The following is a 97,725-nucleotide window of genomic DNA, read 5'->3' as shown; positions in this document are numbered from 1 at the left end:
GACTGGCTGGACTGGTACAACTACCACCGACCCCACACCGGAATCGGCGGCCAAACGCCAGCCAGCCGCGTCACCAACCTGCCCGAACAGCACACCTAGACACGAAGCACACCCTCAGCCCTGGAACCGGCACCGCGTCCACATCCCGGACCGTACGGAAACCGGCTCGCATACCCACCCCCTTCCTCCCATACGCTTGTCCCGTGACCCCCGCCGAGCTCTCCCACACCGTGCTGCACGCCGTGCGCCGCGCTGTCGACGAGGGTGAGCTCAGCGTGACCGTGCCGGAGCGGGCCGTGGTCGCTCCGCCGGGGCCCGGGGGCTGCGGCGACTACGCCACCAACGTCGCCCTCCAGCTGGCCCGCGCGGCAGGGCGGCCGCCGCGTGACGTGGCCGAGATCCTGCGGGCACGGCTCCTCGGCGAGCAGCGGTTCACCGACGTCGTCGTCACCGGGCCCGGCTTCCTCAACCTCAGCCTGCGCGGCACCGCCTCCGCCGACCTCGTCGAGGAGATCCTGCGGCGCGGGCGGCGGTACGGGCACGCGGCGACCGAGTCCAGCGGGACCGCCGTCCGGCTCCGATGCCCGGCCGAGGTGCGTGCCGTCGTCGTCGCGGACACGCTGGCCCGCGTGCTGCGCAGCCAGGGCGACTTCGTCCGTGTCGAGTGCGAGGGCCGGCCCGCCCCGGAGTGGGAGTCCGTCCTCGGGGCGGACGTCACCACCCGCGGGCCGCGCGTCGCCGACCGGGACGTCACCACCCGGGAGCGGCGCGTCGCCGACCGGGACGTCACCACCCGGGGGCCGCGTACCGCCGACCAGGACGTCACCGTCCGCCCCGTACCCGCCCCCGGCGACCCGCTGCCCCTCGGCCGGGACGCCGGCCGCTGGGCGCTGCTGCACCCCGCCGCCCACGACCGGCCCAAGATTCCCGGCGACCACCTCGTCCAGCGGGAGAGTAACCCCCTCTTCCGCGTCCGGTACGCCCACGCCCGCACCCGGGCGCTCCTGCACAACGCCGCCGACCTCGGCTTCCACCCCGAGCCCGGTCCCGTGAGCGAAGCGGAAGCGCTGGTCGCCGCACTCGGCGACCACCCCCGCGTCCTCGCCGCCACCGCCACGCACCACACCCCCGACCGCCTGGCCCGGCACCTCGTCACCGTCGCCGATGCCGCGATGCCCCTGCTCCCCGCCGTGCTGCCCCTCGGTGAGGAGAAACCCTCGGCCGCCCACCGTGCCCGGCTCGCGCTCGCCGAAGCCGCCGGGACGGTGCTGGCCGGCGGCCTGTCCCTGCTCGGCATCGACGCTCCCGACCATCTCTGAGAGACACGAACAGATCATGAGCCGTTCCGCACACCCCGCCGGGCCCCGTCACGCCGATGTCCTCCCCGAGGGCCACTACTCCGCCCCGCCCGCCGACCTCAACGCGCTGGACCCCAAGGTGTGGGCCCAGACCGTCACGCGTGACGAGGACGGGGTCGTGACCGTCGGAGGCATCCCCGTCACCCGGCTCGCCGAGGAGTACGGCACCCCCGCCTACGTCCTGGACGAGGCCGACTTCCGGGCCCGCGCGCGGGCCTGGCGCACCGCCTTCGGGGCCGATGCCGACGTGTTCTACGCCGGCAAGGCGTTCCTGTCCCGCGCCGTCGTGCGCTGGCTCCGCGAGGAGGGGCTGAACGTCGACGTCTGCTCCGGCGGCGAGCTGGCCACCGCCCTGTCCGCCGGCATGCCCGCCGACCGCATCGCCTTCCACGGCAACAACAAGTCGGTCGACGAGATCACCCGGGCCGTCGAGGCCGGGGTCGGGCACATCGTCCTCGACTCCTTCCAGGAGATCGTCCGCGTCGCGCACATCGCGCAGAGCCTCGGCAAGCGGCAGAAGGTCCTCATCCGCATCACCGTCGGCGTCGAGGCCCACACCCACGAGTTCATCGCCACGGCCCACGAGGACCAGAAGTTCGGCATGCCGCTGGCCGGCGGGCAGGCCGCCGAGGCCGTACGCCGGGCCCTGCAGCTCGACGGTCTGGAGCTGGTCGGCATCCACAGCCACATCGGGTCGCAGATCTTCGACATGTCCGGCTTCGAGGTCGCCGCCCACCGGGTGGTCGGGCTGCTGAAGGACATCCGCGACGAGCACGGCGTCGAGCTGCCCGAGATCGACCTCGGGGGCGGGCTCGGCATCGCGTACACGAGCGACGACGACCCGCGCGAGCCGCACGAGATCGCCAAGGCGCTCACCGAGATCGTCACCCGGGAATGCGAGGCCGCCAAGCTGCGCACGCCGCGGATCTCCGTCGAACCGGGGCGGGCCATCGTCGGGCCTACCGCCTTCACGCTCTACGAGGTCGGCACCATCAAGCCCCTCGACGGGCTGCGGACGTACGTCTCCGTCGACGGCGGCATGTCGGACAACATCCGCACCGCGCTGTACGACGCCGAGTACAGCGTCGCGCTGGTGTCGCGCACCTCCGACGCCGAGCCGATGCTCGCCCGCGTCGTCGGCAAGCACTGCGAGAGCGGGGACATCGTGGTCAAGGACGCGTTCCTGCCGTCCGACCTGGCACCCGGTGACCTCATCGCCGTACCGGCCACCGGCGCGTACTGCCGGTCCATGGCCAGCAACTACAACCACGTGCTCCGCCCGCCGGTCGTCGCCGTCGACGGCGGTCAGGCCCGGGTGATCGTCCGCCGGGAGACGGAGGAGGACCTGCTGCGTCTCGACGTCGGCTGAACCCGGCACCACAGGCCGGGGCGGCGGAAGATCTCCTGTCTGCCGCCCCCGTGAAAATGAAATAGACATCTCACGATCCGGACCGGGGGCAGAAACTCCCGTCCGGTGAGTGAGACTGGTTCCACCGTAGACGGTAAAGAGGAAACGAGGTCGGATGATGCGTACGCGTCCGCTGAAGGTGGCGCTGCTGGGCTGCGGAGTGGTCGGCTCAGAGGTGGCGCGCATCATGACGACGCACGCCGACGACCTCACGGCCCGGATCGGGGCCCCGGTGGAGCTCGCGGGCGTGGCCGTGCGGCGGCCCGACCGGGTGCGCGAGGGCATCGCCCCCGAGCTCGTCACCACCGACGCCACCGCCCTCGTGAAACGCGGCGACATCGACGTCGTGGTCGAGGTCATCGGCGGCATCGAGCCCGCGCGCAGCCTCATCACCACCGCCATCGAGCACGGCGCCTCCGTCGTCTCCGCCAACAAAGCGCTGCTCGCCCAGGACGGGGCCGCCCTGCACGCCGTCGCCGAGCAGCATGGCAAGGACCTCTACTACGAGGCCGCCGTCGCCGGTGCCATCCCGCTGATCCGGCCGCTGCGCGAGTCCCTCGCCGGCGACAAGATCAACCGGGTGATGGGCATCGTCAACGGGACCACCAACTTCATCCTCGACAAGATGGACTCGACGGGGGCCGGGTATCAGGAGGCACTCGACGAGGCCACCGCGCTCGGGTACGCGGAGGCCGATCCGACCGCCGACGTCGAGGGCTTCGACGCCGCAGCCAAGGCCGCGATCCTCGCCGGCATCGCCTTCCACACGCGCGTGCGCCTCGACGACGTCTACCGCGAGGGCATGACCGAGGTGACCGCGGCCGACTTCGCCTCCGCCAAGGAGATGGGCTGCACCATCAAGCTGCTCGCCATCTGCGAGCGGGCCGAGGACGGCGCGTTTGTCACCGCGCGCGTGCACCCCGCCATGATCCCGCTGAGCCACCCCCTGGCCTCCGTCCGCGGCGCCTACAACGCCGTGTTCGTCGAGTCCGACGCCGCCGGGCAGCTCATGTTCTACGGCCCCGGAGCGGGTGGTTCCCCGACCGCCTCCGCCGTGCTCGGCGACCTCGTCGCCGTCTGCCGCAACCGGATCGGCGGCGCGACCGGACCGGGCGAGTCCGCCTACGCCGCGCTGCCGGTGTCCCCGATGGGCGACGTCGTCACGCGGTACCACATCAGCCTCGACGTGGCTGACAAACCGGGTGTTCTCGCCCAGGTCGCGACCGTCTTCGCCGAGCACGGAGTCTCGATCGATACGGTTCGCCAGTCGGGGAAGGACGGCGAGGCCTCCCTCGTCGTCGTCACGCACCGTGCGTCCGACGCCGCCCTCACCGGGACCGTCGAGGCGTTGCGCAAGCTCGACACCGTGCGTGGTGTCGCCAGCATCATGCGGGTTGAAGGAGAGTAACCAGCAATGACCCACCAGTGGCGCGGAATCATCGAGGAGTACCGGGACCGGCTGCCCGTCTCCGACAGCACGCCGGTCGTGACCCTCCGCGAGGGCGGCACGCCCCTCGTGCCCGCGCAGGTGCTCTCCGAGCGCACGGGCTGCGAGGTCCACCTCAAGGTCGAGGGTGCGAACCCGACCGGGTCCTTCAAGGACCGCGGCATGACCATGGCCATCACCCGGGCCAAGGAGGAGGGCGCGAAGGCGGTCATCTGCGCCTCCACCGGCAACACGTCGGCCTCCGCCGCCGCCTACGCCGTGCGGGCCGGGATGGTCTGCGCCGTGCTCGTGCCGACGGGCAAGATCGCGCTCGGCAAGATGGGCCAGGCCCTCGTGCACGGCGCGAAGATCCTCCAGGTCGACGGCAACTTCGACGACTGCCTCACGCTCGCGCGCGGCCTGAGCGACAACTACCCCGTCGCCCTGGTCAATTCGGTCAACCCGGTGCGCATCGAGGGTCAGAAGACCGCCGCCTTCGAGATCGTGGACATGCTCGGCGACGCGCCCGACATCCACGTCCTGCCGGTCGGCAACGCGGGCAACATCACGGCCTATTGGAAGGGCTACACGGAGTACGCCGCCGACGGCGTGGCGACCCGGAAGCCGCGGATGTGGGGCTTCCAGGCCTCCGGCAGCGCCCCGATCGTGCGCGGCGAGGTCGTCAAGGACCCCTCGACCATCGCCACGGCCATCCGCATCGGCAACCCGGCCTCCTGGCAGTACGCGCTCGCCGCGCGGGACGAGTCGGGCGGCTTCATCGATGAGGTGACGGACCGTGAGATCCTGCGCGCCTACCGCCTGTTGGCGTCCCAGGAGGGCGTCTTCGTCGAGCCGGCGTCCGCCGCGTCCGTCGCCGGTCTGCTGAAGGCCGCCGAGCAGGGCAAGGTCGACCCGGGGCAGCGGATCGTCTGCACCGTCACCGGCAACGGGCTGAAGGACCCCGACTGGGCCGTCGCCGGTGCCCCGCAGCCGGTCACCGTGCCGGTCGACTCCGCGGCGGCGGCGGAGCGCCTGGGTCTCGCCTGACGGCGCTCGAACGGGGCTGACGTGCGCCGATGCACCGAGCGCCGGTGTTACGCCCGACACGTTCCGGCGTAAGACGGCGTCGGCCCGGGGAGATTCCCTAGTGGGGGTGCACAGGGGGCTTACGACACGCATCGTGCGCCTCCTGTGCGCCCTATGTCGCCACAGAACCTTCCTTCGATAGGCTGTACTGAACCCGCCCGCCGCGTATGCCTCCGCATGGAGCACGGTGCCGCGCCGTCTCCGCGGCCGGGACAGCCGCCGGCCAGCCCGGTCGGCAGCGGCCCCCAGGGTTCTCGTACGCCATCGAATGTCCACTGAACGTCATTCGACAATCACGCAGCTCAAGGAGAGTCATCGAGCGATGGCCGGTCCAGCGTTCCGCGCCGCCGCCGTCCGGGTGCGCGTCCCCGCCACCAGCGCCAACCTCGGCCCGGGCTTCGACGCCCTCGGCCTCGCGCTGGGCTTGTACGACGACGTGGTCGTCCGGGTGGCCGACTCCGGGCTGCACATCGACATCGCGGGTGAGGGCAGCGAGACGCTCCCGCGCGACGAGCAGCACCTTCTCGTACGGTCCCTGCGCACCGCCTTCGACCTGCTCGGCGGACAGCCGCGCGGGCTGGAGATCGTCTGCGCCAACCGCATTCCGCACGGCCGGGGCCTCGGCTCCTCCTCGGCGGCCATCTGCGCGGGCATCGTCGCCGCCCGCGCCGTGACCATAGGGGCCGACGCGAAGCTCGACGACACCGCCCTGCTCGAACTCGCCACGGAGATCGAGGGCCACCCCGACAATGTCGCGGCCTGCCTGCTGGGCGGCTTCACGCTGTCCTGGATGGAGGGCGGCGCCGCCCGCGCGATCAGGATGGAGCCCGCGGATTCCATCGTTCCGGTGGTTTTCGTGCCCGGGAAGCCGGTTCTCACGGAGACCGCGCGCGGTCTGCTGCCGCGCACCGTGCCGCACGTCGACGCGGCCACCAACGCCGGCCGCGCCGCCCTGCTCGTCGAAGCCCTGACACGCCGCCCCGAACTGCTGCTGCCCGCCACCGAGGACCGCCTGCACCAGGAATACCGCGCGCCGGCCATGCCCGAGAGCGCGGCACTGGTGGAGCGGCTGCGGGGCGACGGCATCCCCGCGGTCATCTCCGGGGCCGGACCGACGGTCATGGCGCTGGCCGACGAGGAGACCGCCGACAAGGTCGAGGCCCTGGCGGGCGCGGACTGGGCGGCGAACCGGCTCCGCCTCGATCAGCAGGGCGCGAGCGTGCTGCCGCTCGCCGCCTCCGGTGACATCTGAAACCGCGCGGTTGCCGGATTTCGAGAGGGGGAATGTTTGTTGGATCCGGTAGTGTTAATCTCAAGTCTGCACCCGACCCCACCATGGCGAGGTGCCTCGTGTCCCCGTCCGGGACAGACATTCTTCCGGGAGCCCCCCAAGCCGCACTGTGTTCCGTACGTCGGACCGTACGCCGTACGAGGACACTGAGCGGGGCGCAGGGCACGCTCCGGAACCGGTGCGACCACGCCGCGTGACACTGACACTGGGTGCCACGGCTCAAGGAAGCACCATCACCAGATTCCTCCGCCGCTTAGGCGGACCACCGCCCCGGCACGGTTCACACCACACGGACCGAAGCCGGACAGCACAACCGGTCGCCGAGCCAGACAGGCCGACGTCCGCTCCAGGGAAGGACCCTTCGTGAGCGACACCACCGATCTGATGGGCGCACGTGTCGAGGAGACCGCTGCCGCGCCCGCCACGGACGCCTCTGCGCCTGCCAGCGGTGCCGGCTCCCGGCGGCGCCGCGGTACCGGCCTTGAGGGCATGGTGCTGGCCGAGCTTCAGCAGGTCGCATCCGGCCTCGGCATCAGGGGCACCGCGCGTATGCGCAAGAGCCAGCTGATCGAGGTCATCAAGGAGGCGCAGGCGTCCGGCGGCGCCGCTCCGGCCTCCCCCACGCTCGAATCCGCTCGCGCGGGGGGACCCCCACCGGCCGACGCTCCCGCCGAGACCAAGCCGAAGCGCCGCGCCACCTCGCGGACCCGTACGGGCGACAACGCCGACAACGCCGACAAGGCGGAGAAGAAGGCGGACGCGAAGGAGGCCGCCAAGGCCCCCGCGGACAAGGCCGAGAAGGCCGTGGCCCAGCAGCAGATCGAGATCCCCGGCCAGCCCGCCGGAGGCGCCTCCCGGTCGAGCGAGAACGAGCGCGCGGGAGACGACGCGCCCGAGCGCCGCCGTCGCCGGGCCACCGCCGAGGCCGGAGCCCCCGCTTCCGCCGCGGAGACCATCGTCGCCGAGGCGAAGACCGACACCAAGGCCGAGGCGCAGTCGCAGCAGCAGTCCCAGAACAACGAGGCCAAGTCCGACGCCGGTGACGGCGAGGGCCGTCGCCGTGACCGCCGGGACCGGGACCGGGACCGCGGGCGTGACCGCGGCGACCGCCGCGGCGGCAAGGGCGACGACCAGCAGGGCGGCGGCCGCCAGGACCGCGGCCAGCAGCAGAACCAGCAGGGCGGCGGCCGCCAGGACCGTGGCCAGCAGCAGCAGGACGACGACGACTTCGACGGTGGCCGTCGTGGCCGCCGCGGGCGCTACCGCGACCGCCGGGGCCGTCGCGGCCGCGACGACATCGCCTCCGAGCCGCAGATCAACGAGGACGACGTCCTGATCCCCGTCGCGGGCATCCTGGACATCCTCGACAACTACGCGTTCATCCGCACGTCCGGCTACCTGCCCGGCCCGAACGACGTGTACGTCTCCCTCGCCCAGGTCCGCAAGAACGGCCTGCGCAAGGGCGACCACATCACCGGTGCCGTCCGTCAGCCCAAGGAAGGCGAGCGGCGCGAGAAGTTCAACGCGCTGGTGCGCCTGGACTCCGTCAACGGCATGGCGCCCGAACACGGCCGCGGCCGCCCGGAGTTCAACAAGCTCACCCCGCTGTACCCGCAGGACCGCCTCCGTCTGGAGACGGACCCGGGCGTGCTCACCACCCGCATCATCGACCTCGTGTCGCCGATCGGTAAGGGCCAGCGCGGTCTGATCGTGGCCCCGCCGAAGACCGGCAAGACCATGATCATGCAGGCGATCGCCAACGCGATCACGCACAACAACCCCGAGTGCCACCTGATGGTCGTCCTCGTCGACGAGCGTCCGGAAGAGGTCACCGACATGCAGCGGTCGGTGAAGGGCGAGGTCATCTCCTCGACCTTCGACCGCCCCGCCGAGGACCACACCACCGTCGCCGAGCTCGCCATCGAGCGCGCCAAGCGCCTGGTGGAGCTGGGCCACGACGTGGTCGTGCTGCTCGACTCGATCACCCGTCTGGGCCGCGCGTACAACCTCGCCGCCCCGGCCTCCGGCCGCATCCTGTCCGGTGGTGTCGACTCGACGGCGCTGTACCCGCCGAAGCGCTTCTTCGGTGCGGCCCGCAACATCGAGGACGGCGGCTCGCTGACCATCCTCGCCACCGCCCTGGTGGACACCGGGTCCCGCATGGACGAGGTGATCTTCGAGGAGTTCAAGGGCACCGGCAACGCCGAGCTCAAGCTCGACCGCAAGCTCGCCGACAAGCGCATCTTCCCGGCGGTGGACGTCGACGCGTCCGGCACCCGCAAGGAAGAGATCCTGCTGGCCCCCGACGAGCTCGCCATCGTCTGGAAGCTGCGCCGGGTGCTGCACGCCCTCGACCAGCAGCAGGCGGTCGAGCTGCTCCTCGACAAGATGAAGCAGACGAAGTCGAACGCCGAGTTCCTGATGCAGATCCAGAAGACCACCCCGACGCCGGGCAACGGCGACTGAGGCGGTCGGCTGAGGCAAGGACTGCACAAAGAGGGCCGCTCCCGGGACGGGGGCGGCCCTTTGTGCTGTTCGCGTGCGGGTAGGATCACGCTCTCTTCGAACTTGTGATCCCGAGGGGGGACATACGTGGGTACACCCATGCCCGGGGGCGGTCGGCACAGACGCCGCATACGCATCGCACTGCCGGTCGCCGCGGCCGGTGTCGCCGCCGCCGTGGCCGGCGCGCTGCTGACGACCTCCGCCGACGCGGCCACGCCGCTGCCGCAGCCGACGGTCAAGCCCGCCGTCAGCTCGCCGTCGCTCGCCGAGCTGGAGAAGCGCGTCGAGGGCGCCATGGCCGGTGACGACGTCGCCGGCAAGACGAGCAAGGCCTCGCTCAGCGCGGGCACCGTCACCGGCAGCATCGACCCGAAGATCATCGGTGGCAACGAGACCACCATCAGCACGGCCCCGTGGATGGCGCAGCTCCACTACTACGACGACCGGGGCACCTCCGGCACCAGTGACGACATCGGCTTCTTCTGCGGCGGTGCCGTCGTCGCGCCGACGAAGATCCTCACCGCCGCGCACTGCGTCAAGGGCTACAACTGGAACGCCAACGGCGCCGTCGTCACCGGCACCTCCCAGCTGCCCTCGGCCGACGGCACCGATCTGCACGGCGGCACCGTCACCGGCGTCTGGCGGCAGTGGAACCACCCGTCGTACAACGCGACGACCATCGACAACGACATCGCGGTGCTGACCCTGCCCGTCCCGGTCAAGGCCACCCCGATCCGCATGACGACCTCCGGCGACACCGCGTCGTACGCGGCCGGCACCAGCGCCAAGGTCTACGGCTGGGGCCGCACCAGCTCCACCAGCGACGACATCTCCGAGACGCTGAAGACGGCCACGCTGCCCATGCAGTCCGACACGACGTGCTCCGGCGCGTACGGCGCGGACTTCGTCAAGGGCCACATGGTCTGCGCGGGCAAGCCCGCCACCGGCAGCGACACCGGCACCGTCTCCGCGTGCAACGGCGACTCGGGCGGCCCCCTGGTCGTCAACAACCGGATCGTCGGCGTCGTGTCCTGGGGCGTGACCGACTGCGTAGCGAAGGGCGCCTACAGCGTCTTCGCCAAGGTCAGCTCCTACGTCGGCGCCGCCTACCCGCGCCTGGACGACACCAACATCAGCGGTGACCACAAGGCCGACCTGTGGGTGCGCAACGCATCCACCAAGACCGGCTACTCCAAGGACTCCAACGGCACGTCGTTCGCCGCCCGCGAGTCCTGGGGCAACTGGGACGGCGTGAACGTCGTCCTGCAGACGGACCTCGACCGCGACGGCTACCAGGACCTGGTCTACCGGGTCAGCTCCACCGGCGACGTCTTCTGGACGCACTACGTCATCTCCAGCGGCACCTGGTCCACCAAGCAGATCGCCGACAACTGGAAGACCCGCACCCGGATCATCACCCCCGGTGACGTCACCGGCGACTACCTGCCCGACCTGCTCTCGGTCGACTCGGCGGGCGTGATGTGGATCTACCCGGGCAAGGGCAACGGCACCTTCGCGCCCCGCGTGAAGGTCGGCTCCGGCTGGAACCAGTACAACTCCGTGCGCGGCAAGGGCGACTTCAACGGGGACGGCAAGACCGACCTGATCGCCCGCAGCAAGTCCGGCAGCGCCATCTACCTCTACAAGGGCACCGGCAAGGCCGGCTCGGGCGCCTTCTCGGCCCGGGTCAAGGTGCGCACCTGGGCCGACTACAACGCCTTCGACGCGCCCGGTGACGTCACCGGCGACGGCAAGGCCGACTTCCTCGCCCGCACCCCCGGCGGCACGCTGTACCTGTACGCGGGCACCGGCAAGGGGACAAGCGAGATCTTTGCCACAAGGAAGTCCGTGGGCACCGATTTCAAGCAGTACGACATCTTCGGCTGAAATTGCAGGTGAGCGGGTCCTGATCCGCTGTGCCGAACACGGACTGTGCCCACCGTCCTACGCGGTGGGCACAGTCCGTTGTGCAACCCTTTCCCGAGTTTCTCCGTCTGACCAGGTGGGGCGACGATAGTGCGAGGAAGGGTCTTCTCCGGCCACGCCTGGCACTGACCGCAGGGGGTAACCGACCGTAGAAGAGCTGAGGAGTACATGTCCGCCGAGAGCACACCCGAACCGGGGATACCGGGCGATACCGGTACCAGTGGAGCGCGCCACCGCGGCAAGGGCCGGCGCCGTAAGCCCCCGCGGCGCAACAAGGGCTTGATGATCATGGCCTGGACGGCCGCGGGCATCGTCGTGCTGGGCGGCGCCGGAGCCGGTTACCTGTACTTCAAGCTCAACGGCAACCTCAAGAGCGTCGACATCGACCAGGCCCTCGGCACCGACCGGCCCAAGAAGGCCGACAACGGCTCGGAGAACATCCTCGTCCTCGGCTCCGACACCCGGGCCGGCGGCAACGAGAAGCTCGGCGGCGGCACCGACGACGGCAGCGCCCGCTCGGACACGGCGATGATCGTGCACGTCTACAAGGGGCACAAGAAGGCGAGCGTGGTCTCCATCCCGCGCGACACCCTCATCGACCGTCCCTCGTGCACGGACACCAAGGGCAAGAAGTACCCCGCCGCGCGCAGCGTGATGTTCAACTCCGCGTACTCCACCGGCGGGGCCGCCTGCGCGGTGAAGACCGTCGAGTCGATCACCGACCTGCGCATGGACCACTACGTGGAGGTCGACTTCGCCGGCTTCCAGAAGCTCATCGACGACCTCGGCGGCGTCGAGATCACCACGACCAAGAGCATCGAGGACCCCGACAGCCATCTGAACCTGAAGGCCGGCACCCACACGCTCGACGGCAAGCAGGCCCTCGGCCTGGTCCGCACCAGACACGGCGTCGGTGACGGCTCGGACCTGGGCCGGATCCAGCTCCAGCAGGCCTTCATCAAGGCCCTCGTCCACCAGATCAAGGACGTCGGCGTCTTCTCGAACCCGAAGCGGCTGCTCGACCTCGCGGAGACCGCGACCAACACGGTGACGACCGACTCCGACCTCGGCTCGGTCAACAAGCTCGCGTCCTTCGCGAGCGGCCTGAAGGGCATCAGCCCGTCCAACATGCACATGGTCACGATGCCGGTGGCCTACGACCCGGCCGACCCCAACCGCGTCCTCCTCCAGAAGAAGAAGGCCGATCAGATCTGGAAAGCCCTGGAGAACGACAAGCCGATCCCGAAGAGCGCGACGGAGGGCAACGCCTCGGGCGAGGCCAAGGGTGTGGTCAGCGCCCCGTAAGGGGCGCGGGACGGTGCCGATGTGCGGCTCCGCCGCGTGGGCGCGACCAGCCACACACGGCCCGCAGGGAACAAACAACGGCAACCCCCGGTTTTGGGAGTAGGCCCCAGTCCTGGCAGACTGGTACGTCGGCTCCGGTTCACGCTCCCGCACCCCGCGGCGGCGACCCGGCGCCCTCCCGAACCTAGGAGACACCTTGAAGCGCGACATCCACCCCGAGTACGTCGAGACGCAGGTCAGCTGCACCTGTGGCGCGTCGTTCACCACCCGCAGCACCATCGAGTCCGGCACCATCCGCGCCGATGTCTGCTCCGAGTGCCACCCGTTCTACACGGGCAAGCAGAAGATCCTCGACACCGGTGGCCGTGTGGCCCGCTTCGAGGCCCGCTTCGGCAAGGCCGCCGGCTCCAAGAAGTAGCGAGCTCCGAATCGCCGGTCCGCGGACGCGCCCCCTCACCGGGCGCTCCGGGACCGGCGTTTTTGGTCGTCCGCCCTTCACCCCCGTCCCGCACAGGAGCCCAAGATGTTCGAGGCCGTCGAGGAACTCGTCGCCGAGCACGCCGACCTGGAGAAGAAGCTCGCCGACCCGTCGGTCCACGCCGACCAGGCCAACGCGCGCAAGCTGAACAAGCGTTACGCCGAGCTGACCCCCATCGTCGCCACGTACCGCTCCTGGACGCAGACGGGTGACGACATCGAGACCGCGCGTGAACTGGGCGCCGACGACCCGGAGTTCGCCGCCGAGGTCAAGGAGCTGGAGAAGGCGCGCGAGGAGCTCACGGAGAAGCTGCGCCTGCTGCTCGTCCCGCGCGACCCCAGCGACGACAAGGACGTCATCCTGGAGATCAAGGCGGGCGCGGGCGGCGACGAGTCCGCCCTGTTCGCCGGTGACCTGCTGCGCATGTACCTGCGCTACGCCGAGCGCGTCGGCTGGAAGACCGAGATCATCGACGCCACCGAGTCCGAGCTGGGCGGCTACAAGGACGTCCAGGTCGCCGTGAAGACCAAGGGCGGCCAGGGCGCGACCGAGCCCGGCCAGGGCGTCTGGGCGCGGATGAAGTACGAGGGCGGCGTGCACCGCGTGCAGCGCGTCCCCGCGACCGAGTCCCAGGGGCGGATCCACACCTCAGCGGCCGGTGTGCTCGTCACGCCCGAGGCCGAGGAGGTCGACGTCGAGATCAACCCCAACGACCTCCGCATCGACGTCTACCGGTCCTCCGGGCCCGGTGGACAGTCCGTCAACACCACCGACTCCGCCGTGCGCATCACGCACCTCCCGACCGGAGTCGTCGCCTCCTGCCAGAACGAGAAGAGCCAGCTGCAGAACAAGGAGCAGGCACTGCGTATCCTGCGCTCCAGGCTGCTCGCGGCGGCGCAGGAGGAGGCGGAGAGGGAGGCTGCCGACGCCCGCCGCAGCCAGGTCCGCACCGTCGACCGCTCCGAGAAGATCCGCACCTACAACTTCCCGGAGAACCGCATCTCCGACCACCGCGTCGGCTTCAAGGCGTACAACCTGGACCAGGTCCTGGACGGCGACCTCGACGCGGTGATCCAGGCCTGTGTCGACGCGGACTCGGCGGCGAAGCTGGCGGCTGCGTAAGGCAGGCACGAGCACGTACGAGTGATCACGTACGAGTACAACGGAGGACTTGCGTGCAGCAGTCATTTGGGGGGCGGCCCCCAAGCCCCCGCAGCGTGCTGCTCGCGGAGGTGGCCCAGGCCACCCAGCGGCTCGCCGACGCCGGCGTGCCCTCGCCGCGTACCGACGCGGAGGAACTCGCCGCGTTCGTCCACGGCGTCAAGCGCGGCGAGCTGCACACCGTCAAGGACTCCGACTTCGACGCCCGCTACTGGGAGGTCATCGCCCGCCGCGAGGCCCGCGAACCGCTCCAGCACATCACCGGGCGCGCCTACTTCCGCTACCTGGAACTCCAGGTCGGCCCCGGGGTGTTCGTGCCGCGGCCCGAGACGGAGTCGGTGGTCGGCTGGGCCATAGACGCCGTGCGGGCCATGGACGTCGTCGAGCCGTGCATCGTCGACCTGTGCACCGGCTCCGGCGCCATCGCGCTCGCCCTCGCCCAGGAGGTGCCGCGCTCGCGCGTGCACGCCGTGGAGCTGTCCGAGGACGCCCTCCAGTGGACCCGCAAGAACGTCGAGGGGTCCAGGGTCGACCTGCGGCAGGGCAACGCGCTGACGGCCTTCCCGGACCTCGACGGCCAGGTCGACCTGGTCATCACCAACCCGCCCTACATCCCGCTCACCGAGTGGGAGTACGTCGCCCCCGAGGCGCGGGACTACGACCCCGGCCTGGCCCTCTTCTCCGGCGAGGACGGCCTCGATCTCATCCGCGGCCTGGAGCGCACCGCGCACCGGCTGCTGCGGCCGGGCGGCGTGGTCGTCGTCGAGCATGCCGACACCCAGGGCGGCCAGGTGCCGTGGATCTTCGCCGAGGACCGCGGCTGGACCGACGCGGCCGACCATCCGGACCTCAACAACCGCCCGCGCTTCGCCACAGCCCGCAAGGCACTGCCGTGAGCACACCGGGCACCCCGCGCTCTTCGCGGACTTCATCCCAGCAGCACGTGTACGAGGAGGCCAGCTAAAGATGGCACGGCGATACGACACCAACGACGCGACCGACCGAGTGACCGGTCTGCGCGAGGCAGCGTCCGCCGTCCGCCGTGGCGAGCTCGTGGTGCTGCCGACGGACACGGTGTACGGCATCGGCGCCGACGCGTTCTCCTCGGAGGCGGTCGCCGACCTGCTGGAGGCGAAGGGCCGGGGCCGCAATATGCCCACCCCCGTCCTCATCGGCTCCCCGAACACGCTGCACGGCCTGGTCACGGACTTCTCCGAGCTGGCCTGGGAGCTGGTCGACGCGTTCTGGCCGGGCGCCCTGACGCTCGTCGCCCGGCACCAGCCGTCCCTCCAGTGGGACCTCGGGGACACCCGGGGCACGGTCGCCGTGCGCATGCCGCTGCACCCGGTCGCCATCGAACTGCTGACCGAGGTGGGGCCGATGGCCGTCTCCTCCGCCAACCTCACCGGCCACCCGGCGCCGGAGAACTGCGACGCCGCGCAGGAGATGCTCGGCGACTCCGTCTCCGTCTACCTCGACGGGGGCCCGACCCCCGGCATCGTGCCGTCGTCGATCGTCGACGTGACCCGTGAGGTGCCGCTGCTGCTGCGCGCGGGTGCCATCTCGGCGGACGAGCTGCGAAAGGTCGTACCCGACCTCGAGGTGGCGAATTGACGGCCCCTGGATCGGGGCGTGGCATAGGCAACGGGGAAAGCGCGGCGGAGATCACGACGACCTTCGTGGGACTTCCGCGCGACAGCTTCCGCATCCTCCACGTCAGCACCGGCAACGTGTGCCGCTCGCCCATCACCGAGCGGCTGACCCGCCATGCGGTGCGGGAGCGGCTCGGCATCCTGGGCGGCGGGCTGATCGTGGAGAGCGCCGGCACCTGGGGTCATGAGGGCGCGCCCATGGAGTCCCACGCGGAGACCGTCCTGGCCGACTTCGGCGCGGACGCCTCCGGCTTCACCGGGCGCGAGCTTCTCGACGAGCACGTGATCCGCGCCGACCTGGTGCTGACCGCCACCCGGGACCACCGGGCACAGGTCATCTCCATGGGGCACTCGGCGGGCCTGCGGACCTTCACGCTCAAGGAGTTCACCCGTCTGGTCAAGGCCATCGACCCGGTGACCCTGCCGCCCCTTGAGGAAGGCGTGGTCGTCCGCGCGCGTGCGCTGGTCCGCGCCGCGGCGGCTCTACGCGGGTGGCTGCTGGCACCGAACGCCGAGGCGGACGAGGTCTACGACCCGTACGGGGCGCCCCTGACGTTCTTCCGCTCCATCGGCGACGAGATACACCAGGCACTCGATCCGGTCGTCACGGCACTCACGGGCGTCCCCGCAAAGATGTAACAGCCGAGCGCCCCGCGGGCCCCGGGCCTACATTGGACGTACGTCACCCCGGCGCGTGAGCCGAAGGGGCGCGTCGGTCGTGAGTGGCCGAACGCGCGGAGGCCCGGAGGGCTGCGCACGATCGGCCTCTCAGGACCGACTCAGGCGCCCCGGAGGCGAACCGCCCAGAAATGCGACGCCGCCCGGAGCCCATCATGACGGTCACCCCTGCCATCCAGGCCGACCTCCTGCGCCGCCAGGACCCCGAGCTCGCCGACATCCTGCTCGGCGAGCGGGAGCGGCAGTCGACCACGCTCCAGCTGATCGCCGCCGAGAACTTCAGCTCCCCGGCCGTCCTGGCCGCCCTCGGGTCACCGCTGGCCAACAAGTACGCCGAGGGCTACCCGGGGGCGCGGCACCACGGCGGCTGCGAGATCGCCGACGTCGCCGAGCGCCTCGCCGTGGAGCGGGCGAAGGCCCTGTTCGGCGCCGACCACGCCAACGTCCAGCCCCACTCGGGCTCTTCGGCCGTGCTCGCCGCCTACGCGGCCCTGCTCCGCCCCGGCGACACCGTCCTCGCTCTCGGCCTGCCCTACGGCGGGCACCTCACGCACGGCTCACCCGCCAACTTCTCCGGCCGCTGGTTCGACTTCGTCGGCTACGGGGTGGACGCCGAGTCGGGATTCATCGACCACGAGCAGGTGCGCACCCTGGCCCGCACACGCCGGCCCAAGGCGATCGTGTGCGGCTCCATCGCCTACCCCCGGCACCTCGACTACGCCTTCTTCCGCGAGGTCGCCGACGAGGTGGGCGCCTACCTCATCGCGGACGCCGCGCACCCCCTCGGGCTCGTCGCCGGGGGAGCGGCGCCGAATCCGGTGCCGTACGCGGACATCGTCTGCGGGACCACCCACAAGGTGCTGCGGGGCCCGCGGGGCGGCTTGATCCTGTGCCGGGCGGAGCTGGCCGAGCGGGTCGACCGGGCGGTGTTCCCTTTCACACAGGGCGGTGCGCAGATGCACACCATCGCCGCCAAGGCGGTCGCGTTCGGGGAGGCGGCAACACCGGCGTTCGCCGCGTACGCCCATCAGGTGGTGGCGAATGCGCGCGTTCTGGCGGCCCGGCTGGCCGCGGCCGGCCTGGTCGTCACCACGGGAGGCACGGACACCCACCTGATCACCGCCGACCCGGCGCCGCTCGGCGTCGACGGGCGCACGGCCCGGGGTCGGCTGGCCGCGGCGGGCCTGGTCATGGACTGCTGCGCCCTGCCGCACGGGGACGCCCGGGGGCTGCGGCTCGGCACGGCCGCGGTCACCACGCAGGGCATGGGCGAGGCGGAGATGGCCCGGATCGCCGAGCTGCTCGCCGGGGTGCTCGGGGGAGTGACGGAGACCTCAAGGGCGCGTGAAGATGTGCGGGAGCTGGCCGGTGGATTTCCGCCGTATCCGGCGTGAGCCGGGGTAAGCGCATCAGGGTGCACAGCCACTCGTGCAACCATCGTCGCTACCCGGAAGTCCCCACTCATATGCGCGCATCGCTAGGGTGTGGGGCTGAGATGGCCAGCGAGACCTGTGGGGAAGCCCGTGCGTGAATACCTCCTGACGCTCTGCATCACGGCCGCGGTGACGTATCTGCTGACAGGGCCGGTACGGAAGTTCGCGATCGTGGCCGGAGCGATGCCGGAGATCCGGGCACGTGACGTGCACCGGGAGCCCACTCCGCGCCTCGGCGGTATCGCGATGTTCTTCGGCCTGTGCGCGGGCCTGCTGGTCGCCGACCACCTGACCAACCTCAACCAGGTCTTCGAGACGTCGAACGAACCCCGGGCGCTGCTGTCCGGGGCGGCGCTGATCTGGCTGATCGGTGTCCTGGACGACAAGTTCGAGATCGACGCCCTGATCAAGCTGGGCGGCCAGATGATCGCCGCGGGCGTGATGGTCGTGCAGGGTCTGACGATCCTGTGGCTGCCCATCCCGGGCGTCGGCTCGGTCGCGCTCACCCAGTGGCAGGGCACCCTGCTGACGGTGGCGCTGGTCGTCATCACCATCAACGCGGTCAACTTCGTCGACGGCCTGGACGGCCTCGCGGCCGGCATGGTCTGCATCGCGGCCACGGCGTTCTTCCTGTACGCCTACCGCATCTGGTACTCGTACGGCATCGAGGCCGCCGCCCCCGCCACGCTCTTCTCGGCGATCCTGATGGGCATGTGCCTGGGCTTCCTGCCGCACAACATGCACCCGGCCCGGATCTTCATGGGTGACTCGGGCTCGATGCTGATCGGCCTGGTGCTCGCCGCCGGCGCGATCTCCATCACGGGCCAGGTCGACCCGGACGCGCTCAACCTGTACGTGGGCTCCGAGAAGGAGGCCGTGCACCAGACGGTCCCCGTCTACATCCCGCTGCTGCTGCCGCTGACGATCATCGCGGTGCCGGCCGCCGACCTGATCCTGGCGATCGTGCGCCGCACCTGGCGCGGCCAGTCCCCGTTCGCGGCCGACCGCGGCCACCTGCACCACCGGCTGCTGGAGATCGGGCACTCGCACAGCCGCGCGGTGCTCATCATGTACTTCTGGTCCGCGCTGATCGCCTTCGGCGCCCTCGCCTACTCGGTCAACTCGGCGTCCATGTGGATCGTGCTGGGCGTGGTGTTCCTCAGCGCGATCGGACTCCTGCTGCTTCTGCTGCCGCGCTTCACGCCGCGTGCCCCGCGCTGGATGGAGCGCTTCGTGCCGCCGCGCTACCGGCGCCGCGGCTCGGTGGCGGCCCTCTCACCGGAGGCCTCGACCCCGGCGTCCGCGGCGGACCAGCCCGTCCCCGCCGGGGCCGAGGACCGCACCCCCGTGGTGTCCGGGGTGGCCGGTGTCAACGGGGCCACCGCCATCGGCCCCCGTTCGCGCCTGGCCGACCGGCGCAAGGCGGGGACAAGGTAAGAATCTGACTAGAGCATTGCCAAGTCGTGGGATTGCGATGGGGGTGCGAAGCGCCCCAATACCAGACATCTCGGCGTGCTTCCCGCTCAGACGCGCGGGTTCACTCTCATGTGTGACAGTCCGCACACCTCCAGGTAAAGACTGCATCAAATAGTTTGTGATACGGTTCACGAGAACCCCCCGGATAGAGCCGAAGGACCGCAGTGCGACGGTCCATTGGCGTGAGGACTCCACTCAGCCCGGGACTACGCTCGTCCATGACGACACCCCTGCCCCCTGCGAAAGCGGAGTTGCCGCCATGCCGTCCAATGACGCCCGGAACCTCTTGCAGTGCGCTGTACCCACAGCCGCTGCCGGTGTGGTCGTGGTCGCCGTCAGTGGCGTGGTGGCCGGAGGCACGGGAGCCATCGGAGCGGCCGTCGGCACCGTACTGGCCATCCTCTTCATGGGGGTGGGTCTCTACGTTCTCCAGTGGACGGCAAAAACGCTCCCGCAGTTGTTCCAGGCCATGGGGCTGATGCTCTACGTCGCGCAGCTGCTGCTTCTCCTGATCTTCGTCGCCCTCTTCAAGGACACCTCTCTCTTCAACGCGAAGACGTTCGCCCTCGGGCTCGTCATCGCCACCGTCGTGTGGATGGCCGCGCAGGCTCGTGCGCACATGAAGGCCAAGATCTTCTACATCGACCCGGACTCCGAGAAGAGCGAGAAGCCCGAGAAGACCGGACCGTCGTCGTGACGAGTAGGGGCGCGATAAAGGGCAGTAGGAACTCCTGCTATCGTCCGGTGCCAACTGCGGCATCGCGGGCGCGGGCATCTGAGCTGACGCCTGCTCGAACGCGAGGCTCGATGCCCCCCAGCCGCCCTCACATCCGTAACACCAGTCCGGTGCCGATCCGCGGCTGCGCGCCGCGCCGACACAACGAGGTTGCCGTACCTATGCGTCACGCCGAAGGAGCCCGCGGTGAGTGCTGACCAGACCCAGCTCGCCTTTGACTGGAGCTGTCGGATCATGTCCGACGGGTGTGGTTTTCCGGCACCGGGCCTGCACTCGTTCCTCTTCAAGCCGATTGCCACGGTTGGAGGGTACGAGTTCAACAAGGTGATGCTGCTCGCCATCATCACCACCATCCTCGTCATCGGCTTCTTCTACGCGGCCTTCGGCAAGGCCAAGGTGGTGCCGGGCAAGCTGCAGATGGTCGGTGAAGCCGGATACGACTTCGTCCGCCGCGGCATCGTCTACGAGACCCTCGGAAAGAAGGAGGGCGAGAAGTACGTCCCCCTGATGGTCTCGCTCTTCTTCTTCATCTGGATCATGAACATCTGGTCTGTGATCCCGCTGGCGCAGTTCCCGGTGTCGTCGGTCATCGCCTACCCGGCGGTCCTCGCCGCGGTCGTCTACGTGACCTGGGTCTCGCTGACCTTCAAGCGGCACGGCTTCGTCGGGTTCTTCAAGAACATCACCGGCTACGACAAGTCGCTCGGCCCGGTGCTGCCGCTCGTGATGATCATCGAGTTCTTCTCGAACCTGCTCGTCCGGCCGTTCACCCACGCCGTCCGACTGTTCGCGAACATGTTCGCCGGTCACCTGATGCTGGTCATGTTCACCGTCGCCTCCTGGTACCTGCTCAACAGCTGGATGATCCCGGCGGCCGGTATCTCCTTCGTGATGACGATGGCCATGATCGTCTTCGAGCTTTTCGTGCAGGCCGTCCAGGCGTACGTCTTCGTACTCCTCGCCTGCACGTACATCCAGGGCGCTCTGGCCGAGCACCACTGAGCCCCTCACCCCCGCAAGATCCCAAGAACGTCCGGTGGCCAACCCCCGCCGGTCCGTGAAAGAGAAGGAAGAAACAGCATGGCTGCCACTGAGACCCTCGCCGCTGTCTCCGGTTCGCTCGGCTCCATCGGCTACGGCCTCTCCGCCATCGGCCCCGGCATCGGCGTCGGCATCATCTTCGGTAACGGCACCCAGGCCCTGGCCCGTCAGCCCGAGGCCGCCGGCCTGATCCGCGCCAACCAGATCCTCGGCTTCGCCTTCTGTGAGGCGCTCGCCCTCATCGGCATCGTTATGCCGTTCGTGTTCGGTCAGTAATTACCTGCTCACCGACACGTTTCGACGAAAGGCACTGATGTGATCGCCAACCTGGTGCAGCTGGCGGCCGAGGAAGAGCAGAACCCGCTCGTTCCTCCGGGCCCCGAGCTGCTCGTCGGCACCATCGCCTTCGCCATCGTGTTCTTCTTCTTCTGGAAGAAGCTGCTTCCGAACATCAACAAGGTTCTGGAGGAGCGCCGCGCGGCGATCGAAGGCGGTATCGAAGAGGCCGAGACCATGAAGGTCGAGGCCCAGAGCGTCCTTGAGCAGTACAAGGCACAGCTCGCCGAGGCCCGGCACGAGGCCGCGCGCCTGCGCCAGGAGGCGCAGGAGCAGGGTGCCACGCTCATCGCCGAGATGCGGGCCGAGGGCCAGCGCCAGCGCGAAGAGATCGTCGCCGCCGGTCACGCCCAGATCGAGGCCGACCGCAAGGCCGCCTCGTCCGCGCTCCGCCAGGACGTCGGCAAGCTCGCCACCGACCTGGCCGGCAAGCTCGTCGGGGAGTCCCTCGAGGACCACGCCCGCCAGAGCCGCGTGATCGACCGGTTCCTCGACGAGCTCGAGGAGAAGGCCGAGGCCGGGCGATGAACGGAGCGAGCCGCGAGGCCCTGGCAGCCGCACGTGAGCGTCTCGACGCGCTGACGGACTCGACGTCCGTGAACGCGGGCTCGCTCGCCGACGAGCTGGCCGCCGTCACCGCGCTGCTCGACCGCGAGGTGTCGCTGCGTCGGGTCCTCACCGACCCGGCGCAGGACGCGGAGGCCAAGGCAGGCCTGGCCCAGCGTCTGCTCGGCACCCAGGTCAGCGGCCCGACCGCCGACCTGGTCGCCGGCATGGTGCGCTCCCGCTGGTCGCAGTCGCGCGACCTGGTGGACGCGCTGGAGGTGCTGGCCGACACCGCCGACCTCACCGCCGCGCAGCAGGCCGGCAAGCTCGACGACGTCGAGGACGAGCTGTTCCGGTTCGGCCGGATCGTCTCCGGCAGCACCGAGCTGCGTGCCGCGCTGACCGACCGCAAGGCCACCACCTCGGCCAAGGGCGAGCTGCTGCGCAGCCTGCTCGGCGGCCGGGCCCAGTCGGCCACCGAGCGTCTGGTCGCGCGCCTTGTGACCGCGCCGCGGGGACGTAGCCTGGAGTCGGGACTGGAGTCCCTGTCCAAGCTCGCCGCCGAGCGCCGGGACCGCATGGTGGCCATCGTCACCTCGGCGGTGCCGCTGAGCGACCCGCAGAAGCAGCGCCTGGGCGCCGCCCTCGCGAAGCTCTACGGCCGCAAGATGCACCTGAACCTGGACGTGGACCCCGAGGTCCTCGGCGGAATCCGGGTGCAGGTCGGTGACGAGGTCATCAACGGCTCCCTCGCGGACCGCATCGAGGACGCCAGCCGCCGGCTCGCCGGCTGAGCAGCAACTCAATAGGCAGTACGTACTTACGACGGCCCTGGTTGGGCCGTGCAGAAGAATCCTGGGGGTCGCCCCCAGACCCCCAAAGTGAAACTTCGGGCCCAACAAGGAGAGCAGGGAACCCAGATGGCGGAGCTCACGATCCGGCCGGAGGAGATCCGGGACGCGCTGGAGAACTTCGTCCAGGCGTACAAGCCGGACGCGGCCTCGCGCGAGGAGGTCGGGACCGTCACCTTCGCCGGTGACGGCATCGCGAAGGTCGAGGGCCTGCCCTCGACCATGGCCAACGAGCTGCTGAAGTTCGAGGACGGCACCCTCGGCCTCGCCCTCAACCTCGAGGAGCGCGAGATCGGTGCCATCGTCCTCGGCGAGTTCAGCGGCGTCGAGGAGGGCCAGCCGGTCTCCCGTACCGGTGAGGTTCTCTCCGTTGCGGTGGGCGAGGGCTACCTCGGCCGCGTGGTGGACCCCCTCGGCAACCCGATCGACGGCCTCGGCGAGATCGAGACCGAGGACCGTCGCGCCCTGGAGCTGCAGGCCCCGGGCGTCATGGTCCGCAAGTCGGTGCACGAGCCGATGGAGACGGGCTACAAGGCCGTCGACGCGATGACCCCGATCGGCCGTGGCCAGCGTCAGCTGATCATCGGTGACCGCCAGACCGGCAAGACCGCCCTGGCCGTCGACACCATCATCAACCAGCGCGACAACTGGCGCTCGGGCGACCCGAACAAGCAGGTCCGCTGCATCTACGTCGCCATCGGCCAGAAGGGCTCCACGATCGCCGGTGTGCGCGGCGCTCTGGAGGAGGCCGGCGCGCTGGAGTACACGACCATCGTCGCCGCCCCGGCGTCCGACCCGGCCGGCTTCAAGTACCTGGCGCCGTACACCGGTTCGGCCATCGGCCAGCACTGGATGTACCAGGGCAAGCACGTCCTGATCATCTTCGACGACCTGTCGAAGCAGGCCGACGCCTACCGCGCCGTGTCGCTGCTGCTGCGCCGCCCGCCGGGCCGTGAGGCCTACCCGGGTGACGTCTTCTACCTGCACTCCCGTCTGCTGGAGCGCTGCGCGAAGCTCTCCGACGAGATGGGTGCCGGCTCGATGACCGGTCTGCCGATCGTCGAGACGAAGGCCAACGACGTCTCGGCGTTCATCCCGACCAACGTCATCTCCATCACCGACGGCCAGTGCTTCCTGGAGTCGGACCTGTTCAACGCCGGTCAGCGCCCCGCGCTGAACGTCGGTATCTCCGTCTCCCGAGTCGGTGGTTCCGCGCAGCACAAGGCGATGAAGCAGGTCTCCGGCCGTCTGCGCGTGGACCTCGCCCAGTTCCGTGAGCTGGAGGCCTTCGCCGCCTTCGGTTCCGACCTGGACGCCGCGTCCAAGGCGCAGCTGGAGCGCGGTCAGCGCATGGTCGAGCTGCTGAAGCAGGCGCAGTACCAGCCGATGGCCACCGAGGACCAGGTCGTCTCCGTCTGGGCCGGCACCACCGGCAAGATGGACGACGTCCCCGTCGCCGACATCCGCCGCTTCGAGAAGGAGCTGCTGGAGTACCTGCACCGCAAGGAGCAGGGCCTGATGACCTCCATCCGCGAGGGCGGCAAGATGTCCGACGACACCCTGCAGGCCGTCGCCGAGGCCATCGTCGAGTTCAAGAAGCAGTTCGAGACCTCCGACGGCAAGCTGCTCGGCGAGGACACCCCGGCTGCCGGTAAGTGACGACGGAAGGGACCTGACTCATGGGAGCCCAGCTCCGGGTCTACAAGCGTCGCATCCGATCCGTCACCGCGACCAAGAAGATCACCAAGGCGATGGAGATGATCGCCGCCTCGCGCGTCGTCAAGGCGCAGCGCAAGGTGGCGGCCTCCACCCCGTACGCGACCGAGCTCACCCGGGCGGTCACGGCGGTCGCCGGCGGATCCAACACCAAGCACCCGCTCACGACCGAGCCGGAGAACCCGACCCGTGCCGCGGTCCTGCTCCTCACGAGCGACCGCGGTCTGGCCGGCGCCTTCAACTCCAACGCCATCAAGGCCGCGGAGAAGCTCACGGCGAAGCTTGAGGCCGAGGGCAAGGAGGTCGTCAACTACATCGTCGGCCGCCGCGGTGTCGCCCACTACAACTTCCGTGAGCGCAAGATCGCGGAGTCGTTCACGGGCTTCACCGACGAGCCCTCGTACGCGGACGCCAAGAAGGTCGCGGCCCCGCTGATCGAGGCGATCGAGACGGAGACGGCCGAGGGCGGCGTGGACGAGCTCCACATCGTCTACACCGAGTTCGTGTCGATGATGACGCAGACGGCGATCGAGGCGCGGCTGCTGCCGCTCAGCCTCGACGAGGTGGCGGCGGAGGCCAAGCCCAAGGGCGAGATCCTCCCGCTGTTCGACTTCGAGCCCTCGGCGGAGGACGTCCTGGACGCCCTGCTGCCGCGCTACGTCGAAAGCCGCATCTACAACGCGCTGCTCCAGTCGGCTGCCTCCAAGCACGCCGCCACGCGGCGCGCGATGAAGTCGGCCACCGACAACGCCGGAGAGCTCATCGAGACGCTCACCCGGCTTGCCAACCAGGCCCGCCAGGCCGAAATCACCCAGGAAATCAGCGAGATCGTCGGTGGCGCCAGTGCCCTGGCCGACGCGACCGCGGGGAGTGACTGACAAATGACCACCACTGTTGAGACGGCCACGGCGACGGGCCGCGTCGCGCGGGTCATCGGCCCGGTCGTCGACGTGGAGTTCCCCGTCGACGCGATGCCGGAGATCTACAACGCCCTGCACGTCGAGGTCGCAGACCCGGCGCTGGCGGGCGAGAAGAAGACGCTGACCCTGGAGGTCGCCCAGCACCTGGGTGACGGCCTGGTCCGCGCCATCTCCATGCAGCCCACCGACGGCCTGGTCCGCCAGGCCCCGGTCGTCGACACCGGCGCGGGCATCACCGTTCCGGTCGGCGACTTCACCAAGGGCAAGGTGTTCAACACCCTCGGTGAGGTGCTGAACAGCGACGAGGTCCACGAGGGCGAGCGCTGGTCCATCCACCGCAAGGCCCCCGCGTTCGACCAGCTCGAGTCGAAGACCGAGATGTTCGAGACGGGCCTGAAGGTCGTCGACCTGCTCACCCCGTACGTCAAGGGCGGCAAGATCGGTCTGTTCGGTGGTGCCGGTGTCGGCAAGACCGTGCTGATCCAGGAAATGATCATGCGTGTCGCCAACCTCCACGAGGGCGTCTCCGTCTTCGCGGGCGTCGGTGAGCGCACCCGTGAGGGCAACGACCTCATCGCGGAGATGGAAGAGTCCGGCGTTCTGGACAAGACCGCCCTGGTCTTCGGCCAGATGGACGAGCCCCCGGGCACCCGTCTGCGCGTGGCCCTGGCCGGCCTGACGATGGCGGAGTACTTCCGTGACGTCCAGAAGCAGGACGTGCTGTTCTTCATCGACAACATCTTCCGCTTCACCCAGGCCGGTTCCGAGGTGTCGACCCTGCTCGGCCGTATGCCCTCCGCGGTGGGCTACCAGCCGAACCTGGCCGACGAGATGGGCACCCTCCAGGAGCGCATCACCTCGACCCGTGGTCACTCGATCACCTCGATGCAGGCGATCTACGTCCCCGCGGACGACCTGACCGACCCGGCCCCGGCCACCACCTTCGCCCACCTCGACGCGACGACGGTTCTGTCCCGTCCGATCTCCGAGAAGGGCATCTACCCGGCCGTGGACCCGCTGGACTCGACGTCCCGCATCCTCGACCCGCGGTACATCTCGGCGGAGCACTACAACGCCGCGATGCGCGTGAAGAACATCCTGCAGAAGTACAAGGACCTGCAGGACATCATCGCGATCCTCGGTATCGACGAGCTCGGCGAGGAGGACAAGCTCGTCGTCCACCGTGCCCGTCGCGTGGAGCGCTTCCTGTCCCAGAACACCCACGCCGCCAAGCAGTTCACCGGCGTGGACGGTTCGGACGTGCCGCTGGACGAGTCGATCGCCGCGTTCAACGCGATCTGCGACGGCGAGTACGACCACTTCCCGGAGCAGGCGTTCTTCATGTGCGGTGGTCTTGAGGACCTCAAGAACAACGCCAAGGAGCTCGGCGTCTCCTGAGCCCCGTGCTCGTCGGAGGGGGCGGGGTTCGTCCCGCCCCCTCTGCCACGCCTACTAGACTTGTAACCAACACCCGGCATCCCTGCCGGGTGGTGACCCGAGGAGCCACCCTTGGCTGCTGAGCTGCACGTCGCGCTGGTCGCGGCCGACCGTGAGGTCTGGTCCGGCCAGGCCACCCTGGTCGTCGCGCGCACCACGTCCGGCGACATCGGCGTCATGCCCGGTCACCAGCCGCTGCTCGGTGTGCTGGAGTCGGGCCCGGTGACCATCCGTACGAGTGAGGGCGGGACGGTCGTCGCCGCGGTCCACGGCGGATTCATCTCGTTCGCGGACGACAAGCTCTCGCTGCTGGCGGAAGTCGCGGAGCTGTCGGACGAGATCGATGTCCAGCGCGCGGAGCAGGAGCTCGAGCGCGCGAAGGCGGAGGACGACGCGGAGGCCCAGCGCCGCGCGGACGTCCGTCTGCGGGCTGCCACGGCGGCGCGCTGACCGGAGTCCGCCGTGTGATGACGTCACTCAGCCGCGGCTGGGTACCGGAGAGATCCGGACCCAGCCGCGGCTGAGGCGGATGTGGGTGATTTTTACGTTCCGTTACCTAGGAGACGAGGAGGTCGGTGTCGATGGTCCTCGCTCTGACTGTGTGCGGAATCGTGGTGGCCCTCGTGGTGGTGGGCCTGTTCGTCTTCGGCCTGCGCCGTCGGCTGATCCAGCGCTCGGGCGGCACCTTCGACGCCAGCCTGCGCTGGGACGCCCCCGCCGAGGGTGACACCAACGGCAAGGGCTGGGCGTACGGGGTGGCCCGCTACAACGGCGACCGGGTCGAGTGGTACCGCGTCTTCTCGTACTCACCGCGTCCGCGCCGCACCCTGGAGCGGTCCGCCATCGAGGTGGCCGGCCGCAGGGTGCCGGAGGGCGAGGAGGAGCTGGCGCTCCTCTCCGACCATGTGATCCTGGCCTGTGTGCACCGGGGCACGCGTCTGGAACTCGCGATGAGCGAAGACGCGCTGACCGGTTTCCTCGCGTGGCTTGAGGCAGCCCCGCCCGGTCAGCGGGTGAACGTGGCGTAGCCACGTTCACCCGCTGAGTGGGGGTCCCCCCGGACGAAGTCTGGGGGAGCGTCAATGTCGCTTAGGGTCTACGACCCTTCGAACTTCTCTCTGATCCGGGCCTACTTCAGGCCGCTGTCGATGGCGTTCGCCAGCTCGCCGTTCGCGGTGTCTCCGCTGAACTCCCAGAAGAACGCGCCGCCGAGCCCCTGGTTCTTCGCCCAGGTCATCTTCCCGGCGATCGTGGCCGGAGTGTCGTACGACCACCAGTTGCCGCCGCAGTGCGCGTACGCCGTGCCGGCGATGGTGCCGGTGGCCGGGCAGGAGTTCTTCAGGACCTTGTAGTCCTCGATGCCCGCCTCGTACGTGCCCGGAGCCGCGCCGGTGGCCGATCCGCCCGGGGCGGACTGGGTGACGCCGGTCCAGCCGCGGCCGTAGAAGCCGATGCCGAGCAGGAGCTTCTTGGCCGGGACGCCCTTGGCCTTCAGCTTGGCGATCGCGTCGGCCGAGTTGAAGCCCTCCTGCGGAATGCCCGGGTAGGACGTGAGCGGGGAGTGCGGGGCGGTCGGGCCGTCCTTGTCGAAGGCGCCGAAGTAGTCGTAGGTCATCACGTTGTACCAGTCGAGGTACTGGGCGGCGCCGCCGTAGTCGGCCGCGTCGATCTTGCCGCCGGAGGAGCCGTCGGCGGTGATGGCCGCGGTGACCAGGTAGTTCGGGCCGAACTCGTTGCGCAGGGCCTGGGAGAGGTTCTTGAAGGCCGCCGGTCCGGAGGTGTCGCAGGTCAGGCCGCAGGCGTTCGGGTACTCCCAGTCGATGTCGATGCCGTCGAAGACGTCGGCCCAGCGCGGGTCCTCCACGACGGCCTTGCAGGACTTGGCGAACGCGGCCGCGTTCTGCGCCGCCTGGCCGAAGCCGCCCGAGTAGGTCCAGCCGCCGAAGGAGTACAGCACCTTGATGTGCGGGTACTTGGTCTTCAGCTGGCGCAGCTGGTTGAAGTTGCCGCGCAGCGGCTGGTCCCAGGTGTCGGCGGTGCCGCTGACGGACTGGTCGGCCGTGTAGGCCTTGTCGTAGGCGGCGTAGGTGTCGTCGACGGTGCACTGGCCGTTCTTGACGTTGCCGAAGGCGTAGTTGATGTGGGTGATCTTGGACGCGGTGCCCGAGGTCACCAGGTTCTTGACGTGGTAGTTGCGGCCGTAGACGCCCCACTCGGTGAAGTAGCCGAGCTTGACCTTGTCGCCGGTGGGCGGGGGCTCGGTGGTGCCGCCGGTGGTGCGGACGCGGACGGAGCCGCTGACCGGGCCGGTCTGGTCGGCGGTGTCACGGGCCTGGACGGAGTAGGAGTAGTCGGTGCCGGCGGTGAGGCCGGTGCTGGTGTAGGACGTGCCCGTCACGGTGGCGACCTTGGAGCCGTCGCGCAGGACGTCGTAGTTCTTGACGCCCTTGTCGTCGGTGGCGGCGGACCAGGACAGCTTCACCGAGGTGTTGGTGATGTCCGAGGCGGTCGGGGTGCCGGGGGCGCTCGGCGCGCTGTCGCCGGGTTCCGTGGTGCCGCCGTCGCAGCTGCCGCCGTTGAGCTTGCAGTTGGCGGGGGAGCCGGAGCCGCTGCCGTTGAAGCCGAAGGTGACGGAGGCGCCGGGGGCGAGGGTGCCGTTCCAGGCCTTGTTCTTCGCGGTCCAGTGGGTGCCGGAGGAGGTGACGTCGGCGTCCCAGGAGGAGGTGACGGACGTACCGGAGGGGAAGTCCCACTCGACGGTCCAGGAACTGAGGGCCGTGGTGCCGGTGTTCTTCACCGTCCACTTGCCCTCGAAGCCGGAGCCCCAGTCCTGGGTCTTGGCGTAGGAAGCGGTGGCGGACGTCGCGGCCTGGGCCGGGCTCGCCAGGCCGACGAGGCCGGCCAGCGGGAGCAACAGGGTCGCGAATCCTGCCGCGGCTCTGTGTCTGAAGCGCATGCTGCGCCTCCTTGATGGAGTTGTGGGGGCGTGACTGAGCCTCACGCCCACTCATGGTGCGGTGAGAATAGAAAGGTCTGGACCACCGGTCAATAGGTCTGGACCACCATCCACCGGGATTGGTTCAGATCCCCAACTCCTGAGCCAGCACCGCCGCTTGCACGCGACTGCGCAGCTCCAGCTTCCCCAGCAACCGGCTGACATGGGTCTTCACGGTCGCCTCGGCCATGTCCAGCCGCTGCGCGATGCCCGCGTTGGACAGGCCCTCGCCCAGGCAGGCCAGCACCTCGCGCTCGCGCCGGGTGAGCCGGTCCAGCACGGCCGGATCGGCCGCCGGCTCACGGGCCGGCTTCGCGGCGAACTCCGCGATCAACCGCCGCGTGACCGCCGGGGCGATCAGCCCTTCCCCACGCGCGACCGTCCGCACCGCCTCCAGCAGCTCCCTCGCCTCGGTGTTCTTCAGCAGGAAGCCCGACGCTCCCGCCCGCAGCGCCCCGAAGACGTACTCGTCGAGATCGAAGGTGGTCAGCACCAGCACGTCGGCGAGCCGCTCCGCGACGACCTGCCGGGTCGCCGACACCCCGTCCAGACGTGGCATCTGCACGTCCATCAGCACCAGGTCCGGCCGCAGCTCCCGGGCCAGCGCCACCGCCTGCTCACCGTCCGCGGCCTCGCCGACCACCTCGATGTCGGGCGCGCTGCCCAGGATGAGGACCAGGCCGGCGCGGACGGCGGACTGGTCCTCGGCGACGAGAACCCGGACGGGCGAGCTCATGTGGTGTCTCCTTCGACGGTGTCGTGCACGGGGAGGGTGGCGCGTACGGCCCAGATCTTGCCGTCGGGCGAGTCCTCGGGGCCCGCCTCGAAGGTGCCGTCGAGCAGCGCGGCACGCTCCCGCATGCCGACGAGACCAGCGCCCGAGCCGGGGGCGCTCGGGCCGTCCCGGTCGCCGTAGGGACTGGTGATCCGCACGGTCAGCACGCCGTCAAGGCGGCCCAGGGACACGGCGACACGGCCGGGGCCGGCGTGCTTGAGGGCGTTCGTCAGGGACTCCTGGACGATGCGGTAGGCGGCGAGCTCGACCGGTGCCGGAACCTTGCCCTGTCCGGCTTCGAGGGTCACGTCCAGGCCGTTGGTGCGCGCGCTGTCGACCAGCGCGCCCAGTCCGTCGAGGGTGGGTGCGGCGACGGGCTCGGTGTCGCCGCTGTCGTCCCGGAGGATCCCGATCAGCCGCCGCATCTCCGCGAGCCCCGCCACGCTGTTCTCACGGATGACCACCAGCGCCTGCTGCGAGGTCTTGGGGTCCTCCAGGGAGAGGGCGGCGGTGGAGTGGATGGCGATCGCGGACAGGTGGTTGGCGACCATGTCGTGCAGCTCGCGCGCCATCCGGGCCCGTTCGGCGGTGACGGCCTGGGTGCGGTCCATCTCGGCGAGCAGTGCGGTCTGTTCGGCGCGCAGCCGGGCCGCGTCGGCGGCCTCGCGGTGGTTGCGCACGATCAGTCCGGTCGAGGCGGGACCGAAGGCGACCAGACCGGTGACCACGCCGATCAGCAGCGCCTCGGGCTCGCGCCAGACCGCGAACGGCACGACGGCCCCGGCCACGGTGAGCAGCCCGGTGATCCGCGGGATGCGGTGCGCCGAGGCGGGCGGGCCGTACAGGACGGCCGCGTACATCAGGTCCGTGTACATCAGGATCGTGACCAGGTTGCCCTGGGTGAAGACGTCCAGGACGATCGCGGCGGTGCCGATCAGCAGGGCGGTGCGCGGGGACGTGCGCCGCAGCAGCTCGCAGCCGGCCATGACGAACAGCGGCAGCAGCACCGGCCAGCGGCCGGGCAGCAGCACGTACACCTCGGTGGCCGGACGGGTGGCCAGACCGAGCGCCCACAGCAGCAGCCCGCCGAGCAGACTGCCCAGGGCGACGTACACGTCGAAACGGCGTGGGCGGGGGAGTCGTACGGGCATGTCACCATCCAACACGGCCGCCGCCCGCCTCGCGTGATCCGCGCGAAGGGTCCCCGACTGCATCTTTCGATGTACCGCGGGTTCGTCAGTGGCGACGACGATCCGGGCCGCGCCGACCGGGAGCCTGGAAGGGTGACCGAGAGGAGCGAACCGTGATCGTCGCCTTGATCGCCGCCTGCGAGATCGGCTTCTGGGTGCTGCTGGCCGCCGGACTGGCCACCCGCTACCTGCTGAGGATGCCGCGCACCGGCCTGGCGCTGCTGTTGTGCGAGCCGCTGCTGGAGGTCGTCCTGCTGGTCGCCACCGCGCTGGACCTGAAGAACGGCGCCGACCCGAACTGGACGCACGGCCTGGCCGCGCTGTACATCGGCTACACCGTCGGGCACGGCCACCGCACCGTGAAGTGGCTCGACGGCCACGCGGCCCACCGGCTCGGCGGCGCACCGCCCCCGCCGAAGCCCCCGCGCTACGGCATGGCCCGGGCACGCCACGAGGGCAGGGTGTGGCTGGGCACACTGACCGGCGCCGTCGTCGCGACGGTGCTGCTCCAGCTGGCCATCTGGTACGTCGACGATCCGGGCCGCGTCACCTCCCTGGAGAGCTGGCGCTGGGTGGCCTGGCGCACGGCCGGGATCCACGGCCTGATCGCGCTGAGCTATGCGATCTGGCCGCGGAAGGCTCCCGCCGGGGAAGCCGAGGCAACGCTGGAGAAGGAGAGGGCGCAGCGCTAGGGCCCGAACGTCGACCGGGGGTCTGTGGGGGCTTGTCGCGCCGTTCCCCGCGCCCCTTCGGGAGCGCTTACCGCTCCCCGCCCGGCACCCACAACACGTCTCCGACCCGCTTGTTCGCCGTCCTCGCGAGGATGAACAGCAGGTCGGAGAGGCGGTTGAGGTAGGTCGCCGTCAGCGGGTTCATCACCTCTCCGTGCACCTCCAGCGCCGCCCACGTGGAGCGTTCGGCCCGGCGTACGACCGTGCAGGCCTGGTGGAGCAGGGCCGCGCCCGGGGTGCCGCCGGGGAGGATGAAGGAGCGGAGCTTCTCCAGCTGCTCGTTGAAGCGGTCGCAGTCCGCCTCCAGCTTGTCGATGTAGAACTGCTCGACCCGCAGGGGCGGGAACTCCGGGTTCTCCACCACCGGCGTCGACAGGTCCGCGCCCACGTCGAAGAGGTCGTTCTGGACGCGGGTGAGGACCTTGACGAGCTCCTCGTCCAGACCACCCAGCGCGATCGCCGTGCCGATCACCGCGTTCGCCTCGTTGGCGTCGGCGTACGCGGAGATCCGCAGATCGGTCTTGGCGACCCGGCTCATGTCGCCGAGGGCGGTGGTGCCCTGGTCGCCGGTCCTGGTGTAGATGCGCGTCAGATTGACCATGCGGCCAGCGTAGTTACGGTCAGGCCGTTCGGAACACGCGTGTGCCCACTGTCACGGACAGCGCCGTGAGACCGACGGCCACCAGCGCGCCGTAGAGCATGTGGGGTGTGGCGTAGCTGCCGACGTAGGCGTCCCGCACCGCGTCCACCAGATAGCGGAACGGCATGAGGTGCGAGAGGGCGTCCAGCCAGGCCGGTCCCAGGGTCATCGGCAGCATCAGGCCCGACAGCAGCATGGACGGCATGGTCAGCGCGTTGACCGCCGGGCCGAAGCTCTGCGGGGTGTCCATCCTCATCGCCAGTGCGTACGACAGGGCGGCCAGCGAGAGCGTGAGCAGGGCGACGAAGGCGAAGCCGATCAGCACCCCGGCCACGGGGGCCCGCAGGCCCATCACCACCGCCGCCAGCACCAGCAGCACGGCCTGGAAGACGAACACCGTGGCGTCCCGCAGCACCCGGCCCAGCAGCAGGGCCAGCCGGCTGACCGGCGTGACGCGCATGCGCTCGACCACGCCGTGCCCCTTCTCGATGATGATCGAGAAGCCTGCGAAGGACGCCCCGAACAGGCCGAGTTGGAGCAGCAGGCCCGGGACGAGCACCTGCCAGGAGCTGCCTCCCGCGCCGAGCGGCAGGTCCGTGAGCAGCGGGCCGAAGAACAGCAGGTACAGCAGCGGCATGAGCACTCCGAAGAGCAGCGCGAAGCGCGAGCGCAGTGACTGGCGGAGGTAGCGCCCGTAGACGAGGGCGGTGTCGTGCAGCAGCATCCGGATTCCTCTGCTTCTCATACGGCGACGGGGGTCTGGTCGGCCGGCGCGGCGCTGCGGCCGGTGATGGCGAGGAACGTGTCCTGGAGCGAGGCGTCGAGCGAGCCGCCGTACCGCAGCTTCAGCGCGCTCGGGGTGCCCTCGGCGACGACCACGCCGTGGTCCACGACGACCAGCCGGTCGGAGAGGGCGTCGGCCTCGTCGAGGTAGTGCGTGGTCAGGAAGACCGTCGTGCCGTGCTCGTCGCGCAGCCGGCGCACCAGGTCCCACAGGTCGGCGCGGCTGCCGGGGTCGAGACCGGTCGTCGGCTCGTCCAGGAACAGCACCTTCGGGCGGTGGGTGAGCGCCATCGCGATGTCCAGCCGCCGCCGCTGACCGCCGGACAGTGCGCCGCACTTGCGGTCGAGGAGCCCGGTGAGGTCCAGGTCGCGGGCCAGTTCCCCGGCGCGCTCCACGGCCTGCGTTCTGGTCAGCCGGTACAGCCGCCCCTGGGTGAGCAGTTCCTCCCGCACGCTGATCTGCGGATCGACCCCGCCGGACTGCGCCACGTAGCCGCAGGCCCGCCGCACCCCTGCCGCGTCCGTCGCCAGGTCGCATCCCGCGACGGTCGCGGCGCCGCCGGTCGGCGCCAGCAGGGTCGTCAGCATTCGCAGGGTCGTCGTCTTGCCGGCCCCGTTCGGGCCGAGGAAGCCGAGGATCTCGCCCTCGCGGACGGTCAGGTCGATCGAGCGCACGGCCTCCACGGGGCCGTTCTTGGTCAGGAAGGTACGGGCCAGCCCGGCCGTACTGATGATTGCCATGACCCCAGAAAAACAGAGTCTCTTAAAGTTTGCAATGACCCCAAGTTTTCAGAGCCTCCAGGGAAGCTAGGATTCGGACATGGCTGAGGGGCTCAGGGAACGGAAGAAGCGCGAGACCAGGCAGCGCATCTCGGACATCGCCACCGGGCTCTTCCTGGAGCACGGGTTCGTGACGGTGACGATCGCCGACGTGGCGGAAGCGGCCGACGTCTCCGTGAACACCGTCTACAACTACTTCCCGGCCAAGGAGGACCTCTTCTTCGACCGCTCCCAGGGCGTCGTCGACCGGCTCTCGCGCTGGGTGCGCGGCCGGGACACGGGGGAGTCGGCCGCCCGGGCCGTGCTGCGCGAGCTGCGCGCCGAGATCGAGGCCGTCTCGCCCCGTATGGGCCTCATCGAGGGCTACGACCGTTTCATGCGCTGCATCGAAGAGGCGCCACCGCTGCGCTCCCGGCTGTGGAGCATGCAGCAGGAGCTCCAGGACAACCTGGAGGCGACCCTCCGCGAGGAGACCGGGGCCACAGCCGGCGACCCGCTGCCCGGGCTGATCGCCGGTCAGATCTGCTGGGTCCACGGCACCCTTTTCGTCGCGATCGGCCGCGAGATGGTCAAGGGGCGCAACCCGGACGAAGTGTCACGGGAGATGCTCGTCGTTCTCGACGACATCGAGGAGCTGTTGGGCGACAAGGTGCTCAACTACGCCGTACGAGGCGCCGCGTGACCCCTCCTGGTGTGATGTCCGTCATGTGAGACGTGACGCGCATTACTTACTGGTCACACAGCCCCTCACGAGCGCTAGTGTCCGGCCGAGAAGCAGACATAAGCAGCGCGTCAGGGGAGTCGCACAGTGGCAGGGAAGCTCGCCGTCATCGGGGCCGGCCTCATGGGAGCCGGCATCGCCCAGGTCTCCGCTCAGGCGGGCTGGGAGGTGGTCCTTCGTGACGTCACCGACGAGGCACTGACGCGCGGCACCGACGGCATCAAGGCGTCGTACGACAAGTTCGTCGCCAAGGGCAAGCTGGAGGCGCACGACGCGGACGCCGCCCTGGCCCGCATCACCGCGACCACCGACCTGGACGCCGCGGCCGACGCGGACGTGGTCGTCGAGGCCGTGTTCGAGAAGCTCGAGGTCAAGCACGAGATCTTCCGGGCGCTCGACAAGAACGTGAAGGACGAGGCGATCCTCGCCTCCAACACCTCCGCCATCCCGATCACCAAGATCGCGGCGGCCACGGGGCGCCCGGAGCGGGTCGTCGGCACGCACTTCTTCTCGCCGGTGCCCATGATGCAGCTGTGCGAACTCGTCCGCGGCTACAAGACCAGCGACGAAACCCTCGCCACGGCCCGGCGGTTCGCCGAGTCGGTCGGCAAGACCTGCATCGTCGTCAACCGCGACGTCGCCGGCTTCGTGACGACCCGTCTCATCTGCGCCCTGGTCGTCGAGGCCGCGAAGCTCCAGGAGTCGGGCGTGGCCAGCGCCGAGGACATCGACCTGGCCTGCAAGCTGGGCTTCGGCCACGCCATGGGCCCGCTGGCGACGGCGGACCTGACCGGCGTCGACATCCTGCTGCACGCCACGAACAACATCTACACCGAATCCCAGGACGAGAAGTTCGCGGCCCCCGAGTCGATGCGCCGGATGGTTGACGCCGGTGACATCGGACGCAAGAGCGGGCAGGGCTTCTACAAGCACTGAAACCGCACATGCCCCGGGCTCATCACACGCCCGGGTGAATTCGGTATCGGTTCGCTTACAAGAAGCAACCTCTGACTCCTCCACACAGTCAGAGGTTGCATCACCCACATCCAGAACGCGGAGCACGATTCGCACGCACGGGGAGCGCATATGCACATCAGGGGCGACCACGCCGAGCTGGTCGTCGGGGGCCGCCTCGACGTCCGGAGCGCGGCGGACGCCCGAACGGTCCTGCACTCGGCCGTCGACGACGGAGTCGGCGATCTGGTGCTCGACCTGTCCGAACTGGACTCCTGGGACGCCACCGGTCTGGGCGTGATCATGGGAGCCCACCGGCGGGCCGGCCGCTGCGGCCGGCGCCTGGTGCTGCGCGGCGTACCGCCGCAGATGCAGCGCCTGCTGGTGGCCACCCGCCTGCACCGGATCCTGGCGATCGAGGGAGGCATCGGGGTGGAGACGCTTCCCCGCGTGTGACGCCTCGTACGGGTGTGAGCCGGGCGACCGGGGAGACCCGGACGCACGTCGCCGCATCGTGCGACGCGCACAATCCTCACGAGACCGTGACGTTACGGACGGCGCGGTACCCCGGACTGTCGTAGATACTGTGCGAAGGTTTAGGGTTCGGCTGCCCGCTGCATTGACACCCTTCGGCGGGACCGGACCAGAAGCGACAGCGCGGTGTGCAGCAAGGCCGGGAGGGGCTTTTCCAAGCACACACACGCTTTTGGGGGGCTTGACCTATGGATCCTGACAACCAGGGACCCGAGGAGTACGGCCACGAAGGTGACGGCCCCGCGCCGCGCCAGCGCCCTCCCAGGGAATCCCTCACACCGGACTTCGCGCAGCACGCGCCGGCGCTCGCGCGCACGGTGCAGCTCGTCTCCGGCGACTTCCTGCTGACCGTCAACCCCGTCGACGGCAGCGAGATAGAGGCCTGCCCGCCCGCCGAACGACCCGCCCGGCCCGTGAAGCTCACCGCGGCCGAGCGCGCCGAGGCCGAGCGCGCCGCCCGCCCGCCCGTCCCGCCCGGCCCCGCGCTGCCCGTCCTGCCGCTGCTGGCCCGCCAGGACGAGCGCGAGCGCCTGGTGCGCCTGCTCGCCCGCGGCCGCTCCACGCGCCTCACCGGTGCGGCCGGCTCCGGCCGCACCCGCCTCCTCGACCTCGTCGCGGAGGACTGCTCCGACCTCGCCCCCGACGGCGTCGTCCGCCTCAACGGCTTCGGACGCACCGCCGGCGACCTGCTGTACGACCTGTTCCACGCCGTCTACAGCGCCCCCCTGCACCGCCCGGACCGGGACGAACTGCTCACCTACGTCCGTGACATCGGCGCGGTCGTCGTCCTGGACGACCTGGAGTTCGGCGGCGCCGCGCTCGACGAGCTGCTGGAGGCCACCCCCGAGTGCGCCTTCCTGCTCGGGGCCACCCCGGACGTGCCGGCCCCCTCCGCCGACGCCGGCGTCGAGGAGGTCCTCCTCGGCGGGCTGGAGCGCGCGGCCGGGCTCGACCTGCTGGAGCACGCCGTCGGCCGGACCCTCACCGAGGACGAGTCCAACTGGGCGGGCGACCTCTGGTTCGAGTCCGAGGGACTGCCGCTGCGCTTCGTCCAGGCCGGCGCCCTGCTGCGGCAGCGCGACCGGCTGCGCGCCGGTGCCGGCGCCGTCGACGAGTTCGGCGTCTTCGAGGCCGTACCGCCGGCCGACCCCGCCGACGCCTACGACCTCGGTGACGACGTGCCGCTGCCGGCACTCGGCGAGGCCGCCGCGCCCGCACCGCTGCTCGCCTCCCGGCTCAGCGCCTCCGCCCGCGCCACCCTGCGGTTCGCCGTCGCCCTGGGCGGCGAGGTCCCGCACCAGGCCCATCTGCCCGCCCTGGTCGGCGACACCCACGCGGACGCCGCACTCGGCGAACTGGCCGCCTGCGGCCTGGTCTCCCCGGTCGGCTCCCGCTACCGCCTCGCGGCCGGCGTGCCGGCCCAGCTGGAGGCCGCCGGGTACGGCGACGAGGCCGAGGCCGGAGCCCGCAGCGCCGCCCAGCACTACTCCTGGTGGGCCGGGCACCCGTCGGTCACCCCGGAGCGCGTGTGCGCCGAGGCCGACGCGATCCTCGCCGCCCTGGCCCTCCTCGGACCGGCCACCCGTCCGCCCGCCGAGGACGAGGAGAGCGCGGCCGTCCACCTGGCCCGCACCGCCGCCCCCGCGTTCGCCGCCGGACTGCACTGGAGCGCCTGGGAGCGGGCCCTGCGCTCCGGCGCCGAGGCCGCCCGGCTCGCCGGGGACGTCGGGGAAGAGGCCTACTTCCACCACGAGCTCGGTGTCCTCGCCCTGTGCGGGGGGCAGCTCGACCGGGCCCGTGCCGAACTGGAGGCCTCCATCGGCCTGCGCGGCGCCCTCGCCGACAAGCGCGGGACCGTCGCCGGCCGCCGTGCCCTCGCCCTGGTCGCCGACCGCTCGGGCACGCCGATCGGGCTCGGGCCGACCGCTGGGGAGGAGGTGCCCGACGCCCGTGACGAGGAGTCGGCGTCCCCGCCCGGCGGTGTTCCGGCGGCCTTCCCGACGCTCCAGAAGCCGGCCCCCCCGACCCTGGTCACCCACCGCAGCTCGCCCGCGCCGTCACGCAAGGCGCGCGGCGGCCTCAAGGGCCTGGCCCGGCGCAACCTCGTGGCCGCCGGTGCCGGTGCCCTGCTCGTCGCGATCCTGGGCACGGTGGTGACGCTCGGCGCCACCTCCGACAAGGATCAGAACCCGCCGTCCGACCAGGTCGGCGTCAACCCGTCCGCCAGCCAGGGCGTCAACGACGGCAGCCTCGGCGCCGACCCGGCGGCGAACGACGGCGACGGCGACAACGGCGAGCCGGCCCCGCGCCCGACGGACCCGGGCCCCGACGGCACGCTCGGCACGTCGGACGACCCGACGCCGTCGGACTCCCCGAGCGGTTCGCAGGACCCGAGTGACTCCGCGTCGCCGTCGAAGCCGCCGTCGTCCTCGAAGCCGCCCACGTCCTCCAAGCCGCCGACGACGTCCAAGCCCCCCACGACGTCCAAGCCGCCCACGTCGAAGCCGCCGACGTCCGAGCCGCCGACCTCGCAACCGCCCACCTCCGTGCCACCCACCTCGGAGCCGCCCACGACCAGCCCGTCCACCTCCGACTCGGCCAGCGGCCCGGCGCCGAGCGCTCCCACGAGCACCACCGCGAGCGCGTCGGAGAGCACCACGGGCACGCCGAGCGGCTCGGAAACGGTGATCTGACACCCGGGCACACGACAGGGCCGGGTCCGTTCCGCGGACCCGGCCCTGTTCGTCGTCGTAGGGGCTGTCAGAACAGCCGCAGCTTGTCGTCCTCGATGCCCCGCAGCGCGTCGTAGTCGAGGACCTGGCAGCCGATGCCGCGGTCGGTGGCGAGGACGCGGGCCTGGGGCTTGATCTCCTGGGCCGCGAAGACACCGCGCACCGGGGCGAGATGGGGATCGCGGTTCAGCAGCTCCAGATAGCGCGTGAGCTGCTCCACGCCGTCGATCTCACCGCGCCGCTTGATCTCCACCGCGACGGTCTTGCCGTCGGCGTCCCGGCACAGGATGTCGACCGGCCCGATGGCCGTCGGGTACTCGCGGCGGATCAGCGTGTAGCCCTCGCCGAGTGTCTCGATGCGGTCGGCGAGCAGCTCCTGGAGGTGCGCTTCCACGCCGTCCTTGATCAGGCCGGGATCGACGCCCAGTTCGTGCGAGGAGTCGTGGAGCACTTCCTCCATCGTGATGATGAGCTTCTCGCCCGCCTTGTTGACGACGGTCCAGACGCCCTCTTCCTCGCCGGTGCCCTCCTTCAGGGTGCAGGGCGGCGACATCCAGTTCAGGGGCTTGTAGGCCCGGTCGTCGGCGTGGATCGAGACGCTGCCGTCCGCCTTCACCAGGATCAGGCGCGGGGCCGAGGGAAGGTGGGCGGTGAGCCGCCCGGCGTAGTCCACGGAGCAGCGGGCAATGACGAGACGCATGGTCGGCAACGCTACTCGACGGGCACCTGTCCACGCGATTCGCCCTGGAAAACACGTGTTCGGTAATGGCCGATTGTGTGCATGGTGTGCTCAGCGGGAGTGTCTCATCTGCGCATTTTCCTGGTGCCGTCACCGTACGTTGCTTACCGTATGAACGGGAGGTCGCGAGGCGTGTACGCAGCGTGTCCGGTATCGCGAACTCCCCCTATCTGTCCGGCAACCCCTGCTCACCGGGGGTGCGAGAGGAGAACTCATGTCGCTCGACGTCTCACCGGCCCTACTCGAACAGGCCGAGCGAGGCGAGGTCGACGAAGCGGAATTCGTCGACTGCGTCCGGACCTCCCTGCCTTACGCGTGGGAGATGATCAGCTCACTGGTGGCCCAGCTGAAGGTGGACGGCGGTGCGTTCGCCGACAACCAGACGCCCCCGCCGGACGAGCAGGCACGCGGCCAGCTGCTGCGTGCGCTTGCGAGTGACGCGATACGCGGCGCGCTGCAACGGCACTTCGGTGTGCGGCTGGCTTTCCAGAACTGCCACCGGGTGGCCGTGTTCCCGCTTGACTCCTCGGTCGACGAGAAGCTGGACCGCTTCACCTCGGTCCGCAGTCAGGTGCTGAACCAGTCACCCGAGTTCAGGGACTGCTGACGCGGCGCCGCTTGCTTGCCGCTCCGTACGCGGGAGGTGCAGTTCTGTACCGGAGCGGCAAGCCCCCAGGAACCCACCGCGCTCTCAGACGAGTTGGGGCAGCACCTCGGCGCCCAGCCGCCGCACGTTCTCCTCGGTCGCCGCCAGGTCCCCGGAGCCCTCGACGAGCAGCGCGAAGCGGGAGATGCCCGTCCGCTCGCTGGTAGCGGCGAGCCGGTCCGCGCACAACCGCGGGGTGCCCACCGGGTGCAGTCCGCAGAGCAGTTCGGTGTACGCCAGCGGGTCGCGCATCCGGCGTGTGCGCCCGTCGACCGTGACATGGGCCTCCAGGCCCTGCTTCAGCCAGCCCGGCATCGCCTTCATCAGCGTCTCCGCCGCGTCGACCCGCCGGTCCGCGATCTGGCAGACGCCGGCCGACACATGGGACGCGGCCCGGATCTCCTCCGGCGACCGGCCGCAGGCCCGCGCGTGCTGCCGCCACAGCGCGACCATCTCGGCCTTCTCCTCGTCCCCGACGTGCATCCCGAGCAGCATCGAAAGACCCCGCTCGGCCGCCAGCCGCACACTCGACGGCGAGGTGCAGGCGACGACCAGCTCGGGCCCCACGGCCTCCGTCAGCGCCTCCGACGGCCGCGGCACCACCGGGACTTCACGGAAGCGGAAGCGCTCCCCGTCGGCCGCCACGGACGACTCGCGCAGCCACCGCACCAGCAGCTCCAGGGACTCCGGGAACCCCTTCTCGTACGCCTCCAGGCCCGCGCCGAACACTTCCAGGTCGACCCACGGGCCGCCGCGCCCGACACCGAGCGTGAAACGGCCACCGCTCGTGTGGTGCAGCAGCGCGGCCTGTTCACCGAGGGCCACGGGGTGGACGGTGGGCAGCACACTGACCGCCGTGCCCACCCGGATGCGGCGGGTGCGGCCCAGCAGTAAGGCGGCCAGGGTGATGGCCGACGGGCACGTGCCGTACGGCACGAAGTGGTGCTCGGCCAGCCAGACCGTGTCGAGCCCGGCCTCCTCGGCCACCTCGGCCGAGCGGACCGCGCGGTGCAGCGCCTCTCCCTCGCCCTGACCGGGGAACTGGGCCGCCAACACGAAACTTCCAACGCGCATTGCTTTCCTGCTTCCTTGGCTCCGACACGGAGCTCCCCCACAGCGCATAACCGTCTGACACGTGCCGAGGACACGGCCGGGCGGAGTATTTTGCGGATTGTCTGCAGAATGGGGCGTTCCGCCGGGGGCCGGGGGACGGAACCCGGGGCCGGGTCCGCCGCGCCCGCGAAGGACTTGTGGCGAGTTGGTGCCGTACGCGTACCCCGGTGCGCGCCGCGTAGGCTGGACGCGGCCCGTGCTTCCTGTATAGCCCCGAGAGGTGTCCCGTGTCCCCGCGTCGCAACCGACCCAAGGGCGCCGCTTCGTCCGGCCGGAGCGCCGAGGACGACCGCCCCGGCCGCTACGGCGGCTGGCAGTCCTCGGAGAACTGGCAGGGCGAGAACTGGAGCGTGCGGCACGTGGCCGGTGCGAGCGCGCAGGGCAAGAGCTACCGCTGCCCCGGCTGCGACCAGATGATCCCGGACGGGGTGCCGCACGTGGTGGCCTGGGCCGAGCACACGGGCGTCGACGACCGCAGACACTGGCACAAGGCCTGCTGGAACGCGCGGGACCGCCGCACCCCGGGGGTGCAGCGGTCCCGTAACGCGCCGAAGTTCTGAGCGGACTCAGACGTCCCGCTTCTCCAGCAGCGCGAAGGCGCCGGCGAACGCGACGGCCGTGGCGCCGAGCATGATCCACAGCGGGTCCCAGCCGGACGGGCCGGACTGGCTGAGGGAGTTGGAGTAGAAGACGCTGAGCTGGTTCGGGATCGAGTACTCGAACAGGGCGTCGCGCACGCCCTGCAGCGACTCCGAGAACATGAACAGCGCGATCACCAGCGGGGCCAGCACGGCGCCGATCATGATGGTGATGGCGCCGGCCGAGTGCCGGATCATCGAGCCGACGAGGAGCGAGAGCAGGCCCAGCAGCGCGATGTAGAGCGAGATGCCGACCGTGCCCTTCAGCCACTCGCCGCCGGAGGGCGACTTGGCGCCGTCGCCCTCCAGCATCGCCACGTGCAGGAAGGCGACGAGGGACGCGGACACCAGTGTCACGACGAACGCGGTCAGGAAGAACACCACGGCCTTCGCCGCCAGCACCCTGCCCCGGCTCGGGCACGCGACCATCGTGGTGCGGATCATGCCGGTGCCGTACTCCGAGGCCGTGGTCAGCACGCCCAGCGTGATGATGCACATGCTGCCCAGCAACAGCCCGAAGAAGCCCAGCCCGAGGGGGCTCTCGCCGCCCAGGGCCGGGTCGGAGTTGGCCACCACCACGCCGGTCAGCGTGCCGATGCCGATGACGAGCAGGACGAACACACCGAGCGTCCACAGGGTGGAGCGCACCGACCTGATCTTCGTCCACTCGGAGGCGATGGCGTTGCCGAGGTGCGTGCGCACGATCGGGATCGGCGAGGTGTAGCCGGGGCCCCCGGCGTGCGGGGCGGAACCGGGCGCCGCCTGCCAGGCGGGCGCGGCCTGCGGCATCTGGGACTGGGGGCTGCTCATCGGGCGTCCTCGGGCTTGGTCAGATCGGAGGTCGGGGCGGCGGCGGGTGCCGGCGGCGCCGCCGGGGCGGGCTGCGCGGGGGCCGAGGCGGCCGGCTGGGCGGCGGGAGTCTGCGGTGCGGGCTGGGCGGGAGCCGCGGGAGCCTGCGGTGCGGGCTGTGCGGTGCCCTGGGGCGCGGGCTGGGCGTACGGGTTGGGCGTTCCCGCGCCAGGGGCGCTCGGAGCGGCGATGGGAGCGCCCGGGGCGCCGTACGGGCCCGCAGGAGCCTGGCCCGGTGCGCCCTGCGGGGGAGCCGGGAACGGCTGGCCGCCCTGCTGGGGCGGCGGCGGGGCGTACCACCCCGGCTGGCCCTGACCGGGCACCGGCATCGGCGGTTGCGCGCCGGGCGGCAGCGGCTGCTGGAGCCCTTCCTTCTGGTCGATCGTCGAGCGGTAGTCGACGGCGCCCTGCGTCATCCGCATGTACGCCTCCTCCAGGGAGGCCTGGTGCGGCGACAGTTCCCACAGCCGTACGTCGTGGTCGTGCGCGATGTCGCTGATGCGCGGCAGAGCCAGCCCCGTCACGCGCAGCGCGCCGTCCTGCTCCGGCAGCACGTGGCCGCCCGACTCGGTCAGCGCGGCCGACAGCTTCTCGCGCTGCTGCGGCTCGGTGTCGGGCGTGCGCACCCGGGCGAAGTCCGCGGAGTTCGCCGAGATGAAGTCGGTCACGCTCATGTCGGCGAGCAGCTGACCGCGCCCGATGACGATGAGGTGGTCGGCGGTCAGCGCCATCTCGCTCATCAGGTGGGAGGAGACGAAGACCGTACGGCCCTCCGCCGCCAGCGCCTTCATCAGGTTGCGGACCCAGAGGATGCCCTCGGGGTCGAGGCCGTTGACCGGCTCGTCGAACAGCAGCACCTGCGGGTCGCCGAGCAGCGCGGCGGCGATGCCGAGCCGCTGCCCCATGCCGAGGGAGAAGCCCTTGGACCGCTTCTTGGCGACGTCCTGAAGACCGACGACCCCGAGCACCTCGTCCACCCGCCGGGCCGGAATGCCCGACAGCTGGGCCAGGGAGAGCAGGTGATTGCGGGCGGACCGGCCGCCGTGCACCGCCTTGGCGTCCAGCAGGGCGCCGACCTGGCGGGCGGCGTTGGGCAGCCTGCGGTACGGATAGCCGCCGATCGTCACCTGCCCGGCCGTCGGGTTGTCCAGGCCGAGGATCATCCGCATCGTCGTGGACTTGCCCGAGCCGTTCGGTCCGAGGAAGCCGGTGACGGCCCCGGGCCGCACCTGGAAGGAAAGGTTGTACACAGCGGTCTTGTCGCCGTAGCGCTTCGTCAGGCCGACTGCTTCGATCATGCTCCGCACCCATCGCAAGGTTCAGGACAGCGGGGCACACGCCCCCGTAAGGGTTAGGAGGATATCGAGGCGCTGACGGTTCCGCCCAAGAGGAGGTAAAAGGTCAGGCCAAGCCCGTCCCTCTAGGCATCGCGCTTCTTCAGCAGCACGTAACCGCCGACGAGCGCCGCGAGCACCCACAGCCCCATGATCCCTAGGCCGCCCCACGGCCCGTACGGAGTGTCGTCGTCGATCGGCGTGACCACCTGCATGATCTTGCTGCCGGCCTGGTCGGGAAGGAACCGGCCGACCTTCTTCGTCGCGTCGACGTTGCCCAGGATGTTGGAGATCAGGAAGAAGAACGGCATCAGGATGCCCAACGACAGCATCGGCGAGCGCAGCATCGCGGCGACGCCCATGGAGAACATCGCGATCAGTGCCATGTAGAGGCCGCCGCCGAGCACGGCCCGCAGCACCCCGGGGTCGCCGATCTCCGCCCGGTGCGAGCCCAGCATCGCCTGCCCCAGGAAGAAGGCGGCGAAGCTGGTGACGAGCCCGACCAGCAGCGCGAGCCCACTGGCGACCGCGATCTTGCTGAACAGGAAGGCGCCGCGCTGCGGCACCGCGGCCAGCGAGGTGCGGATCATGCCGGTGCTGTACTCGTTCGACACGACCAGCACCCCGAAGACGATCATCGCGAGCTGCCCCAGGCTCATCCCCGCGAAGCTGATGAACGTGGGGTCGAAGTCGGCCCGGTCCTGCGCGTTCATCGAGTCGAACTCGTTCTTCGACAGCGCCGAGATCAGCATGCCGAGGGCGACCGTCACGACCACCACCAGCGAGAGGGTCCACACCGTGGACGCCACCGACCGGATCTTGGTCCACTCCGACCGTACGACCTGTGTCACCGCCATGCTCAGCCCCTCTTCCAGCCGTCGCCCCACTGCTGCCGCGCGGGCTCAGGGCTCGCCGGGCTCGTTTCACTGTGCGCGTGGTACTCCACCGACTCCGCCGTCAGCTGCATGAACGCCTCCTCCAGCGAGGCCTGTTGCGGGCTCAGCTCGTGCAGCGTGATCCGGTGCTGGGCCGCCAGCTCACCGATCCGCTCGGCCTTGCCGCCGTCCACCTCCAGCACCCCGTCCCCGCTCTCCACCGTCACGATCCCGGCCTGGTGCAGCACATCGAGCAGCCGCTCCCGCTGCGGACTGCGGACCCGGACGTACGAACGTGAGTTGCGGGCGATGAAGTCCGCCATGGAGGTGTCCGCGAGCAGCCGGCCCTGCCCGATGACGACGAGGTGCTCGGCCGTCAGGGCCATCTCGCTCATCAGATGGGAGGAGACGAACACGGTCCGGCCCTGCGCCGCGAGCGACTTCATCAGGGTGCGGATCCAGTGGATGCCCTCGGGGTCGAGGCCGTTGACCGGCTCGTCGAACATCAGGATCCGCGGGTCGCCTAGCAGTGCGGCGGCGATGCCGAGCCGCTGCCCCATGCCCATCGAGAAGCCCTTGGTCTTCTTCTTCGCGACCGCCGTCAGCCCGACCGTCTCCAGCACGTCCCGGACGCGGCCGCTCGGAATGCCGTTGCTCTGCGCGAGGCACAGCAGATGGTTGTAGGCGGTGCGCCCGCCGTGCCAGGCCTTGGCCTCCAGCAGGGCGCCGATGTACGTCAGCGGGTCCTTGAGCTGCTCGTAGTGCTTGCCGTCGATACGGACGTCGCCCGCGGTCGGGTGGTCGAGCCCCAGGATCATCCGCATGGTCGTCGACTTGCCCGCGCCGTTCGGCCCGAGGAAGCCGGTGACGATGCCCGGTCTCACGGTGAACGACAGGTTGTTGACCGCCACCTTCTCGCCGTACCGCTTGGTCAGCCCCTCCAGCTCAATCATGCCCGCCACGCTAGAACGGGACAAAGCCCTCTGCCACCCGAGCGGCAGAGGGCTTTGCGGAGATTCAGCCTCCGTATGCCCGCGTGTTACCGGGACTGCTGCGCCGGGACCCCACGGGAGATCGGCTCGTCCTCGGCCGGCGTGCCGGCGGCGGCCACCGCGGCGCCCGTGAGCGTCGCGAGCATCTCGCGGACGTTCGTCAGCTGGGCGTTGATGCTGTCGCGGCGGTTGGTGAGGGCGGCCAGCTCGCGCTCGGATTCCGAACGGATGCGGTCGGCCTTGGCGTTGGCGTCGGCCACGATGTCCTCGGCCTGGCGCTGGGCCGTCTCCACCGTCTGGCGGGCGCGGCGCTCGGCGTCCGTGCGCAGCTTCTCGGCCTCCAGGCGCAGCTGCTCGGCGCGGTGCTCGATCTCGGCGAGGCGCTTCTCGGCCTTGGCCTGACGGGAGGCCAGGTCGCGCTCGGACTGCTCGCGGCGCTTGGCGAGGTTCGTCTCGAAGTCGGCGGCGGCCTGCGCGGCCTTCGCACGGGTCTCCTCGAAGAGGGCGTCCGCCTCCTCGCGCTTGGACTGCGCGTCCTTCTGCGCCTCGGCACGCAGCTGGGACGCGTCACTCTTGGCCTTCTCGACGATCCGCAGGCCCTCGTCCTCGGCCTTCGCCTTGCGCTCCGCCGAGTACGACTCGGCGTCGTTGCGCACCTGCTGGGCCGCCGACTCGGCGAGCTCGCGGTGCTGCTCGGCCGCGCGCCGGGCCTCCTCGCGCAGGTCCTTCGCCTCTTCCTCGGCGAGGCGGAGGATCTTCTCCACGCGCGCACCGAGACCCGCGTACGACGGCTCGGCGTCGGTGATCTGGGCCTGGGCGTTCTGCGTCTCGAGGTGGAGCTCTTCGATGCGCTTTTCCAGAGCGGTGATGCGGGCGAGAGCGCTGTCACGGTCGGAGACGAGCTTGGAGATACGTTCGTCCACCTGAGCGCGGTCGTACCCACGCCGCACAAGCTCGAAGCCGTAGGGGGAAGTGTCGCTCATGGGGTTCCTGTCGAATGAGACCGGTGAGGTGATAGGTGGAATCCTAGGGGCCGAAACGGTGTGTCATCGAGCGGATGCGCGTTTGATCTGGAAAATGACACCCCTTTTGAGTGGCTAACCCCCGGTCCGCTTGCCAAAGACTTGGTCAAAGGCCCCAGCACACACCGGATTCGCCCCGTTTGGCTAGCTATCCGAGCCCTTGCCACCCGAACGGGGTGCGCCGACCGTCGCGCCCGCCTTGACTCCGTTGTCCTTGCCCGCGGCGGGGGCCTCGAAGGACTCCAACGCCTCCAGGACGTCCTGGACACGGGAGATCTCGGCGTTGATGTCCTCGCGGCGGCGGACCAGGACCTCCAGCTCGCGCTTGCCCTCCTCGACCGTGCGCTTGGCCTCGCGGATCGCCTCGGCCTTGAGCTCCTCGGCCTCCCGGACCAGCGTGGACTTCTTCTGCTCGGCCTCCTTGAGCAGCCCCTCCGCCTTCTTCACCGCGGCGATACGGACCTTGCCCGCCTCGGAGTTGGCCTCCGACACGATCTCCTTTGCCTTCGCCTGCGCCTTCGCCAGCTGCTCCTCGGCCGCCTTGACGAGGGCGTCGCAGCGGTCGCCCGCCGACTTCATCGCCTCGGCCGACTCCCGGCGGGCCCGCTCGTGCAGCTCCTCGATCTCGGAGGTGATGCGGTCGCGCAGCTCCTCGGCACGCTCCCTTATCTGCGTGGCGTCCCGGCGCGCGCCGACGAGCAGCTCGTCGGCGTCCGTACGGGCCTTCTCCACCCGGGAGTTGCCCTCGACCGTCGCCTCGGAGACGAGCCGGTCGGCCTCCTTGCGGGCCGCCCCGACCATGGTGTCGGCCCGCGACTCGGCCTCCGCGGTGGTTTTGTGCGCCTGCTGCTGCGCCTCGGTCAGCAGCTTGTCCGCCTCGGCCGTGGTCTCCGTGATGAGCTTGTCGACCTGCTCGGCCGCCTCGGAGCGCCGCTTGTTGGCGTCCTTGCGGGCCTCGTCCAGCGTGCGGTCGGCCTCCTCGCGCGCGGCGCTGACCAGCCGCTCCGCCTCCGCCTCCGCGTCGGTCTTCACCCGTCCGGCCTCGGCGCGGATCCGCTCCGCGTGCTGCTGCGCCGAACCGACCGTCTCGGCGGCCTCGGCCCGCAGTCGCTCCGCCTCGCTCGTGGCGTCCCCGACGAGCTGCTCGGCCTTGGCGACCGACTCCGAGCGCACCCGCTCGGCCTCGGTGGCCGCCTCGGAGCGGACGCGCTCGGCCTCGGAGAGGGCCTCCGTGCGGACCCGCTCCGCCTCGGCGACCGTGTCCATGCGCAGCCGGTCGGTCTCCTGGACCGTCTCCGTCGTCAGCCGCTCCGCCTCGTTGCGGGCCTCGGTGATGAGGGTGTCCGCCTGCGTCGCCGCGTCCGAGCGGATGCGGTTGGCGTCCTCCCGGGCGTCCGCCCGGGTGCGCGAGGCGCTCTGCTCGGCCTCGGCGATCGCGTCCGACGCCTCCGTGCGCACCCGCTGGGCGTGCTCGGCGACGTCCGCGCGGATCCGCTCCGCCTCCGAGATCGCCTCGGACATCGTCCGCTCGGCGAGCGCCTTGGCGGCCTCGGACTCCTCGTGCGCCTCGCGCCGCAGCCGGCCCGCGTCCTCGCTCGCCCGCTCCCGCTCGGCGTAGGCGTCGGAGCGGACCCGGTCCGCCTCCTCCTGGGCCTCGCGGCGCGTACGGTCCGCCGCGTGCTCGGCGGCGGAACGCAGACCGGTGATCTCCTCCTGGGCCTGCTCGTGCAGTCCCGCGACGGAGTCCCGGACTTGCTGAGCGTGCTGCTCGGCCGCCGACACCATCTCCGTGGCACGGCGGTCGGCCTCCTCGACCAGCCGTACGGCCTCGGTCTGCGCCTCCTCCACGCGCTTGCGCGCCGAGGCCAGCAGCTCCTCGCTCTGCTCGCGGGCCCGCTCGCGCTCCTGGTCGGCCTCCTGCCGGGCGCTCCCGAGCAGCTCCTCGGCCTCGCGGCGGCGCCGGTTGGCCTCCTCCTGGGCGGCGGCCAGCGTCTCCGACGCCTCCGCGGCGAGCCGCTCGGCGGCGGACTGCGCCTCCGCGCGCATCCGGTCGGCGCTCTCCTGCGCCTCCGACTTCAGCCGCTCGGCCTCGCTCGCCGCCTCCGAGCGCAGCCGTACGGCGACGGCCTCGCCCTCGGCACGCGCCGCGGACGCGTCGGACGCGGCCTCGTCGCGCAGCCGCTCGGCCTCCGCCTCGGCCTGCTGCTGGAGCGTCCGGATCCGCTCGGCGGCCTCGGCGCGCAGCCGTTCGTTCTCCTCGGTGGCCTCGCGGCGGATCCGCGCGGCCTCCTCGCGGGCCTCCGACAGCGCCTGCTCGGCGGCCGTCAGCCGCTCCTCCGCCTCCGTCTGGAGCCGTGTCAGCTCCTCGGCGGCCTCCGCCCGGCGGACCTCTATGGCCCGCTCGGTCTCCTCGTGCAGCTCCCGCGCCGCGCGCTCGGCGTCCTCACGGAGCGCCTCGGCCTGCTCGACGACCTCCTCGCGGTGCCGCTCGGCCTCCTGCCGGGTGCGCTGGAGGGTCTCCTCGGCCTGCCGGCGCAGGGTCGTCGCCCGCTCGATGGCCTCGGTGCGGACCCTCTCACTGTCCGTCTGGGCCGTCGTGCGCAGCTCGTCCGCGTCCGCCTTGGCCTTGGCGAGCAGCTCCTCGGCGGACTTCGCCGCCTCCTCGATCTGCGCCACGGCCTCCTTGCGGGCCTCTGCGCGGATCTTCTCGCCCTCGTCGACCGCGTCCGCCCGCAGCTGCTCGGCCTCGCCGCGCAGCCGGCGGGCCTCCTCCTGCAGCTCGACCGTCTTGGCGCGGTACTCCTTGGTGTCGTCCTTCGCGGCGCCCTTGAGCTGCTCGGCGATGTCGTGCGCCTCGGCCCGCAGCCGGTCCGCCTCGGCCTCGGCCTCCGAGCGGATCCGCTCGGCCTCCTCGGCCGCCGCCTTCGTGGTCTTCTTGGCGTCCTCCGACGCCTTGTTGAGGACCTCCTCGGCGGTCCTGGCCGCCTTGGACAGCTGGGTCGCGGTCTCCTCGGCGGTGAGCGTGCGGGCCTTCTCGGAGGCCTCCGCGACGATCTTCTCGGCCTCGGCGCGGGCGTCGGCGACCAGCTGCTCGGCCTCGGACTTGGTGTTCTCGGCCTCCTTCGTGGCCTCCTCGACCAGCCGGGCGACCTGCTCCTTGGCGGTGCGCGTGCGCGTCTCGTTCGCGGACTCGGCACTCGCCAGGGCCTTGGCGGCGGCCTCCTTGGCCTCCGTGACCAGCTTCTCCGACTCGGCCTGCGCCTTGCGCAGCGCCTCCTCGGCCTCGGCCATCCGCTGCTCGGCGGCCTTGCTCAGCTCCTGGGCCTCGCGGCGCGCGGACTCCGACTCGGTGGCGGTCGACGTCCGCAGCTGCTCGGCATGGTCGGTGGCCTCCTGGGCCTGCGTGGAGGCGGCGTTGAGCAGGCGCTCGGCGTCCGTGCGGGCGCGGCGCAGGATCTGCTCGGCCTCGGCCCGGGCCTCCTCGGCCGCGCCCGTCAGGCGCTGCCGGGCCTCGGTCGTCAGCCGCTCGGCCTCCGCCCGGGCGGAGGCGAGGGCCTGCTCGGCCTCGGCTCGGGACTCCTCCAGCAGCCGGCGGGCCTGCTGCTCGGTGCGGGCCCGCAGCTGCTCGGCCCAGGCCACGTTCTCGTTGACGTGCGACTCGACCGTCTGGCGGCGCTCGGCCAGCTCCTGGTCCAGCTGCTGGCGGCGGGTCACCGCCTCCTGGTGCAGCTCGGCCTGGAGCCGGGCGGCCTGCTCGGCGTGCTCCTGGAGGATCCGCTGGGTCTGCGCCCGGGCCTCGCTCAGCTCGCGGTCGGCGTCCGCGCGGATCTGGTCGGCCTGCATCTGAGCGTTGCGCAGCAACTGCTCGGCCTGCCAGCCGATGTCGCCCCCCTCGAAGGAGGGCCGGGACATGATGGTGCGCCGCGCCTCGTGCAGCTTGGCGCGCAGCACCTCGACCTGGTAGCCGAGGTCCTCGGCGTGCTGGATCGCCTTTTCCCGTTCGGTCTTCAGCCGCTTCATCTCGGCTTCGAACCGAGAGAGGTGGTCGACGTCAGCCGCCGGCTCTCGCTCCTGGCTCTCGTAGCCCCGCACTGCGCGGTCCCATCCGTCCCCTGGTCGCAACACTCTCCAAACGAGCTCCGTCCATCCGCCGAACGGGGCCCCCGGGGAATGGTGTCAGATCATCGGCGGAGCAGAGGCTGCTGCCCCGACGCTCGTCCCCCGAAACCCGGACCCCGGTGGTCCTGCCGCAGCACGGCGGGACCGCGGTCACCCTGGACTGAGCGGCGACCGCCCCCAACCCTACCGGCCCCTATGTACGAGGGTCAGTGCTCAGGTGACTCAACAGGCGCCGAAGTGACCAGTTCTGTCAGTACGCCATGACAGTCCTTGGGGTGCAGGAAGGTGATCCGTGACCCCATGGAACCGACTCGCGGCTCTTCGTACAGCACGCGTACGCCCTTGCCCTTGATCTCCTCGGCGTCGCCGTCGACGTCTGCCGTACCGAAAGCGATGTGGTGGACGCCTTCGCCGTTCTTCGCGAGCCACTTGGCGACGGTGGAGTCCTCGCGGGTCGGCTCCAGGAGCTGCAGGTAGGAGGCACCGCCGTCGGACGTCTCGTTGATCTTGAGCATGGCCTCGCGCACACCCTGCTCCTCGTTGACCTCGGAGTGGAACACCTCGAAGCCGTAGGTGGCACGGTAGAACTCGACGGTCCTGTCGAGGTCGAAACAGGCGATTCCGATGTGGTCGATTCGCGTCAGCATGGATTCAGTGCAACGCCCCGGAGGTGGTTACGCAACGTGCGCGCGATCACACCGACAGCCCGATGACGGCACGGAGTGCCACTCAGTACATTCGAAGTAAACCCTCGTTCACTCCTCGGCTGTGCAGCCGGTAAGGGGATCGCAGCTCATGTCTTCTGGAACTTCCGAAGCGAACAGCTCGGTGATCGTCGCGGGAGCGCGTACGCCCATGGGGCGGCTGCTCGGATCGCTGAAGTCCTTCTCCGGAGCCGACCTCGGCGGCTTCGCGATCAAGGCCGCCCTCGACCGTGCGGGGATCGGTGGCGACCAGGTGCAGTACGTGATCATGGGCCAGGTGCTCCAGGCCGGGGCGGGGCAGATCCCGGCCCGCCAGGCCGCCGTCAAGGCCGGCATCCCGATGAACGTGCCGGCGCTGACCATCAACAAGGTGTGTCTGTCCGGCCTCGACGCCATCGCGCTCGCCGACCAGCTCATCCGCGCGGGCGAGTTCGACGTGGTCGTCGCCGGCGGCCAGGAGTCCATGACCAACGCCCCGCACCTGCTGCCGAAGTCCCGCGAGGGCTTCAAGTACGGCGCCGTCGAGATGCTCGACGCCATGGCCTACGACGGTCTGACCGACTCCTTCGACGGCGTCGCCATGGGCGAGTCGACGGAGAAGCACAACACCCGTCTGGGCATCGCCCGGCCGGAGCAGGACGAGATCGCCGCGCTGTCGCACCAGCGGGCCGCCGCGGCGCAGAAGAACGGCCTGTTCGAGGCCGAGATCACGCCCGTCGAGATCCCGCAGCGCAAGGGCGACCCGGTGCTGTTCAGCAAGGACGAGGGCATTCGCGGTGACACGACCGTGGAGTCGCTCGGGAAGCTGCGTCCGGCGTTCTCCAAGGACGGCACGATCACGGCCGGTTCCGCCTCGCAGATCTCCGACGGTGCCGCCGCCGTCGTGGTGATGAGCAAGGCCAAGGCCCAGGAGCTCGGCCTGGAGTGGATCGCCGAGATCGGGGCGCACGGCAATGTGGCCGGGCCGGACAACTCGCTCCAGTCGCAGCCGTCCAACGCGATCGTGCACGCGCTGAAGAAGGAGGGCCTGGAGGTTGCGGACCTCGATCTCATCGAGATCAACGAGGCGTTCGCGGCCGTGGCCGTGCAGTCCATGAAGGACCTCGGGGTGTCCACCGAAAAGGTGAATGTCAACGGTGGGGCGATTGCCCTGGGTCACCCGATCGGGATGTCCGGTGCGCGGCTCGTGCTGCATCTCGCGCTGGAGCTGAAGCGGCGTGGCGGTGGCGTGGGTGCGGCCGCGCTGTGCGGTGGTGGTGGTCAGGGTGACGCGCTGATCGTGCGCGTGCCCAAGGCCTGATTCCCGGTACGTCCCTTATCTGAACGGAGCTGTGATGCAGGACGTCTCCACCCTGGTGGCCCAGGCCAGGGAAGGCCGGCCGCGGGCCGTGGCCCGGCTGATCTCCCTGGTGGAGGGGGCGTCCCCGCAGCTGCGGGAGGTCATGGCGGCGCTCGCGCCGCTGACGGGCGGGGCGTACGTGGTCGGGCTGACCGGGTCGCCCGGGGTCGGCAAGTCGACGTCGACCTCGGCGCTGGTCTCCGCCTACCGCAAGCAGGGCAAGCGGGTCGGCGTGCTCGCCGTCGACCCGTCGTCCCCGTTCTCGGGCGGTGCGCTGCTCGGGGACCGGGTGCGGATGTCGGAGCACGCGTCCGACCCGGGCGTGTACATCCGGTCGATGGCGACGCGCGGGCACCTGGGCGGGCTGGCCTGGGCGGCCCCGCAGGCGATCCGGGTGCTGGACGCCGCCGGCTGTGACGTGATCCTGGTCGAGACGGTGGGCGTGGGGCAGTCCGAGGTGGAGATCGCCTCGCAGGCCGACACGTCCGTGGTGCTCCTCGCGCCGGGGATGGGGGACGGGATCCAGGCGGCCAAGGCCGGGATCCTGGAGATCGGCGACGTGTACGTCGTGAACAAGGCGGACCGGGACGGGGCGGACGCGACGGCTCGCGAGCTGAACCACATGCTGGGGCTGGGGGAGTCCCGGGGGCCGGGCGACTGGCGTCCGCCGATCGTGAAGACGGTCGCGGCGCGGGGCGAGGGCGTCGACGAGGTCGTCGAGGCGCTGGAGAAGCACCGGGCCTGGATGGAGGAGCGGGGCGTACTGGCGGAGCGGCGGGCGGCCCGCGCTTCGCGCGAGGTCGAGACGATCGCGGTGACGGCACTGCGGGAGCGGATCGGAGACCTGCACGGGGACCGGCGCCTCGGGGCGCTGGCGGAGCGGATCGTGGCGGGGGAGCTGGATCCGTACCGTGCGGCTGACGAGTTGGTGGCGGGGTTGACGGAGGGCTGAGGCCACTTACGCCTGACCACCGGGGGTGGGTCGGGGCCGCGCCGGGGGGTGTCCGTCCTCGGAACGGCGCGATGGGGTGTCGTACCGGCTGACTGGCGTTGACGCGCCAACCGCTGCGGGCGGACACCCCCCGACACGTCCCCTGCTCGCGGTGCGCGGGTGCGGACCGTCCCCGCTGCGGGCATGCGTGCCGCTAGGGGCGGCACGGGTGGGCGCAGCACCCCGTTCCGCCGGGCTGCGGACCCACCCGACCTCAGCGCCGACGCAGCGGCACCTTGCGACACAGGGCTGCGGACCCACTCGGCCCCGGCGTCCGTGTGGACGCCGGGGCCGTGAGAGGGACAGCTGCTGATCAGTCCTGGTCGTCGGCGTCGTCCGCGTCGTCGTCCTGCGCGTCGGCGCGGTCCGCCGTGACCTTGCCCGACTTCAGGTCGATCTTCCAGTCCTGCTCGGCTCCGCCGGACGTGCGGGTCTCGGCCTCCCAGGACTTGTCCTTGCCGTCCTCGTCAAGGCCGACGGACGTCACCACGCCCTTGCCGGAGGCGGCCTTCGCGGCCTCCTCGGCGCTCACCGAGGAACCCTTCAGCGCGGCCCGCACCTGCGCCGTGTCGTCCTCGTCGTCGGTCTGCGAGCCCAGGACCTTGCCGTTGGACGGGTCGACGCTCACGCTGTGCCAGGTGTTGTCGCCCGACAGGACGTCGACGTTCCAGACCACCTTGCCGCTGTCGTCCTCGTCGTCCAGCTCGGCGGAGACGACCGTGCCGGACGTGTGCTTCAGCGCGGAGGCGATGGCCTCGGGCGCGGTGACGTCGGAGGAGGAGACCTTGGCGTCGTCGTCGCGGTCGTCGCGGTCGTCCTGATCTTCACGGTTGCCGTCGTCCGACAGCTTCGTGTTCGCCGCCTGCCGCGCCGAGCCCTGGTCGTCTCCCGTGGTCGCGATGGCCGTGGCCGTCCCGCCTCCGATCAGAGCGGCGGCAGTCACAGCGGCGATCACGATGTTGCGCTTCATGCGGATTCCTCCCGAGTCGTTTCGTTTTCGACGTCTTCGACTCTGGCTGACGGAGGCTGAGAGGAACCTGAAGGCCCCTGAAGTGATCTTCAGGTTCCCTTTGCCACTCTTTACGCATGCGCCTGTTGATCGTGGAGGACGAGAAGCGGCTGGCCCTGTCGCTCGCCAGGGGCCTGACGGCCGAGGGGTACGCCGTGGACGTCGTCCACGACGGACGGGAGGGGCTGCACCAGGCATCGGAGGGCACGTACGACCTGGTGATCCTCGACATCATGCTGCCCGGCCTGAACGGCTACCGGGTCTGCGCTGCCCTGCGCGGCGCCGGGCACGACGTTCCGATCCTGATGCTGACCGCCAAGGACGGCGAGTACGACGAGGCCGAGGGCCTCGACACGGGTGCGGACGACTACCTGACCAAGCCGTTCTCGTACGTCGTGCTGGTCGCCCGGGTCAAGGCGCTGCTGCGGCGGCGCGGGCAGGGGGCTGGGGCCTCGCCCGTGCACGTGCACGGTGATCTGAAGGTGGACACGGCGGCCCGGCGGGTGTTCCTGGGCGAGGACGAGATCGCCCTCACCGCCAAGGAGTTCTCCGTACTGGAGCAGCTCGTGCTGCGGGCGGGCGAGGTGGTGTCCAAGTCCGAGATCCTGGAGCACGTCTGGGACTTCGCGTACGACGGTGACCCGAACATCGTCGAGGTGTACGTCAGCACGCTGCGGCGGAAGCTGCGCGCCGGGCTGATCCGGACCGTGCGCGGGGCCGGCTACCGGCTGGAGACGTCGCCGTGAGGCGGCTGTTCGGTTCCGTCCGGGCACGGGCCACGCTGGGAGCCACGCTCGTGGTCGCGGTGGCGCTCGTCGCGGCCGGGGCCGCCGTGCTGCTGTCCCTGCGGTCCAACCTGATCGGCGAGGCCGGCACGCAGGCGGAGCGCTCCGCGAGGGCCGTCGCCTCCGAACTCGCCGCCGGAACGCCGTACGACAAGCTCTCCGGGCTGGACGGCGATGACGGCCCGGTGCAGGTCCTGGACGAGCGGAAGCGACTGGTCGCGGCCAGCGAGGACCTGGAGCGGATCAGCGGGACGGACAGCGGACGGGTGAAGCCGCAGCCGGCCGCGACACCCCCCGGCGACGATGATGACGACCCCGAGGACGCGGGCGAGGCCCTGGAGCCCGGTGAGATCTCCGGGGAGAGCGTCTTCAGCAACGGGTCCGCGACCATCGACGGGGAGGCGCAGGACTACCGGTTCGCCGCCGTCGAGGTCGAGACCCACGACCGGGGGCACCTCACGGTCTACGCCGGTTCCCCGCTGGCCGCCGAGCACGGGGCCGTGCGCACCGCGCTGACGGTGATGCTGATCGGGTTCCCGCTGCTGCTCGGCGTCGTCGCGGCCGTGACCTGGCTGGTGACCCGGCGGGCCCTGCGGCCCGTGGAGGGGATCCGGCGCGAGATGGCCGCGATCACCCAGTCGGAGGATCTCGCGCGGCGCGTTCCCGAGCCGGACACGCACGACGAGATCGCCCGGCTGGCCAGCACCACCAACGAGACGCTCGCGGCGCTGGAGACGTCCGTGGAGCGGCAGCGGCGGTTCGTCGCCGACGCCTCCCACGAGCTGCGCAGTCCGATCGCCTCGCTGCGGACACAGCTGGAGGTGGCCGCCGCGCACCCCGAGCTGCTGGACCTCGACGGGGCCGTGGAGGACACCGTCCGGCTCCAGCGGCTGGCGGCCGATCTGCTGCTGCTCGCCCGGCTGGACGCGGGGGAGCGGCCGGGCGACGCGAAGGTCGACCTCGCCGGGCTCGCCCGGGAGGAGGCCGAGGGCCGGCCGGGTGTGACCGTGGACGCGGAGCGGGTGGAGGTGGCCGGCTCGCGGGGGCAGCTGGGCCGGGTGCTCGCCAATCTGCTCGACAACGCCCAGCGGCACGCCCGGTCGGCCGTGACCGTGGACGTGCGGCGCGAGGGCGACCGGGCCGTGGTCGGGGTGGCCGACGACGGTGACGGCGTGCCCGACGGCGACCGGGAGCGGATCTTCGAACGGTTCGTCCGGCTGGACGCGGCCCGAAGCCGCGACGACGGCGGAGCCGGGTTGGGACTCGCCATCGCCCGGGACGTGGCCGTCCGGCACGGCGGCACACTCACCGCCGGACGAGGGCCCGCAGGCGGAGCCCTGTTCGAACTCCGCCTGCCGCTCGCCTAGGGGGTGTCCGTAAAGTCGCGTCGTTCGCCCGGAGGGCGGGCGCCGCGGCGTTCGGTGCGTGCTCTCGGCGTGCCGGGCGTCGCGGGGCAGGCGGGACTTTGCGGACACCCCCTAGGGGGTGTCCGGCTACGGGCGTCCGCGATGCCCGCGCAGGTGCTCCGCGATGGGCTTGAGGGCCTTGTCGAGCTCGGTCAGGGCCTCGGGGGACAGCAGGTCGATGAAGTGCCTGCGCACGGACGCCACATGGTGGGGCGCGACCTTCTGCATCGTCGCCATGCCGTGGTCGGTGAGGACCGCGTAGAGCCCCCGGCGGTCCGACTCGCAGTTCTCCCGCCGGACCAGGTTGGCGTTCTCCATACGCGTGATCTGGTGCGAGAGGCGGCTCTTGGACTGGAGGGTGGCGGAGGCGAGGTCGCTCATCCGCATCCTCTGGCCCTCGGACTCGGAGAGATTCACCAGGATCTCGTAGTCGTTCATTGTCAGGCCGAACGGCTGCAGGTCCTTCTCGAGCTGGTACGTCAACAGCCTGTTGACCTCCAGGTGGGTGCGCCAGGCGCACTGCTCCGCATCGGTCAGCCAGCGGGTGGCCGTCTCGGTCTCCATGAATGAAGTCTACCTAAAAGGTTGAAAGGCGAACTAGTGAGGGGTGGCGTGTGACGGCGCACGCCTGGCGAACAACAGTGCGCAGGCGTTCGATGTCACACTCCGCAGACTACCGCTCACAGCCCGAAGCGACGCTGGAGGTCCCCCAGCTGTCCGGGAAGACGCGGTACGCCGGACTGCCCAGCCTGGGGGCTGTGCGCCCCGCCGCCGGGCACGCCGACCTGATGCGGAACGGCCCCCGTGGCCTGCTCCGCCATCAGGGTCTCCGACGACTGGAGCAGCACCGTCCCGGCGCCGACGAACTCGAACTGGTGCTCCTCGCCGGAGGCCCCGCCGAGACCCGTCAGTGCACGTAGACCGCCCATGACGCCGGTCATGTACCCGTGGTCGTAGTGGTGGCACGGGGAAGGGCAGTCGGCCCAGCCGACCAGGGCCTGGGGGTCGACCCGGATCGGGGGTTCCATGAACACCACCGGCCCGTTGGACGCGGCCACGAACTTTCCGGTTCCGATGAGGGTCAGAAAACCCGGCACGATTGATTGCTTCAGTGACAGAGTTGGCTGAAAAGCGAGGAGGTTGCCCGAGCGAATGGTCAGGTTGCCCTCTTCGAGGTCGTAAGAATTGACGTCGAAGGCCCGGTCGGCGAGGAGCATCTTGCCCGAGCCCTCCGCCACGACCCAGTCGCTCGCGTGCAGTGGCGAATGGAAGGACGTACGGACGAGACGGTCCAGCCGGCCGTGTCCGACGCCGTTGAAGTCGATCGAGCCGTAGTAGGCGATCATCTTCCCCTTCTGCAGGAACCACTGGCTCCCCTTGAGCTCCACGCAGAAGGTGTACGCGTTGACGTTGTCGTCGGGCGGCAGCGTCGCCGGGTCGAAGACCACGGGGCCGGCGCCGGGGCTTCCGTACGTGCTCACAGCTTCTCCTCCGACGCCTGGACGTACACCGCACCGCTGCCGCTCAGCTCCAGCTGGAACGCCTCGCCCGAGCCGCGCCCCACCATGTCCCGCCAGCCGAGGGCCGTGGACAGCTTGTTGCGGACGTCGCCGTGGTGGGCGACGTAGGCCTGCGGGTCCACGTGGACCGGGCGCTGCGGGGTGATCGGGATCTCGATGACGCCGCCGTGGGCCATGACCGCGACGGCCCCCTGCCCCTTCAGCGTCGTCGTGAACAGGCCCTGGCCGCTGACCTGCCCGCGCACCATGCCCATGACGCCGCCCTGCGAGCCCAGGAACATCGTGCCCTGCTGGAGCGAGCCCTCGAAGGCCAGGAGGCGGTCCGCCTCCACGTACAGCGTGTCGCCGGTCAGCCGGATCACCTGGATGTGGTGCCCGCCGTGCCCGAACAGGACCGTGCCGCTGCCCTCGACGGTCATCAGGGGCGTGTCCTCGTCGGCGACCCGGCGGCCGATCATCGACATGATCCCGCCCTGGCCGCCCGCCGTGTTGGGCGTGAACGACACCTCGCCCCGGTACGCGAGCATCGCGCCGCGCTGGCTGAACAGCCGCTGACCCGGCGCGACCGTCGCCTCGATCATCTTCGCGTTGATCTCGCGGAAGGCCATCTCACACGTCTCCCGCGATCGTGTTCCGCTCGCTCGGCTGCACGTACACCAGCCCGTCCCCCTCGAACCGCATCTGGAAGGCCTCGCCGCCGCCCTCCCCGAGCAACGTGCGGAACGTCACACCGGACTGGAAGGACTGCCGCAGGTTGCCCTGGTGCGCCACATACGCCCCCGGGTCGACGGTCAGCGGGTACTGCGCGCTCACTCGCAGCACCACCGCCGGGCCGTCCGACATGATGGCCGCCTGGCCGTGGCCCTCGATGGTCGTCGTGAACAGCCCGTTGCCCTGCGAGGCGCCCCGCAGGCCCGTGAACTCCGTGCCCGTGCGCAGCCCGCCGTCGGTCGCGAGCAGGTTGCTCGACTCGACGTAGAGCTTGTCGCCCTGGATGCTGACCAGGTTGATCTCGGAGGCGCGGTCCGCGAACCAGCAGGTCCCCCGCCCCTTCACCTCCATCAACGTCATCTGCTCACCGGTCAGCCGCCGGGTCACCATGCCCCGGATTCCCTCGCCGCCGCCGCTGAGCTTCTTGAAGGCCATCTCCCCGTCGTACGCGACCATCGAGCCGTTCTTCGCCTTCACGGCATCCCCGGTCATGTCGACGGCGAGCACCTTGCTGCTCTGAAGTCGGAACATCGCCACGAAAGGGAAAGGTAGCCGCAGGCCGGGCCCCGCGGACAGGGCCCGTGGGTGGAGAACGACCCTGACCGCACCCCTAGGGTCCGCCGGGGGGCGGGAGGCGGACCCCGGGCCGGAGGACCCGCGGTGGTTTGCCACAATGGGCGGGACGCTTGTGCGCGCGTTCACAAACCGTCGGACCCGCGCATGCCGTCCCGGCCGACCCGGCCGCCGCGTTCCTCCTACCGAAGGTGACCCGTGGACCTCAAGACCGCCACCGCCATCCGCCGCCTCCGCCTGGTATCGGCGCCCGAGGCGATCTCCTTCCTCCTCCTGCTGGTCTGCTCCGTGCTGAAGCGGACCACGGACTTCAACGCCGTGCCGGTGATGGGCGCGGTGCACGGTGGGCTCTTCGTCCTGTACGTGATCTTCTGGGCCGACGCGTGGAACCGGGCGAAGTGGTCGCTGAAGACCGCCGCCCTGTACTTCGTGCTGTCGGTGCTGCCGGCCGGCGGGTTCTTCGCGGAGCGCAAGCTGCGGCGTGAGGCCGAGGACGCCGTCATCGCGACGCGGGCCCGCAAGGAAGGCGTGGTGGGCGCGTGATCGTCGCCTTCTCCGTGACGCCGCTCGGGGTCGGCGAGGACGTGGGGGAGTACGTCGCCGACGCCGTGCGGGTGGTGCGCGAGTCGGGGCTGCCGAACCGTACCGACGCGATGTTCACCTCCGTCGAAGGAGAGTGGGACGAGGTCATGGACGTCGTCCGGCGCGCGGTCGCAGCCGTCGAGCAGCGGGCACCCCGGGTCTCCCTCGTCCTCAAGGCGGACATCCGCCCCGGTGTGACGGACGGCCTCACCTCCAAGGTGGAGACCGTGGAGCGGCACCTCGCCGAGTAGCCGCCTGGGCGGGGGCCGGGGTCAGCCCCGTGGCGTCGCGCGCCAGTTCCAGGGCGTACTCCGGCCACCAGCGCCCGGACCGCCCCCGCAGGTTCCGTCCGATTCCCCGGGCCGCTCTTGCCGGGCGACGGCCTCGCCGAGCAGCTCGGCATGCCGCTCATCCCTGCGGGAATCGATGCCGCCCGCCCGAAGGGCGAGACGGGGCTGACCACCATGTGACCGGCCGGTAAGGTCGGGTTCGTGCCGAAGCCGCTCAGTCTCTCCTTCGATCCGATCGCGCGCGCCGACGAACGCTGGAAGCAGCGCTGGGGAAACGTGCCGTCCATGGCCGCGATCACCTCGATCATGCGCGCCCAGCAGATCCTCCTCGCCGAGGTCGACGCGGTGGTCAGGCCGTACGGGCTGACGTTCGCGCGCTACGAGGCGCTGGTGCTGCTCACCTTCTCCAAGTCCGGCGAGCTGCCGATGTCCAAGATCGGCGAGCGCCTCATGGTGCACCCCACGTCCGTGACGAACACCGTGGACCGGCTGGTGAAGTCGGGTCTGGTCGCCAAACGGCCCAACCCGAACGACGGCCGCGGCACCCTCGCCAGCATCACCGACAAGGGCCGCGAGGTCGTCGAGTCGGCCACCCGCGACCTGATGGCGATGGACTTCGGGCTCGGCGCGTACGACGCGGAGGAGTGCGCGGAGATCTTCGCGATGCTGCGGCCGCTGCGCCTGTCGGCGGGCGATTTCCAGGAGGAGTGACCCGGGGCAAGATCTGCCGGAACGAGTGGTTACGCTCGACGTCATGAAAAAGAGCGTGCTGACTCGCTACCGCGTGATGGCCTACGTCACCGGCGTGCTGCTGGTCCTGCTGACCTTCGGCATGATCGGCAAGTATGTGCTCGACCTGAACGGCGCGGCCGACTTCACGCGCGTCGTCAGCATCGCGCACGGCTGGCTGTACGTCGTGTACCTGATCTTCGCCTTCGACCTGGGCTCCAAGGCGAAGTGGCCGGTGGGCAAGCAGCTGTGGGTGCTGCTCGCGGGGACGGTTCCGACGGCCGCCTTCTTCGTGGAGCGCCGGATCAGCCGCGAGCTGGAGGGCCGTATCTCCGAGGACGCGCCCGCGCCCGTCAAGGCGTAGCCCCGCCCAGGCGTCACCGCCGCCGCACGCACGCGTGCGGCGGCCGTTCTCACCCGTTCGCCAGGTCTCTCCCGTCAGCCATCGACATTTACTAGGACGTCCAAGTAAATTCGAGGGTATGGACGCTGACGCCATCGAGGAGGGCCGCCGCCGCTGGCAGGCCCGGTACGACGCCGCGCGCAAGCGCGAGGCCGACTTCACCACGCTCTCCGGAGACCCCGTGGAGCCGGTGTACGGGCCGCGGCCCGGAGACGCCTACGACGGGTTCGAGCGGATCGGCTGGCCGGGTGAGTACCCCTTCACCCGCGGCCTGTACGCGACCGGCTACCGAGGGCGCACGTGGACCATCCGGCAGTTCGCCGGGTTCGGCAACGCCGAGCAGACCAATGAGCGCTACAAGATGATCCTCCGCAACGGCGGAGGCGGGCTCTCGGTCGCCTTCGACATGCCGACGCTCATGGGCCGCGACTCCGACGACCCCCGCTCGCTGGGCGAGGTCGGGCACTGCGGCGTCGCCATCGACTCGGCGGCCGACATGGAGGTCCTGTTCAAGGACATCCCGCTGGGCGACGTCACGACGTCGATGACCATCAGCGGCCCGGCCGTCCCCGTCTTCTGCATGTACCTGGTCGCCGCCGAACGGCAGGGCGTCGACCCGTCCGTCCTCAACGGCACGCTCCAGACGGACATCTTCAAGGAGTACATCGCCCAGAAGGAGTGGCTCTTCCAGCCCGAGCCGCACCTGCGGCTCATCGGCGACCTCATGGAGCACTGCGCGGCCGGCATCCCCGCGTACAAGCCGCTGTCCGTCTCCGGCTACCACATCCGCGAGGCAGGGTCGACGGCCGCGCAGGAGCTGGCCTACACGCTCGCGGACGGCTTCGGATACGTCGAGCTGGGCCTCTCGCGCGGGCTGGACGTGGACGTCTTCGCCCCCGGCCTGTCGTTCTTCTTCGACGCGCACGTCGATTTCTTCGAGGAGATCGCCAAGTTCCGCGCGGCGCGGCGCATCTGGGCCCGCTGGATGCGCGACGTCTACGGCGCCACGTCCGAGAAGGCCCAGTGGCTGCGCTTCCACACGCAGACGGCCGGCGTCTCCCTCACCGCGCAGCAGCCGTACAACAACGTCGTACGCACCGCCGTGGAGGCCCTGGCGGCCGTGCTGGGCGGCACCAACTCGCTGCACACCAACGCGCTCGACGAGACCCTCGCCCTGCCGAGCGAGCAGGCCGCCGAAATCGCGCTGCGCACGCAGCAGGTGCTGATGGAGGAGACCGGCGTCGCCAACGTGGCCGACCCGCTGGGCGGTTCCTGGTACGTCGAGCAGCTGACGGACCGTATCGAGGCGGACGCGGAGAAGATCTTCGAGCAGATCAAGGAACGCGGCCTGCGGGCGCACCCCGACGGGCGGCACCCCATCGGCCCGATCACCTCCGGAATCCTGCGCGGCATAGAGGACGGCTGGTTCACCGGGGAGATCGCCGAGTCGGCGTTCCGGTACCAGCAGGCGCTGGAGAAGGGCGACAAGAGGGTCGTCGGCGTGAACTGTCACGACGGGTCGGTCACCGGGGACCTGGAGATCCTGCGGGTCAGCCACGAGGTGGAGCGCGAGCAGGTCCGGGCGCTGGGCGGCCGCAAGCAGGCCCGTGACGACGCCGCGGTGCGCACCGCGCTCGACGCGATGCTGGCCGCCGCCCGCAGCGGCGCCAACATGATCGAGCCCATGCTGGACGCGGTGCGGGCGGAGGCCACGCTTGGGGAGATCTGCGGGGTGCTGCGGGACGAGTGGGGGGTGTACACCGAGCCCGCGGGGTTCTGAGGTCGTCCTGGCGCGGGGGCCGGTGCCGGTGTCGGCTTCGCCGGGGCGGGCGGCTCCTTGGGCGGCCGGGGCGTCGCCGGGGTGTCGTTTTAGGCGTTCGCGGCGGGGGCGCGCGGCACGGGCTCTTTCCCCGGGCTGGCCGCGACAGCCGGTGCCGGTGCCGGCTTCGCCGGGAGCGGACGGCTCCGCGGGCGACCGGGACGCGGCCGGTGCTGTCCTTGCCGTCCACGGCGAGGGACGCCCAGGACCGGTCGGTCCCCGGACAGCTTGTTCCAGCGCACGCGCGGGGCCGCGGCCGCCCGGACCGGGGCGATGTCGCCGGTCGTCGGCGGGCGGATCCGCCGTGCCGCCGTGAGCGCGGGCCGTCGTGCGGCACGATACGCAGCAGTGCACGATCCGCTGACGACTTGAGGACCTTCGCGGAGCCCATCACGGCAGGACTGCTCGTGGCTCTCGCCTCGGGGACGGCAGGTGCGGCCGGAGGGCAGATCTGGGCGTCCCTGCGCGAGCTCGTCACCCGAAGGGGGGGGCGCGGACCGGCGACGAGGAGCCGGCGGTGCCCGCCGAACCCCCGCGTACCGAGGAGCGGGCCGGGCGGCTCGCCGCGCTGCTCGACGAACGCGCCGGGCGGGACCCCGGCTTCGCCGCGGCACCGGAGCTCTGGCGGCGGCGGGCGGACGCGGAGGTCGTCTCACCTTCCGGTGACGTCCACAACGAGATCTCCGGCGGCACCCGGACCACGGTGATCCAGGGCCGGGGCATCCACGGCGACATCACCATCGGCGGCCGCCCCTCCTGAGCGGGCCGCCCGGGCGGGGCGGGGCGCGGCTCAGCCGTCGGCCGGGTGGGCGGCCTCTCCCGCCAGCCCCCGCAGCAGCACGCCGGTGAAGCGGTGGACCCATTCCTCGTCCGCCGGTTCCGCGCTCACCAGCGTGCGGTGGACCACCGCGCCCGCCACCATGTCGAAGATCAGGTCGACGGTGCGGGCGGACGAGGCGGGATCCGGTTCCGGGGGGAGTTCGCCCCGGGCCTGGGCCCGCGAGCGGCCCTCCAGGACCAGCCGCTTCTGGCGGTCGACGACCGACGCCCGGATGCGCTCCCGCAGGGCCTCGTCCCGGGTGGCCTCCGCCACCACCGCCATCAGACCGCTCCTCGCCTCGGGGAGGGCCAGGATCGAGGCGAACTGCAGGACCACGCCCTCGATGTCGGCGGCCAGGGAGCCCCGGTCAGGGAGTTTCAGCTCGTCGAAGAGTTCCGCGACCGCGTCGACGACCAGTTCGTTCTTGCCCGCCCAGCGCCGGTAGAGGGTGGTCTTCGCAACCCCGGCGCGCGTCGCGACGTCCCCCAGGGTGAGCTTGGACCAGCCGAGGTCCACCAGAGCCTCCCGGGTCGCGGCCAGGATCGCGGCGTCCGCCGCGGCGCTGCGCGGGCGCCCGGTGCGGCTGGCTGGGCTGCGGCTCTGCATCTCACGACCATAGACCCGGCGGTTCCCGTGGGGCCCGTGAGGGAGATCACCGGGGGGCGGTGTCGCGGAGTCCCGGCGGGGCATTACGCTACGACTCGTAGCGAAAGCCCGTGAGGGACGTACACGGGCCTCGCACACCCGGCGCGGGGTGGGGACCCGGCGCCGAAAGGCACCGGACCGGCCTGGCTTTCACACCGTTTTTCACACGCGCGCGCAGGACGGGGGAGGATAGGCGCATGCAGCCACGGAACATGTCCATGAGCGGAGTCGTCGACCTCGCCGCGGTGAAGGCGGCCCAGGAGGCCAAGGCGAAGGCGGAGCAGGCGCGCGCGCAGTCCGCCCGGGAGGGCGGGGCGGGGGCGATCTCCCCGGCCGATCTCGTCATCGACGTCGACGAGGCGGGGTTCGAGAGGGACGTCCTGCAGCGTTCCGCCGAGGTGCCCGTCGTCATCGACTTCTGGGCCGAGTGGTGTGAGCCCTGCAAGCAGCTCAGCCCCGTCCTGGAGCGGCTGGCCGTCGAGTACAACGGCCGCTTCCTGCTCGCCAAGATCGATGTCGACGCCAACCAGATGCTGATGCAGCAGTTCGGCATCCAGGGAATCCCGGCGGTGTTCGCGGTCGTCGCGGGGCAGGCGCTGCCGCTCTTCCAGGGAGCGGCGGGCGAGGCCCAGATCCGGCAGACCCTCGACCAGCTGGTGCAGGTCGGCGAGCAGCGCTTCGGCCTGACCGGTCTCACCGTCGACCCCGAGGCCGAGCCGGGAGGCGCCCCGGAGGCTTCCGAGCGGCCGGCCGGCCCGCACGACGGACTCCTGGAAGCCGCTGTGCAGGCGCTCGACTCGGGCGATCTGTCCGGCGCCGTCCAGGCGTACAAGAACGTACTGAACGAGGACCCGGGCAACGAGGAGGCCAAGCAGGGCCTCGCCCAGGCCGAGTTGCTCCAGCGGGTACAGGGCGTCGACCCGCAGCAGGTGCGCCGGGACGCGGCCGACAAGCCGGCCGATGTGCAGGCGCAGATCGCCGCCGCCGACCTGGATCTGGTGGGCGGTCATGTCGAGGACGCGTTCGGCCGGCTCATCGAGACCGTGCAGCGCACGGTGGGTGACGACCGCGACACGGTACGGATGCGGCTGCTGGAGCTGTTCGAGGTCGTCGGACCCGACGACCCCCGGGTGATCGCGGCGCGCAGGGCCCTGGCGCGCGCCCTGTTCTGACCAGTCGTTAAACGCCCGGGCATGTGGTGCCCGCGTGAAAAGTTTGCCGATAGAGGGTCACTGCGGCCGCGCTTTACCAAATCTTGGTAATCGCGGCCGCTGTTACTACGAGTAAGTCACCGGCGTTGATCTGTCGGATTCTGTCCATCGATCAACAGCTTTGTACCGCCGCCGGGCGCCACCCTGTGTCGTCGGCCGAGACCGATGGGTCGTTGTTCGGTTATCCGGCCGTTACTAGCGAGTAACGAACCCCCTTGTGCGGGCGGCGAGAATGCACCACGATCGGCCACGCTCGGTCCAATCCCGTACCCCGGCAGCCGGTTGGGTCACGGGACGTCCTGGGTCCCCACCGAGCAGAGCCGGCGGCAGTGGCGCCGGCTCTTGGACAGGGGGGTCTTCGCCCTTCCGGCGAAGCCTGTCCAGCAGGGTTGTGCGTGATGCGTGTCAGGCGCGACCAGTGGTTGTCGCTCGGGGGTGATCGCCGGTGATTCGGGCGCAGTTGCGCCGCCGAGTGCAGGCGCTCTCCTTCCCGAGGACGTAGCACTTCTCCCATCCCTGCCCGGCTGAGCCGCCAATCGGGGCGAGCCAGGACAGGAGATGTACGTCCGAGAAGGAGGAAATATGGAGTCCCAGGTGCGTGGCGGGACCAGATGGAAGCGGTTCGCTGTGGTCATGGTGCCCAGCGTCGCCGCCACGGCTGCGATAGGTGTCGCCCTCGCGCAGGGCGCTCTCGCCGCGTCGTTCAGCGTCTCCGGCCAGTCGTTCAAGGTCACGACCGACCAGCTCGTCGGTACGGGCTTCTCGCAGTACGGCGCCCTCGATGAGGGATACACGCTCGACGGCAAGAAGTCGGTGCACCCGGTCGCCGTCTCGTCGTTCAAGCAGGCGACGATCAAGAACCTGTGCCAGTCGGTCGTCACCCCGAACATTCCGGTGCTCGGGAACGTCAGCCTGATCCTGCGTGCGGGTCAGGGTGCGAAGCCGGTGGAGGCCCAGAACCTCTACATCGACGTCGCCGACCTCAGTGCCGACGCGACGTTCGAGAACATCGACATCGGTGTGGCCGCCAAGGACGCCAACAAGGGTCCGGCCATGAGGAAGGGCGAGACGGCGAACCCGTACGGCTTCGCCCAGCAGGCCGACAAGGCGACCCTGACCGACGTGAAGCAGACGGCGTGGGCGACCACCGCCGGAACCTTCAAGCTCAGCGGCCTGAAGATGTCGCTGTCGACGGGTGTCAAGGAGTGCTACTAAGCACTCGATGACGGGCGGGGGAGCCGGTGGCGCCCCCGCCCGTCCACCTTCCGGCCGCGCCTTCACGCGGGGCCCACATCACCACCACAGCAACGCTGTACCAGGGAGCTGTTTTTCCATGAGCGCCGAGACTCCTGCCGCCACCGGCCAGTTCACCCTCCGGAGGCAGCAGTTCCGCGCCTGGCGGGGTGAGCGGCCGTTCTGGGCCGGGCTGTTCGTCCTCCTCAGTGGACTGCCCATCGCCTACTTCCCGTACGCGAACCTCCAGATCGGTCACCTGACGCTGGCGATGGCGACCACCGCGGGTGCCGGATCCCTGATCATCGGCGTGCTGCTCGTCGTACTGGGCGTGAGCCTCTGGTTCCAGAAGCACGTCCGCGTCTTCGCGGGAGTCGCGGCCATCCTGCTGGCGCTGGTGTCCATCCCCGTGTCGAACATCGGCGGCTTCCTCATCGGCTTCCTCCTCGCCCTCGTGGGCGGGGCGATGGCCGTGGCCTGGGCGCCGGGCGCACGTCCGGCGGGACAGCCCGCCGCCATGGCCAGCACCGGCACGGGCGAGGCTCCCGAGGCACCGGACCACGACACCACGGTGCTGCGGCCCGTGGACGGGGTGGACGAGCCGAACGATCTGTCAGGAACGAACCCGGCCAACGGGGCGAACGGGAGGCACAGTGCCGGCTGACGAGGTGACCCACGGGGCTGATGTGGGGGCGTCCCGTGTGAGAACCGGGCCGCGCCACGCGGCACCCAAGAAGCCGCTGTTCACCAGGTTCAGCAGGCCGACCGGCAAGGCGATAGCCATGGCGGCGATGCCGACGGCGGTGCTCATGGGCATGGGCTTCACGTCGACGCTCGCCATCGCGGACAGCGACACTCCGGCCGCGCCGACGTCGAAGAGCCTGACGGCCGACGAGTACAAGGACTGCGTGGCGGCCCTGGAGGACTCCGAGAAGGACTCCAAGGGCGACGAGTCCCCCTCGCCGACGCCGTCCCCCTCGGCGAGCGACGGCGCCACGGACGAGAAGGACGACCAGGGCGACACGGCCCCGAAGCCTTCCCCCTCGGGCGGCCCGGACGCGAACAACGGCGGTTCCTCTTCGTCGGATTCAGGTGCCGACGACGAGGCCGAGCCGAAGCCGAGCCCGTCCACGAGCGCGCCCGCCACGGGCGGCGGCGACGACGCGGCGGCCACGCCGTCCCCCTCGCCGTCCGAGTCCGGCGGCAACGTGCTGGAGGACATCGGCGACGCGATCGGCGGCATCTTCGACGGCGGAAACGGCGAGGACAAGGGCGAGGCGAGCCCGACCCCGACTCCGTCCGCGCCGGCGTCGCAGAGCCCCGAGAAGCCGGCCGAGGAACCCTCCGGTGCCGGGCAGGACACGGCCGACAAGGCCGCCGGCACGGTCGAGGACACCGTCAAGGACACCACCGGCAAGGCGTCCGACGCGGTGAAGGACGCCGGCAAGACGGTGGAGGACACCACCAAGGCCGTCGAGAAGGCCGCCGAGGACGCGGCGGAGAAGGCGAAGGAGGCCACCGCCTCGCCGAGCCCCTCCCCGAGCGCCAGCACGGACCCCGACGACTGCCCGGCCGCCACCGACGCCGAGGGCGGCGTCGACAACAAGGTGCCGCTGCCCGACGACCCGTGGTTCCTCAACGCCAGCTCGCTGACGCTGAAGGGCGCCGACTACAAGGGCGTCGTCGAGGTGCGCACCGCCAACGGCACCGTCAAGAAGGTCCTGAAGTACGTCATATCGGGCGGCACCGACATCGGCGACCTGCACCAGACCGTCAAGGACAAGCAGTCCGGCAAGACCTACCACGTGCAGGCGGCCAAGGGCTCGACGTCCACGATCCGCGACGGCGACACCGTGATGTACACGGAGAGCATCTCCGGCAACCTGCTCGGGCTGATCCCGATCACGTTCGACCCTGAGCACCCGCCGCCGCTGAACATCCCGCTGATCTACTTCACCAACGTGAAGGTGCAGCAGGCCGGCCAGTTCGGCGGCACCCTGCACGTGCCGGGGCTGCACAACTTCATCACCGACTGAGCGCCCCTCAGAGCCCGTTCGGGAGCCGCACACACCGAGGGCGCCCCCTGGATCCCAGGAGGCGCCCTCGGTGGCGTGTACGGGCCCTCACGGGCCTTCACGGATCAGCCCTTGGCCTCGCCCAGGTGGTGGACCCGCACCATGTTGGTGGTGCCGGGCACGCCGGGGGGCGAACCGGCCGTGATGACCACGATGTCGCCGTCGTTGAAGCGGTTCAGCTTCACCAGCTCCTGCTCGACCAGGTCGACCATCTCGTCGGTGCTGTTCACGAAGGGCACCACGTACGGCTCCACGCCCCAGCTCAGCGCCATCTGGTTGCGGGTGCCCTCGTCGGTGGTGAAGGCGATGATCGGCTGGACCGCGCGGTAGCGCGAGAGCCGGCGGGCGGTGTCGCCGGACTGGGTGAAGGCCACCAGACCCCGGCCGCCGAGGAAGTCGGCGATCTCGCACGCGGCCCGGGCCACCGAACCGCCCTGCGTGCGCGGCTTCTTGCCCGGCACCAGCGGCTGGAGGCCCTTGGACATCAGCTCCTGCTCGGCCGCGGCGACGATCTTCGACATCGTCTTCACGGTCTCGATCGGGTAAGCGCCCACGCTCGACTCGGCGGACAGCATGACCGCGTCGGCACCGTCCAGGATCGCGTTGGCCACGTCCGAGGCCTCGGCGCGGGTCGGACGCGAGTTGGTGATCATCGACTCCATCATCTGGGTCGCCACGATCACCGGCTTGGCGTTGCGCCGGCACAGCTCGATGAGGCGCTTCTGCACCATGGGGACCTTTTCGAGCGGGTACTCGACGGCGAGGTCACCACGGGCGACCATTACGCCGTCGAACGCCATCACGACGTCCTCCATGTTCTGCACCGCCTGCGGCTTCTCCACCTTGGCGATGACCGGGACCCGGCGGCCCTCCTCGTCCATCACGCGGTGCACGTCGGCGACGTCCTTGGCGTCGCGGACGAAGGACAGCGCGACCAGGTCGCAGCCCATGCGGAGGGCGAAGCGGAGGTCCTCGATGTCCTTCTCCGACAGCGCGGGCACGTTGACGGCCGCGCCGGGCAGGTTGATGCCCTTGTGGTCGGAGATGACGCCGCCCTCGATGACGATCGTCTTCACCCGGTGGCCCTCGACCCCGGTGACCTTCAGCTCGACGTTGCCGTCGTTGATGAGGATCTGGTCGCCCTTGCTCACGTCGCCGGGCAGGCCCTTGTAGGTCGTCCCGCAGATCGTCTTGTCGCCGGGGACGTCCTCGGTGGTGATGGTGAACTCGTCACCGCGCACCAGCTCCACGGGACCCTCGGCGAAGGTTTCCAGACGGATCTTCGGGCCCTGGAGGTCGGCGAGGACACCGATGGCCCGGCCGGTCTCCTTGGCGGCGGCGCGGACCCGGTCGTAGCGGCCCTGGTGCTCGGCGTGCGAGCCGTGGCTGAAGTTGAAGCGGGCCACGTTCATGCCGGCTTCGATCAACGCGACAAGCTGATCGTGGGAGTCGACCGCGGGGCCGAGAGTACAGACGATTTTCGAACGGCGCATGGGGGCGATCCTATCGGTTTGTTTCCCGGCGGAATATTCCGTCTGGCGGAAAATACAAAAGGGCGGGTTGCCGCTCAGGTGTGATTCCCCGAACCAATTACCAGCGCGTAGGTCTGTGTCGCGATCTCCAATTCCTCGTCGGTGGGCACCACCGCGACGGCCACCCGGGCGCCGTCGGGCGAGATGAGCCGCGCCTCGTCGCCGCGTACGGCGTTGCGCTCGCCGTCCACCGCCAGGCCCAGCTCCTCCAGGCCCGCCAGGGCGGCCGCCCGCACCGGAGCCGCGTTCTCGCCGACACCGGCGGTGAAGGCGACCGCGTCCACCCGCCCGAGCACGGCGTAATAGGCGCCGATGTACTTCTTCAGCCGGTGAATGTAGATGTCGAACGCCAGCTCCGCCTGCTCGTCGCCCTCGTCGACGCGGCGGCGGATCTCCCTCATGTCGTTGTCACCGCACAGACCGATCAGACCGCTCTTCTTGTTGAGAAGAGTGTCGATCTCGTCGGCGGACATTCCACCAACACGCATCAAATGGAAGATGACGGCCGGGTCCATGTCTCCGGAGCGCGTACCCATCACGAGCCCCTCCAAAGGCGTGAGACCCATGGAGGTGTCCACGCAGCGGCCGCCCCGCACGGCCGACGCCGACGCCCCGTTGCCCAGGTGCAGCACGATCACGTTCGTCTCGGCGGGGTCCTTGCCGAGCAGCTCGGCGGTGGCCCGGGAGACATAGGCGTGCGAGGTGCCGTGGAAGCCGTAGCGCCGCACGCGGTGCTCGTCGGCGGTCTTCACGTCGATCGCGTAGCGGGCGGCCGACTCCGGCATGGTCGTGTGGAACGCGGTGTCGAACACGGCGACCTGCGGCAGGTCGGGACGCAGCACCTGAGCCGTGCGGATGCCGGTGAGGTTGGCCGGGTTGTGCAGCGGCGCCACCGGTATGAGCCGCTCGATCTCGGCGAGCACCGCGCCGTCGATCACCGTCGGCTCGGTGAAGGTCTTGCCGCCGTGCACCACCCGGTGCCCGATCGCGGCCAGTTCGGGCGAGTCCAGGCCCAGTCCGTCCTTGGCGAGCTCCTCGGCCACGGCCTTCAGGGCGGCGTCGTGGTCGGCGATCGCACCGCCGCACTCCCTGCTCTCACCGCCCGCCGGGGTGTGCTTCAGCCGGGACGTCTGCTCGCCGATGCGCTCGACCAGGCCCACCGCCAGCCGGCTGCTGTCGCGCATGTCGAGCAACTGGTACTTCACCGACGAGGAGCCGGAGTTGAGGACGAGGACACGGGTCGGGCTGCTCACTGGGCGGTCGCCTTCTCGCTCGGGGAGGGTGCGGGGGTCTGGGCCTGGATCGCCGTGATGGCGACGGTGTTGACGATGTCCGAGACCATGGCGCCCCGGGACAGGTCGTTGACCGGCTTGCGCAGACCCTGGAGCACCGGGCCGACGGCGATGGCGCCGGCCGAGCGCTGCACGGCCTTGTAGGTGTTGTTGCCGGTGTTCAGATCGGGGAAGATCAGTACGCTCGCCTGCCCGGCGACCTCGGAGCCGGGCAGCTTGGTCGCCGCGACCGACGGCTCCACGGCGGCGTCGTACTGGATCGGGCCCTCGATCTTCAGGTCGGGCCGCCGGGAGCGGACCAGCTCGGTGGCCTCACGCACCTTGTCGACGTCGGCGCCGGAGCCGGAGGTGCCGGTGGAGTACGACAGCATCGCGATCCGCGGCTCCACGCCGAACCGCTCGGCCGTGGTCGCCGACTGGATGGCGATGTCGGCGAGCTGCTCGGCGTTCGGGTCCGGGTTGACCGCGCAGTCGCCGTACACCAGGACCTTGTCGGCCAGGCACATGAAGAACACCGACGAGACGATGTCGGCGTCCGGCTTGGTCTTGATGATCTCGAAGGCCGGGCGGATGGTCGCGGCCGTGGAGTGCACCGAGCCCGAGACCATGCCGTCGGCGAGACCCTCCTGGACCATCAGCGTGCCGAAGTAGTTCACGTCCGAGACGACGTCGTAGGCCAGCTCCACGGTGACGCCCCGGTGGGCGCGCAGGGCCGCGTACCGCTCGGCGAAGGTGTCCCGCAGCTCGGAGGTCGCCGGGTCGATCAGCTGGGACTCGCCGAGGTCGATGCCGAGGTCGGCGGCCTTCTTGCGGATCCGGTCGACCGGGCCGAGCAGGGTCAGGTCGCACACGCCCCGGCGCAGCAGCACCTCGGCGGCGTGCAGCACCCGCTCCTCGGTGCCCTCGGGCAGGACGACCCGGCGCAGGTCGGAGCGGGCCTGCTCCAGCAGCTTGTGCTCGAACATCATCGGGGTGACGCGGTCGCTGCTCGGCGCGGAGACCCGGCGCGCCAGGTCGGCGGTGTCGGCGTACCGCTCGAACAGGCCGAGGGCCCGCTCGGCCTTGCGCGGGGTGGCCGCGTTCAGCTTGCCCTCCAGCGAGAACAGCTGCTCGGCGGTGGGGAAGCTGGTACCCGCCACCGACAGTACCGGGGTGCCGGGCGCGAGGCGGTCGGCGAGGGTGAGGATGTCGTCGCCGGGCACCTCGTCCAGGGTGAGCAGCATGCCGGCTATCGGCGGGGTGCCGGCGCTGTGCGCGGCGAGGGAGCCGACGACCAGGTCGGCGCGGTCGCCCGGGGTGACGACGAGGCAGCCGGGGGTCAGGGCGCCCAGGAAGTTCGGCAGCATCGCGCCGCCGAAGACGAAGCCGAGCACGTCGCGGGCGAGCCCCGAGTCGTCGCCGAGCACCACCTTGGCGCCGAGCGCGTGGCCGATCTGCGAGACGGTCGGCGCGGACAGCGCGGGCTCGTCGGGCAGGACGTAACAGGGCACGGGCAGCCGGGAGCCGAGCCGGCCGGCGATCTCGTCGCGGTCCTCGCGGTCCACCCGGTTGGCGACCATGGCCAGGACGTCGCAGCCCAGGGTGTCGTAGGCGCGGTACGCGTTGCGCGTCTCGGCGAGCACGGACTCGACGGTCTGCTTGCGGCCCCCGACGACCGGGATCACGGACGCGCCGAACTCGTTGGCCAGCCGCGCGTTGAGCGCCAGCTCGTCCGGGAGCTGGGTGCCGGCGTAGTCCGTGCCGAGGACCAGGACGACGTCGTAGTCCCGGGCGACCAGGTGGAAGCGGTCGACGAGGGTGGACACCAGCTCGTCGGTTCCGGCCTCGGCCTGGAGGGCGGACGCCTCGTGGTAGTCCATGCCGTACACGGTCGCCGGGTCCTGGGTGAGCCGGTAGCGGGCGCGCAGCAGCTCGAAGAGGCGGTCGGGCCCGTCGTGGACCAGGGGGCGGAAGACGCCCACCCGGTCGACCTGCCGGGTGAGGAGCTCCATGACCCCCAGTTCGACGACCTGGCGCCCGTCGCCTCGGTCGATGCCGGTCACGTACACGCTGCGGGTCACGCGCGCTCTCCGTTTCGTCTCGGATGGGGGTACGCCTCTTGCCCCACTGCTATCCAGCCAGGGGCACAAAAATCGCCCACCGAGGTGAGCAGAACCCTCTTGACAATACCTCTGCCGGTATATAAGGCGCCCATCAGAGTCGGGTGCCGCACCGGGCTGTGGAGCGTGAAACAATCGGCAGTGGCTCACCGGTGTCAACAGCGAGCAGGAGACACAGCACGATGCGTATCGGAGTTCTCACCGCAGGCGGCGACTGCCCCGGCCTGAACGCCGTGATCCGGTCGGTCGTGCACCGGGCGGTCGACAACTACGGCGACGAGGTCATCGGCTTCGAGGACGGCTACGCGGGCCTGCTCGACGGCCGCTACCGCAACCTCGACCTGGAGTCCGTCAGCGGCATCCTCGCCCGCGGCGGCACCATCCTCGGATCGTCCCGCCTGGAGCGCGACCGGCTCCGCGAGGCCTGCGAGAACGCCTCCGACATGATCCACCAGTTCGGCATCGACGCGCTGATCCCGATCGGCGGCGAGGGCACGCTGACGGCCGCGCGCATGCTGAGCGACGCGGGCCTGCCCGTCGTGGGCGTCCCGAAGACGATCGACAACGACATCTCCTCCACGGACCGCACCTTCGGCTTCGACACCGCCGTGGGCGTCGCCACCGAGGCGATGGACCGGCTGAAGACCACCGCCGAGTCCCACCAGCGGGTGATGGTGGTGGAGGTCATGGGCCGGCACGCCGGCTGGATCGCCCTGGAGTCCGGCATGGCGGCCGGTGCGCACGGCATCTGCCTGCCGGAGCGGGCCTTCGACCCCGCCGACCTCGTGAAGATGGTCGAGGAGCGGTTCTCCCGCGGCAAGAAGTTCGCGGTGGTCTGCGTCGCCGAGGGCGCCCACCCCGCCGACGGCACCATGGACTACGGCAAGGGCGCCATAGACAAATTCGGCCACGAGCGCTTCCAGGGCATCGGCGCCGCCCTCGCCCACGAGCTGGAGCGGCGCCTCGGCAAGGAGGCCAAGCCGGTCATCCTCGGCCACATCCAGCGCGGCGGCGTGCCCACCGCCTACGACCGGGTGCTCGCCACGCGGTTCGGCTGGCACGCGGTCGAGGCGGCGCATCAGGGACGGTTCGGCAGGATGACCGCCCTGCGCGGCACGGACATCGTGATGGTCCCGCTGGCGGAGGCCGTGACCGAGCTGAAGACGGTGCCGAAGGACCGGATGGACGAGGCGGAGTCGGTCTTCTAGGACTCGGTCTTCCGGGATCCGGCCTCACAGGACTCGGTCTTCTAGCCGGCCTCCAGGCCGGTGTCGTCCTGGAGCTTCGTCCAGAAGTGCTCCACGATCCGGTCGAGGAAGTCGTGGCCGGCACCGCCCGCGTCACCGCTGCCGCCGCCCCAGCTCAGAGTCGCGGCCATGTGCCCCTGGTAGTCCTCGTGCAGGCCCTGCAGGGCCCCCTCCAGGAACCGCCGGTCCAAGGGTACGAGCCTGGCCACCGGGCGGACGTAGGCCTGCCAGCGGGTGGTGGCGGCGCTGCGCAGCAGGTCGCCGAGCTTGGCGTCCCGACCGGTGACGGTGACGAAGTCGGGCAGGCCGAGCCCGAGCAGATCGGCGAGGGCGGCGGACTGGCGGTCCGTGCCGCGCCAGGTGTCGGTCTCCTCCATGCGCAGGTACGCCTGCACCTCGTGCCCCACGGCCCGGGCCACGTCCTCCGGGGCGAGGCAGCGGGCGATGCGGTGTTCGCGCAGGGTGCGCGGTCTGCCGATGAGTTCGGCGGGCGAGCACCACAGCACGCCCGCGAGTGCGGTGAGTTCGGAACCGGTCGGGGCTGCGGCCCCGCGCTCCCAGGCCATCACGTGGTCCGGGGTGATGTGGGGATGCCCGTACGAGACGCGCATGCCGTAGGCGACGTGCTCGGGTGCCATCCCGAGGGCGGCGCGCAGCCGGCGGGCGGCGGGGGCGTTGAAAGGCGGGGCCGTGGGAGCGGACGGGGCCGGGGGAGGGGGCGGGCTGGGGCGGGCTGAAGGTCGGCGCACGGCCCACAAGCTAGGGCGGCGGGAGTGGGCTGACTACGGTCTGTTCGGCCAGGATCACGGATTGTAGGAAGCTACGGCTACCGGCGGGTTCGACCGGGGCCGAAGATCGTCTTCCGGCCGGGGCGGAAGCGGGACGAGGATGGCGCCGGGCCCGGCGATCGCGGGCCCGGAAAGGCAGCGACGCACATGAACGGCAAGCTCAACGGGCATATGCGCGAGCGCCTTCTCGCGCCGAACTTCTGGCATCTCGCGACGGTGGGAGCGGACGGGGCGCCTCAGGTGTCGCCCATGTGGGCGGACATCGAAGGGGAGTACGTCATGGTCAACACCTCGATGGGGCGGGTGAAGGAGGAGAACCTGCGGCGCAATCCGTACGTTTCGCTGTCGCACCACGACCCCGCGAACCCCTACGACCGCGCCGAGATCCGCGGGAAGGTCGTGCGGTTCGTGGAGGGGGAGGCCGCGGAGCGGTCGATGGACCGGCTGGCGCGGAAGTACCTCGGCGAGGACCGCTACCCGTGGCTGCTGCCGGGTGAGCGCCGGGTGATGCTGCTGATCGAGCCGACGCGCGTGCGGAGGCTGGAGGGGGTCGAGCCGTTCCGGGCGGGCGTACTCCCACAGGGCACGCCGGACTGAACCACGGCCGGCTCCCGTACGGAACGAGTCGAGTGGCCCGTCAGGTCGACCCGGCTGCGGGGACCGGGGCCTGAGGGCCCGTCACTGCCCCGTGACCCAGCGGTACTGCAATTCCGGGCGCCCCACGGTGCCGTACTGCGGACGGCGCGCCGCGCGGCCCGCGTCGACCAGATGCTCCAGGTAACGGCGGGCCGTGATGCGGGAGATGCCCACGGACTCCGCCACTCCGGCTGCCGTGAGGCCCTCGCCGCTGTCGCGCAGGGCCACCGTCACCCGCTCCAGCGTCGGTGCGCTCAAGCCCTTGGGCAGCGCGGCCGGGCCCGGTGCGCGCAGGGCCGCGAGCGCCCGGTCCACCTCGTCCTGGCCGCTCGCCTCGCCGACCGCCGCGTGGAACTCGGCGTAACGCACGAGGCGGTCGCGCAGGGTCGCGAAGGTGAAGGGCTTCAGGACGTACTGCACGACCCCGAGCGAGACGCCCTCGCGGACGACGGCCAGATCGCGCGCCGACGTCACCGCTATCACGTCCGCGTGGTGACCGGCCGCCCGCAGCGACCGGGCCAGGTGCAGCCCGTGCACGTCCGGCAGGTGCAGATCGAGCAGCAGCAGGTCCACCGGCGTGCGGTCCAGGGCCCGGCGGGCCTCCGCGCCCGTGTGCGCCTTGCCCACGGCCACGAAGCCGGGCACCCGGCCGACGTACAGGACGTGGGCGTCGGCGGCGACCGGGTCGTCCTCCACCACCAGGACGCGGATGGCCTTCCCGCTGCTCGTCATGCGTCGCCTCCAGCGCCTCTGGCCGCCGGGGCCCCGGAGGGCACGCCCCCGGCCACCGTTTCCGGCTCCCGCAACGGCAGCCGTACCTCGAACTCCGCCCCGCCCCCGTCGGCCTCCGCCACCGTCAGGGAGCCCCCGTGCCGCTGACTCGTCTGCCGTACCAGCGCCAGTCCGAGGCCCCGGCCCCCCGGTCCTGCCGGCTTCGTCGAGAACCCGCGCCGGAAGACCGCCTCGGCGTGCTCGGGGTCCACGCCCGGGCCCGTGTCCGAGACCCGCAGCACCAGCTCCGGGGTGTCCTCGGAGGTCCTGGTGTACGCCGCCACCGTCACCCGGGCCCGTACGCTGCCCTGCGCCGCGTCCACGGCGTTGTCGATCAGGTTGCCGAGGATCGTCACCAGATCCCGGGCCGGCAGCGACTCGGGCAGCAGGCCGTCGTCCAGGCTGCTCTCCTGCGAGACCATCAGCTCCACGCCCCGCTCGTTCGCCTGGGCCGTCTTGCCGAGCAGCAGCGCCGCCAGCACCGGCTCGCTCACCGCCGCCACGACCTGGTCCGTCAGGGCCTGCGCCAGCTCCAGCTCGGCCGTCGCGAACTCCACCGCTTCCTCCGCCCGGCCCAGCTCGATCAGCGAGACGACCGTGTGCAGCCGGTTGGCCGCCTCGTGCGCCTGTGAGCGCAGCGCCTGTGTGAATCCCCGCTCGGAGTCCAACTCGCCCATCAGCGACTGGAGTTCGGTGACATCACGCAGGGTGACGACCGTACCGCGCCGCTCGCCGCCCGACACCGGCGACGTGTTGATCACCAGAACCCGGGATGCCGTCAGATGCACCTCGTCGACCCGCGGCTCCGAGGCCAGCAGGGCACCGGTCAGCGGGGCCGGCAGGCCCAGCTCCGCCACCGACCTGCCCACCACGTCCCCGGCCACGCCGAGCAATTCGCGTCCTCCGTCGTTGATCAGCGCCACACGGTACTGCCCGTCCAGCATCAGCAGCCCCTCGCGTACGGCGTGCAGGGCGGCCTGGTGGTAGTCGTGCATCCGGCTCAGCTCGGCGGCATTCATGCCGTGGGTGTGGCGGCGCAGCCGGGCGTTGATGACGTACGTGCCGACCGCGCCCAGCACCAGCGCGCCGGCCGCGACGCCGAGCAGGGCCGTCAGCTGGTCCTGCACCCGCTGGGTGATCTCCTCGACCCGGATGCCCGCGCTGACCAGGCCGACCACTCGCGGGCCGTCCTGGATCGGCGTGACCGCGCGCACCGACGGGCCGAGCGTGCCCGTGTAGGTCTCGGTGAACGTCCGGCCGCGCAGCGCCGGCTCCGTGTGGCCCTGGAACGTCTGGCCGATCTGCCGCGGGTCGGGATGCGTCCAGCGGATCCCCCGCGGATCCATGATCGTGATGAAGTCGACCTCGGTGTCCCGCATCACCTTCAGCGCGTACGGCTGGAGCTCGGCCGACGGGTCGGCGGTGCGGGTCGCCGCCAGCACGGACGGGGAGTCCGCCACGGACCGCGCCACTGCCCTGGCCTGGCGCGTCGCTGCCTCCTCGGCCTGGCTGCGGTCGCTGACGTAGGAGAACAGCGCGTATCCGGCCACGACGACCGCTATCAGGACGGCCTGCATGGCGAAGAGCTGGCCCGCCAGACTGCGGGGGCCGGGGACGGAGAGACGCATGCCGTCAGTCTGCCTCGTGGCTGATTGTGAACTAAATGAACGGAAGGGTGACCGCGCTCACAGAGCAGGACATAGTCACGGCATTCCCTATAACGCATCTCCGGGAGCTCCCCGCTCCCTTTTCCCCCGGACGTGAGCCGCACGCCGGTGATGCCGACGACGTCGTCAAGGAGGGCCGCCGTGACCAGCGCAGCCGATACGGCACCTGCCGCACCCAAGGCCAAGCGGGACCGCACGCACTATCTCTACATCGCGGTGATCATCGCGGTCGCCGCCGGTATCGCGGTGGGTCTGGCCGCACCCGACTTCGCTGTCGGGCTGAAGCCCATCGGCACGGGTTTCGTGGCCCTGATCAAGATGATGATCTCGCCGATCATCTTCTGCACGATCGTGCTGGGCATCGGCTCGGTGCGCAAGGCCGCAAAGGTCGGCGCCGTCGGCGGTATCGCGCTCGGCTACTTCACGGTGATGTCGCTGGTCGCGCTGGGCATCGGCCTGGTCGTCGGCAACATCCTGGAGCCGGGCACCGGTCTCGCGGTGACCGATGCGATCAAGGACGCCGGCCACGCGCAGATCGATTCCGAGGCCAAGGACACCACGGAGTTCCTGCTCGGGATCATCCCGACCACGATCGTCTCGGCCTTCACCAACGAGTCGGTCCTCCAGACGCTGCTGATCGCCCTCCTCGCGGGCTTCGCCCTGCAGGGCATGGGCGCGGCCGGCCAGCCCATCCTGCGCGGCATCGAGCACATCCAGCGGCTCGTCTTCCGCATCCTCGCCATGGTGATGTGGGCCGCCCCGATCGGTGCCTTCGGCGCCATCGCCGCCGTCACCGGCTCCGCCGGCCTGGACGCGCTCAAGAGCCTCGCGGTGCTGATGCTCGGCTTCTACGTCACCTGCTTCCTCTTCGTCTTCATCGTGCTCGGCATCCTGCTGCGCGTCGTCTCCGGCCTGAACGTCTTCACGCTCTTCAAGTACCTGGGCCGTGAGTTCCTGCTGATCCTGTCCACCTCCTCGTCCGAGTCCGCGCTGCCGCGGCTCATCGCGAAGATGGAGCACCTGGGCGTCAGCAAGCCGGTGGTCGGCATCACCGTCCCGACCGGCTACTCCTTCAACCTCGACGGCACCATGATCTACATGACCATGGCCTCGCTGTTCATCGCCGACGCCCTGGGCACCCCGATGTCCATCGGCGAGCAGATCCCGCTGCTGCTCTTCCTGCTGGTCGCCTCCAAGGGCGCCGCCGGTGTCACCGGCGCCGGCCTCGCGACCCTGGCCGGTGGTCTGCAGTCGCACAAGCCGGCCCTGGTGGACGGCATCGGTCTCATCGTCGGCATCGACCGCTTCATGAGCGAGGCCCGCGCCCTGACCAACTTCGCCGGCAACGCCGTGGCCACCGTGCTGATCGGCACCTGGACCAAGGAGATCGACAAGGAGCGGGTGAACCAGGTCCTCGCCGGTCAGCTGCCCTTCGACGAGAAGACGCTGCTCGACGAGGCCCACGGCGGCCCGGCCGAGGGCCACGTCGAGATGTCCGAGCAGGGCGGCGAGAAGGAGCTGGCGAAGGCCTGACGGCCGCGCCGCCCCCACAGGATCCGGGCGGCTGGGTGTCCCCCCGTCGCTCAGCCGCCCGGTTCACCCATCGAGAAGTTCACGCGTTCAGCTTCGCCACCAGTCCGGTGGCCTTCGAGGCGGGCACGCCCGCCGCGGTCAGTACGGTGACCGCGGCGCAGCGGCCCGCCTCTTGCGCTGCCAGCAGTCCGTCGTTCACGGCCTCCATCACGGCGAACAGCGTCTGCTCGTGCACATACGCCAGGGCCGGAGCCGGCAGCGGCGAACTGAAGACGTCCTCGTCCAGCCCCTGCTGGAGCAGCCCGATGCTCGCTTCCCGGACCGGGGCGAGCCGTTCCCGGATGCCCTGCATGGTGACCGTGCGCTGGGCGAGGGCGACCAGCAGCCGGTAGCGGTCGGCGATCGCCCACACCGCCAGCACCGAGCGCGCCACCGCCTCCGCCGGTTCGCGCACGCCCTCGCGGCCCGCCGCGTGCGCGGCCGACAGCGCCTGGACCGCCTCGTCGACGAGCGTGCTGATCAGCGCCTCACGGCTCGGGAAGTGCCCGTACACCGTCCGCCGGACGACGCCCGCGGCCCGTGCGATCTGGTCCATGGACGCGTCGGGGTCACGCAGCAGCTCGGCGAGGGCGACGTCGAGGATGCGGCGGCGGTTGGCGTCGGCGCGGCTGGTTCCCGTGGTCATGGTCGTCATTGTGCCCCTTCCCGCAGTGATTTGCACAGTGCTGTGCAACAGAGTAGATTGCACAGCGTTGTGTAAATGCACGCCCATGTGCAAGACAGCGAGGAAGGCAACCCCTGCCATGCGACTCGTCATGAACGAACCGGCCGAGAGGATGGACCGCCCCTACGCACGCCGCTGGTGGGCGCTCCTCGTGCTCTGCCTCAGCCTGCTGATCATCGTGATGGCCAACACGGCCCTCACCGTCGCCGCGCCCGACATGACCGAGGACCTCGGCCTGTCCAGCGCCGACCTGCAGTGGGTGATCGACGGCTACACCGTCCCGTACGCCGCGCTGATGCTGCTGCTCGGCGCGATCGGCGACAAGTACAGCCGCCGGGGCGCGCTCGTCCTCGGGCTGGTCGTGTTCGCGGGCGGCTCCGTCTTCGGCTACCTCGCCGGCAGCTCCACGACGGTCATCGCCGCACGGGCCGTGATGGGCGCCGGCGCCGCGATGATCATGCCCGCCACGCTGTCCCTGCTCGCCGCGACCTTCCCGCGCGCCGAACGCGCCAAGGCCATCACCCTGTGGACCGCCACGGCCGGACTCGCCATCGCGGCCGGACCGCTGGTCGCCGGGGCCCTGCTGGAAGACCACGGCTGGTCGTCGACGTTCCTCATCAACGTCCCCGTCGCGCTCCTGGGCCTCGTCGGAGCCCTCGTCCTCGTACCGCCGTCCAGGGCCGCGGACCGCGGGCGCATCGACTACGGCGGCGGACTGCTCTCGGTGGTGTGGATCGCCGCGCTGGTCTACATGATCATCGAAGGGCCGCACTTCGGCTGGGGCGTCAAGGCCGTCACGGCGGCGGTCGTCGCCGGAGCCGGGCTCGTCGCCTTCGTCCTCTGGGAGCTGCGCCACCCGCGTCCGCTCCTCGACGTCCGCCGCTTCACGAACCGCGGCTTCGCCGGCTCCAACCTCGCCGTCGCCCTGTTCTTCCTGGCGGTCTTCGGCGCCTTCTACTACCTGACGCAGCACCTCCAGTTCGTCCTCGGCTACGACGCCCTGGACACGGGACTGCGCATGCTGCCGCTGGCGGGTGCCGTGTTCGTGGGGGCGGCCCTCACCGGATTCCTCACTCCCCGGGTCGGCATGAAGTGGACCGTCACGGCCGGCATGGTCGGCGGCACGGCGGCCCTGGCGCTGCTCACCCAGGTCGGCTCCGGTTCGTCGTACGGCGACTTCGTCGCGCCCCTGGTCGTCCTCGGCCTCTCGATCGGGCTCGCCCTGTCGCCCTGCACGGACGCGATCATGGGGGCGTTCCCGGAGTCGGAGCTGGGCGTGGGCGGCGCGGTGAACGACACGTCGCTGGAGCTCGGCGGTTCGCTGGGCATCGCCATCCTGGGCTCGCTGCTGGCGACGTCCTACTCCGGTCACCTCTCGGACGCGGCGGCCGGCAGCAAGCTCCCCGCGTCCTCCCTCTCCACGGCCCAGGACTCCGTCGGCGCCGGGTACGCCGTCGCCCGGGGCCTCGGCGACAAGGCCCGGCAGCTGACCGAGCAGGCCGCGCACACCGGCGACCCGCAGCAGGCGGAGCGACTGCGCGCGCAGGCCGGGCAGCTCGGCGACGGCGCCCGGCAGATGGCCGACGCGGTGGGGTCCGCCTTCTCCGACGCGGTCGCGCACACCAGCCTGATCGGGGCCGTGGTCCTGGGCGTCGGCACGGTGGCGGTGGCGCTGCTGCTGCCCGGCAGGGCGAAGCCCGTGGACGAGCCGGCCGGGGAGGACAAGAAGCTGGAGTCGGCCGGGACCCGCTAGGTCCGTGTGCGGGAGTGGCGCCTCCGCCGAAGGGTGGCAGGCGCCACGCGCGCGCCCGGCGCGGGGAGCGCCGGTGCGTGGCATGGCCGATCTGGGAGGGCGTCCGGCCGTGCAGCCGGGCTGTGCCGAGACCCCCTGGGCCGTATCCGCACGTCCCGCCTGCCCAGCGGTGTCGGCACACCCCAGCCGGCCGCGTCACCAACGTCCCAGGCCCGATCCGGCCCGGCGGACTCGTCCAGGCGTACCCGCTCCTCGGCGGTGAGCAGCAGGTCCGCCGCGGCCGCCGAGTCCCTGATCGTCCGCGGTCGGCTCGCTCCCGGGATCGGGAGAATCGCCGGGGACCGGGCCAGCAGCCAGGCGAGTCCCACCTGTTGGGGACTGACCCCGCGCTCCGCCGCCACCGCGTGGAAGGCGGCGAAGCGCTGTTCCCCTTCCGTGCGCGACGGCCCGTCCAGGGAGCTGCGGGCCAGGCCGCCCAGCGGGCTCCACGGCAGGAAAGCGAGCCCCAGTTCCCCGCACAGCCGCAGCTCCGGCTCACTGTCCCGGACGGCCGGGGAGTACCTGTTCTGCACGGACACCAGCCGGTCGCCGAGGATCTCGTGCGCCCGGCGGATCTGGCCCACGTCAGCGTTGGACACACCGGCCAGCCGGATCGTGCCCGCGTCGAGCAGCTCGCGCAGCGCGCCGACCGACTCCTCGAAGGGCACGGCGGGGTCGGGCTTGTGCAGTTGGTAGAGGCCGATCGCCTCCACGCCCAGCCGCTTGCGCGAGGCCTCGGCAGCGGCCCTGAGGTGCCGGGGGTGCCCGTTCACCGTCCAGTCGGCCCCCGCCGGGCGGCCGCGGCCGCCCTTCGTCGCCACCAGGACGGAGGAGGTGTCACCGCCGTAGGAGGCCAGTGCGCGGGCCACCAGACGTTCGTTGTGCCCGGGCTCCGCGCCCGGCAGGTGGTACGAGTCGGCCGTGTCCAGAAGGGTCACGCCCGCGTCGAGCGCGGCGTGCACCGTGGCCACGGCACGCTCCTCGTCCGGCCGTCCCTCGATGGACAGCGGCATCGCGCCCAGCCCGACCGCACTCACCCGCAGCCCGCCAAGAGTCCTGTGGCGCACGTCAGTCGCCCTTCCCGAGCGTCTCCGCGACGGCACACGGCAGCCACTGCCGGGCCTCGCCGAAGGTGAAGCCGAGCCGGGCGGCCCGGGCGTTGTCCATGCCGTAGAAGCGGCGGAAGGAGAACGGCGAGACCTCGCCGACCTCGACCGGCCGGAACTCGGTCCGGCCGCCCGGGACATGAGCGGCCACCGCCGCGCACAGCTCCTCGGTGCTCAGAGTCCCGGAGGAGGCGGCGTTCACCGGCCCGGTGAAGTCCTCGCCCGCCGCCCAGGCCAGGAAGCGGGCGATCTCCTCGACGTACACATAGGTGGCCGGCCGGTTCACCGTCGGCACGGCGATCGGCTCGCCGGTGCGCATCCGCTCCGCGTAGTGGGCCAGCCGGCCCGTGAAGTCGTCGTCCCCGCCCAGCACATGGGCCACCCGCACCACCGCGGACTCGAACCCCGGCCCGGCCGTGAGGACCGCCTCGGCCTGCCGCTTGCCCTCTCCGTAGTGGGCCTCCAGGAACGCGGGATCGTCCCAGGGCAGCCCGGGGTCGACGGTCACGGTGGACGGGTCGACGGCCTCCTCGCGCACCAGGGCGGCGGAGTCCTCGTACTCGTACACCTCGACCGTGGAGGTCATCACATAGCGCCGGGTGCGTCCGGTGAAGACGCGGCGGGCGATCGCGGCCTGACGCGGGGTGTAGCAGACCTGGTCGACGACCACGTCGAAGACCCGCGGGCCGAGCGCGCCGGTCAGCGACTCCTCGTCGTCCCGGTCGGCGCGCAGGTGCTCCACCCCGGCGGGCGGCGGGGAGGATCCGCGGTTCAGCACGGTGACGCGATGGCCTTCGGCGAGGAGCCGTGTGATGAGACGCTTTCCGACGTAACGGTTGCCGCCGATGACCAGTACGTTCAGGGTCTTTTCCATGGCCATAATTCTCCCGGCGTACATCCACGCTCTGAAGGGGGAACCATGGGAGTTCAGGCCGCTGCACCGAAAGAACCACGGCATCTGCGGACCGCCGCCGACGAAACATCGGTGGCCTTCGACGCGCTGGACCGGCAGATCCTGCAACTGCTCCAGACCGACGGCCGGATCAAGCTGAGCGAGCTGGGCCGCCGGGTCCGGCTCAGCCCCGCGGCCGTCACCGAGCGGGTGCGGCGGCTGGAGGCGGCGGGCGTGATCAGCGGCTACGGAGCCCACGTCGTGCCGGCCCGGCTCGGCTACGGCATCCAGGCGTTCATCCGCGTCAATCCGCACGGCGGTTACAACCTGAAGCATCCCAGGACCCTGGAACTGATCGAGCGTCCCGAGATCACCGAGGTGCACCACGTGGTCGGCGAGGACTGCTGGATCCTCAAGGTCGCCGTGCGGGACACCGTGCATCTGGAGGACGTCCTGGAGGCGGTCTCCGCGCTGGGCCGCACCACCACGTCGATCGTGCTGACCTCCCCGGTGGAGCGGAAACCGCTGTTGCCTTGACGCCGGGGTCAACGATTACGTTCGAGCACATGCGAATCGGCGAGCTGGCCGCACGGGCCGGGACCACGACGCGGACGCTGCGGTACTACGAGTCGCGCGGGCTGCTGCCCGCGCGGCGCAGCGGGTGGGGGTCCCCCTCTGCTCGAAGCGAAGCCGAGAGCTTGGGGGAGGATACCGGGCCTATGACGAGAGCGACCTGCGGCTGCTGCGGCAGATCAGGACGCTCCAGGACTTCGGGTTCGGCCTGGAGGAGACGGGGCCCTTCGTGGAGTGCCTGCGCGCCGGGCACCCCGAGGGCGACTCCAACCCGGCGACGACCCACGCCTACAAGGTGCTGTCGATGCCGACGTTCATGGTGTTCCCCGGCGGCGAGCCGGTGAAGGCGATGGTGGGGGCGCGGGCGGCCAGGCGGAAGCTGCTGGGGGAGCTCGCGGACGTGATCTGGGCGCCCCGCCGGGACAACAGGAAATCCCCCGAGCAATTGCGCTCGGGGGATTTCCTTGCGTATATTTGTTTGTTCGTGACTTCAAGTCGATTGAAGCCACAGTGAAGTTCAGTGAGCACAGTATATCCGGGCGGGAGCGGAATTGTCAAACACCGAATTTCCGGACGATGAATTGCGACAGGAACAGGAATTCATCGACGGGTTGTACGCGCGTGTCGACGCGCTGCGCGGCGACGCCGAGACCTCCGTCACGGACGCGCTCGCGCAGGGCAACACCCCCATGCAGGCCAGACTGGAGCGGGACATCCTCGTGGCCGAGCGCTCCGGGCTGCTCGCCGCGCTGAACGCGGTGGACGGCTCCCTGTGCTTCGGCCGGATCGACCTCACCTCGGGCGTCACCCACCGCATCGGCCGCATCGGCCTGCGCACCGACGACGCCGAACGCACCCCGGTCCTCATCGACTGGCGCGCCGATGTCGCCCGCCCCTTCTACCTGGCCACCGGCCACACCCCGATGGGCCTCAGGCGCCGGCGGCACATCGCCACCGACGGCCGCCGGGTCACCCATCTGCACGACGAGATCCTCGACCTCGGCGACGAGACCCGCACCGGCCACGAGGACCCGACGGGCGACGCCGTCCTGCTCGCCGCCCTCAACTCCGCGCGCACCGGCCGCATGGGTGACATCGTGCAGACCATCCAGGCCGACCAGGACCGCATCATCCGCGCTCCGCACCGCGGCGTCATGGTGGTGGAGGGCGGCCCGGGCACCGGCAAGACGGCCGTCGCCCTGCACCGCGCCGCCTACCTGCTCTACGAGCACCGGGAACTGCTCGCCAAGCGGGCCGTGCTGATCGTCGGGCCCAACCCGGCGTTCCTCGGCTACATCGGCGAGGTGCTGCCCTCCCTGGGCGAGACGGGCGTGCTCCTCGCGACCGTCGGAGAGCTGTTCCCCGGTGTGAAGGCGACCGCGGCCGACACGCCCGAGGCCGCCGCCGTGAAGGGCCGGGCCGGCATGGCCGACGTGCTCGCCGAGGTCGTGCGCAGCCGGCAGGCGCTGCCCGACCCGGTGATCGCCATCGAGCACGACCGTGAGGTCCTCATGCTCGACGACGGCCTGGTCAACGTCGCCCGCGAACGCACCCGTGCCGCCAAGCTGCCGCACAACGCCGCCCGCGAGCACTTCGAGGGTCACATCCTCAACGCCCTCACCGACCTGTACGCCGAGCGGATCGGCACCGACCCCTTCGACGGGTCCAGCCTGCTCGACCCCAGCGACATCACCCAGATCCGCGACGACCTCGCCGAGAACCCCGAGGTGTGGTCGGCCGTCGACCGGCTGTGGCCGCTGCTGACCCCGCAGCGGCTCGTCGCGGACTTCCTCGCCGCGCCGGAGGAGTTCCTGCCCGCCGAGGACGCCGACGCCGTACGCCGCCCGGTGACCCGGCGCTGGACGGTCGCGGACGTGCCGCTGCTCGACGAGGCCGCCGAACTCCTCGGCGACGACAACCGGCTCGCCCGCGACCGCGCCGAGCGCGAGCGGCAGCGGCAGATCGCCTACGCCCAGGGCGTGCTCGACGTCTCCTACGCGTCCCGGACCTACGAGTTCGAGGACAAGGAGGAGGACGACCCCGAGAGCTCCGAGGTGCTGTCCGCGCACGACATCATCGACGCCGAGCGGTTCGCCGAGCGGCACGAGGAGGACGACCACCGCAGCGCCGCCGAGCGCGCCGCCGCCGACCGCACCTGGGCGTTCGGGCACATCATCGTCGACGAGGCGCAGGAGCTCTCGCCGATGGCGTGGCGGCTGCTGATGCGGCGCAGCCCGACCCGCTCGATGACCCTGGTCGGCGACCCCGCCCAGACGTCGGAGGCGGCCGGGGTCGGCTCCTGGTCGGGCATCCTCTCCCCGTACGTCGAGGACCGCTGGGAGCACACCCGGCTGGGCGTCAACTACCGCACCCCGGCCGAGATCATGGAGGTGGCGGCGGCCGTGGTGCGCGCCGAGCAGCCGGGGTTCGAACCGCCCAGCTCGGTCCGCTCCACGGGCGTGCGCCCCTGGGCCCGCGCCACCGACGACCTCCCGGGTGCGGTGGCCAAGGCGGTCGGGGAACTCACCCCCGCCGAGGGCCGGCTCGCGGTGATCGCCCCGCGCGACCTCCACCGCTCCCTCGCGGCCCGGCTGGACGGCGTCACGGCGGGAGCCGAGCCCGACCTCACCCAGGCGGTCGTCCTGCTCGACCCGCGCCAGGCCAAGGGCCTGGAGTTCGACTCCGTCCTCGTGGTCGAGCCCGGCCGCTACGGCACCAGCGACCTGTACGTGGCCCTGACCCGGGCCACCCAGCGGCTGGGCGTGCTGCACACGGGGCCGTTGCCCGCGCCCCTGGCACAGGCGCTCGGGTAGCCCGACGCGCCTAGTGCATCTGGGACCTCGGATCCCGCAGCGCATGCCACAGCCCGGCGCCGAGCGGTACGACCGTGAGGACGAAGAGGACCCAGAACAGGAACTCGGCGCCGGGCGTGAGTTCGTAGACGGTGCCGTCCTCCCACCGGCAGTAGGCGCGCGGCGGGAAGGCGGTGGAGACGCCCGCCACCTCGCCGCCGCCGATGACGCCCTCCTGGTACGGCTCCCTGGGGCAGGGAGCCGTTTCCGGGAACAGCACCGGCTCGTCCGCGACCATGATGTACGCCCAGGTGAGGGCGGCGAGCGGGACCGTCCAGAAGACCGAGGTGCGCACCCACAACGGCAGCCGTGGATGGGTCAGCAGGCCGCGCAGTGCGACCACCGCGACCACCAGCCCGGCGAACACCGGCAGCAGCGTCATGATGCGGCGGCCGCCCTGCGGGCCCGCAGTTCGGTCGCGTAGCCCGCGCCGATGGCGAACAGGGCGGCGGACAGGGCGAGGGAGGCGCTCGCCCCGTTCATCCACCCGTAGTCCGGATCACTGGAGTAGACGGAGCCGTCCTCGCGGACGCAGTCGAAGCGCAGCGGCAGGTACGAGGACCGGTGGTGGCTCAGCCCCTGGATCGTGGCCGGGTCGAAACCGTCGCGGCAGGCCGGGGCCGGGACCGAGTTGGCCCCGTCGTCGAAGTCCCACTCCGACACCAGCACGGAGAAGAGCCCCAGGGAGTACACGGCCGCGGCCGCCCACGCGGCCGTCACCGCCGCCCGGCGCAGCAGATGCACCGGCCACGGCTCGGGCCGCCCGGGAAACGCCATCGCGACGACCCCCGCCCCCGCGACGAGGGCACCGACGGCACAGGCGACCGAGACTCCGAAGCCCATCAGCTCGGCAGGCCCTGCGGGGTGACCCTGGTGGCATCCATGAGGCCACCCCACCAGGGCCGGACCGGCCGGGCTGTGGTGGAGGCCACTCCTCCGGTCACAGCCGTGTCACAGGGGGCCCGGGCCCCCTACGCCGGGCGCAGCCACACCGTCGCCAAGGGTGGCAGCGTCAGCCGGATGCTCGCCGGGCGGCCGTGCCAGGCCAGGGGTTCCGGCTTGACCGGGTCGGGCTGGGTGACGTCGCTGCCTCCGTAGCGGGCCGCGTCGGTGTTGACGGCCTCGTGCCAGGCGGGCACGTCCTCGGGCACGCCCAGGCGGTAGTCCTGGCGGGTGACCGGCGCGAAGTTGGACACCGCCAGCAGCGGGACGCCCTCCGGGTCCAGCCGCAGGAACGCGAGGACGTTGTCGTCGGCGGCGTCACCGACGATCCACTCGAAACCGGCCGGGTCGGTGTCCAGCCGCCACAGCGCCGGGGTCGCCCGGTAGACGGTGTTCAGGTCGCGGACCAGGTCCCGCACGCCCCGGTGGTCGGCCTCCGCCCCGTAGCCCGGGTCCAGCAGCCACCAGTCGGGGCCGTGCGCCTCGGACCACTCGGCGCCCTGCGCGAACTCCTGCCCCATGAACAGCAGTTGCTTGCCCGGGTGGGCCCACATGAAGCCGAGGTAGGCCCGCACCCCGGCGCGCTGCTGCCACCAGTCGCCCGGCATCTTCGACACCAGGGACCGCTTGCCGTGCACGACCTCGTCATGGGAGATCGGCAGTACGTAGTTCTCGCTGTAGGCGTACACCATGGAGAAGGTCATCTCCCCGTGGTGGTACTTGCGGTGCACCGGCTCGTGACTCATGTACTGCAACGAGTCGTGCATCCAGCCCATGTTCCACTTCAGCCCGAACCCGAGCCCGCCGAAGCCGCTCGGGCCCTTGTGGTGGGTGGCGCGGGTGACGCCGTCCCAGGCGGTGGACTCCTCGGCGATCGTGACCACGCCGGGCACCCTGCGGTAGACCGTCGCGTTCATCTCCTGGAGGAACGCCACCGCGTCCAGGTTCTCCCGCCCGCCGTGCTCGTTGGGCGTCCACTGGCCCGGCTCGCGCGAGTAGTCCAGGTAGAGCATCGAGGCGACGGCGTCCACGCGCAGGCCGTCGATGTGGAACTCCTCGCACCAGTACACGGCGTTGGCCACGAGGAAGTTGCGCACCTCGTTGCGCCCGAAGTCGAACTCCAGCGTGCCCCAGTCGGGGTGCGCGGCCCGCAGCGGATCCTCGTGCTCGTACAGGGGCCTGCCGTCGAACTCGGCCAGCGCCCAGTCGTCGCGCGGGAAGTGCGCGGGCACCCAGTCCATGAGGACGCCGATGCCCGCCTGGTGCAGCTTGTCGACCAGGTACCGGAAGTCGTCCGGCGTGCCCAGCCGGGCCGTCGGCGCGTAGAAGCCGGTCACCTGGTAGCCCCAGGAGCCGCCGAACGGATGCTCCGCGACCGGCATCAGCTCGACGTGCGTGAACCCCAGGTTCTTCACGTACACCGGGAGCTGCTCCGCCAGTTGACGGTAGTTCAGCCCGGGCCGCCAGGACGCCAGATGCACCTCGTACACCGAGAACGGCGCCTCGTGCGCCGGGGCCTCGGCGCGCCGGGCCAGCCACTCGGCGTCGCCCCACTCGTACGCCGAGGACGTGATGACCGACGAGGTCGCGGGCGGCACCTCGGTGCGGCGGGCGAGCGGGTCGGCGCGCAGCGTCCTCGAACCGTCGGGGCGGGTGATCTCGAACTTGTACAGCTCGCCCTCGCCGACGTCCGGCAGGAACAGCTCCCACACCCCGGACGAGCCCAGCGACCGCATGACGTGCCCGGTGCCGTCCCAGAAGTTGAAGGTGCCGGCCACGCGCACACCGCGCGCGTTCGGCGCCCACACCGCGAACCGGGTGCCGGTCACGCCCTCGTGGGTCATCGGGTGCGCGCCCAGCGCCGTCCACAGCTCCTCGTGCCGGCCCTCGCCGATCAGGTGCAGGTCGAGGTCGCCCAGCGTGGGCAGGAAGCGGTAGGCGTCCTCGGTCTCCAGGACCGTCCCCTCGTACTCCACGACCAGCCGGTACGCGGGGATCTCCCGCAGCGGCAGCAGGCCGGAGAAGAACCCCTCCCCGTCGTCGTGCAGCTCGGCCCGCAGTTCCCCGGCGACGACGGTCACCGCCAGTGCGTACGGCCGGAACGCCCGGAAGGCGATGCCGCCGGGCACCGGGTGCGCGCCGAGCACGGAGTGCGGGTCGTGGTGCGTGCCGCCGAGCAGCCGCTCCCGGTCCGCCGCGTCGACCGCGGGGGAGACGGCGACCTCCATCTCCGGCGGGACGACCTGCGCGGCGGCGGCCTCCACGGCGGGGGCCCGTCCGGCGGGAGCCTTCCGGGCAGGGGCCTTCTTGGCCGCGCTCTTCTTCGCGACGGCCGGGCCGGCGGGCGCCGTGCCGGCGGTGGTCTTCTTCCCGGCGCTCTTGGCGACCGTGCCCGTGGCGGGAGCGGTCTTCTTCGCGGCGGCCTTCCTTGCGGTGGCCTTGGCGGGGGCGGCCTTCTTCGCGACGGCCTCGGCGGGGGTGGCCGTGGCAGCGGCGCTCTCGGCGGTGGGGGCCTTCTTGGCCGGGGCCTTCTTCGCGGTGTTCTTCGCCGCAGGGGACTTCGCGGTCGCCTTGCCGGCGACGGCTTCCCCGGCCGTGGACTTGGAGGCCGCGGCCTTCACGGCAGTGGTCCTGGCCGCCGTCGCCTTGACCGTCGTGGCCTTCTTGGCGGCCGACTTCCTGGCGGCTGTCTTCTTCGCGGCGGTCTTCTTCGCCGCCGCCGTCCCGGCCACCGGCTGCTCGACCGTCGTCTTCTCGGCTGCGGCCTTCTTCGTCGCCGCCTTCTTGGCCACCGTCTTGCCGACGGTGGTCTTCCCGGCGGCGGCCTTCTTGGCGGTCGCCTTCGCGGGGGCCGCCTTCTTCGCCGCTGCCTGTTTGGGCACCGCCGTCTTCTTCGCGGCGCTCTTCTGCTGGGCGGCCGTGGGCTGCTCGGGGATCTTCTCCCCGGCGGTGCCCTTGGGGCGCGAACCGCTGGACTCAGGGCGGGGGGTCACGGGCGGAGCCTCCAGGACGAGGGGTGGTGGGTCAGGTCAGGTGGCCGGTCGAGGCGAGCCGCTCTATGGCGGCCAGGGGCACCGGCAGCCAGTCGGGGCGGTGCCGGGCCTCGTACACCACCTCGTAGATCGCCTTGTCCGTCTCGTAGGCGCGCAGCAGCACCGGGTCGGTGCGCGGATCGCGGCCGGAGGCCTCCGCGTAGCCGGAGCAGTACGCGGCACGGCAGGTCTCGGCCCAGTCCGCCTGGGGCGGGTCGGCCGAGCGGGCCGCGTAGTCGAAGGACCGCAGCATGCCGGCGACGTCCCGTGCCGTCGGCTGCGGCATGCGCCGCTCGGCCAGCGGCCGGGCCGGCTCGCCCTCGAAGTCGATCAGCCACCACTCGCCGGCCGGCGAGCGCAGGCACTGGCCGAGGTGCAGATCGCCGTGCACCCGCTGCGGGGTCCAGGTGTGCCCCTCGGCGGCCAGATCGCCCAGCGCCGTGAACGCCGACCGCAGGCCGCGGGCGTAGGGCCGCAGCGCGGGGACCGCCTGGACGGCGGCGTCCAGCCGCTCGATCATGCCGCCGACCGTGACCTGGAGCTGCCTGTGACCGAGCGTGACGGTGGGCAATGCCCGGGCCAGCGCCGCGTGCACCTCGGCGGTGGCCCGCCCCAGTGCCCGCGCCTCGGCGCCGAAGTCCTCGCCCTTGGCCAGCTCGCGCAGCGCCAGCTCCCACCCGTCGGAGGCGCCCTGCAGGAACGGCTGGAGCACTCCCAGGACATACGGCTGGCCCGCCGGGTCCGAGCCCGCCGAGACGACCGGGTCCGCCGAAGGGGCGATGTCCGCGACCATCCAGGCCGTCGGCGCGGGCACCCGGGGGCAGCCCTCGCGGGCCAGCGCGAGCGGCAGCTCCAGATCGGGGTTGACCCCGGGCACGATCCGGCGAAGCAGCTTGAGGATGAACGTATCTCCATAGACGATCGACGAGTTGGACTGCTCGGCGGTCACCACGCGCGGCACCAGCCCGGAACGGATGTCCTGGCCCGGGTCCCGTTCGAAGCGGAGTTTGCCGACCCGGGCCCGGCTGCGCAGTGCCTCCAGGAGCAGCTCGGCGGGCCTGGTGTCGTGCAGGGCGTCGTAGACCGTCCGGCCGGCCAGCGGTCCCGTCGACACATGTCCGATGAGCGCGGGCGCCAGCCGAGGCGACAGCGCCTCGCGCACGCCTATCAGCAGCTGGTAGCAGTCACCGGGGTGACCGGGCGCCCCGTGGGACGGCACGAAGGGCTGGTGGGCGCGGACGAGCAGGTGGTACAGGCCCAGGCTGGACGTCGCCGGGAGCAGCTCGGTCGCCTCGACCAGCGTGAACCCGGTGACCGGCCGGCCCTTGCCCGCGAACCAGCGCTGCCGCGGCAGCCATTCCCGCAGCAGCGGATCGAGGGAGGCAAGGAGGCCGGGCGGGGTGGTGACGGTGCGTGTGACGGCTTCCGACATGGCGTCGCGTCCTTTCACCCATTCTCGGTGCGCCTCCGGCGCCTGCGGCCGGCTCCGGACGGCGCCCCTCCGGCTCACGCGGGCGGGCGGGGTGTTACTGATGCGTGCCCCCGGCGGGGCGGAGGAAACGCCCCGCCGCGGGGGTTTGCCGCCCGCCCCGCGGATCAGGCCTCAACAGGCCTTTTCAGGCCTCACATGGACTCCTTGCGGAGCCTGAACCAATAGAACCCGTGCCCCCCGAGGGTCAGCAGGTACGGCAGCTCGCCGATGGCGGGGAAGCGGACCCCGCCGAACAGCTCCACCGGGTGCCGCCCCTCGAAGGCGCTCAGATCCAGCTCCGTGGGCTGCGCGAAACGCGAGAAGTTGTTCACGCACAGCACCAGGTCGTCCTCGTACTCGCGCAGGAACGCCAGCACCGCCGGGTTGGAGGAGGGCAGCTCGGTGTACGAGCCGAGTCCGAAGGCCGGGTTCTGCTTGCGGATCTCGATCATGCGGCGGGTCCAGTGCAGCAGCGACGACGGCGACGACATCGACGCCTCGACGCTCGTGACCTGGTAGCCGTAGACCGGGTCCATGATCGTGGGCCGTGCGCACCGCGTCCCGGTCGCCGAGCCAGATGTTGTCGCCCATGCCGATCTCGTCGCCGTAGTACAGGATCGGCGAGCCGGGCAGCGACAGCAGCAGGGCCGTGAACAGCTCGATCTGGTTGCGGTCGTTGTCCAGCAGGGGAGCGGGCGCGCATGCGGGGGTCCTTGGCGTACTCGGCCCACATGTAGTCGCGCTCTTCGTCGGTGACCATTTCGAGCGTGAGCTCGTCGTGGTTGCGCAGGAAGATGCCCCACTGGCAGTCGCCATGTGGCACTCGTCGCCGCCGCTCGGGTAGTCGCCGAAGTAGTCGACGACGTCCTCGGGCCACTGGTTGGCCTCCGCCAGCAGCACCGTGTCCGGATACTGCGCGTCGATCTCCTTGCGCACCCGCTTCAGGAAGTCGTGCGTCTCCGGGAGGTTCTCGCAGTTGGTGCCCTCCTGCTGGTACAGGTACGGCACCGCGTCCAGCCGGAACCCGTCGATGCCCAGGTCCAGCCAGAACTTCAGCGCGGAGATCATCTCCTCCTGCACGGCCGGGTTCTCGTAGTTGAGGTCCGGCTGGTGGGAGAAGAAGCGGTGCCAGTAGTACTGCTTGCGGACCGGGTCGTAGGTCCAGTTGGAGGCCTCGGTGTCGACGAAGATGATCCGCGCGTCCTGGAACTGCTTGTCGTCGTCCGCCCACACGTAGTAGTCGCCGTACGGCCCGTCGGGGTCCTTGCGCGACTCCTGGAACCACGGGTGCTGGTCGCTGGTGTGGTTCATGACGAAGTCGATGATCACGCGCATGCCGCGCTGGTGGCGGGAGTGTCCTCGAAGGTGTCCGGAACGGGTTCGTTGACGATCATGTTGTGGGTGACCCTCCGATCTCCGGGGTGGACGGTCGCAGAACCGTGAAGACGTGCGCGGGCCTGCGGCCCGGTTCGAGGCGCACATAGTTGGCCCTGCCCCAGTGATAGGTCTCGCCGGTGAGCTCATCGCGCACCGGCACCGGCTCGTGCCAGTCCAGGCCGAGTTGCGGCATGTCCAACGAGACCGTGGCCTCCTGGGTGTGGTGGGGGTCGAGGTTCGCGACCACCAGAACCGTGTTCGAACCCTTCCGCTTCGAGTAGGCGATCACCGCTTCCTGGTCGGCGTGGTGGAAGTGGAGGTCACGCAGCTGCTGGAGGGCCGGATTCTCCCGCCGGATGGTGTTGAGCCGGGTGAGCAGCCGGGTGATGGTGCGGCCCTCGCGTTCGGCGGCGTCCCAGTCACGGTGCCTGAGCTGGTACTTCTCCGAGTCCAGGTACTCCTCGCTGCCCTCCTTCAACGGGGTGTTCTCACACAGCTCGTAGCCGGAGTAGATGCCCCAGGTGGGTGAGAGGGTCGCCGCGAGCACGGCCCGGACCTCGAAGGCGGGCCGGCCGCCGTGCTGGAGGTAGGCGTGCAGGATGTCGGGGGTGTTGGCGAAGAAGTTC

Annotated in this window: 86 protein-coding genes and 4 pseudogenes; 54 read left to right on the top strand and 36 right to left on the bottom strand. The window is 70.9% G+C overall.

The window, feature by feature from the left end; genetic code table 11:
* The 26 genes from OO68_RS44625 to OO68_RS33530 all read left to right on the top strand — a co-directional run.
* Positions 1-99 (top strand): integrase core domain-containing protein (locus OO68_RS44625; RefSeq protein WP_033312651.1); only part of this gene is annotated, 99 nt, incomplete at its 5' end.
* A gap of 104 nt (positions 100-203) precedes the next feature.
* The gene (gene nrtL, locus OO68_RS33650) at positions 204-1,319 is read left to right on the top strand and encodes an ArgS-related anticodon-binding protein NrtL (RefSeq protein ID WP_033313005.1); all 1,116 of its coding nucleotides are present in this window, start codon (positions 204-206) and stop codon (positions 1,317-1,319) included.
* Positions 1,320-1,335: 16 nt separating this feature from the next.
* On the top strand, positions 1,336-2,727 hold the full coding sequence (gene lysA / locus OO68_RS33645; protein ID WP_033313004.1) for a diaminopimelate decarboxylase: 1,392 nt from the start codon (positions 1,336-1,338) through the stop codon (positions 2,725-2,727).
* A 154-nt stretch (positions 2,728-2,881) separates the two neighbouring features.
* A complete protein-coding gene (locus OO68_RS45760; protein ID WP_033313003.1) occupies positions 2,882-4,174 on the top strand; it encodes a homoserine dehydrogenase in 1,293 nt (430 codons plus the stop codon).
* Positions 4,175-4,180: 6 nt separating this feature from the next.
* Entirely contained in the window at positions 4,181-5,239 is a 1,059-nt protein-coding gene (thrC, locus tag OO68_RS45755) for a threonine synthase (protein ID WP_033313002.1), read from the top strand.
* A gap of 361 nt (positions 5,240-5,600) precedes the next feature.
* Positions 5,601-6,530 carry a homoserine kinase gene (gene thrB / locus OO68_RS33630; RefSeq protein ID WP_033313001.1) on the top strand — a complete coding sequence of 310 codons (930 nt, stop codon included), beginning with the start codon at positions 5,601-5,603 and terminating at the stop codon, positions 6,528-6,530.
* A gap of 402 nt (positions 6,531-6,932) precedes the next feature.
* Positions 6,933-9,035, top strand: coding sequence for a transcription termination factor Rho (rho, locus tag OO68_RS33625; protein WP_033313000.1), 2,103 nt, complete (start codon positions 6,933-6,935; stop codon positions 9,033-9,035).
* 138 nt (positions 9,036-9,173) lie between these two features.
* Positions 9,174-10,961, top strand: a complete 1,788-nt coding sequence (locus OO68_RS33620) for a trypsin-like serine protease (protein WP_033312999.1) — start codon at positions 9,174-9,176, stop codon at positions 10,959-10,961.
* A 207-nt stretch (positions 10,962-11,168) separates the two neighbouring features.
* Positions 11,169-12,305, top strand: coding sequence for an LCP family protein (locus OO68_RS33615; protein ID WP_033312998.1), 1,137 nt, complete (start codon positions 11,169-11,171; stop codon positions 12,303-12,305).
* A 196-nt stretch (positions 12,306-12,501) separates the two neighbouring features.
* Positions 12,502-12,723, top strand: a complete 222-nt coding sequence (rpmE, locus tag OO68_RS33610; RefSeq protein WP_003992975.1) for a 50S ribosomal protein L31 — start codon at positions 12,502-12,504, stop codon at positions 12,721-12,723.
* A 105-nt stretch (positions 12,724-12,828) separates the two neighbouring features.
* Positions 12,829-13,905, top strand: coding sequence for a peptide chain release factor 1 (prfA, locus tag OO68_RS33605; protein WP_033312997.1), 1,077 nt, complete (start codon positions 12,829-12,831; stop codon positions 13,903-13,905).
* A gap of 95 nt (positions 13,906-14,000) precedes the next feature.
* On the top strand, positions 14,001-14,840 hold the full coding sequence (gene prmC, locus OO68_RS33600; RefSeq protein WP_033312996.1) for a peptide chain release factor N(5)-glutamine methyltransferase: 840 nt from the start codon (positions 14,001-14,003) through the stop codon (positions 14,838-14,840).
* A gap of 70 nt (positions 14,841-14,910) precedes the next feature.
* Positions 14,911-15,558, top strand: a complete 648-nt coding sequence (locus tag OO68_RS33595; protein ID WP_033312995.1) for an L-threonylcarbamoyladenylate synthase — start codon at positions 14,911-14,913, stop codon at positions 15,556-15,558.
* On the top strand, positions 15,555-16,235 hold the full coding sequence (locus tag OO68_RS33590; protein WP_033312994.1) for an arsenate reductase/protein-tyrosine-phosphatase family protein: 681 nt from the start codon (positions 15,555-15,557) through the stop codon (positions 16,233-16,235). Before OO68_RS33595 ends, OO68_RS33590 begins: the two co-directional genes overlap by 4 nt.
* A 194-nt stretch (positions 16,236-16,429) precedes the next feature.
* On the top strand, positions 16,430-17,668 hold the full coding sequence (gene glyA / locus OO68_RS33585; protein ID WP_033312993.1) for a serine hydroxymethyltransferase: 1,239 nt from the start codon (positions 16,430-16,432) through the stop codon (positions 17,666-17,668).
* Positions 17,669-17,797: 129 nt separating this feature from the next.
* The gene (locus OO68_RS33580; protein ID WP_033312992.1) at positions 17,798-19,144 is read left to right on the top strand and encodes an MraY family glycosyltransferase; all 1,347 of its coding nucleotides are present in this window, start codon (positions 17,798-17,800) and stop codon (positions 19,142-19,144) included.
* 298 nt (positions 19,145-19,442) lie between these two features.
* The gene (locus tag OO68_RS33575) at positions 19,443-19,880 is read left to right on the top strand and encodes a Cg1360 family ATP-synthase-associated protein (RefSeq protein ID WP_033312991.1); all 438 of its coding nucleotides are present in this window, start codon (positions 19,443-19,445) and stop codon (positions 19,878-19,880) included.
* Positions 19,881-20,105: 225 nt separating this feature from the next.
* A complete protein-coding gene (gene atpB, locus OO68_RS33570) occupies positions 20,106-20,921 on the top strand; it encodes a F0F1 ATP synthase subunit A (protein ID WP_494485888.1) in 816 nt (271 codons plus the stop codon).
* Positions 20,922-20,999: 78 nt separating this feature from the next.
* Positions 21,000-21,236, top strand: coding sequence for an ATP synthase subunit C-like protein (locus OO68_RS33565; RefSeq protein WP_010040161.1), 237 nt, complete (start codon positions 21,000-21,002; stop codon positions 21,234-21,236).
* 39 nt (positions 21,237-21,275) lie between these two features.
* Entirely contained in the window at positions 21,276-21,824 is a 549-nt protein-coding gene (locus OO68_RS33560) for a F0F1 ATP synthase subunit B (protein WP_033312989.1), read from the top strand.
* Positions 21,821-22,636, top strand: coding sequence for a F0F1 ATP synthase subunit delta (locus OO68_RS33555; RefSeq protein ID WP_033312988.1), 816 nt, complete (start codon positions 21,821-21,823; stop codon positions 22,634-22,636). The genes OO68_RS33560 and OO68_RS33555 overlap by 4 nt, the downstream gene beginning before the upstream one ends.
* A 126-nt stretch (positions 22,637-22,762) precedes the next feature.
* Positions 22,763-24,352 (top strand): F0F1 ATP synthase subunit alpha, encoded by a 1,590-nt coding sequence (atpA, locus tag OO68_RS33550; RefSeq protein WP_033312987.1) that lies wholly within the window; start codon positions 22,763-22,765, stop codon positions 24,350-24,352.
* Between the two features lie 20 nt (positions 24,353-24,372).
* Positions 24,373-25,287, top strand: a complete 915-nt coding sequence (locus OO68_RS33545; protein ID WP_033312986.1) for a F0F1 ATP synthase subunit gamma — start codon at positions 24,373-24,375, stop codon at positions 25,285-25,287.
* Positions 25,288-25,290: 3 nt separating this feature from the next.
* Positions 25,291-26,727: a F0F1 ATP synthase subunit beta gene (atpD, locus tag OO68_RS33540; RefSeq protein WP_033312985.1), complete on the top strand. Its 1,437-nt coding sequence runs from the start codon at positions 25,291-25,293 to the stop codon at positions 26,725-26,727.
* 111 nt (positions 26,728-26,838) lie between these two features.
* Complete coding sequence (locus tag OO68_RS33535) at positions 26,839-27,216, top strand: F0F1 ATP synthase subunit epsilon (RefSeq protein ID WP_033312984.1); 378 nt, start codon at positions 26,839-26,841, stop codon at positions 27,214-27,216.
* A 131-nt stretch (positions 27,217-27,347) separates the two neighbouring features.
* Entirely contained in the window at positions 27,348-27,794 is a 447-nt protein-coding gene (locus tag OO68_RS33530; RefSeq protein WP_033312983.1) for a DUF2550 domain-containing protein, read from the top strand.
* 101 nt (positions 27,795-27,895) lie between these two features.
* On the opposite strand, the gene OO68_RS33525 is transcribed toward OO68_RS33530, so the two are convergent.
* The 3 genes from OO68_RS33525 to OO68_RS33515 form a co-directional block, all read right to left on the bottom strand.
* Entirely contained in the window at positions 27,896-29,722 is a 1,827-nt protein-coding gene (locus OO68_RS33525) for a glycoside hydrolase family 18 chitinase (RefSeq protein ID WP_033312982.1), read from the bottom strand.
* 124 nt (positions 29,723-29,846) lie between these two features.
* Positions 29,847-30,497, bottom strand: coding sequence for a response regulator (locus tag OO68_RS33520; RefSeq protein WP_033312981.1), 651 nt, complete (start codon positions 30,495-30,497; stop codon positions 29,847-29,849).
* Positions 30,494-31,687 (bottom strand): sensor histidine kinase, encoded by a 1,194-nt coding sequence (locus tag OO68_RS33515; RefSeq protein ID WP_033312980.1) that lies wholly within the window; start codon positions 31,685-31,687, stop codon positions 30,494-30,496. The genes OO68_RS33520 and OO68_RS33515 overlap by 4 nt, the downstream gene beginning before the upstream one ends.
* Before the next feature lie 152 nt (positions 31,688-31,839).
* Here OO68_RS33515 and OO68_RS33510 point away from each other — a divergent pair, with 152 nt between their 5' ends.
* The gene (locus OO68_RS33510) at positions 31,840-32,418 is read left to right on the top strand and encodes a hypothetical protein (protein WP_033312979.1); all 579 of its coding nucleotides are present in this window, start codon (positions 31,840-31,842) and stop codon (positions 32,416-32,418) included.
* 67 nt (positions 32,419-32,485) lie between these two features.
* On the opposite strand, the gene OO68_RS33505 is transcribed toward OO68_RS33510, so the two are convergent.
* From OO68_RS33505 to OO68_RS33495, 3 genes are read right to left on the bottom strand one after another with little or no spacing between them, the layout of a single operon-like run.
* Positions 32,486-33,058: a cob(I)yrinic acid a,c-diamide adenosyltransferase gene (locus OO68_RS33505; protein ID WP_033312978.1), complete on the bottom strand. Its 573-nt coding sequence runs from the start codon at positions 33,056-33,058 to the stop codon at positions 32,486-32,488.
* Positions 33,059-33,077: 19 nt separating this feature from the next.
* Positions 33,078-33,821: an ABC transporter permease gene (locus OO68_RS33500; RefSeq protein ID WP_033312977.1), complete on the bottom strand. Its 744-nt coding sequence runs from the start codon at positions 33,819-33,821 to the stop codon at positions 33,078-33,080.
* 17 nt (positions 33,822-33,838) lie between these two features.
* Positions 33,839-34,621 (bottom strand): ABC transporter ATP-binding protein, encoded by a 783-nt coding sequence (locus tag OO68_RS33495; RefSeq protein ID WP_033312976.1) that lies wholly within the window; start codon positions 34,619-34,621, stop codon positions 33,839-33,841.
* A 79-nt stretch (positions 34,622-34,700) separates the two neighbouring features.
* On the opposite strand from OO68_RS33495, the gene OO68_RS33490 reads away from it, so the two are divergent.
* The 4 genes from OO68_RS33490 (at position 34,701) to OO68_RS33475 (ending at position 39,562) form a co-directional block, all read left to right on the top strand.
* Positions 34,701-35,342 (top strand): TetR/AcrR family transcriptional regulator, encoded by a 642-nt coding sequence (locus tag OO68_RS33490; protein ID WP_033312975.1) that lies wholly within the window; start codon positions 34,701-34,703, stop codon positions 35,340-35,342.
* Positions 35,343-35,468: 126 nt separating this feature from the next.
* Positions 35,469-36,317: a 3-hydroxyacyl-CoA dehydrogenase family protein gene (locus tag OO68_RS33485; protein ID WP_033312974.1), complete on the top strand. Its 849-nt coding sequence runs from the start codon at positions 35,469-35,471 to the stop codon at positions 36,315-36,317.
* Between the two features lie 150 nt (positions 36,318-36,467).
* Entirely contained in the window at positions 36,468-36,791 is a 324-nt protein-coding gene (locus OO68_RS33480) for an STAS domain-containing protein (protein ID WP_003993003.1), read from the top strand.
* Positions 36,792-37,057: 266 nt separating this feature from the next.
* Positions 37,058-39,562 carry an ATPase AAA gene (locus tag OO68_RS33475; protein ID WP_033312973.1) on the top strand — a complete coding sequence of 835 codons (2,505 nt, stop codon included), beginning with the start codon at positions 37,058-37,060 and terminating at the stop codon, positions 39,560-39,562.
* 67 nt (positions 39,563-39,629) lie between these two features.
* Here OO68_RS33475 and nucS read toward each other — a convergent pair whose 3' ends face one another.
* Positions 39,630-40,301 (bottom strand): endonuclease NucS, encoded by a 672-nt coding sequence (gene nucS / locus OO68_RS33470; protein WP_033312972.1) that lies wholly within the window; start codon positions 40,299-40,301, stop codon positions 39,630-39,632.
* 253 nt (positions 40,302-40,554) lie between these two features.
* Here nucS and OO68_RS33465 point away from each other — a divergent pair, with 253 nt between their 5' ends.
* Complete coding sequence (locus OO68_RS33465; RefSeq protein ID WP_003993005.1) at positions 40,555-40,947, top strand: SCO5389 family protein; 393 nt, start codon at positions 40,555-40,557, stop codon at positions 40,945-40,947.
* An 84-nt stretch (positions 40,948-41,031) separates the two neighbouring features.
* Here OO68_RS33465 and OO68_RS33460 read toward each other — a convergent pair whose 3' ends face one another.
* Positions 41,032-42,060 carry an LLM class flavin-dependent oxidoreductase gene (locus OO68_RS33460; protein WP_033312971.1) on the bottom strand — a complete coding sequence of 343 codons (1,029 nt, stop codon included), beginning with the start codon at positions 42,058-42,060 and terminating at the stop codon, positions 41,032-41,034.
* 266 nt (positions 42,061-42,326) lie between these two features.
* Here OO68_RS33460 and OO68_RS33455 point away from each other — a divergent pair, with 266 nt between their 5' ends.
* Positions 42,327-42,659 carry an Rv1322 family protein gene (locus OO68_RS33455; protein WP_033312970.1) on the top strand — a complete coding sequence of 111 codons (333 nt, stop codon included), beginning with the start codon at positions 42,327-42,329 and terminating at the stop codon, positions 42,657-42,659.
* 6 nt (positions 42,660-42,665) lie between these two features.
* On the opposite strand, the gene OO68_RS33450 is transcribed toward OO68_RS33455, so the two are convergent.
* The 7 genes from OO68_RS33450 to mce form a co-directional block, all read right to left on the bottom strand.
* Positions 42,666-43,547: an ABC transporter permease subunit gene (locus OO68_RS33450; protein WP_033312969.1), complete on the bottom strand. Its 882-nt coding sequence runs from the start codon at positions 43,545-43,547 to the stop codon at positions 42,666-42,668.
* On the bottom strand, positions 43,544-44,884 hold the full coding sequence (locus tag OO68_RS33445; RefSeq protein ID WP_033312968.1) for an ABC transporter ATP-binding protein: 1,341 nt from the start codon (positions 44,882-44,884) through the stop codon (positions 43,544-43,546). The genes OO68_RS33450 and OO68_RS33445 overlap by 4 nt, the downstream gene beginning before the upstream one ends.
* A gap of 122 nt (positions 44,885-45,006) precedes the next feature.
* Complete coding sequence (locus OO68_RS33440; protein ID WP_033312967.1) at positions 45,007-45,777, bottom strand: ABC transporter permease; 771 nt, start codon at positions 45,775-45,777, stop codon at positions 45,007-45,009.
* Between the two features lie 2 nt (positions 45,778-45,779).
* Entirely contained in the window at positions 45,780-46,748 is a 969-nt protein-coding gene (locus tag OO68_RS33435) for an ATP-binding cassette domain-containing protein (protein WP_033312966.1), read from the bottom strand.
* Between the two features lie 86 nt (positions 46,749-46,834).
* Entirely contained in the window at positions 46,835-47,770 is a 936-nt protein-coding gene (locus OO68_RS33430) for a coiled-coil domain-containing protein (protein ID WP_031107949.1), read from the bottom strand.
* Positions 47,771-47,953: 183 nt separating this feature from the next.
* Positions 47,954-51,901 (bottom strand): polarized growth protein Scy, encoded by a 3,948-nt coding sequence (gene scy / locus OO68_RS33425; protein WP_033312965.1) that lies wholly within the window; start codon positions 51,899-51,901, stop codon positions 47,954-47,956.
* Positions 51,902-52,134: 233 nt separating this feature from the next.
* Positions 52,135-52,575 (bottom strand): methylmalonyl-CoA epimerase, encoded by a 441-nt coding sequence (gene mce / locus OO68_RS33420; protein WP_033312964.1) that lies wholly within the window; start codon positions 52,573-52,575, stop codon positions 52,135-52,137.
* A gap of 148 nt (positions 52,576-52,723) precedes the next feature.
* Between mce and OO68_RS33415 the strand changes: the two genes are divergently transcribed.
* Both OO68_RS33415 and meaB read left to right on the top strand, forming a co-directional pair.
* On the top strand, positions 52,724-53,932 hold the full coding sequence (locus OO68_RS33415; protein WP_078625613.1) for an acetyl-CoA C-acetyltransferase: 1,209 nt from the start codon (positions 52,724-52,726) through the stop codon (positions 53,930-53,932).
* Positions 53,933-53,966: 34 nt separating this feature from the next.
* On the top strand, positions 53,967-54,923 hold the full coding sequence (gene meaB, locus OO68_RS33410; protein WP_033312962.1) for a methylmalonyl Co-A mutase-associated GTPase MeaB: 957 nt from the start codon (positions 53,967-53,969) through the stop codon (positions 54,921-54,923).
* 352 nt (positions 54,924-55,275) lie between these two features.
* Here meaB and OO68_RS33405 read toward each other — a convergent pair whose 3' ends face one another.
* Complete coding sequence (locus OO68_RS33405) at positions 55,276-55,932, bottom strand: PepSY domain-containing protein (protein ID WP_033312961.1); 657 nt, start codon at positions 55,930-55,932, stop codon at positions 55,276-55,278.
* 116 nt (positions 55,933-56,048) lie between these two features.
* Here OO68_RS33405 and OO68_RS33400 point away from each other — a divergent pair, with 116 nt between their 5' ends.
* The gene (locus tag OO68_RS33400) at positions 56,049-56,717 is read left to right on the top strand and encodes a response regulator transcription factor (RefSeq protein WP_033312960.1); all 669 of its coding nucleotides are present in this window, start codon (positions 56,049-56,051) and stop codon (positions 56,715-56,717) included.
* Positions 56,714-58,123, top strand: a complete 1,410-nt coding sequence (locus OO68_RS33395; protein ID WP_033312959.1) for an ATP-binding protein — start codon at positions 56,714-56,716, stop codon at positions 58,121-58,123. Before OO68_RS33400 ends, OO68_RS33395 begins: the two co-directional genes overlap by 4 nt.
* Before the next feature lie 126 nt (positions 58,124-58,249).
* Here the strand turns inward: OO68_RS33395 and OO68_RS33390 are convergent, their stop codons facing one another.
* The 4 genes from OO68_RS33390 to OO68_RS33375 all read right to left on the bottom strand — a co-directional run bounded on the left by OO68_RS33390 (position 58,250) and on the right by OO68_RS33375 (position 60,924).
* The gene (locus OO68_RS33390; protein WP_033312958.1) at positions 58,250-58,726 is read right to left on the bottom strand and encodes a MarR family winged helix-turn-helix transcriptional regulator; all 477 of its coding nucleotides are present in this window, start codon (positions 58,724-58,726) and stop codon (positions 58,250-58,252) included.
* 116 nt (positions 58,727-58,842) lie between these two features.
* Positions 58,843-59,643 carry an AIM24 family protein gene (locus OO68_RS33385; protein WP_033312957.1) on the bottom strand — a complete coding sequence of 267 codons (801 nt, stop codon included), beginning with the start codon at positions 59,641-59,643 and terminating at the stop codon, positions 58,843-58,845.
* A complete protein-coding gene (locus tag OO68_RS33380; RefSeq protein WP_033312956.1) occupies positions 59,640-60,290 on the bottom strand; it encodes an AIM24 family protein in 651 nt (216 codons plus the stop codon). Before OO68_RS33380 ends, OO68_RS33385 begins: the two co-directional genes overlap by 4 nt.
* A gap of 1 nt (position 60,291) precedes the next feature.
* Complete coding sequence (locus OO68_RS33375) at positions 60,292-60,924, bottom strand: AIM24 family protein (protein ID WP_033312955.1); 633 nt, start codon at positions 60,922-60,924, stop codon at positions 60,292-60,294.
* Between the two features lie 240 nt (positions 60,925-61,164).
* Here OO68_RS33375 and OO68_RS33370 point away from each other — a divergent pair, with 240 nt between their 5' ends.
* The 6 genes from OO68_RS33370 (at position 61,165) to OO68_RS47935 (ending at position 65,549) form a co-directional block, all read left to right on the top strand.
* A complete protein-coding gene (locus OO68_RS33370; RefSeq protein WP_033312954.1) occupies positions 61,165-61,509 on the top strand; it encodes a DUF3817 domain-containing protein in 345 nt (114 codons plus the stop codon).
* Positions 61,506-61,799 carry an MTH1187 family thiamine-binding protein gene (locus OO68_RS33365; RefSeq protein WP_033312953.1) on the top strand — a complete coding sequence of 98 codons (294 nt, stop codon included), beginning with the start codon at positions 61,506-61,508 and terminating at the stop codon, positions 61,797-61,799. The genes OO68_RS33370 and OO68_RS33365 overlap by 4 nt, the downstream gene beginning before the upstream one ends.
* 240 nt (positions 61,800-62,039) lie before the next feature.
* The gene (locus OO68_RS33360) at positions 62,040-62,549 is read left to right on the top strand and encodes a MarR family winged helix-turn-helix transcriptional regulator (protein WP_033312952.1); all 510 of its coding nucleotides are present in this window, start codon (positions 62,040-62,042) and stop codon (positions 62,547-62,549) included.
* A gap of 43 nt (positions 62,550-62,592) precedes the next feature.
* A complete protein-coding gene (locus OO68_RS33355) occupies positions 62,593-62,931 on the top strand; it encodes a DUF3817 domain-containing protein (protein ID WP_033313010.1) in 339 nt (112 codons plus the stop codon).
* A gap of 118 nt (positions 62,932-63,049) precedes the next feature.
* The gene (icmA, locus tag OO68_RS33350) at positions 63,050-64,750 is read left to right on the top strand and encodes a coenzyme B12-dependent isobutyryl-CoA mutase large subunit (RefSeq protein ID WP_033312951.1); all 1,701 of its coding nucleotides are present in this window, start codon (positions 63,050-63,052) and stop codon (positions 64,748-64,750) included.
* Between the two features lie 556 nt (positions 64,751-65,306).
* The gene (locus OO68_RS47935) at positions 65,307-65,549 is read left to right on the top strand and encodes a hypothetical protein (RefSeq protein ID WP_245237270.1); all 243 of its coding nucleotides are present in this window, start codon (positions 65,307-65,309) and stop codon (positions 65,547-65,549) included.
* Positions 65,550-65,579: 30 nt separating this feature from the next.
* On the opposite strand, the gene OO68_RS33340 is transcribed toward OO68_RS47935, so the two are convergent.
* Positions 65,580-66,215 carry a TetR/AcrR family transcriptional regulator gene (locus tag OO68_RS33340; protein ID WP_033312950.1) on the bottom strand — a complete coding sequence of 212 codons (636 nt, stop codon included), beginning with the start codon at positions 66,213-66,215 and terminating at the stop codon, positions 65,580-65,582.
* Between the two features lie 236 nt (positions 66,216-66,451).
* On the opposite strand from OO68_RS33340, the gene OO68_RS33335 reads away from it, so the two are divergent.
* The 4 genes from OO68_RS33335 to OO68_RS33320 all read left to right on the top strand — a co-directional run bounded on the left by OO68_RS33335 (position 66,452) and on the right by OO68_RS33320 (position 70,734).
* Positions 66,452-67,426: a tetratricopeptide repeat protein gene (locus tag OO68_RS33335; protein ID WP_078625612.1), complete on the top strand. Its 975-nt coding sequence runs from the start codon at positions 66,452-66,454 to the stop codon at positions 67,424-67,426.
* Between the two features lie 621 nt (positions 67,427-68,047).
* A complete protein-coding gene (locus OO68_RS33330; protein ID WP_033312948.1) occupies positions 68,048-68,680 on the top strand; it encodes a DUF6230 family protein in 633 nt (210 codons plus the stop codon).
* Between the two features lie 118 nt (positions 68,681-68,798).
* Entirely contained in the window at positions 68,799-69,362 is a 564-nt protein-coding gene (locus tag OO68_RS33325; protein WP_033312947.1) for a DUF6114 domain-containing protein, read from the top strand.
* The gene (locus tag OO68_RS33320) at positions 69,352-70,734 is read left to right on the top strand and encodes a membrane-bound hydrophilic protein (RefSeq protein WP_033312946.1); all 1,383 of its coding nucleotides are present in this window, start codon (positions 69,352-69,354) and stop codon (positions 70,732-70,734) included. The genes OO68_RS33325 and OO68_RS33320 overlap by 11 nt, the downstream gene beginning before the upstream one ends.
* Before the next feature lie 104 nt (positions 70,735-70,838).
* On the opposite strand, the gene pyk is transcribed toward OO68_RS33320, so the two are convergent.
* From pyk to pta, 3 genes are all read right to left on the bottom strand, one after another.
* Entirely contained in the window at positions 70,839-72,266 is a 1,428-nt protein-coding gene (pyk, locus tag OO68_RS33315; RefSeq protein WP_033312945.1) for a pyruvate kinase, read from the bottom strand.
* 74 nt (positions 72,267-72,340) lie between these two features.
* Positions 72,341-73,558: an acetate kinase gene (locus OO68_RS33310; protein ID WP_033312944.1), complete on the bottom strand. Its 1,218-nt coding sequence runs from the start codon at positions 73,556-73,558 to the stop codon at positions 72,341-72,343.
* Complete coding sequence (gene pta, locus OO68_RS33305; protein WP_033312943.1) at positions 73,555-75,657, bottom strand: phosphate acetyltransferase; 2,103 nt, start codon at positions 75,655-75,657, stop codon at positions 73,555-73,557. The genes OO68_RS33310 and pta overlap by 4 nt, the downstream gene beginning before the upstream one ends.
* Positions 75,658-75,878: 221 nt before the next feature.
* Between pta and OO68_RS33300 the strand changes: the two genes are divergently transcribed.
* On the top strand, positions 75,879-76,904 hold the full coding sequence (locus tag OO68_RS33300) for an ATP-dependent 6-phosphofructokinase (protein WP_033312942.1): 1,026 nt from the start codon (positions 75,879-75,881) through the stop codon (positions 76,902-76,904).
* A gap of 41 nt (positions 76,905-76,945) precedes the next feature.
* Here OO68_RS33300 and OO68_RS33295 read toward each other — a convergent pair whose 3' ends face one another.
* Positions 76,946-77,701, bottom strand: coding sequence for a hypothetical protein (locus OO68_RS33295; RefSeq protein WP_033312941.1), 756 nt, complete (start codon positions 77,699-77,701; stop codon positions 76,946-76,948).
* Between the two features lie 177 nt (positions 77,702-77,878).
* Between OO68_RS33295 and OO68_RS33290 the strand changes: the two genes are divergently transcribed.
* The gene (locus OO68_RS33290; RefSeq protein WP_033312940.1) at positions 77,879-78,328 is read left to right on the top strand and encodes a PPOX class F420-dependent oxidoreductase; all 450 of its coding nucleotides are present in this window, start codon (positions 77,879-77,881) and stop codon (positions 78,326-78,328) included.
* A gap of 81 nt (positions 78,329-78,409) precedes the next feature.
* On the opposite strand, the gene OO68_RS33285 is transcribed toward OO68_RS33290, so the two are convergent.
* Entirely contained in the window at positions 78,410-79,099 is a 690-nt protein-coding gene (locus tag OO68_RS33285) for a response regulator (protein ID WP_033312939.1), read from the bottom strand.
* Positions 79,096-80,766 carry an ATP-binding protein gene (locus OO68_RS33280; RefSeq protein WP_033312938.1) on the bottom strand — a complete coding sequence of 557 codons (1,671 nt, stop codon included), beginning with the start codon at positions 80,764-80,766 and terminating at the stop codon, positions 79,096-79,098. Before OO68_RS33280 ends, OO68_RS33285 begins: the two co-directional genes overlap by 4 nt.
* Positions 80,767-80,946: 180 nt before the next feature.
* On the opposite strand from OO68_RS33280, the gene OO68_RS33275 reads away from it, so the two are divergent.
* On the top strand, positions 80,947-82,338 hold the full coding sequence (locus OO68_RS33275) for a cation:dicarboxylate symporter family transporter (protein WP_033312937.1): 1,392 nt from the start codon (positions 80,947-80,949) through the stop codon (positions 82,336-82,338).
* A gap of 79 nt (positions 82,339-82,417) precedes the next feature.
* Here the strand turns inward: OO68_RS33275 and OO68_RS33270 are convergent, their stop codons facing one another.
* Positions 82,418-83,032, bottom strand: coding sequence for a TetR/AcrR family transcriptional regulator (locus OO68_RS33270; RefSeq protein WP_033312936.1), 615 nt, complete (start codon positions 83,030-83,032; stop codon positions 82,418-82,420).
* A gap of 109 nt (positions 83,033-83,141) precedes the next feature.
* Between OO68_RS33270 and OO68_RS33265 the strand changes: the two genes are divergently transcribed.
* The gene (locus tag OO68_RS33265) at positions 83,142-84,815 is read left to right on the top strand and encodes a DHA2 family efflux MFS transporter permease subunit (RefSeq protein WP_033312935.1); all 1,674 of its coding nucleotides are present in this window, start codon (positions 83,142-83,144) and stop codon (positions 84,813-84,815) included.
* Positions 84,816-85,042: 227 nt separating this feature from the next.
* Here OO68_RS33265 and OO68_RS33260 read toward each other — a convergent pair.
* Together OO68_RS33260 and OO68_RS33255 are read right to left on the bottom strand one after the other, a co-directional pair.
* Positions 85,043-85,921, bottom strand: a pseudogene (locus tag OO68_RS33260) (aldo/keto reductase); the annotation flags it as partial.
* Between the two features lies 1 nt (position 85,922).
* Positions 85,923-86,834, bottom strand: a complete 912-nt coding sequence (locus OO68_RS33255) for an NAD-dependent epimerase/dehydratase family protein (protein ID WP_078625610.1) — start codon at positions 86,832-86,834, stop codon at positions 85,923-85,925.
* 45 nt (positions 86,835-86,879) lie between these two features.
* Between OO68_RS33255 and OO68_RS33250 the strand changes: the two genes are divergently transcribed.
* The 3 genes and pseudogenes from OO68_RS33250 to OO68_RS33240 all read left to right on the top strand — a co-directional run bounded on the left by OO68_RS33250 (position 86,880) and on the right by OO68_RS33240 (position 90,238).
* Positions 86,880-87,389 carry an Lrp/AsnC family transcriptional regulator gene (locus tag OO68_RS33250; RefSeq protein WP_245237268.1) on the top strand — a complete coding sequence of 170 codons (510 nt, stop codon included), beginning with the start codon at positions 86,880-86,882 and terminating at the stop codon, positions 87,387-87,389.
* A 29-nt stretch (positions 87,390-87,418) separates the two neighbouring features.
* Positions 87,419-87,939, top strand: a pseudogene (locus tag OO68_RS48365) (MerR family transcriptional regulator).
* Positions 87,940-88,006: 67 nt separating this feature from the next.
* The gene (locus tag OO68_RS33240) at positions 88,007-90,238 is read left to right on the top strand and encodes a HelD family protein (protein ID WP_033312932.1); all 2,232 of its coding nucleotides are present in this window, start codon (positions 88,007-88,009) and stop codon (positions 90,236-90,238) included.
* A gap of 10 nt (positions 90,239-90,248) precedes the next feature.
* Here OO68_RS33240 and OO68_RS33235 read toward each other — a convergent pair whose 3' ends face one another.
* The 6 genes and pseudogenes from OO68_RS33235 to OO68_RS45745 form a co-directional block, all read right to left on the bottom strand.
* A complete protein-coding gene (locus tag OO68_RS33235; RefSeq protein ID WP_033312931.1) occupies positions 90,249-90,659 on the bottom strand; it encodes a hypothetical protein in 411 nt (136 codons plus the stop codon).
* The gene (locus OO68_RS33230) at positions 90,656-91,120 is read right to left on the bottom strand and encodes a hypothetical protein (protein ID WP_033312930.1); all 465 of its coding nucleotides are present in this window, start codon (positions 91,118-91,120) and stop codon (positions 90,656-90,658) included. Before OO68_RS33230 ends, OO68_RS33235 begins: the two co-directional genes overlap by 4 nt.
* Positions 91,121-91,248: 128 nt before the next feature.
* Positions 91,249-94,212: a 1,4-alpha-glucan branching enzyme gene (gene glgB, locus OO68_RS33225; protein ID WP_078625606.1), complete on the bottom strand. Its 2,964-nt coding sequence runs from the start codon at positions 94,210-94,212 to the stop codon at positions 91,249-91,251.
* Between the two features lie 31 nt (positions 94,213-94,243).
* On the bottom strand, positions 94,244-95,683 hold the full coding sequence (locus OO68_RS33215) for a maltokinase N-terminal cap-like domain-containing protein (RefSeq protein WP_033312929.1): 1,440 nt from the start codon (positions 95,681-95,683) through the stop codon (positions 94,244-94,246).
* 191 nt (positions 95,684-95,874) lie between these two features.
* A pseudogene (locus OO68_RS47920) lies at positions 95,875-97,069 on the bottom strand (alpha-amylase family glycosyl hydrolase); the annotation flags it as partial.
* A 43-nt stretch (positions 97,070-97,112) separates the two neighbouring features.
* Positions 97,113-97,725 (bottom strand): annotated as a pseudogene (locus tag OO68_RS45745) (alpha-1,4-glucan--maltose-1-phosphate maltosyltransferase); the annotation flags it as partial.

Source organism: Streptomyces iakyrus (genome assembly GCF_000717055.1).
Lineage (GTDB): Bacteria > Actinomycetota > Actinomycetes > Streptomycetales > Streptomycetaceae > Streptomyces > Streptomyces iakyrus.
The sequence above is the reverse complement of the archived record's forward strand: the minus strand, read 5'-3'. Positions and strand labels throughout refer to the sequence as shown.

Coding starts and splice junctions, on each gene's coding strand:
- OO68_RS33290 (WP_033312940.1), top strand. CDS start 77,879: ATGAACGGCAAGCTCAACGGGCATATGCGCGAGCGCCTTCTCGCGCCG.
- OO68_RS33620 (WP_033312999.1), top strand. CDS start 9,174: ATGCCCGGGGGCGGTCGGCACAGACGCCGCATACGCATCGCACTGCCG.
- OO68_RS33285 (WP_033312939.1), bottom strand. CDS start 79,099: ATGACGAGCAGCGGGAAGGCCATCCGCGTCCTGGTGGTGGAGGACGAC.
- OO68_RS33380 (WP_033312956.1), bottom strand. CDS start 60,290: ATGGCCTTCCGCGAGATCAACGCGAAGATGATCGAGGCGACGGTCGCG.
- OO68_RS33335 (WP_078625612.1), top strand. CDS start 66,452: ATGCAGCCACGGAACATGTCCATGAGCGGAGTCGTCGACCTCGCCGCG.
- OO68_RS33440 (WP_033312967.1), bottom strand. CDS start 45,777: ATGGCGGTGACACAGGTCGTACGGTCGGAGTGGACCAAGATCCGGTCG.
- OO68_RS33325 (WP_033312947.1), top strand. CDS start 68,799: ATGAGCGCCGAGACTCCTGCCGCCACCGGCCAGTTCACCCTCCGGAGG.
- glyA (WP_033312993.1), top strand. CDS start 16,430: ATGACGGTCACCCCTGCCATCCAGGCCGACCTCCTGCGCCGCCAGGAC.
- OO68_RS33430 (WP_031107949.1), bottom strand. CDS start 47,770: ATGAGCGACACTTCCCCCTACGGCTTCGAGCTTGTGCGGCGTGGGTAC.
- OO68_RS33265 (WP_033312935.1), top strand. CDS start 83,142: ATGCGACTCGTCATGAACGAACCGGCCGAGAGGATGGACCGCCCCTAC.
- OO68_RS33545 (WP_033312986.1), top strand. CDS start 24,373: ATGGGAGCCCAGCTCCGGGTCTACAAGCGTCGCATCCGATCCGTCACC.
- OO68_RS33280 (WP_033312938.1), bottom strand. CDS start 80,766: ATGCGTCTCTCCGTCCCCGGCCCCCGCAGTCTGGCGGGCCAGCTCTTC.
- OO68_RS33390 (WP_033312958.1), bottom strand. CDS start 58,726: ATGGAGACCGAGACGGCCACCCGCTGGCTGACCGATGCGGAGCAGTGC.
- OO68_RS33525 (WP_033312982.1), bottom strand. CDS start 29,722: ATGCGCTTCAGACACAGAGCCGCGGCAGGATTCGCGACCCTGTTGCTC.
- OO68_RS45760 (WP_033313003.1), top strand. CDS start 2,882: ATGATGCGTACGCGTCCGCTGAAGGTGGCGCTGCTGGGCTGCGGAGTG.
- OO68_RS33520 (WP_033312981.1), bottom strand. CDS start 30,497: ATGAGCTCGCCCGTCCGGGTTCTCGTCGCCGAGGACCAGTCCGCCGTC.
- OO68_RS33490 (WP_033312975.1), top strand. CDS start 34,701: ATGGCTGAGGGGCTCAGGGAACGGAAGAAGCGCGAGACCAGGCAGCGC.
- atpD (WP_033312985.1), top strand. CDS start 25,291: ATGACCACCACTGTTGAGACGGCCACGGCGACGGGCCGCGTCGCGCGG.
- thrB (WP_033313001.1), top strand. CDS start 5,601: ATGGCCGGTCCAGCGTTCCGCGCCGCCGCCGTCCGGGTGCGCGTCCCC.
- OO68_RS33330 (WP_033312948.1), top strand. CDS start 68,048: ATGGAGTCCCAGGTGCGTGGCGGGACCAGATGGAAGCGGTTCGCTGTG.
- OO68_RS33230 (WP_033312930.1), bottom strand. CDS start 91,120: ATGGGCTTCGGAGTCTCGGTCGCCTGTGCCGTCGGTGCCCTCGTCGCG.
- OO68_RS33500 (WP_033312977.1), bottom strand. CDS start 33,821: ATGCTGCTGCACGACACCGCCCTCGTCTACGGGCGCTACCTCCGCCAG.
- OO68_RS33340 (WP_033312950.1), bottom strand. CDS start 66,215: ATGCAGAGCCGCAGCCCAGCCAGCCGCACCGGGCGCCCGCGCAGCGCC.
- atpA (WP_033312987.1), top strand. CDS start 22,763: ATGGCGGAGCTCACGATCCGGCCGGAGGAGATCCGGGACGCGCTGGAG.
- OO68_RS33460 (WP_033312971.1), bottom strand. CDS start 42,060: ATGCGCGTTGGAAGTTTCGTGTTGGCGGCCCAGTTCCCCGGTCAGGGC.
- meaB (WP_033312962.1), top strand. CDS start 53,967: ATGCAGGACGTCTCCACCCTGGTGGCCCAGGCCAGGGAAGGCCGGCCG.
- OO68_RS33575 (WP_033312991.1), top strand. CDS start 19,443: ATGCCGTCCAATGACGCCCGGAACCTCTTGCAGTGCGCTGTACCCACA.
- prfA (WP_033312997.1), top strand. CDS start 12,829: ATGTTCGAGGCCGTCGAGGAACTCGTCGCCGAGCACGCCGACCTGGAG.
- OO68_RS33530 (WP_033312983.1), top strand. CDS start 27,348: ATGGTCCTCGCTCTGACTGTGTGCGGAATCGTGGTGGCCCTCGTGGTG.
- OO68_RS33565 (WP_010040161.1), top strand. CDS start 21,000: ATGGCTGCCACTGAGACCCTCGCCGCTGTCTCCGGTTCGCTCGGCTCC.
- mce (WP_033312964.1), bottom strand. CDS start 52,575: ATGCTGACGCGAATCGACCACATCGGAATCGCCTGTTTCGACCTCGAC.
- OO68_RS33415 (WP_078625613.1), top strand. CDS start 52,724: ATGTCTTCTGGAACTTCCGAAGCGAACAGCTCGGTGATCGTCGCGGGA.
- pyk (WP_033312945.1), bottom strand. CDS start 72,266: ATGCGCCGTTCGAAAATCGTCTGTACTCTCGGCCCCGCGGTCGACTCC.
- OO68_RS33555 (WP_033312988.1), top strand. CDS start 21,821: ATGAACGGAGCGAGCCGCGAGGCCCTGGCAGCCGCACGTGAGCGTCTC.
- OO68_RS33495 (WP_033312976.1), bottom strand. CDS start 34,621: ATGGCAATCATCAGTACGGCCGGGCTGGCCCGTACCTTCCTGACCAAG.
- OO68_RS33475 (WP_033312973.1), top strand. CDS start 37,058: ATGGATCCTGACAACCAGGGACCCGAGGAGTACGGCCACGAAGGTGAC.
- OO68_RS33375 (WP_033312955.1), bottom strand. CDS start 60,924: ATGTTCCGACTTCAGAGCAGCAAGGTGCTCGCCGTCGACATGACCGGG.
- OO68_RS33465 (WP_003993005.1), top strand. CDS start 40,555: ATGTCGCTCGACGTCTCACCGGCCCTACTCGAACAGGCCGAGCGAGGC.
- OO68_RS33480 (WP_003993003.1), top strand. CDS start 36,468: ATGCACATCAGGGGCGACCACGCCGAGCTGGTCGTCGGGGGCCGCCTC.
- icmA (WP_033312951.1), top strand. CDS start 63,050: ATGGACGCTGACGCCATCGAGGAGGGCCGCCGCCGCTGGCAGGCCCGG.
- OO68_RS33505 (WP_033312978.1), bottom strand. CDS start 33,058: ATGGTCAATCTGACGCGCATCTACACCAGGACCGGCGACCAGGGCACC.
- OO68_RS33400 (WP_033312960.1), top strand. CDS start 56,049: ATGCGCCTGTTGATCGTGGAGGACGAGAAGCGGCTGGCCCTGTCGCTC.
- lysA (WP_033313004.1), top strand. CDS start 1,336: ATGAGCCGTTCCGCACACCCCGCCGGGCCCCGTCACGCCGATGTCCTC.
- OO68_RS33270 (WP_033312936.1), bottom strand. CDS start 83,032: ATGACGACCATGACCACGGGAACCAGCCGCGCCGACGCCAACCGCCGC.
- OO68_RS33235 (WP_033312931.1), bottom strand. CDS start 90,659: ATGACGCTGCTGCCGGTGTTCGCCGGGCTGGTGGTCGCGGTGGTCGCA.
- OO68_RS33300 (WP_033312942.1), top strand. CDS start 75,879: ATGCGTATCGGAGTTCTCACCGCAGGCGGCGACTGCCCCGGCCTGAAC.
- OO68_RS33445 (WP_033312968.1), bottom strand. CDS start 44,884: ATGATCGAAGCAGTCGGCCTGACGAAGCGCTACGGCGACAAGACCGCT.
- OO68_RS33595 (WP_033312995.1), top strand. CDS start 14,911: ATGGCACGGCGATACGACACCAACGACGCGACCGACCGAGTGACCGGT.
- OO68_RS33450 (WP_033312969.1), bottom strand. CDS start 43,547: ATGAGCAGCCCCCAGTCCCAGATGCCGCAGGCCGCGCCCGCCTGGCAG.
- OO68_RS33405 (WP_033312961.1), bottom strand. CDS start 55,932: ATGAAGCGCAACATCGTGATCGCCGCTGTGACTGCCGCCGCTCTGATC.
- OO68_RS33215 (WP_033312929.1), bottom strand. CDS start 95,683: ATGTCGGAAGCCGTCACACGCACCGTCACCACCCCGCCCGGCCTCCTT.
- OO68_RS33615 (WP_033312998.1), top strand. CDS start 11,169: ATGTCCGCCGAGAGCACACCCGAACCGGGGATACCGGGCGATACCGGT.
- OO68_RS33435 (WP_033312966.1), bottom strand. CDS start 46,748: ATGATTGAGCTGGAGGGGCTGACCAAGCGGTACGGCGAGAAGGTGGCG.
- thrC (WP_033313002.1), top strand. CDS start 4,181: ATGACCCACCAGTGGCGCGGAATCATCGAGGAGTACCGGGACCGGCTG.
- nucS (WP_033312972.1), bottom strand. CDS start 40,301: ATGCGTCTCGTCATTGCCCGCTGCTCCGTGGACTACGCCGGGCGGCTC.
- OO68_RS33355 (WP_033313010.1), top strand. CDS start 62,593: ATGAAAAAGAGCGTGCTGACTCGCTACCGCGTGATGGCCTACGTCACC.
- OO68_RS33250 (WP_245237268.1), top strand. CDS start 86,880: ATGGGAGTTCAGGCCGCTGCACCGAAAGAACCACGGCATCTGCGGACC.
- OO68_RS33255 (WP_078625610.1), bottom strand. CDS start 86,834: ATGGAAAAGACCCTGAACGTACTGGTCATCGGCGGCAACCGTTACGTC.
- OO68_RS33515 (WP_033312980.1), bottom strand. CDS start 31,687: ATGCCCGTACGACTCCCCCGCCCACGCCGTTTCGACGTGTACGTCGCC.